The sequence below is a fragment of the Chryseobacterium sp. KACC 21268 genome, from assembly GCA_028736075.1.
Taxonomy (GTDB): Bacteria; Bacteroidota; Bacteroidia; order Flavobacteriales; family Weeksellaceae; genus Epilithonimonas.
On the sequence record CP117875.1, the window covers coordinates 519,045 to 634,387 of the forward strand.

Annotated in this window: 111 protein-coding genes, 1 tRNA gene and 1 pseudogene (1 of these 113 only partly in view); 60 read left to right on the plus strand and 53 right to left on the minus strand. The window is 36.8% G+C overall.

Features of this window, described 5'->3' with window-relative positions:
* The first annotated feature begins 123 nt into the window (after positions 1-123).
* From PQ459_02485 to PQ459_02515, 7 genes are all read left to right on the plus strand, one after another.
* Positions 124-1,344 (plus strand): cysteine desulfurase, encoded by a 1,221-nt coding sequence (locus tag PQ459_02485; protein ID WDF47362.1) that lies wholly within the window; start codon positions 124-126, stop codon positions 1,342-1,344.
* 277 nt (positions 1,345-1,621) lie between these two features.
* A complete protein-coding gene (lon, locus tag PQ459_02490; protein WDF47363.1) occupies positions 1,622-4,024 on the plus strand; it encodes an endopeptidase La in 2,403 nt (800 codons plus the stop codon).
* 135 nt (positions 4,025-4,159) lie between these two features.
* Positions 4,160-4,369, plus strand: a complete 210-nt coding sequence (locus PQ459_02495; protein WDF47364.1) for a hypothetical protein — start codon at positions 4,160-4,162, stop codon at positions 4,367-4,369.
* 18 nt (positions 4,370-4,387) lie between these two features.
* Positions 4,388-4,759, plus strand: coding sequence for a DoxX family protein (locus tag PQ459_02500; GenBank protein WDF47365.1), 372 nt, complete (start codon positions 4,388-4,390; stop codon positions 4,757-4,759).
* 463 nt (positions 4,760-5,222) lie between these two features.
* The gene (locus PQ459_02505; protein ID WDF47366.1) at positions 5,223-6,614 is read left to right on the plus strand and encodes an RtcB family protein; all 1,392 of its coding nucleotides are present in this window, start codon (positions 5,223-5,225) and stop codon (positions 6,612-6,614) included.
* Positions 6,615-6,849: 235 nt separating this feature from the next.
* Positions 6,850-7,548 carry a peptide chain release factor H gene (gene prfH, locus PQ459_02510; protein ID WDF47367.1) on the plus strand — a complete coding sequence of 233 codons (699 nt, stop codon included), beginning with the start codon at positions 6,850-6,852 and terminating at the stop codon, positions 7,546-7,548.
* Entirely contained in the window at positions 7,535-7,918 is a 384-nt protein-coding gene (locus tag PQ459_02515) for a hypothetical protein (protein ID WDF47368.1), read from the plus strand. The genes prfH and PQ459_02515 overlap by 14 nt, the downstream gene beginning before the upstream one ends.
* A gap of 154 nt (positions 7,919-8,072) precedes the next feature.
* Here PQ459_02515 and PQ459_02520 read toward each other — a convergent pair whose 3' ends face one another.
* From PQ459_02520 to rsfS, 6 genes are all read right to left on the minus strand, one after another.
* On the minus strand, positions 8,073-8,867 hold the full coding sequence (locus tag PQ459_02520) for an alpha/beta fold hydrolase (GenBank protein WDF47369.1): 795 nt from the start codon (positions 8,865-8,867) through the stop codon (positions 8,073-8,075).
* Between the two features lie 166 nt (positions 8,868-9,033).
* Positions 9,034-9,687 carry a phosphatidylserine decarboxylase family protein gene (locus tag PQ459_02525; protein WDF47370.1) on the minus strand — a complete coding sequence of 218 codons (654 nt, stop codon included), beginning with the start codon at positions 9,685-9,687 and terminating at the stop codon, positions 9,034-9,036.
* Positions 9,688-9,697: 10 nt separating this feature from the next.
* Positions 9,698-10,585 carry a phosphatidate cytidylyltransferase gene (locus PQ459_02530; protein WDF47371.1) on the minus strand — a complete coding sequence of 296 codons (888 nt, stop codon included), beginning with the start codon at positions 10,583-10,585 and terminating at the stop codon, positions 9,698-9,700.
* A gap of 9 nt (positions 10,586-10,594) precedes the next feature.
* The gene (locus tag PQ459_02535) at positions 10,595-11,173 is read right to left on the minus strand and encodes a hypothetical protein (protein ID WDF47372.1); all 579 of its coding nucleotides are present in this window, start codon (positions 11,171-11,173) and stop codon (positions 10,595-10,597) included.
* A gap of 127 nt (positions 11,174-11,300) precedes the next feature.
* On the minus strand, positions 11,301-13,262 hold the full coding sequence (gene ftsH / locus PQ459_02540) for an ATP-dependent zinc metalloprotease FtsH (protein WDF47373.1): 1,962 nt from the start codon (positions 13,260-13,262) through the stop codon (positions 11,301-11,303).
* Between the two features lie 39 nt (positions 13,263-13,301).
* Positions 13,302-13,664 carry a ribosome silencing factor gene (gene rsfS, locus PQ459_02545; protein WDF47374.1) on the minus strand — a complete coding sequence of 121 codons (363 nt, stop codon included), beginning with the start codon at positions 13,662-13,664 and terminating at the stop codon, positions 13,302-13,304.
* A gap of 88 nt (positions 13,665-13,752) precedes the next feature.
* On the opposite strand from rsfS, the gene PQ459_02550 reads away from it, so the two are divergent.
* The gene (locus tag PQ459_02550; protein WDF47375.1) at positions 13,753-14,463 is read left to right on the plus strand and encodes a biotin--[acetyl-CoA-carboxylase] ligase; all 711 of its coding nucleotides are present in this window, start codon (positions 13,753-13,755) and stop codon (positions 14,461-14,463) included.
* Here PQ459_02550 and PQ459_02555 read toward each other — a convergent pair.
* The 4 genes from PQ459_02555 to PQ459_02570 form a co-directional block, all read right to left on the minus strand.
* Positions 14,457-15,551, minus strand: coding sequence for an LptF/LptG family permease (locus PQ459_02555; GenBank protein WDF47376.1), 1,095 nt, complete (start codon positions 15,549-15,551; stop codon positions 14,457-14,459). The two genes, PQ459_02550 and PQ459_02555, sit on opposite strands and share 7 nt — an antisense overlap.
* 72 nt (positions 15,552-15,623) lie before the next feature.
* On the minus strand, positions 15,624-16,757 hold the full coding sequence (gene tgt / locus PQ459_02560; protein ID WDF47377.1) for a tRNA guanosine(34) transglycosylase Tgt: 1,134 nt from the start codon (positions 16,755-16,757) through the stop codon (positions 15,624-15,626).
* Positions 16,758-16,775: 18 nt separating this feature from the next.
* Complete coding sequence (locus tag PQ459_02565) at positions 16,776-17,147, minus strand: DUF4296 domain-containing protein (GenBank protein ID WDF47378.1); 372 nt, start codon at positions 17,145-17,147, stop codon at positions 16,776-16,778.
* A gap of 3 nt (positions 17,148-17,150) precedes the next feature.
* Positions 17,151-17,867 carry a polyprenol monophosphomannose synthase gene (locus PQ459_02570; protein WDF47379.1) on the minus strand — a complete coding sequence of 239 codons (717 nt, stop codon included), beginning with the start codon at positions 17,865-17,867 and terminating at the stop codon, positions 17,151-17,153.
* A gap of 141 nt (positions 17,868-18,008) precedes the next feature.
* On the opposite strand from PQ459_02570, the gene PQ459_02575 reads away from it, so the two are divergent.
* Positions 18,009-18,836 carry an alpha/beta hydrolase gene (locus tag PQ459_02575; GenBank protein ID WDF47380.1) on the plus strand — a complete coding sequence of 276 codons (828 nt, stop codon included), beginning with the start codon at positions 18,009-18,011 and terminating at the stop codon, positions 18,834-18,836.
* Between the two features lie 9 nt (positions 18,837-18,845).
* Here PQ459_02575 and PQ459_02580 read toward each other — a convergent pair whose 3' ends face one another.
* A complete protein-coding gene (locus PQ459_02580; GenBank protein ID WDF47381.1) occupies positions 18,846-19,355 on the minus strand; it encodes a hypothetical protein in 510 nt (169 codons plus the stop codon).
* Positions 19,356-19,503: 148 nt separating this feature from the next.
* Between PQ459_02580 and PQ459_02585 the strand changes: the two genes are divergently transcribed.
* The 4 genes from PQ459_02585 (at position 19,504) to PQ459_02600 (ending at position 23,483) form a co-directional block, all read left to right on the plus strand.
* Complete coding sequence (locus tag PQ459_02585) at positions 19,504-20,145, plus strand: DUF4271 domain-containing protein (protein ID WDF47382.1); 642 nt, start codon at positions 19,504-19,506, stop codon at positions 20,143-20,145.
* 21 nt (positions 20,146-20,166) lie between these two features.
* The gene (locus tag PQ459_02590) at positions 20,167-20,907 is read left to right on the plus strand and encodes a uroporphyrinogen-III synthase (GenBank protein WDF47383.1); all 741 of its coding nucleotides are present in this window, start codon (positions 20,167-20,169) and stop codon (positions 20,905-20,907) included.
* Between the two features lie 183 nt (positions 20,908-21,090).
* A complete protein-coding gene (locus tag PQ459_02595; protein WDF47384.1) occupies positions 21,091-23,136 on the plus strand; it encodes a S9 family peptidase in 2,046 nt (681 codons plus the stop codon).
* A 2-nt stretch (positions 23,137-23,138) separates the two neighbouring features.
* On the plus strand, positions 23,139-23,483 hold the full coding sequence (locus PQ459_02600; GenBank protein WDF47385.1) for a hypothetical protein: 345 nt from the start codon (positions 23,139-23,141) through the stop codon (positions 23,481-23,483).
* A gap of 38 nt (positions 23,484-23,521) precedes the next feature.
* Here PQ459_02600 and PQ459_02605 read toward each other — a convergent pair whose 3' ends face one another.
* Positions 23,522-24,013, minus strand: coding sequence for an SRPBCC domain-containing protein (locus PQ459_02605; protein WDF47386.1), 492 nt, complete (start codon positions 24,011-24,013; stop codon positions 23,522-23,524).
* Positions 24,014-24,203: 190 nt separating this feature from the next.
* Between PQ459_02605 and PQ459_02610 the strand changes: the two genes are divergently transcribed.
* Complete coding sequence (locus PQ459_02610; protein WDF47387.1) at positions 24,204-25,745, plus strand: HAMP domain-containing sensor histidine kinase; 1,542 nt, start codon at positions 24,204-24,206, stop codon at positions 25,743-25,745.
* A 92-nt stretch (positions 25,746-25,837) separates the two neighbouring features.
* Positions 25,838-26,527: a response regulator transcription factor gene (locus PQ459_02615; protein WDF47388.1), complete on the plus strand. Its 690-nt coding sequence runs from the start codon at positions 25,838-25,840 to the stop codon at positions 26,525-26,527.
* A 61-nt stretch (positions 26,528-26,588) separates the two neighbouring features.
* Here the strand turns inward: PQ459_02615 and PQ459_02620 are convergent, their stop codons facing one another.
* Entirely contained in the window at positions 26,589-27,383 is a 795-nt protein-coding gene (locus tag PQ459_02620; GenBank protein ID WDF47389.1) for a murein L,D-transpeptidase catalytic domain family protein, read from the minus strand.
* Positions 27,384-27,627: 244 nt separating this feature from the next.
* Here PQ459_02620 and PQ459_02625 point away from each other — a divergent pair, with 244 nt between their 5' ends.
* Both PQ459_02625 and PQ459_02630 read left to right on the plus strand, forming a co-directional pair.
* The gene (locus PQ459_02625; GenBank protein ID WDF47390.1) at positions 27,628-28,389 is read left to right on the plus strand and encodes a nitrilase family protein; all 762 of its coding nucleotides are present in this window, start codon (positions 27,628-27,630) and stop codon (positions 28,387-28,389) included.
* Between the two features lie 19 nt (positions 28,390-28,408).
* The gene (locus PQ459_02630; GenBank protein ID WDF47391.1) at positions 28,409-29,230 is read left to right on the plus strand and encodes a hypothetical protein; all 822 of its coding nucleotides are present in this window, start codon (positions 28,409-28,411) and stop codon (positions 29,228-29,230) included.
* Here the strand turns inward: PQ459_02630 and PQ459_02635 are convergent.
* The 3 genes from PQ459_02635 to PQ459_02645 form a co-directional block, all read right to left on the minus strand.
* Positions 29,223-29,525 (minus strand): thioredoxin family protein, encoded by a 303-nt coding sequence (locus PQ459_02635; GenBank protein WDF47392.1) that lies wholly within the window; start codon positions 29,523-29,525, stop codon positions 29,223-29,225. The two genes, PQ459_02630 and PQ459_02635, sit on opposite strands and share 8 nt — an antisense overlap.
* Positions 29,526-29,582: 57 nt before the next feature.
* Positions 29,583-30,992, minus strand: a complete 1,410-nt coding sequence (locus PQ459_02640) for an MBL fold metallo-hydrolase (protein ID WDF47393.1) — start codon at positions 30,990-30,992, stop codon at positions 29,583-29,585.
* A gap of 181 nt (positions 30,993-31,173) precedes the next feature.
* A complete protein-coding gene (locus PQ459_02645; protein ID WDF47394.1) occupies positions 31,174-31,650 on the minus strand; it encodes a hypothetical protein in 477 nt (158 codons plus the stop codon).
* 172 nt (positions 31,651-31,822) lie between these two features.
* Here PQ459_02645 and mutS point away from each other — a divergent pair, with 172 nt between their 5' ends.
* Positions 31,823-34,378, plus strand: coding sequence for a DNA mismatch repair protein MutS (gene mutS, locus PQ459_02650; GenBank protein WDF48680.1), 2,556 nt, complete (start codon positions 31,823-31,825; stop codon positions 34,376-34,378).
* A gap of 3 nt (positions 34,379-34,381) precedes the next feature.
* Here mutS and PQ459_02655 read toward each other — a convergent pair whose 3' ends face one another.
* Positions 34,382-34,576, minus strand: coding sequence for a hypothetical protein (locus PQ459_02655; protein WDF47395.1), 195 nt, complete (start codon positions 34,574-34,576; stop codon positions 34,382-34,384).
* Positions 34,577-34,638: 62 nt separating this feature from the next.
* Complete coding sequence (locus PQ459_02660; protein ID WDF47396.1) at positions 34,639-35,304, minus strand: energy transducer TonB; 666 nt, start codon at positions 35,302-35,304, stop codon at positions 34,639-34,641.
* Positions 35,305-35,375: 71 nt separating this feature from the next.
* Between PQ459_02660 and PQ459_02665 the strand changes: the two genes are divergently transcribed.
* The 3 genes from PQ459_02665 to PQ459_02675 are packed head-to-tail and all read left to right on the plus strand — an operon-like array spanning position 35,376 to position 36,951.
* Positions 35,376-35,873, plus strand: a complete 498-nt coding sequence (locus PQ459_02665) for a TlpA disulfide reductase family protein (protein ID WDF47397.1) — start codon at positions 35,376-35,378, stop codon at positions 35,871-35,873.
* Positions 35,874-35,879: 6 nt separating this feature from the next.
* Positions 35,880-36,503, plus strand: a complete 624-nt coding sequence (locus PQ459_02670) for a thioredoxin family protein (protein ID WDF47398.1) — start codon at positions 35,880-35,882, stop codon at positions 36,501-36,503.
* Positions 36,504-36,558: 55 nt separating this feature from the next.
* Positions 36,559-36,951 (plus strand): DUF2809 domain-containing protein, encoded by a 393-nt coding sequence (locus PQ459_02675; protein ID WDF47399.1) that lies wholly within the window; start codon positions 36,559-36,561, stop codon positions 36,949-36,951.
* On the opposite strand, the gene PQ459_02680 is transcribed toward PQ459_02675, so the two are convergent.
* Genes PQ459_02680 through PQ459_02695 form a run of 4 tightly spaced genes read right to left on the minus strand, consistent with a single transcriptional unit; the run spans position 36,930 to position 40,092 of the window.
* The gene (locus tag PQ459_02680) at positions 36,930-37,856 is read right to left on the minus strand and encodes a YARHG domain-containing protein (GenBank protein WDF47400.1); all 927 of its coding nucleotides are present in this window, start codon (positions 37,854-37,856) and stop codon (positions 36,930-36,932) included. The two genes, PQ459_02675 and PQ459_02680, sit on opposite strands and share 22 nt — an antisense overlap.
* On the minus strand, positions 37,853-38,488 hold the full coding sequence (locus PQ459_02685) for a DUF2306 domain-containing protein (protein WDF47401.1): 636 nt from the start codon (positions 38,486-38,488) through the stop codon (positions 37,853-37,855). The genes PQ459_02680 and PQ459_02685 overlap by 4 nt, the downstream gene beginning before the upstream one ends.
* A 9-nt stretch (positions 38,489-38,497) precedes the next feature.
* Positions 38,498-38,830 (minus strand): bacteriophage spanin2 family protein, encoded by a 333-nt coding sequence (locus PQ459_02690; protein ID WDF47402.1) that lies wholly within the window; start codon positions 38,828-38,830, stop codon positions 38,498-38,500.
* Between the two features lie 50 nt (positions 38,831-38,880).
* Entirely contained in the window at positions 38,881-40,092 is a 1,212-nt protein-coding gene (locus PQ459_02695) for an NAD(P)/FAD-dependent oxidoreductase (GenBank protein WDF47403.1), read from the minus strand.
* Between the two features lie 167 nt (positions 40,093-40,259).
* On the opposite strand from PQ459_02695, the gene PQ459_02700 reads away from it, so the two are divergent.
* From PQ459_02700 to PQ459_02715, 4 genes are all read left to right on the plus strand, one after another.
* Positions 40,260-40,754: an acyl-CoA thioesterase gene (locus tag PQ459_02700; GenBank protein WDF48681.1), complete on the plus strand. Its 495-nt coding sequence runs from the start codon at positions 40,260-40,262 to the stop codon at positions 40,752-40,754.
* 78 nt (positions 40,755-40,832) lie between these two features.
* Complete coding sequence (gene thiL / locus PQ459_02705) at positions 40,833-41,888, plus strand: thiamine-phosphate kinase (GenBank protein WDF47404.1); 1,056 nt, start codon at positions 40,833-40,835, stop codon at positions 41,886-41,888.
* 50 nt (positions 41,889-41,938) lie between these two features.
* Positions 41,939-42,745, plus strand: coding sequence for a M48 family metallopeptidase (locus PQ459_02710; protein WDF47405.1), 807 nt, complete (start codon positions 41,939-41,941; stop codon positions 42,743-42,745).
* Positions 42,746-42,773: 28 nt separating this feature from the next.
* Positions 42,774-43,052 carry a hypothetical protein gene (locus PQ459_02715; protein ID WDF47406.1) on the plus strand — a complete coding sequence of 93 codons (279 nt, stop codon included), beginning with the start codon at positions 42,774-42,776 and terminating at the stop codon, positions 43,050-43,052.
* On the opposite strand, the gene PQ459_02720 is transcribed toward PQ459_02715, so the two are convergent.
* The 9 genes and pseudogenes from PQ459_02720 to pgi form a co-directional block, all read right to left on the minus strand.
* Positions 43,053-43,898: an AraC family transcriptional regulator gene (locus PQ459_02720; protein ID WDF47407.1), complete on the minus strand. Its 846-nt coding sequence runs from the start codon at positions 43,896-43,898 to the stop codon at positions 43,053-43,055.
* A gap of 221 nt (positions 43,899-44,119) precedes the next feature.
* Positions 44,120-44,755 (minus strand): outer membrane beta-barrel protein, encoded by a 636-nt coding sequence (locus PQ459_02725; protein WDF47408.1) that lies wholly within the window; start codon positions 44,753-44,755, stop codon positions 44,120-44,122.
* Positions 44,739-45,557 (minus strand): ATP-binding cassette domain-containing protein, encoded by an 819-nt coding sequence (locus PQ459_02730; GenBank protein ID WDF47409.1) that lies wholly within the window; start codon positions 45,555-45,557, stop codon positions 44,739-44,741. Before PQ459_02730 ends, PQ459_02725 begins: the two co-directional genes overlap by 17 nt.
* Positions 45,557-46,309 carry an ABC transporter permease gene (locus tag PQ459_02735; GenBank protein WDF47410.1) on the minus strand — a complete coding sequence of 251 codons (753 nt, stop codon included), beginning with the start codon at positions 46,307-46,309 and terminating at the stop codon, positions 45,557-45,559. Before PQ459_02735 ends, PQ459_02730 begins: the two co-directional genes overlap by 1 nt.
* Positions 46,310-46,339: 30 nt before the next feature.
* Positions 46,340-46,744, minus strand: a pseudogene (locus tag PQ459_02740) (sugar transferase).
* Complete coding sequence (locus PQ459_02745; protein WDF47411.1) at positions 46,731-47,294, minus strand: hypothetical protein; 564 nt, start codon at positions 47,292-47,294, stop codon at positions 46,731-46,733. The pseudogene PQ459_02740 and the gene PQ459_02745 overlap by 14 nt, the downstream one beginning before the upstream one ends.
* Before the next feature lie 9 nt (positions 47,295-47,303).
* Positions 47,304-47,936 (minus strand): 7-carboxy-7-deazaguanine synthase QueE, encoded by a 633-nt coding sequence (locus PQ459_02750; GenBank protein WDF47412.1) that lies wholly within the window; start codon positions 47,934-47,936, stop codon positions 47,304-47,306.
* Positions 47,929-48,813 carry a bifunctional 5,10-methylenetetrahydrofolate dehydrogenase/5,10-methenyltetrahydrofolate cyclohydrolase gene (locus PQ459_02755; GenBank protein WDF47413.1) on the minus strand — a complete coding sequence of 295 codons (885 nt, stop codon included), beginning with the start codon at positions 48,811-48,813 and terminating at the stop codon, positions 47,929-47,931. The genes PQ459_02750 and PQ459_02755 overlap by 8 nt, the downstream gene beginning before the upstream one ends.
* 72 nt (positions 48,814-48,885) lie before the next feature.
* Positions 48,886-50,529 (minus strand): glucose-6-phosphate isomerase, encoded by a 1,644-nt coding sequence (gene pgi, locus PQ459_02760; protein ID WDF47414.1) that lies wholly within the window; start codon positions 50,527-50,529, stop codon positions 48,886-48,888.
* Between the two features lie 228 nt (positions 50,530-50,757).
* Here pgi and PQ459_02765 point away from each other — a divergent pair, with 228 nt between their 5' ends.
* The 5 genes from PQ459_02765 to PQ459_02785 all read left to right on the plus strand — a co-directional run bounded on the left by PQ459_02765 (position 50,758) and on the right by PQ459_02785 (position 58,595).
* Positions 50,758-52,095 carry a cytochrome ubiquinol oxidase subunit I gene (locus PQ459_02765; GenBank protein WDF47415.1) on the plus strand — a complete coding sequence of 446 codons (1,338 nt, stop codon included), beginning with the start codon at positions 50,758-50,760 and terminating at the stop codon, positions 52,093-52,095.
* A gap of 1 nt (position 52,096) precedes the next feature.
* Positions 52,097-53,104 carry a cytochrome d ubiquinol oxidase subunit II gene (locus PQ459_02770; GenBank protein ID WDF47416.1) on the plus strand — a complete coding sequence of 336 codons (1,008 nt, stop codon included), beginning with the start codon at positions 52,097-52,099 and terminating at the stop codon, positions 53,102-53,104.
* Between the two features lie 45 nt (positions 53,105-53,149).
* Positions 53,150-53,572, plus strand: a complete 423-nt coding sequence (locus tag PQ459_02775) for a hypothetical protein (GenBank protein WDF47417.1) — start codon at positions 53,150-53,152, stop codon at positions 53,570-53,572.
* Between the two features lie 457 nt (positions 53,573-54,029).
* A complete protein-coding gene (locus PQ459_02780) occupies positions 54,030-56,936 on the plus strand; it encodes a SusC/RagA family TonB-linked outer membrane protein (protein WDF47418.1) in 2,907 nt (968 codons plus the stop codon).
* A 12-nt stretch (positions 56,937-56,948) separates the two neighbouring features.
* Positions 56,949-58,595, plus strand: a complete 1,647-nt coding sequence (locus PQ459_02785; GenBank protein WDF47419.1) for a RagB/SusD family nutrient uptake outer membrane protein — start codon at positions 56,949-56,951, stop codon at positions 58,593-58,595.
* Between the two features lie 80 nt (positions 58,596-58,675).
* Here the strand turns inward: PQ459_02785 and PQ459_02790 are convergent, their stop codons facing one another.
* Together PQ459_02790 and PQ459_02795 are read right to left on the minus strand one after the other, a co-directional pair.
* A complete protein-coding gene (locus PQ459_02790) occupies positions 58,676-59,497 on the minus strand; it encodes a GLPGLI family protein (GenBank protein ID WDF47420.1) in 822 nt (273 codons plus the stop codon).
* Between the two features lie 3 nt (positions 59,498-59,500).
* Entirely contained in the window at positions 59,501-60,400 is a 900-nt protein-coding gene (locus PQ459_02795) for a pirin family protein (GenBank protein ID WDF47421.1), read from the minus strand.
* Positions 60,401-60,615: 215 nt separating this feature from the next.
* Here PQ459_02795 and rseP point away from each other — a divergent pair, with 215 nt between their 5' ends.
* The 3 genes from rseP (at position 60,616) to PQ459_02810 (ending at position 63,644) form a co-directional block, all read left to right on the plus strand.
* The gene (rseP, locus tag PQ459_02800) at positions 60,616-62,106 is read left to right on the plus strand and encodes an RIP metalloprotease RseP (protein ID WDF47422.1); all 1,491 of its coding nucleotides are present in this window, start codon (positions 60,616-60,618) and stop codon (positions 62,104-62,106) included.
* A 76-nt stretch (positions 62,107-62,182) separates the two neighbouring features.
* Positions 62,183-62,256 (plus strand) — tRNA-Asn (locus PQ459_02805).
* Positions 62,257-62,444: 188 nt separating this feature from the next.
* Complete coding sequence (locus PQ459_02810) at positions 62,445-63,644, plus strand: site-specific integrase (protein ID WDF47423.1); 1,200 nt, start codon at positions 62,445-62,447, stop codon at positions 63,642-63,644.
* A gap of 37 nt (positions 63,645-63,681) precedes the next feature.
* Here the strand turns inward: PQ459_02810 and PQ459_02815 are convergent, their stop codons facing one another.
* Positions 63,682-65,109: a hypothetical protein gene (locus PQ459_02815; protein WDF47424.1), complete on the minus strand. Its 1,428-nt coding sequence runs from the start codon at positions 65,107-65,109 to the stop codon at positions 63,682-63,684.
* Between the two features lie 75 nt (positions 65,110-65,184).
* Positions 65,185-66,090, minus strand: coding sequence for a hypothetical protein (locus tag PQ459_02820; GenBank protein WDF47425.1), 906 nt, complete (start codon positions 66,088-66,090; stop codon positions 65,185-65,187).
* Positions 66,091-66,153: 63 nt separating this feature from the next.
* On the opposite strand from PQ459_02820, the gene PQ459_02825 reads away from it, so the two are divergent.
* Entirely contained in the window at positions 66,154-67,017 is an 864-nt protein-coding gene (locus PQ459_02825) for an AAA family ATPase (protein ID WDF47426.1), read from the plus strand.
* A complete protein-coding gene (locus PQ459_02830; protein ID WDF47427.1) occupies positions 67,004-68,206 on the plus strand; it encodes a DUF3871 family protein in 1,203 nt (400 codons plus the stop codon). Before PQ459_02825 ends, PQ459_02830 begins: the two co-directional genes overlap by 14 nt.
* A 36-nt stretch (positions 68,207-68,242) precedes the next feature.
* Here the strand turns inward: PQ459_02830 and PQ459_02835 are convergent, their stop codons facing one another.
* From PQ459_02835 to PQ459_02845, 3 genes are read right to left on the minus strand one after another with little or no spacing between them, the layout of a single operon-like run.
* Positions 68,243-70,171, minus strand: a complete 1,929-nt coding sequence (locus tag PQ459_02835; GenBank protein ID WDF47428.1) for a DUF3732 domain-containing protein — start codon at positions 70,169-70,171, stop codon at positions 68,243-68,245.
* 3 nt (positions 70,172-70,174) lie between these two features.
* On the minus strand, positions 70,175-70,669 hold the full coding sequence (locus tag PQ459_02840) for a DUF6521 family protein (protein WDF47429.1): 495 nt from the start codon (positions 70,667-70,669) through the stop codon (positions 70,175-70,177).
* Positions 70,666-71,859 (minus strand): hypothetical protein, encoded by a 1,194-nt coding sequence (locus PQ459_02845; protein ID WDF47430.1) that lies wholly within the window; start codon positions 71,857-71,859, stop codon positions 70,666-70,668. The genes PQ459_02840 and PQ459_02845 overlap by 4 nt, the downstream gene beginning before the upstream one ends.
* A 523-nt stretch (positions 71,860-72,382) precedes the next feature.
* Here PQ459_02845 and PQ459_02850 point away from each other — a divergent pair.
* Entirely contained in the window at positions 72,383-72,724 is a 342-nt protein-coding gene (locus PQ459_02850) for a hypothetical protein (protein WDF47431.1), read from the plus strand.
* Positions 72,725-73,044: 320 nt separating this feature from the next.
* On the opposite strand, the gene PQ459_02855 is transcribed toward PQ459_02850, so the two are convergent.
* On the minus strand, positions 73,045-73,266 hold the full coding sequence (locus PQ459_02855) for a helix-turn-helix transcriptional regulator (protein ID WDF47432.1): 222 nt from the start codon (positions 73,264-73,266) through the stop codon (positions 73,045-73,047).
* Between the two features lie 101 nt (positions 73,267-73,367).
* Between PQ459_02855 and PQ459_02860 the strand changes: the two genes are divergently transcribed.
* From PQ459_02860 to PQ459_02875, 4 genes are read left to right on the plus strand one after another with little or no spacing between them, the layout of a single operon-like run.
* Entirely contained in the window at positions 73,368-73,820 is a 453-nt protein-coding gene (locus tag PQ459_02860) for a hypothetical protein (GenBank protein WDF47433.1), read from the plus strand.
* 3 nt (positions 73,821-73,823) lie between these two features.
* The gene (locus PQ459_02865; GenBank protein ID WDF47434.1) at positions 73,824-74,276 is read left to right on the plus strand and encodes a hypothetical protein; all 453 of its coding nucleotides are present in this window, start codon (positions 73,824-73,826) and stop codon (positions 74,274-74,276) included.
* A gap of 15 nt (positions 74,277-74,291) precedes the next feature.
* Positions 74,292-74,684, plus strand: coding sequence for a hypothetical protein (locus PQ459_02870; protein ID WDF47435.1), 393 nt, complete (start codon positions 74,292-74,294; stop codon positions 74,682-74,684).
* Between the two features lie 44 nt (positions 74,685-74,728).
* A complete protein-coding gene (locus PQ459_02875; protein WDF47436.1) occupies positions 74,729-75,106 on the plus strand; it encodes a hypothetical protein in 378 nt (125 codons plus the stop codon).
* Positions 75,107-75,261: 155 nt separating this feature from the next.
* On the opposite strand, the gene PQ459_02880 is transcribed toward PQ459_02875, so the two are convergent.
* Together PQ459_02880 and PQ459_02885 are read right to left on the minus strand one after the other, a co-directional pair.
* Complete coding sequence (locus PQ459_02880; protein WDF47437.1) at positions 75,262-75,996, minus strand: DUF3667 domain-containing protein; 735 nt, start codon at positions 75,994-75,996, stop codon at positions 75,262-75,264.
* Positions 75,997-76,007: 11 nt separating this feature from the next.
* Positions 76,008-77,216, minus strand: a complete 1,209-nt coding sequence (locus PQ459_02885) for a glycosyltransferase (GenBank protein ID WDF48682.1) — start codon at positions 77,214-77,216, stop codon at positions 76,008-76,010.
* 232 nt (positions 77,217-77,448) lie between these two features.
* On the opposite strand from PQ459_02885, the gene PQ459_02890 reads away from it, so the two are divergent.
* Positions 77,449-78,489, plus strand: coding sequence for a GMP reductase (locus PQ459_02890; protein ID WDF47438.1), 1,041 nt, complete (start codon positions 77,449-77,451; stop codon positions 78,487-78,489).
* A 79-nt stretch (positions 78,490-78,568) separates the two neighbouring features.
* A complete protein-coding gene (locus PQ459_02895) occupies positions 78,569-79,246 on the plus strand; it encodes a DUF2625 domain-containing protein (protein WDF47439.1) in 678 nt (225 codons plus the stop codon).
* 267 nt (positions 79,247-79,513) lie between these two features.
* Here PQ459_02895 and fabG read toward each other — a convergent pair whose 3' ends face one another.
* The 4 genes from fabG to PQ459_02915 are packed head-to-tail and all read right to left on the minus strand — an operon-like array spanning position 79,514 to position 83,169.
* Complete coding sequence (fabG, locus tag PQ459_02900; protein WDF47440.1) at positions 79,514-80,257, minus strand: 3-oxoacyl-[acyl-carrier-protein] reductase; 744 nt, start codon at positions 80,255-80,257, stop codon at positions 79,514-79,516.
* A 51-nt stretch (positions 80,258-80,308) separates the two neighbouring features.
* Positions 80,309-81,133, minus strand: coding sequence for a hypothetical protein (locus tag PQ459_02905; protein WDF47441.1), 825 nt, complete (start codon positions 81,131-81,133; stop codon positions 80,309-80,311).
* Positions 81,134-81,135: 2 nt separating this feature from the next.
* Entirely contained in the window at positions 81,136-81,810 is a 675-nt protein-coding gene (rsmI, locus tag PQ459_02910) for a 16S rRNA (cytidine(1402)-2'-O)-methyltransferase (GenBank protein WDF47442.1), read from the minus strand.
* Positions 81,811-83,169 (minus strand): hypothetical protein, encoded by a 1,359-nt coding sequence (locus tag PQ459_02915; GenBank protein WDF47443.1) that lies wholly within the window; start codon positions 83,167-83,169, stop codon positions 81,811-81,813. It abuts the gene before it with no gap.
* Between the two features lie 125 nt (positions 83,170-83,294).
* Between PQ459_02915 and PQ459_02920 the strand changes: the two genes are divergently transcribed.
* The 6 genes from PQ459_02920 to PQ459_02945 all read left to right on the plus strand — a co-directional run bounded on the left by PQ459_02920 (position 83,295) and on the right by PQ459_02945 (position 91,924).
* Complete coding sequence (locus PQ459_02920) at positions 83,295-83,882, plus strand: thymidine kinase (GenBank protein WDF47444.1); 588 nt, start codon at positions 83,295-83,297, stop codon at positions 83,880-83,882.
* Between the two features lie 18 nt (positions 83,883-83,900).
* A complete protein-coding gene (locus PQ459_02925) occupies positions 83,901-86,345 on the plus strand; it encodes a bifunctional UDP-N-acetylmuramoyl-tripeptide:D-alanyl-D-alanine ligase/alanine racemase (GenBank protein ID WDF47445.1) in 2,445 nt (814 codons plus the stop codon).
* A 1-nt stretch (position 86,346) separates the two neighbouring features.
* On the plus strand, positions 86,347-88,503 hold the full coding sequence (locus PQ459_02930) for a patatin-like phospholipase family protein (protein ID WDF47446.1): 2,157 nt from the start codon (positions 86,347-86,349) through the stop codon (positions 88,501-88,503).
* Between the two features lie 4 nt (positions 88,504-88,507).
* A complete protein-coding gene (ybeY, locus tag PQ459_02935) occupies positions 88,508-88,924 on the plus strand; it encodes an rRNA maturation RNase YbeY (protein WDF47447.1) in 417 nt (138 codons plus the stop codon).
* A 226-nt stretch (positions 88,925-89,150) separates the two neighbouring features.
* Entirely contained in the window at positions 89,151-91,013 is a 1,863-nt protein-coding gene (gene mnmG / locus PQ459_02940; GenBank protein WDF47448.1) for a tRNA uridine-5-carboxymethylaminomethyl(34) synthesis enzyme MnmG, read from the plus strand.
* 89 nt (positions 91,014-91,102) lie between these two features.
* Complete coding sequence (locus PQ459_02945; protein WDF47449.1) at positions 91,103-91,924, plus strand: class I SAM-dependent methyltransferase; 822 nt, start codon at positions 91,103-91,105, stop codon at positions 91,922-91,924.
* A 219-nt stretch (positions 91,925-92,143) separates the two neighbouring features.
* On the opposite strand, the gene PQ459_02950 is transcribed toward PQ459_02945, so the two are convergent.
* Positions 92,144-93,334 (minus strand): phosphoglycerate kinase, encoded by a 1,191-nt coding sequence (locus tag PQ459_02950; protein ID WDF47450.1) that lies wholly within the window; start codon positions 93,332-93,334, stop codon positions 92,144-92,146.
* A gap of 679 nt (positions 93,335-94,013) precedes the next feature.
* Between PQ459_02950 and rpiB the strand changes: the two genes are divergently transcribed.
* From rpiB to PQ459_02985, 7 genes are all read left to right on the plus strand, one after another.
* Positions 94,014-94,445 (plus strand): ribose 5-phosphate isomerase B, encoded by a 432-nt coding sequence (gene rpiB, locus PQ459_02955; GenBank protein WDF47451.1) that lies wholly within the window; start codon positions 94,014-94,016, stop codon positions 94,443-94,445.
* 186 nt (positions 94,446-94,631) lie between these two features.
* Positions 94,632-95,729: a PDDEXK nuclease domain-containing protein gene (locus PQ459_02960; GenBank protein WDF47452.1), complete on the plus strand. Its 1,098-nt coding sequence runs from the start codon at positions 94,632-94,634 to the stop codon at positions 95,727-95,729.
* Between the two features lies 1 nt (position 95,730).
* Entirely contained in the window at positions 95,731-96,525 is a 795-nt protein-coding gene (locus tag PQ459_02965; GenBank protein ID WDF47453.1) for a hypothetical protein, read from the plus strand.
* 14 nt (positions 96,526-96,539) lie between these two features.
* A complete protein-coding gene (rnr, locus tag PQ459_02970) occupies positions 96,540-98,690 on the plus strand; it encodes a ribonuclease R (protein ID WDF47454.1) in 2,151 nt (716 codons plus the stop codon).
* Between the two features lie 207 nt (positions 98,691-98,897).
* The gene (locus PQ459_02975; protein ID WDF47455.1) at positions 98,898-99,575 is read left to right on the plus strand and encodes a LysE family transporter; all 678 of its coding nucleotides are present in this window, start codon (positions 98,898-98,900) and stop codon (positions 99,573-99,575) included.
* A gap of 323 nt (positions 99,576-99,898) precedes the next feature.
* Entirely contained in the window at positions 99,899-100,828 is a 930-nt protein-coding gene (locus tag PQ459_02980) for an LD-carboxypeptidase (GenBank protein ID WDF47456.1), read from the plus strand.
* 32 nt (positions 100,829-100,860) lie between these two features.
* Positions 100,861-101,229, plus strand: coding sequence for a YraN family protein (locus tag PQ459_02985; protein WDF47457.1), 369 nt, complete (start codon positions 100,861-100,863; stop codon positions 101,227-101,229).
* Between the two features lie 90 nt (positions 101,230-101,319).
* Here PQ459_02985 and PQ459_02990 read toward each other — a convergent pair whose 3' ends face one another.
* Positions 101,320-101,820, minus strand: a complete 501-nt coding sequence (locus PQ459_02990; GenBank protein ID WDF47458.1) for a superoxide dismutase family protein — start codon at positions 101,818-101,820, stop codon at positions 101,320-101,322.
* 294 nt (positions 101,821-102,114) lie between these two features.
* On the opposite strand from PQ459_02990, the gene PQ459_02995 reads away from it, so the two are divergent.
* The 4 genes from PQ459_02995 to PQ459_03010 all read left to right on the plus strand — a co-directional run bounded on the left by PQ459_02995 (position 102,115) and on the right by PQ459_03010 (position 107,783).
* Positions 102,115-104,304, plus strand: a complete 2,190-nt coding sequence (locus tag PQ459_02995; GenBank protein ID WDF47459.1) for a carboxypeptidase-like regulatory domain-containing protein — start codon at positions 102,115-102,117, stop codon at positions 104,302-104,304.
* 107 nt (positions 104,305-104,411) lie between these two features.
* Positions 104,412-105,053 (plus strand): hypothetical protein, encoded by a 642-nt coding sequence (locus PQ459_03000; protein WDF47460.1) that lies wholly within the window; start codon positions 104,412-104,414, stop codon positions 105,051-105,053.
* 85 nt (positions 105,054-105,138) lie between these two features.
* Positions 105,139-107,259 (plus strand): prolyl oligopeptidase family serine peptidase, encoded by a 2,121-nt coding sequence (locus PQ459_03005; protein ID WDF47461.1) that lies wholly within the window; start codon positions 105,139-105,141, stop codon positions 107,257-107,259.
* 95 nt (positions 107,260-107,354) lie between these two features.
* Positions 107,355-107,783: a hypothetical protein gene (locus tag PQ459_03010; GenBank protein WDF47462.1), complete on the plus strand. Its 429-nt coding sequence runs from the start codon at positions 107,355-107,357 to the stop codon at positions 107,781-107,783.
* A gap of 70 nt (positions 107,784-107,853) precedes the next feature.
* Here PQ459_03010 and PQ459_03015 read toward each other — a convergent pair whose 3' ends face one another.
* The 4 genes from PQ459_03015 to PQ459_03030 form a co-directional block, all read right to left on the minus strand.
* Positions 107,854-109,395: a glycine--tRNA ligase gene (locus PQ459_03015; protein WDF47463.1), complete on the minus strand. Its 1,542-nt coding sequence runs from the start codon at positions 109,393-109,395 to the stop codon at positions 107,854-107,856.
* 273 nt (positions 109,396-109,668) lie between these two features.
* Positions 109,669-110,154, minus strand: a complete 486-nt coding sequence (locus PQ459_03020) for a hypothetical protein (GenBank protein ID WDF47464.1) — start codon at positions 110,152-110,154, stop codon at positions 109,669-109,671.
* A gap of 44 nt (positions 110,155-110,198) precedes the next feature.
* Positions 110,199-110,798, minus strand: coding sequence for a hypothetical protein (locus PQ459_03025; GenBank protein ID WDF47465.1), 600 nt, complete (start codon positions 110,796-110,798; stop codon positions 110,199-110,201).
* Positions 110,785-111,279, minus strand: a complete 495-nt coding sequence (locus PQ459_03030; GenBank protein ID WDF47466.1) for a sigma-70 family RNA polymerase sigma factor — start codon at positions 111,277-111,279, stop codon at positions 110,785-110,787. The genes PQ459_03025 and PQ459_03030 overlap by 14 nt, the downstream gene beginning before the upstream one ends.
* A 116-nt stretch (positions 111,280-111,395) precedes the next feature.
* Between PQ459_03030 and PQ459_03035 the strand changes: the two genes are divergently transcribed.
* Positions 111,396-112,097 (plus strand): pseudouridine synthase, encoded by a 702-nt coding sequence (locus tag PQ459_03035; protein ID WDF47467.1) that lies wholly within the window; start codon positions 111,396-111,398, stop codon positions 112,095-112,097.
* An 85-nt stretch (positions 112,098-112,182) separates the two neighbouring features.
* Here PQ459_03035 and PQ459_03040 read toward each other — a convergent pair whose 3' ends face one another.
* Together PQ459_03040 and PQ459_03045 are read right to left on the minus strand one after the other, a co-directional pair.
* Complete coding sequence (locus PQ459_03040; protein ID WDF47468.1) at positions 112,183-114,477, minus strand: T9SS type A sorting domain-containing protein; 2,295 nt, start codon at positions 114,475-114,477, stop codon at positions 112,183-112,185.
* Positions 114,478-114,578: 101 nt separating this feature from the next.
* Positions 114,579-115,343 carry the end of a tetratricopeptide repeat protein gene (locus PQ459_03045; GenBank protein WDF47469.1) on the minus strand. 795 nt of this gene lie beyond the right edge of the window, so 765 of the gene's 1,560 nt are visible here — the last part of the coding sequence; its start codon lies off the right edge, out of view; its stop codon occupies positions 114,579-114,581.

Here is a 115,343-nt window from a genome sequence, read left to right on the forward strand (position 1 = left end):
TTTGCCAAAGCTTTTCCAGCCACAAAAAAGGATTTCCACTCAGGCCGGGCTGCAGATTCAACGTTTTAAACATTGGATTTTCAATCTAACATCTAATTTCTAACATCTAATATCTACATCTAAATGTTTGATATCAACAACATAAGAGCCAAATTCCCAATCCTGAACCAAGAAATCAACGGCAAACCATTAGTTTATCTGGACAACGCCGCAACTTCCCAAAAACCAATTTCAGTTATCAAAACCTGGGAACAATATTATGAAACCATCAACGCCAATGTTCACCGTGGCATCCACACGTTGAGTCAATTAGCAACGGAAGAAATGGAACTTTCCAGACAGAAAATCCAACGTTTCATCAATGCAAAACACGACTACGAAGTGATTTTCACCAAAGGAACGACGGAAGGAATCAATCTCGTGGCATACGCTTTGACCAACCAAATCAAACCAAACGACGAAATCATCATTTCTTATTTGGAACACCATTCCAACATCGTTCCGTGGCAGATGCTTTGCGAAAGAACCGGTGCAAAACTTCGCGTCATCCCAATGGACGAAAACGGAATCCTCCAAATCAATGTTTTGGAAGAATGGCTGAATGAAAAAACAAAAATAGTCTCTGTAAATCAAGTTTCTAACGCTCTAGGAATTGTAAATCCTATCGAAGAAATCATTGAAAAAACAAGAAGACTTTCCAATGCTTACGTTTTGATTGACGGCGCTCAATCTGCACCACATTTCAAAATCGATGTTCAGAAACTGGATTGTGATTTCTTCGTCTTCTCGGGACACAAAATGTACGCACCAATGGGAACAGGAATCCTTTACGGCAAAGAATCAGTTCTCGAAAACCTTCACCCTTTCCACGGCGGTGGCGAAATGATTGCGGTTTGTAGCTTTGAGAAAACAACTTACGCCGGTTTACCTTTCAAATTCGAGGCTGGAACACCTAATGTTGGCGGAAATATTGCGCTTGGAGAAGCGGTTGATTTCATTGAAAATATCGGTCGCGAAAATCTTCAAAACCACGAAAATGACCTTCTGAATTATGCGCAGAAAAAACTTCTGGAATTGGAAGGCATCAAAATCTATGGCGAAAAAGCCAATAGAACCGGCGTAGTTTCCTTCAATCTGGAAGGCGCAGGAATCGCTTCTGACACTGGAATGATTCTAGACAAACTTGGAATTGCAGTGAGAACCGGACACCATTGTACACAACCGATTATGGATTTCTTCAACATCGCCGGAACTGTTCGTGCAAGTTTTGCAGTTTACAATACTTTGGAAGAAATTGATATTCTAGTGGAAGGTGTTAAAAAAGCGCAGAGAATGTTGGTGTAAAATAAAAAAATATATTCTCGCAGAGCAAGCCAATTTTGCAGATTTAAATTAAAAAAAATCTGCTCTATTTGCCAAATCAGCGAGAACTAAAAAAATAAACCTTTCGATTAATTTCGGGAGGTTTTTTTTTTATATCTGCCAAATTGTATTGCTTTTCCTATTGGCATATCTCTTGCGAAATTATAGATTCATTCGTAACAGTATTGTTTTTCCATTAAATTGGAGAAACGATTTTTATATTAATTAAGATTAATGACAATATGTCATTCAATATACTATGACAGAATTTGAAAATATCAGTTTTGAGGAAATCCTAGACGAAGGTTTCGGAATCGTGGCAGAAGAGATCAATCTGGACGAGCTCGGCAATCAAGATGCCGACAAGACCCAAACTGTTTTCCCAATTCTCCCCGTGAGAAATATGGTAATGTTCCCAAAAGTCATTACGCCAATTACGGCTGGAAGGGAAAAATCCAAAAAACTCTTGGAAGATGCCCAAAGAGAAAACAAACTCGTGGGAATCATCAGCCAAAAAAATCCTAACGAAGAAAATCCTTCGGAAAAAGACCTCTATCTCGTAGGAACTTTGGCAAAAATCCTTAAAATCATCACACTTCCCGAAGGTAATATTACTGCGATCACTCGTGGCGTTCAGAGATTCAAAGTGAAAAAATTTGTTTCTACCGAGCCTTACTTTCTTGCAGAAATTACCAAACAAAAAGATACACAACCCAAAGATAAAGAGGAATTTTCTGCATTGGTGGACAACATCAAAGACCTTGCAGAAAAGATCATCAACATCGACCCGAATATTCCAAATGCAGCACAGTTTGCTATCAAAAATATTGATGGGCAAGAAGACCTTTTGAATTTCGTTTCAGCCAACGGAAATTTTGCGTCTGACAAAAAACAGAGTTTATTAGACGAAAAAACTTTGATCGGCCGTGCAAAAAATCTTTACGAAATGATGCACGATGATTTCCGTCATCTCGAACTCAAAAACCAGATCCATCAAAAAACCAGCAAGGATCTGGACAAGCAACAGCGCGAGTACTTCCTCAATCAGCAGATCCGCACCATCCAAGACGAATTGGGTGGCGGCGCAGAATCTGATGCAGACGAATTCCGTAAAAAAGCTTCAAAACTGAAATGGAGTGACGATGTAGAAAAACACTTCGAGAAAGAATTACAACGACTTTCCAGACAACATTCCAGCTCGCCAGATTACAATGTTCAGCGTAATTATCTGGACTTTTTCACCGATTTGCCTTGGGAACATTATTCCAAAGATGCCTTCGATTTGAACAAAGCGGAGAAACTTTTGGACAAAGAACATTTTGGACTGGAAGATATCAAGAAAAGAATCTTGGAACACATTGCGGTTCTGAAACTCAAGAACGATATGAAGTCGCCAATCCTTTGTTTGGTTGGTCCTCCAGGCGTTGGAAAAACGTCATTAGGTAAATCTGTTGCCGATGCTTTAGGAAGAAAATATGTGCGTGTTTCCCTGGGTGGATTGCACGACGAAAGTGAGATCCGCGGACACAGAAAAACCTACATTGGTGCGATGGCAGGAAGAATCCTTCAATCCATCAAAAAATCCGGAACATCAAATCCAGTTATTGTTCTGGATGAGATTGACAAACTCGGACAAGGTGCGCACGGCGACCCAAGTTCAGCTTTGCTGGAAGTGCTTGACCCTGAACAAAATAATAATTTCTATGATAATTTCCTAGAATTGGGTTATGACCTTTCAAAAGTAATGTTCATCGCAACTGCCAATTCACTTTCAACCGTTCAACGTCCGCTTTTGGACAGAATGGAAATCATCAGCATTGCGGGCTATACTTTGGAAGAAAAAGTGGAGATTGCCAAACGACATTTGATCAAAAAACAATTGCGTGAAAATGGTTTGGATGCCAAATATCTGAAGCTCGGAAACACAGAATTGAAACATATTATCGATGCACATACTTCTGAAAGTGGCGTGAGAACTTTGGAGAAAAAAATTGCAGGAATCGCCCGTTGGGTAGCACTTCAAATCGCAATGGAAAAAGAATTTGACCCGAAAATCTCTGTTGATAAAGTCGATGAAATTCTTGGTGTTCCAAGACCGAAAACTTTGGCGGAAATCACTGATGTTCCCGGCGTGGTAACAGGTTTGGCGTGGACAAGTGTTGGTGGTGACATTCTCTTCATTGAAAGTATTTTATCCAAAGGAAAAGGTGCTTTGACAATGACTGGAAACCTTGGAAATGTGATGAAGGAATCCGCGACCATCGCTCTAGAATTCATCAAAGCACATTACGAGGAATTAGGCATTTCTGAAGAAGATATCGAAAAGAAAAACATCCACGTTCACGTGCCAGAAGGCGCAACACCGAAAGATGGACCATCTGCCGGAATTGCGATGCTAACATCAATGGTTTCAAGTTATAAGAACATCAAAGTGAAACCTCATCTTGCAATGACTGGCGAAATTACACTTCGTGGAAAAGTACTTCCAGTTGGTGGAATCAAAGAAAAATTACTTGCTGCAACCAGAGCCGGAATCAAAGAAGTGATTCTTTGTGAAGCGAACAGAAAAGATGTGGAGGAAATCAAAAAAGATTACCTGAAGCATTTGAAAGTCAATTATGTAACCAATATGAGCGAGGTTGTCGAGATTGCTTTGAAGTAAAAAACTTAAGATTTAAATTCTAAATATTCATCCGTTCGGGAAATTTCTCGGACGGATTTTATTTTAATATTCAATTCAAATTTTTATTAATTTCGCATTTACAAATTCATTTACACCAGAATATTAAAACATCATATGGGAATTACCGCACTATTTGTAATTTTATTGGTCATCTTGATATTTTCGGTGTCATACATTCCCAATCTAACATTCCGCAAAAAGATTTTCATCGTCATTGCTGCTCTGTTGGTCTGCTTCGCCGTTTTGGCTTTCCTTTTTGCAACTCAATTTGGTGGAGGAAGAGAACCGATTCAAGAAAGTGAAACTGTAGAAATAAAAAAATAACTATAAAATTTACAAACTATGAAATACGTCAAATTTATCCTCTGCCTCCTTTTCGGTTTAATGTTCATCAACGCCGGACTAGACAAGTTCTTCCACTATATGCCAATGCCGGAACTAACAGAGTCTATGAAAAAATCATTCGCCGCCTTTGCAGAACTGAGCTGGCTGATGCCGTTGGTCGGTGCCGTGGAAATCATCGGTGGTGCTTTATTCATCTTTCCAAAAACGAGAGCGTTGGGCGCCATTGTCATCTTACCAATTATGGTCGGAATCGTTCTTCACAACTTTACAAAAGCTCCGGAAGGCATTCCAATCGCCTTGGTTTTCGCAACCATCAACCTTTGGATTTTGATTGATAATCGCAAAAAATACGAAGCTCTAATCAGCTAAGATTTTTACCATTTCAAAAATAAAATTTGCAAATTCAAAAAAAATAATATCTTTGCACCTGAAAATCAAGTTCAACCAACAAAAATAACAACGAAGCAATGTTCAAATACAACTTACATACATCAGTAGGATTGCCTTTTGCAAAGGCGAGGCTTCGTGGTTTGGTACATTCTTAGAACAACAGTATAATGAAATATCAAAACCCGGAGTCGTAAGATTTCGGGTTTTTTATTGCGCAATATTTCAAACTTAAAACGTTTCCCCGAAATCTTTTTTTTAGGAGCTTAATCCCGCTTTCCGCTATATCTTTTTTTGCCAGCGCTTTTTTCAAGCCCAGGCAAAAAAAAGGATGCCGCTGCAATCGGGGCTAGGACAAACTCCTGCCTTAAACCAATTAAAATTTTAGTTGGCAAACCAGATGCGAGAAAATCAATCATTCTCATCATTCATCAATTATAAAAAAATGGGAAATTTAAAATTAAAAGGAAAAGATATATTAAAATTAGGCTATCCAAACAACCAGAGCGTCAACATCGCTTTGGAAGTGATGAAGAGAAATTTTGCAACCAAAAATATTCATTATGTGAAATCTCTTTTAAAGGAAATCCAGCAAAATCCGGAGAACTTCGAGAAAGATTTAACCTTCGGACAAATTGCAGAAGCTCTGCTTTCATCAAAGAAAACTGAGAAAAGAATGCTCAACACCAGCAGGGCGTCTTTCCAAATTTTCGGAAATGATATTTCAGATGAAGCAAAAAACCAACTCTACACCGCACTGAAACTGCCAATTGCAACACAAGGCGCTTTGATGCCCGATGCACACAGCGGTTACGGACTTCCAATAGGTGGCGTTCTTGCGGTAGAAAATGCGGTAATCCCTTACGGAGTCGGAATGGATATCGGTTGCAGAATGTCGCTCAGTATTTTGGATACGCCAATTTCATATCTCGACGGCGCGAAAGACAAATATGAAAAAGCGCTTGGCGAACACACTAAATTCGGAATGTATGAAACGCACAAATCTCACGTCGACCACGAGATTTTCGACAGAGACACGTTCGGTTTAATTCCGATTTTGAGACGATTAAAAGGAAAAGCCATCAAACAAATGGGAAGTTCCGGCGGAGGAAATCACTTCGTGGAATTCGGTGAAGTGGAAATTACGGAAGAAGATGAAAAAATCAATCTTCCGAAAGGAAAATACCTCGGAATACTTTCACACAGCGGTTCGCGTGGATTGGGAGCAGAAATCGCTCAGTATTATTCGAGAGTGGCGACCGAACAATGTCCGTTGCCAAAAGAAGCGCAAAACTTCGCCTGGCTGGATTTGAACACGCATCTCGGATTAGAATACTGGACGGCGATGAATCTTGCAGGAGATTATGCTTCGGCCTGCCACGACGATATTCACAGAAGACTGGTGAAAGCGGTCGGCGGAAGAGTGAAAGCCAGAATCGAAAACCATCACAACTTCGCATGGAAAGAAATTCACAATGGAAAAGAGGTGATTGTTCACAGAAAAGGCGCAACTCCAGCCAACGAAAACGAGTTGGGAATGATTCCCGGCTCGATGACGGCAAAAGGTTTCATCGTCCGAGGAAAAGGAAATCCGCATTCACTGAACTCGGCTTCACACGGAGCGGGACGGGCTTTTTCGAGAGGAGAATGCAGAAACCGTTTTACTCAGAATGACATCAAGAAAGAATTAAAACACAAAAATGTCACCTTGATGGGCGGAAATGCGGAAGAAGCACCAATGGCGTACAAAGACATCAACGAAGTGATGAACGCACAAAGTGAACTGGTCGATATTCTCGGAACTTTCCAACCCCGAATTGTGAGGATGGATAAATAATGATTAATGTTGGATGCGGGATGTTGGGTATTTGATGTCAAATACCTGCATTTTAATTCTTTCAAAAATCATTACATAATTTATAACAATAGTAATACAAAGGAGAAAAACAATAGCCCCGATTGCAGCGGCATCCTTTTTTTTGCAAGGGCTTGAAAAAAGCGAGGGCAAAAAAAGATACAGCACTTCGACAAGCTCAGTATAAACTGCAAGCGGGATTAAGCTCCTAAAAAAAATGGACAAAATAATACAAATCACCTCGGGAAGAGGACCTTTGGAATGTCAGTGGGTAGTTGCCAAAGTTCTGAAGGTCTTTCTTGAGGAAGCAAAACAAAATAAAATCGGTTACGAAATTATTCACCGTGAAAATGGCGATGAAAACCTGACGTTGAAATCTGCAACTTTAGTTTTAAAAGGAAAAGAAGCAAATGAATTTCTGAAAAACTGGCTCGGAAGTATTCTTTGGATTGGGAAAAGCACGTTCAGAAAATTCCATAAAAGAAGCAACTGGTTTATCGGGATTTTTGAACTGGAAGGTTTGGAGAAAATTGAATTTAATGAAAAGGAAATTCAGTTTCAGACCGCAAGAAGTCAGGGAAGTGGCGGACAAAACGTGAATAAAGTGGAAACTGCCGTTCGGGCGACCTATTTAAAAACCGGACAGAGTGTTTTCGTGCAGGATTCCCGTTCGCAACTGGAAAACAAGAAAATTTCAATCATCAGATTAAAAGAAAAAGTGATGGAATTTCACATCCAGCAACTGGAAAAACAAATGCAGGAAACTTGGAACAATCATTTGAATGTTCAGCGGGGAAATCCTATCCGAACATTCTCAGGAACCGATTTTAAAAAGAATCATCAGGAGAAATCTTTTAAAAAAGAAAGACATCAACTGAAAAATGAATTAAAAAACTACAGAAATGACCTTAACTAAAAGTAAATATTATTTCGAAGCACTGGATAATTATCCATACAGCTTGCCGGATTGTCTGGAAGCGTTGAATTATGCGCTTTCCTACGACCCTGAAGATGCAGATTCGCTTTGTCTGATGGGAAGAATCTACAGCGAAATGCTCGATGACTATGAAAAAGCAAAACTCTATTTCGAGGAAGCAATGCAATGTGACTTGACCAATCTGAATACGCCAAAATACTACATCAAATGTCTTTTGGACAACGAAGATTTTCAGGAAGCCGAAAAACTGATTAACTATTCTTTAAGAATCAAAGGAATTGACAAATCGACTTTATGGTTTTACAGAGCTTTGTTGTCTGAGATGAGGGGAAGTTTTGTGAATGCTTGAAGTTTTTAAATGATGCAAAGCAATTCAGTTATAATAAGGAAATGCTAGAATTCATTAAGGACAGAGAGCAATTCGTCAAATCAAAAATGCCGAAAAAGCTGAAGAAAAAATCAGCTAAAAAGAAAAAGGAAACCCATTGAGGTTTCCTTTTTTATTATAATTTTTCGATGGCCGCTACGATTCTACTTTTGTCCACAACCATTGCCTGGATGTGTTCTCCTGTAAATTCGAGGAATTGTTTTGGTTCGGGAGCGTTGGCATAAATCAGTTGTCCTTGCTCAAACGGAACTATTGAGTCGCCTTTGCTGTAGATGAATAGTTTTGGAACATTGCTCAAAGCTTTCACATCTTCTTTTGCAGAGTAAGGTGAAATCAGAGCTTTCTCAATCATTTCCTTGTATTGCGGCGCAAAGTGGATGGCAATATCTGTGAAAGACGCCATTCCGCCATCAACAATCAGTCCTGAAATCTTTGTTGGATTTTCCTTAGCCAAATGCGTTGCAATCTGAGAACCCAAAGAAGCGCCATACAAATAGATTTTTGTGTTTCGAATATCTTTTCTGGCCAAGAGATAATCGAACATTTTTTGACCATCTTCTGCCACATTCAAGTGGGTCGGTTTTCCTGTTGACTTTCCGTAACCTCTCACATCTACCATTACGACCTGGAATCCGTCCTCCACCAATGTTTTGGTGATGTATTGATAAGTTGAAATATTGCCGGCAGCACCGTGAAAAAAGACAATTGTTTTTTTTATTAATTTTGATTCGGGCTTCAAAACGACCGCGGTGATGGTATCGCTTTCAACTGGCAAACTGATGTTTTCGATGTTTTTGAATTCCAGAGGTTTCATTTCTTTCTTGGGCTGATAGAATTTGTCATCCATTTGAGCTTTGGAAAAAATTGATAATAAGATGAGGAAGAACGAGAAGAATACTGATGTTTTCATTGTTTTGATTTTTAATTATGCCTCAAAATTATATTGATGAGACCTTAATTAAAAAAATAATGGTCCGAATGGTCAGAAATTCCGACCAAACTGTCAATTCTCAAGATTAAACAAAAAAAGAGACTTAATAAATTAAGCCTCTTTTGAATTTTATATGGATGAAAAATTAGTCTCTCATTCTTGCGATGACATCTATTCCACCTTTTGTCTTATCTCCGATTTTGCAAAGGATTTCGGTGTCCAGAGGAAGGAAAACATCCATTCTGGAACCGAACTTGATGAATCCGAATTCGTGACCAGCTTTTGCTTTATCTTCAACATTACAATAGAAAACAATTCTTCTCGCCACATATCCTGCAATTTGACGGAAAACAACCTGATGATTGGTCAAACTTTTCACGGCAACAGTCGTTCTTTCATTTTCAGTAGAGGATTTCTCGTGCCAGGCTACCAAATATTTTCCCGGATGGTATTTTTTATAAATCACATCACCACTCACCGGATAACGGCAAATATGAACATTCAAAGGTGACATAAAAATAGAAACCTGAATGCATTTGTCTTTGATGAATTCATCTTCGATTACTTCTTTTATCATCACGACTTTCCCGTCAACTGGCGCAACCACGTTTTCAGTATGGTCAAGAATGGCTCTCGTTGGAACCCGGAAAAACCAAAATATCAATCCCAACATCACTAAAAGCGGAATTAAGATGACCAAAGACCATAATTCTAAATAATAAATGGATATGGCTCCAATGAATGCAATGAACAAAATTGCAACAACCAAGGTCCCTTTTGATTCTTTATGTAGTTTCATATAATTGATTCTAAACTAGTTTTTCTAAGATAAAATAAAGATAGACAACTGGCACGCAGATGATAAAGCTATCCAGCCTGTCCAAAACGCCACCGTGACCCGGAATGATATTTCCGCTGTCTTTGACTGCAAAACTACGTTTTAACTGACTTTCTACCAAATCTCCCAACGGCGCGAAGACAGAAACCAGGAATCCAACCATTATCCAGTTTCCTTTGAGTTCAGGAAAATACTGTTCTACAAAGAATCCCAATATTAAGGTCAGAACCACACCACCAGCAAATCCTTCCCAGGTTTTCTTGGGCGAAATCCGCGGTGCCATCTTGTGTTTTCCAAAGAATTTGCCTGTCAGATAGGCGAAAGTATCGCTGCTCCAAATCAAAACGAAAAGCATAAAAATTTCTAAAGTGAAAGTTTTGCTCTCATCTAATGTACTAAATTTCGGTAGGCCTAATGAGAAGGCAAACGGTAAAGTCACATAAACGACCGTGAAAATCAGTTTTCCGTTTTCGAAGTATAGTTCTCTGGAATATTTGAAAAGTGTGACGACAGCGATTACAATTAATCCTAAAGCAAGAATTTCACTTAAGTAATTATTTATACTATAACTATTAAGAAAATCGTGATGAAAAAATCGTTGCGTAAATCTATAATAGACAATTGCTGCGACAGGGAAAACTGCCCATTTGTAGATGCTATTGTCAAATTTCATTATTTTGATACATTCGTAAAGACCAACTACCAAAAAGAAAGTCATCAATCCGTAAAAAAGATATTGCTGTTTTACTTGTGGCAGAAAACTGCTAAAGAGATTTTCGCCAAGCGGCGTGGTGCAAATAGCAATAACGAGAACATAAATGACTCCGGAAATTGTACGCTGAATGAAATTTTTATCCAAAACTGAAATTTAATCTTCCAGCAAAAGTAAGAAAAGTTTGGTATTATCCTTATTAGGTGTATCTAATTTGGACTGACTTCCGCTGATAGAGGTCAGATTTTTAAGATTTCCTGCACGTTTGACCTTCATCATTGCCTCGTTCAGATTGTTTGCGATCTGAGAAACGTTTGCCATAATGATGATTTTGCTTGGCAATCTTGAAGAATGATAGTGAAGGATATTGTTGTGAGAAAGCATAATTCTGCCGTCGAAAGCAATCAGATATTCGCAAGTGATGAAAGCAGCATCATTTTGCTCGGTGAGCTCTGGCGTGTAAGGTGTCTTGATGACGTCCAAGAAATTTCTCAGATCCTGGTCCCAACAGAAAACATCTTTTACCTGCTCGATTTTAATGATCTGATTGAGCGTTTGTAAGGCTTCGGATTCATCTGCGCAATAATTAAAAAATCCCCCTGAATGCGTAAAAAGTTGCGCAAATTTATAATCAAGATCTGCATCGCGAAGTTGGTCCGCCAGTTTGGTCACATCTGGCTGCTCCTCTTCGGGCTGATTCATTATCTTATTGACGAGTTTTTTGAACAGACTCAATTTAGTTATGCTTTAATTAATACAAATGTAAAAAAATAATTATAATAGGTTAAAAACCAAAACTTTATTTTAACAAAAAATCCTAAATAGATTAGGATTTTTTGTTATTATTTAAATTTTGAATAGTTTAACTGTCTGTATTTAAGACATTTCCAGCATCAGCAGGATTATCTAAACTTGATACAGGTTTTTCTGTCAATTCTGGGTCCCAAGCGCGTTTTCCGAAAATTTCTTCAAGATCTTCGCGGAAGATCACTTCTTTTTCCAAAAGTTTCTGAGCCAAGGCATCCAGTTTATCTCTATTTTCTGTCAAGATATGGACCGCTCTTGCGTACTGCGTTTCGACCAATTTTGAGATCTCTTCATCAATCAGTTTCGCTGTTTGCTCAGAATATGGTTTTCCAAAACTGTATTCAGATTGACCTGAACTGTCGTAGTAAGAAATGTTTCCCACTTTATCGTTCAGACCATAGATCGTAACCATCGCCTGCGCTTGTTTCGTCACTCTTTCAAGATCGGACAAGGCTCCAGTAGAAATATTCCCGAAAACAGCTTGTTCTGCTGCTCTACCGCCCAATGTTGCACAAATCTCGTCCAACATTTGTTGCGTTGTGGTCAATTGTCTTTCTTCCGGAAGATACCAAGCGGCTCCAAGTGAACGTCCACGAGGAACGATTGTTACTTTTAGAAGTGGCGCTGCGTGCTCTACCAACCAAGAAATCGTTGCGTGACCAGCTTCGTGGAAGGCAACTCTTCTTTTTTCGGAAGGTTTGATGGCTTTATTTTTCTTCTCGAGACCGCCGATAATTCTATCGACTGCGTCCAAGAAATCTTGTTTGTTTACAGATTCGTGAGAGTTTCTTGCTGCGATCAAAGCGGCTTCGTTACAAACATTGGCGATATCAGCACCGCTGAAACCAGGTGTTTGTTTTGCCAAGAATTCTCTATCGATAGAGTCATCCATTTTGATCTTAGCCAAATGTACATCAAAGATCTGCTGTCTCTCGTGCAATTCTGGAAGATCTACATAGATCGAACGGTCAAAACGGCCAGCTCTCATCAATGCTTTATCCAAAATATCGGCACGGTTTGTAGCAGCCATCACGATCACGTTGACATCAGTTCCAAAACCGTCCATTTCTGTCAGTAATTGGTTCAATGTATTTTCGCGCTCGTCATTTCCACCTTGGAAACCACCTTTGCCCCTCGCTCTACCAATCGCATCGATCTCATCAATGAAAATAATGGCTGGCGATTTCGCTTTGGCCTGAGCAAAAAGATCTCTTACTCTGGAAGCTCCTACACCCACGAACATTTCAACAAAATCAGAACCTGAAAGTGAGAAGAACGGAACTTTAGCTTCACCTGCAACAGCTTTCGCCAACAAGGTTTTACCAGTTCCCGGAGGACCTACCAATAGAACACCTTTCGGAATTTTACCTCCCAATTTCGTATATTTTTCAGAATTCTTCAAGAAATCTACAACTTCCTGAACTTCCTCTTTTGCACCTTCCAATCCTGCAACATCTTTGAAAGTGATCTGCATCTTGTCTTTCTCGTCAAACAATTTGGCTTTAGATTTTCCAATGCTGAAGATCTGTCCGCCAGGTCCGCCTGCGCCACCGCCCATTTTTCTGAAAATGAAGAAGTACAACAAAGCGAAAAGTCCACCCCAAAGTGCTAAAGTAAACAACAACTCGGAGAAACCACTTTGGCTTTTACCAAATTCCATTCTTGCCTGCGTAGGCAGTTTGGCATTGATGCTTTCAAATCTTTCCTGGAAATATCTAAGATCACCATAAGTCAAAACATAATCAGGACTTGGTTTGATATTGATCACAGAAAGAGGATCGCTTTCTTTATCTGTCTTTTTAAGCTCAGCTTTAGCCGTTTTTGTAAGGTAAACATCGGCTTTGAAATTGTCTCTGTAGACCATTACTTCGCCAACTTTCCCTTTTTCTACAAGTGTATAAAATTCTTTTTCATCAATGTTTTTTACCATAGAATCTCCAAGAAGTCCTGGAAGAAATATAAGTAAAATGAGTCCCAATATAACGGGTATAAACCAGTTGAATCCTTTGTTATTCATTTTTATTTTTTAAAGATTGATGATGCTATAGTGCATCTATTAACTTTCTATTTTTGTGATCTTTGCATCACCCCAAAGTTCTTCGATGTCGTAGTATTCACGGATCTCTTTTTGGAAAATGTGCACCACCACGGAAACGTAATCTACCAAAACCCACATAGAGTTCTCAGTACCTTCTACGTGCCAAGGTCTGTCATTGAGGTCGTTTCTTACGTTTTTTTGGATATTGCCGGCGATTGCCGAAACTTGTGTATTGGAATTTCCACTGCAGATGATAAAAGTTTCTGCTGCTGCGTTTTCTATTCCTGTTAAATCGAAGACCAAAATATCTTCACCTTTTGTATCTTGAATCGAATCTACGATCTTGTCGATTAATAATTGTTTTTCTGTAATTTTACTCATTCAAAAAATTGTCTAATTTGCAAATTTATTGATTTTTATCTATTTATCTTTCCTTTCTCATGTTTATTATCTCTTAAAGTTTTCATAAATGACCCGTTTACACCACTTCGAAAATTGTTTTTCTACAAATGACGAAATTCTCTCTGTTATAAATGAAGACGAATCAACTGCTGTTTTTACTTTTAATCAAACGAAAGGCCGCGGACAATATGGAAATATTTGGAGGGTCGTTCCCAATCAAAATTTGGCATATTCTATTGCGATAAAAACTTCTAAAGTCAATATTTCCGATACATTCCTCAATTACTATACCGCTATTATCATTCGGGATTTTCTTGCCAATCTGGCAAACGCAGATGCAAAAATAAAGTGGCCAAATGACATTATCCTGAACGGTAAAAAGGTCTGCGGGATCCTTATCGAAAAAAAGAAAATCGATAATGAAGAATATTACATCATCGGGATCGGGATCAATGTCCTTCAATCAGATTTTTCAAATCTTCCGAAAGCAGGTTCCATATTGTCTGTCACGGGTTTAAGTTTTGATCTAAGAGATTTCGCGAATCAGTTTCATCAAAATATTGTTTCGAAAATGGAACAAATTACGACGGAGGAACAAATCCTAAAGGATTACAATGATTCACTTTTCAGAAAAGATGAAATTTCGGTATTTCAAAAAAACGATTTGCGCCAAAATGGCATCATCAAAAATGCTGACATAAATGGTTTCCTTTGGATTGATCTGGAAAATGAAGGCTTGCAGAAGTTCTTCCACAAGGAGATTGAGATGCTTTACTGATTTGCTCTCTTAATATAAAGATAAGCTGCAATAGGCGCAAAAATCATATTCGGAAGCCACATTGCTAATAATGGTGGCAAACTTTTGTTCTCGGAAACGACATTCAAAACTTGAAAAGAGAAGACGAATAGGAACGCCAAAGCAATTCCCAAAGCGAGATTAAGCCCCAATCCGCCACGTTTTTTCTGAGATGATAAAGATAATCCTAAAAATGTCAGAATAATAATAGAAACCGGCATTGATGTTCTTTGGTAAAGCTCATTATAAAAGGAAGTTACGTTGCTATTTCCTTTCATTTTTTCCCTTTCAATCATCGTCAACAATTCGGGCGTAGTTTTGTTTTGAGCTACTAACTTATCCGGAAACAATTCTGAAGGCGGCAACTTAAAATCCTGAATTTTTGTAGTTCCCTGTCCCAAAATTTCGGTATCTTTTTTCCCTGCCGTACGCTCTATGTAATTATTTATGACAAAATGTTTTTTCTTTGCTTCCCACTGGATATCCATTGCAGTGATTTGATAGACCAGTCTTTTGTTCTTATCAAATTTCTGATACATATAGCCAGAGCCTCGGTTTTCTTTCTTGTTGTAACTATTAACAAAAATAAAATCGGTGGGGCTAATATTGGAGGCAATGCTCATATTTCCTAACAACTTTTCCTTGTTTACCGCATTGTAAGTATAAGGTTCGAGAATGTTTTTCTGGATATTCGCCCACGGTAAAATGAAATGGTTGACCGCCAAAGTCATTATGAATATCAACAACGAGGTGATCAAATACGGTCTTGCAAACCTATGGAAACTCGCACCACTACTGATGATGGCAACAATCTCTGTATTATTTGCCATTCTGGAAGTGAAGAAGATCACCGTGATGAAAACTAGAATCGACATAAAGGTCAGAATCAAATTCAGGATCCAAAACGGATAGAAATTAAGCAAGAAATAACCAACCGTAAATCCATTGCTCTCGATCCTTGGCGTTTTTGCCTGCACATCCACAACCATAATGATGATAGACAAAAGCGCCAACATAAAAATGAGGGTTCCCAAATATTTTTTGATGACGTAAAGGTCTATGATTTTCATCGAGTTATAATTGATAAATGATGATTGATAATTGATTCTCTCTTGAGTCTTTTTATTTTTTTCTTAAGTCTTTTAAAGCCTTGTCTTCAACTGTGGAATGATTGAATCTTTCCATTGGTAGAAGTCACCTGCAACGATATGTTCTCTCGCAACTTTCACTAAATCTAGGTAAAACGCCAAGTTATGGATCGAGGCAATCTGCTTTGCCAAATATTCCTTCGAAACAAAAAGGTGACGCACATAAGCCTTGCTATAAGCGCTGTCCACAAAACTCGTCCCAAACTCATCCAGCGGAGAGAAATCCTCTTTCCAACGTTCGTTTTTCATATTCATCACACCTTGCCAAGTGAAGAGCATTGCGTTTCTCGCATTTCTGGTCGGCATTACGCAATCCATCATATCCACACCGAAACCGATGCTTTCCAGAATATTCCAAGGTGTTCCAACACCCATCAAATATCTTGGTTTGTCTTTCGGGAGAATGTCCGTCACTTCATTTGTGATCCTGTACATTTCCGGTTCTGGTTCACCAACGGAAAGTCCACCGATTGCGTTACCTTCGGCTCCAGCTTCAGAGATCACCTCAGCCGAAATTTTCCTTAAATCAGAATAACAAGAACCCTGAACAATTGGGAACAATCTCTGTTTGTGACCGTACAATTCTTTGTTTTCCTCAGTCCAAGTGATGCATCTTTTCAACCAACGGTGCGTAAGCTCCATTGAAGTTTTCACAGCGTTATAGTCGCTTGGATAAGCAATACACTCATCAAAAGCCATAAAAATATCCGCACCGATTTGTCTTTGAATTTGCATCGAAACTTCAGGCGACATAAAATGCAAACTACCGTCGATGTGTGATTTGAACTTTACACCTTCTTCCGTGATCTTTCTGCTTTTTGCTAACGAAAAAACCTGATAACCACCAGAATCTGTCAAAATTGGAAGATCCCAATTCATAAACTGGTGAAGTCCGCCCGCTTTTTCCATAATGTCCATAGTAGGACGAAGCATCAAATGGTAGGTATTTCCTAAGATGATCTGCGCTTTGATGTCTTCTTTCAGTTCTCTCTGGTGAACGGTTTTCACAGAGGCCACAGTTCCCACCGGCATAAAAATCGGGGTTTGAATCTGTCCGTGGTCGGTATTGATAACTCCAGCTCTTGCTTTGGATTCTGAAGTTTTTTCGATTTCAAAAAATTTCTGCATAACTATATATCTCCAAAATTATCGCGCTTGCGGCGGTATTCCCGGATTCTCTTTTAATTTTTTATTGATGAAAGCCTCAGCTTTCGGGTCTTTGGCTAAGATGATTTTCTGAGCGTCGTCCAGGATTTCCTTGATAACTTCAGGCTTTGTCATATAATATTCATAGCTATTAGTGAAAAGTTCGCCTTTGATTTGGTATTTTTTTAGAATAAATCTGGTTGCATTTTCAGAATTGATGTTATTTCCGATCGTATAATTCTGCTCATTGATGGCAAAATCTGCAATGATCTCGGACATCTTGTCTTCCGGCAACAGATCTTTCGGTTTTTCTATCGCCTCTGTACAAGACAAAACGCAGAAAATCATTGATATGTAAAATAAATACTTCATTATTTACAATTTTCCGATCAGGTTTTTCCATTTCAAATTCAAAACACCAAAAATCGCTTCCTGGATGATTCCGCCATTCATTTTGCTCACGCCTTCTGTTCGGTCCGTAAAAATAATTGGAACTTCTACAATCTTCAGATTTTTCTTGAAAACGCGATATTTCATTTCAACCTGGAAACCGTAACCTTTCAGTTTGATCTTATCTAGACCAATGGCGATCAAGGTTTCTTTTTTAAAACAAACAAATCCCGCCGTTGTATCGTGAATTGGAAGTCCGAGAACAAACCTCACATATTTTGATGCAAAATAAGACAACAAAACCCTTCCCATCGGCCAGTTCACCACATTCACGCCTTGAGAATATCTGGAACCCACAGCCATATCAGCCGTTTTACAGGCTTCAAAAAGCTTAATTAAATCTTTAGGATTATGGGAAAAATCAGCATCCATTTCGAAAATGTAATCATATTCATTATGAATCGCCCATTGGAAGCCATGGATATAAGCTTTACCAAGTCCATCTTTGATCTTTCGAACCGTAAGATGCAATTGAAGGGGAAACTTCTCCCTCAGACCTTTTACAATCTCAGCCGTTCCGTCGGGCGAAGAATCGTCCACCACCAAAACGTGGAAATCCTGTTCCATAGAAAAAACAGCCGAAATGATTTTTTCGATGTTTTCTTTTTCGTTGTAAGTGGGAATAATGACAAGTTTCTTCATCCGGCAAATAATCCGCAAAGATAATCTTTAATCGTTAATGTTTATTTGACGTGGTGGAAATTAACTTTTTTTAATAGAATCTAGAAAATCCAATACAATCTGAAAATTAGGATTCATCGTATATCATTATATAATAAACGAATGCAAAAATCTATCATCACACTCTTTTTATTTGCCTTAATGATTATCAGTTGCAAACCGACGAAGATTTACAAAGATATTTCCTACACCAAAAACCATAAAGGAGAAAATGTAAAACTGAATATTTTCACACCGAAAAACATCAAGGACAAAAATCTTCCTGTCCTCATTTTCGTTTACGGCGGAAATTGGAACACGGGAAATAAAAACAAATACAATCTTCTCGGGAGAAACTTTGCCCGTAAAAATATGGTCGTCGTGATTCCAGATTACACTTTGAGTCCGAATGCTGATGTGGATGAAATGACGAAAGAAATTGCAGCAACAATCCTATTCACAAAGGCCAATGCGCAAAAATATCACGGAAATCCAGAACGAATTTTCATCTCCGGCCATTCTGCAGGCGGGCAATTATCAACTTCCGCGGTGATGAATCCCAAATATGGAATTCCAGAGAAAACGATTTCGGGGATTATCCTAATTGATGGTGCTGGGATTGATATGAAAAATTATCTCGAAAAATATCCGCCCACAGCTGAAGATAATTACGATATCACGTGGAGCAAAGACCCAGAAAAATGGAAACAAGCGTCGTCCATCTATTTCATTAATGAAAAAACGCCACATTTTATGATTTATGTAGGCAAGAAAACTTATCCTTCCATAAAAATCGCAAATGAGAATTTTTTGAAAGCATTGAAACCTTTCCAGCCAGATGTCAAACCAATTCTGCTCAATAAAAAACACGTTCCGATGATCTTGCAGTATTTTTTGCCGTGGAGCAAAAGGTTTGATGAAGCTGTGAATTTTATGGAAAGTGTGAAGTAATTTTCCCACTTAAAATCCAAGCACCAAAAAGAATAAGACTAAATAAACCATAAATGTGATCTCAAACAACTTCATTTTATATCTATAGATCGCAATGGCGTTGATTATCAAAATAAAAAGACAGAACAAGGCAAAGAAAAACTTTGTAAAGGATCTGATGTTGTAGTAGAATAAATCCGTCCATTTTGATTTGGACTCTAAGGCAATGTAAAACTTGTCCTCACCACTTTCTAAGGTTTCGTTTTCATTAATATAGAAAGTCAGTTTTTTATTGATGGAAGTATTCAAGATCGCTTGGTCATCTTTAAAATACGAAAGCATCCCGTTTCCTGAATTGTAAAAAGCACCGGGATATTCCTTGGTCTTGAACATAAAGTAAGGAACTCTGTTTCCGCTTTTCGCAACTTCGGTGACTGTTGCGTTGACTTGTTTTAAAGCATTATTCGAAATGAGAATTTTCCCAAGAATGTAAAATATGCCGACGACAGACATTAAGATGACAAAGGTTTTGAAACTCATTTTGATTTTGGAAATTTCTTATTGAATTAAAAATAGGGATAATATTAGAAAAGAAGGAGAATCTAAGCTTAAAAATTATCTCAATTATTTAACTTACAAATAAACCGATAACAATTTCTAATTCTTATTTTTGCAAAAAATTTGAAGCTTGGTAAGAATAGCAGAACATAACGATTGGGTGGTATATTGTATTCTCGGGAGTATTTTTGCCTACATCATTGTGCTATCTGTTTTCAACCGCGATGCAAACATCAAGGATTTTTTGACTCAGAAGATCGAGGATTCTAATAATTTGACGCCGTCTTGGATCATCATTTCCATTGTGAGAAGCGTGATGATCGCCGTTCTGTTGTCTCAATTCGTACCTATCGTTCCGAAGTTCATTTCCGACATTCAGTTGTTTGGCGTTCAGCTCAACAAGTTTGGTTTTGCCTTCTTAGCTGTGATTTCTTTTGACATTATCAAGAATGTGCTCACGTTTTTATTTTATAACAGCATTGGCGATGGGAAAAACTTGAAAGGCTTAGCTCTGATATCCAGCAAGTTCTATTTTCTGGAAACTATCGGACTCATCATCGCTGGATTTGCTCTCTACTTCTACCCTTTGGATCTGGTACAATATTTTTATGTCATCATCATTGTACTAATTTCCTTGTTCGTATTGAAAAACCTCATCTATATTTTTCATAAGCAAGCTATTTTACCCGAAAAATGGTATTATAAATTTTTGTATATTTGCACGCTTCAAATAGTACCCGTATTGGTACTTTGGAAGTTCTTATTTTATTAAATGTAACACACACATTTTAAGATGAAAATCAAATCTATTTTAGTTTCACAACCAGCACCTAACGAATCTTCGCCATATTTGGAGATCGCAAAGAAAGAGAAGATCAAAATTGATTTTCGTCCTTTTATTCACGTTCAAGGTGTGGATGCGAAAGATCTGAGAACGCAGAAAATCGACCTTACTCAGTACACAGGCATTATTTTCACAAGCAAAAACGCGATCGATCATTATTTTCGATTAGCAGAGGAAATGAGATTCACAGTGCCGGATGCAATGCGTTACATCTGCCAGTCCGAAGCGATTGCCAACTATTTGCAGAAGCACATCGTTTACAGAAAAAGAAAGATCAGCTTCGGCGAGAAGACTTTTTCCGACCTGGCGCCATTGTTTAAAAAACATCCATCCGAAAAGTATCTTTTGCCATCATCTGATATCTTGACGCCAGAAGTTCCAAAGGTTTTGGACTCTTCAAACATCGATTGGACTAGAGCGATTATGTACAAAACAGTTGCGAGTGATTTGACAGATATTAATATCGACGATTACGAAATGTTGGTCTTCTTCAGCCCACAAGGAATCAAATCTTTGAAGATCAACTTCCCAACGTTTGAACAGAAAGACACAAAGATCGCTGTTTTCGGAACCACAACCCAAGCGGCTGCAGAAGAAGCTGGATTGACCGTCAACGTGATGGCTCCAACGAAAGAAACGCCGTCTATGACAATGGCGATTGAAAAATATATCAAAAGCATCAATAAGTAATTATTGTTGACATAAATCAAAACCGTCTTCTTTCTGAGAAGATGGTTTTTTGTTTAAATTTGAGTTAGAAAAAATATCGCAAGGTCACAAAACAAACTATCAAATACACTGAAAGTTGGCGACTTTCAACATTGATATTTTAACTTAATATTGCGCCTTTGCGTTAAAAAAATCAAAAGTAGAATGAATGCTCCAAAAGCAAAAAAAATAGAAAAACTTCTCGAAATTCACAACGACCAAAGGAACGACCCTTATTTCTGGATGAATGAAAGAGAAAATCCCGAAGTCATCAAATATCTGGAGGAAGAAAATGCCTACACAGATTTTGTGATGAAGGAAACGGAAGACCTTCAGAATGACCTTTACGAGGAAATGAAATCCCGCTACAAAAAGGATGATGAGTCTTTGCCTTATTTTTTCAATCAATATTGGTACATCGTCCGTTATGAAGATGGGAAAGAATATCCGATTTTCTCAAGAAAGTTTCAAACCTTGGAGAATGAAGAAGAGATTCTTTTGGATGCGAATATTTTGGCTGAGGGAAATGACTATTTTGATATTGGAAGCATTTCTATCAGCGTTAATAATGACATTCTATCTTTTTCAACGGATGTTGTCGGGAGAAGAATTTATAAGATTTTCTTTAAGAATCTAAAAACCGGCGAAATTTTCGGAGACGAAATTGACAACACGACTGGAAAAGCAGTTTGGTCCAATGACAACAATTATGTCTTTTACATTAGAAAAGATGAAAGTCTGAGAGCATTCCAAATCCATCGCCACAAATTGGGAACTGAAACTGAAAAAGACGTTCTGATTTTCCACGAGGAAGATGAGACTTTTGATGTTAATGTTTATAAAACCAAGACTTTAGATTACATTTTCATTTCTTCATCTAGCACGAATGAAGACGAGCACAGATTCATTCCTTCCAATGATGTTTTTGCAGATTGGAAAATCATTCAGGAGAGAACTGAGGATTTGGAATATTCTGTGGAGCATTATCAGGATGATTTTTACATCATCACAAATGCGGACGATTCGACCAACTTTAAAATTGTGAAAACGAAAGTAGAGAATCCTTCGATTGAAAACTGGGAAGATTTTATTCCGCACAGAGAAAATGTACTGTTGGAAGGCTTTGAGATTTTTAATGAATATTTCGTTTTGGAAGAACGGGAAAGCGGACTTCTTCAAATCAAAATTATTGAAAGTAAAACCGGAGATTCGCATTATCTGCCATTTTCCGACCCGACTTACACCGCGTACATCGGAACGAATATGGAATTTGACACCGAAAAATTGCGTTTCGGCTACACGTCTTTGACAAAACCCGCTTCGACTTACGAATACGATATGAAGGAAAAAACCACCAAACTTCTTAAGGAACAGGAAGTTTTGGGCGGGAGATTCCACAAAGAAAATTATATCTCAGAGAGAATCTGGGCAACGGCGAGAGATGGAAAAAAAGTTCCGATTTCATTGGTCTATCACAAAGACACACCAAAATCCGAAAACACGCCACTTCTACTCTACGGCTACGGAAGCTACGGTCACACGGTGGATGCGAGCTTTTCCAGCGTAAGATTGACCTTGCTTGACCGCGGTTACATCTACGCCATCGCACACATCCGAGGCGGAGAATATCTTGGCAGAGAATGGTACGAAGACGGAAAAATGCTTCAGAAAAAGAATACGTTTTTTGATTTCATTGATTCTGCAAAATACTTAATATCAGAAAATTACACGTCTCCAAAACACCTTTACGCAATGGGCGGAAGCGCTGGCGGACTTTTGGTTGGTGCAGTGATGAATTACAATCCGGAACTTTTCAACGGGATTGTGGCGCAAGTTCCTTTCGTGGACGTAGTTTCGACGATGTTGGATGACACGATTCCTTTGACAACCGGAGAATACGACGAATGGGGAAATCCGAATGAGTCGGCATATTATGATTATATGAAATCCTATTCGCCTTACGATAATGTAGAAGCGAAAAATTATCCTAACATCTTAATCACAACAGGATTTCACGATTCTCAGGTTCAATATTGGGAACCCGCAAAATGGACCGCGAAATTGAGAGAATTGAAGACGGATGACAACATTCTGATTTTCAAAACCGATATGAGTTCTGGTCACGGTGGTGCGAGCGGACGATTTGAAAGTTTAAAAGAAATTGCCTTGGAATACGCGTTTTTATTTAAAGTTGAAGGTTTAAAAAATTAATTATGAGCGAAGCAGAAATCTGGAAAAAAGTAGAACGGTTTTTTGAAGTTAATTTTCAAACCGAAAAAAATCCGCCAATTGATACCTTATTGTTCATCATTGGTGTTCAGGAATTAGGAAGCGGACAGCAGAAATTCACAAAAGACGACAAGGTCAATCTTTTGCACATCGCGGTCTGCAGATTGTTGGAACCTTTTGGTTATTATAAATTCACGCATTATGAAGACGGCTGGCCTCATTATGACAAACTCGATGATTTGCCAGAATTGAAACCAAACGAACAATCGCTCTTGATGAAAAAAGCGATTATTCAGTATTTTCAGGATGAAGAGATTGATTTGGAGTAAGAATTAAAATTATTTCACCAATTCTGAAGGGCGTAATTTTAATTCTTTGACAGTAAATCTTCCAACTGATTCAATCCCATTTTGAAGCCTTCTTCAAAGCCCATTTCTACAATTTGATTCAATTCTTCTTTGGAATTGAAATGCAGATTGAAGGTCATTCTTGTACCTTCGTCGATTCCTGTGAAGCCAATCAGCCAAGTGGTTTGTGGTAAGTCGGTTTTCACTTTACCTTTGTCATCAGCGAAAGCATCTGTCCACGAGATACTTCTGTGAGGCATTATTTCGCCAAAGTTTGCGATGGCAAATTCCTTTTCTCCTTCTGGTCCGACCATTGCGTACAGCCAATTTCCACCTTCTCGGAAATCCATTTTTTCGGTTTCGCATTTCCACGGTTTTGGCGCCCACCATTGGTCTATCAATTCGGGTTGGGTAAAATAATCCCAAAGTTCTGTCACGTCTGCTTCATAAATCTTAGAAATATAAGCCGTTGCAGAATCTAAATCGCTGTTGAAAATAATCTCTGAATTCATAACGTTATCTATTTTATAAACTTAATCATAAAAAATCACACCAAACTTTTCTTATGGCAACATATTTGATTATTCACAAAAAAATGTTAAATACGTTGATTTTAAGAAAAATTTAATAATTTCAAACGTGATTTTTTATCGCGACATTCTTAAAATCAGTAATTTTAACTTTTCAAACTTAAAACAACTTATGAACAACAAATTCATTCCGATTATTTCTGTATTTATGACAATCTCGTTGATCGTTTTTGTCTCTTTACAGTTGTATTGGATTAAAGAATTATATACGTCGCTTGAGCAGGATTTCTCCAACAAAGTCTATTCCGCATTAGAAACTTCGACTCAAAAAGTAAATCAGATCGAGGTCAACAAATATTGGAATGAGACCTATGGCGGCGTTGGGAAAGAAGTTTTGGCATCGGCTAATCAACCTACAAAGACTTATATCCAGCAAAGTTCAGATTCGGCAAACCGTTCTAATATTCTATTTCAAACGAGCATTGTAGAAAAGCAGAATATTCCGGTTTCTGCAAAAGGCGATACGCTTTATACCACGAAACTCTACAAAGACGAAGGTCAATTGAAGCTGAAAAGAAACTCACCAGAACCGCTTACAACCAACATCAGTAGGGACATCGATAATAATTCTTTCCAAATGAAGGAGTTTGCGAGGTTGAGCGCAACGAATCTACCAATTGAAAAAAGAGTCGATAGCAAAACCATAGACTCCGTGATCTCCAAAGAATTGAGACTCAAAGGAATTGACACCAAATTTGGTTACGGCGTCATCAATAAAACCAACAAATTGACGACGGTTGCAAATAATATCTATCTCGATCAAAAAGATAAGACCAATTACACCTATCCGCTTTTCACAGACAGCAAAGACAGAACGCTTTACACCTTGGCCATCGTTTTCCCGAGAAAAGATTACTCTTTGGTGAAGCACAATTTGCCAATGCTTTTGGGAACCTTCATCTCATTGTTGACGATTCTTGGGATCTATATTATTTCCATTAATTATATGATGCGTCAGAAGAAAATCGCGGAAATCAAAACGGATTTCATCAATAATATGTCGCACGAGTTCAAAACGCCTTTGGCAACCATTTCCGTAGCGGCAGATTCTTTGGCCAATGATAAGATCGCGACCAATCCTGATAAAGTGAAATACTACTCCGGATTGATAAAGCAAGAAAATCTCAGAATGAAAAAGCAGGTGGAAACTGTGCTGAATATGTCCAAATTAGAACGAAACGAAATGCCTCTCCATTTGAAAGAAACCAATGTGAGACAACTGATAAAAGACGTGGCAGAATCTTTCCGCCTGATTGTGGACCAGCGAAACGGCACTTTGACAACGGACTTTAACGCAACCAAATATAATTTTCTGGTGGATGAATTTCACATCTCGAATGCCTTGATCAATCTTTTGGACAATGCGAATAAATACTCACCAGAAACGCCAGAAATAAGAGTCAGCACACGAAACGAAGGCAACTTCTACGTCATCGAAATTTCTGATAAAGGAATGGGAATGGATGGCACCAATAAAACAAAGATTTTTGAAAAATTCTTCCGAGAGGAAACGGGAAATATCCACAATGTAAAAGGGCAAGGTCTTGGATTGTCATATGTAAAGAAGATCATTGAGATCCACAAAGGTCAAATTTCCGTAGATTCTCATAAAGGAAAAGGAAGTACGTTTACCATAAAATTGCCAATGGTTTAGAATATAAACAATAAATGAAGCTTGATAAACAATTCTAAAAATCAAATATCATTTATCTCAAATCAATTATTAATCAAAGTAAAATTAAAAATATGAGCAATAGAATATTATTAGTAGAAGACGACCAGAGTTTTGGTGCAGTTCTGAAAGATTACCTTACGATAAACAACTTCGAGGTTACCCTGGCGACCGACGGAGAAATGGGACTGAAAGAGTTCACAGAAAAAGAATTTGACATCTGCATCTTTGATGTGATGATGCCGAAAAAAGATGGATTTTCTTTGGCAGAAGATGTGAAAAAAATCGATAAAAACACACCGATTATTTTCCTGACTGCGAGAAACTTGCGTGAGGATATATTGAAAGGTTATCAGATCGGAGCAGATGACTACATCACGAAACCATTTGATACGGAGCTACTTCTTTATAAAATCAAAGCAATTCTACAAAGAAGTGCCGTTTTGGAAAACGAAGATCAGGAACAATTCAAGATCAGCAATATCTTCTTCGACTCGATGCTTAGACAATTAAGAGTCAATGAGAATGATTACAAATTATCGCCAAAAGAAAACGAACTTCTGAAATTGCTTTGTATCCATAGAAACGACTTTATGCCAAGAGATCTTGCATTGAGAAAGATCTGGAAAAAAGAAAATTACTTCACCGCAAGAAGTATGGATGTTTATATCGCAAAGCTGAGAAAACTATTGAAGGACGACGATGGACTAGAGATCATCAACGTTCACGGAGAAGGTTTCCGTTTGTTGGTAAAGAATCCTTAACATAAACAAAAATCCCTTCAGAGTCTTTCTGAAGGGATTTTTTCTTTCCTTTACTTTTTACTTAATTCGTTGCCATTTTCTGTTCCGGAGAACCTAAGATCTGGTCTTTTTGTTCGTTTCCTTTCAGCCATTGTGAGCTCGAAAGATAATTTTGATCTGGATAATAGATAAAGAGACAAGTTCTGTTTTTTATCGTGTTGATGATGGGTTGCGCCAATTCTCTAGGAACTGCGGGACATCCCCAACTTCTCCCCAATCGCTTTTCAGCTTTGATAAAATCCTCACTCACGTACTTTGCGCCGTGCATCACGATGCATCTTTCCAGTGCCGCATCATTGTACCCTTTGTCCATTCCGAACAATCTCAAGGAATAGCCGTTGTCTCCGTTGTAAGTCTGCTCTGTGACGTAGAATCCGAGACTTGACTGGTGCGAATCCTCCGTGTTGGAAAAATTCATTGCAAACTCTTCACCTGTTCCTTTTCCGTGGGCTACCAGGGAATTGAACAGTATTTTTTTCTCTCCAGTATCGATCACCCAAAGGCGTTTTCTGTTGGAAGACAAGCTGAAATCACAGATCGAAAGCACTTTCGATGTCTGTTCCAGTTTGCCGGATCTTTTCAAATTTTGGAATCCTAAAAATGCTTTTTCAAAGACTTCAAAATTCAATTTTTCTCCTTCAAACTGTAGATTGTTGTACACTTCTTCCGCTTCATTCACTGGTGAGAAATTCTTTTTAGGACTAAGTTTTATTTCTTTGATTGTCATTGGAGATGGAGAAAGATTCTCGGAGCTCGCTGGAAAAAAAGAGGTTGTGATCAAATAAAACAATCCTAATAATAATGGGAATTTCTTCATAAATTAATGATATTTCTTTTATTTTTTAGTGGTGCAAAATTACAATTATATCATTTTCAATAAGTTATTGCAGTAGCTTTTAACAGTTCTTTAGGAAACTTTAACTCAAAATGACAATTTATGGACGCTTTTTATTAAGATTTCATTATGATAAATCACTATGTGCGATGTTAAGCTTGAAATCTTGATTCAAATGATAGAAACGAATTATAAATTAATAAATTGCATTATTAATAGTGAAGATATGTCAATACTCAAAATCGCAGGTTTAAACTTGGATATCGCTTGGAAGGCTAAAGAACAGAATTTCAGAACGATAGAAAATAAATTTTTGTATACAAAAGCTGATATTTTTCTGCTTCCAGAAATGTTTTCGACAGGATTCTGTATGGAAGCTGAGGAAGTGGCGGACCGACATTTGGAAACTTTGACCTGGATGAAATCCTTCGCCAAATCAAAAAATTGTGCTGTTGCTGGAAGCGGGTCTGTGGAAGAGAATGGGAAATTCTACAACCGGTTCTACTTTGTTTTTCCGGATGGGAATTTTGAATACTACGACAAAAGACATTTGTTTTCCTACTCTGGTGAAGATAAGATCTATACAGCCGGAACAGAAAGAAAAATCGTTGAATACAAAGGTTTCAGGATTCTTTTGCAGGTTTGTTTTGACTTGCGTTTCCCAGTTTTTTCCAGAAATCAAGATGATTACGACGCGATTCTGTATGTTGCGAATTGGCCAAGTTCCAGAGTTGAAGCTTGGAAATCTTTGTTAAAAGCACGTTCTATCGAAAACCAATCTTTTCTTTTTGGATTGAATAGAATTGGAATTGATGGTTACAAAAATGATTATGAAGAAAGTTCGTTGGTCTATTTCCCTGATGGAAAAGAAATTTCAAAAGGAGAAAATAATATTGTTCTTTCTGAATGGAATTTGGAAGAACTAAAGGAATTTCGGACCAAGTTTCCGTTTTTGGCGGAGAGAGATGAGTTTAAAATTAAATTGTAGTTTTGCGAAAATATCAAATATGAAAAAAATATTTACATTGTTGTATTCAATTTTCATTTTATTTTCTTGTTCCAGAGATGATGATAAAGAACAAACACAAAATGATGATGCTCTGATTACAAAAATGAGTCTTATATTATACCCAAATTCTTTACCTTACAATAACTCTGAATTAAGCTTTTACTTTCAATACGATAACAACAAACGTTTAATTAAAAAAACAGGAGGCTTTTTATCTGTTTCCGGTTCTAGCGGATATAATGGCTTTTTTACAGATAAAATTTATACAACTTTAACTTATATAAATAATAAAGTCACTGTAGGAAACTTCTCATCTTCTCCCGACTTTACAGTTCCTAAAAACTCTAAATATTATACAATAGATAACAATCAAATTATACAAAAGGAAGTTCCCAATACTTATTATGGTAGTTATCGTGATGAAAAACATACATTTAAATATACTAACAATAAAGTTGTGGAAATCTCTACAACATTACCAAACCTGCCATACTATCCACCAGATGATTATATAGAAACTTATCTGGAAAAATTCTATTATGACACAAATGGAAATTTGACAAAATCGGAATACTTTGAACAACACGATGGCATCAATAAAGGAATAAAAATAGTCAGGACTTTTGGAGATTATGATAATTCTATTAATCCTTTTAAAAGATTTTATTTGTTGGATGAATATTTTTATAGATCAATCTCTAAAAATAATTTTAGAAAATACACAGAAGTTAAATATAATGAGGCAGGAAGTATTATATCAAATTCAGAACAGGCTTGGACTTTTAATTATGATTCGAGTGGAAATATTATAATCAATTAGAATACTGCTCCAACACGCCAACCAAAGAATTCACATCGTGAACGCCGCTTTCTTTCCAAAGCATTTCTCCATTTTTGAAGACCGCTAAAGTCGGAACACCTCGCACATTATACTGATTGGCGATGGACGGAAATTGGTCGATGTCAATTTTAACAATTCTGGCTTTCTCGCCAACTTGCTCTTTTACAGAATTCAGTACTGAAGATTGCACTTTGCAAGGCTGACACCAAGTGGCAAAAAAGTCAATGAGAACCGGGCGTTCGGATTGAATGAGTTCTTGAAATTTTTGTGACATTTTCTTAGATTTAGAGGTTACACTTTAGTGATTCACCAAAATCCGTGCAATAATCATTTAAAGCGTCTTGGTCTGACAAACAAAATTGCTCGTCGGCACTTTTTCGAATTTTTTTATTTCATTAAAACCACCTTGCACTTCTGTAAAATTACGATAACCTCTTGATTGCAAAATACTTGCCGCGATCATACTTCTGTAACCACCAGCACAATGGATGTAAAAATGCTCAGAATTGTCAATTGCGCCTACCCAATCATTGATATAGGCCAAAGGCTTGCTGTATGCCTCATCGATGTGCTCTGCTTCGTACTCTGTTTCTTTTCTTACGTCAATAACTTTCTGACCTTCAGAATATTCTGAAACAAACTGTTCTGCAGAAATCCTCTTGACCTCATCGATTTCTTTTCCAGAATTCTTCCAGCTTTCAAAGCCACCGTCCAAGAATCCGACCACGTTATCAAATCCAACTCGGCTAAGTCTTGTGATCACTTCTTCTTCAGTTCCCAGATCTGAAACCAGAATAATCGGCTGTTGCACATCCACAATCATCGCTCCAACCCAAGGCGCAAAATCACCTTTGATCCCGATGTTTATTGAATTTGGCACAAAACCTTTATGGAAATCTGCCGCACTTCTTGTATCCAAGATCAATGCTCCAGTTTCTTCAACTGCAATCTCAAAATCTTCTACTGCGATGGGGTTATTTCCCTTTTTTAGAACTTTTTCAAAACTTTCGTAGCCACCTTTGTTCAGTGCTACATTCATCCCGAAATATTTTGGAGGTGCTGTCAAACCATCCAAAACCTCATCGATAAAACTCTCTTTGGTTGGCTGATTCAGCGCGTAATTGGTTCTTTTTTGATTTCCCAAAGTATCTACCGTTTCTTTCTGCATATTCTTCCCACAAGCAGAACCAGCACCGTGCGCTGGATAAACAGTGATGGAATCATCCAAAGGTAAGATCTTGCTGTGAAGACTTTCGTACAACATTCCTGCTAGATCTCTTTCAGTGATCTCGCCAGATTTCTGAGCAAGATCTGGTCTTCCTACATCACCTAAAAACAAGGTGTCGCCAGAGAATATGGCCGTTTCTTTTCCATTTTCGTCAATCAGAAGATAAGTTGAACTTTCCAACGTGTGACCTGGCGTGTGAAGGACTTTTATTTTGATTTTTCCGATCTCGAAAATCTGTTCATCTGTTGCAATGATCGCTTCGAATTCCGGTTTTGCCGTTGGTCCGTAAACGATAGGTGCATCTGTTTTTTTGGATAGATCCAGATGTCCGGAAACAAAATCAGCGTGAAAATGGGTTTCAAAAATATATTTGAGTTTGACCTGGTCTTTTTCCAAGCGTTCTAAATAAGGTTTGATCTCTCTCAACGGATCAATGATCGCTGCTTCGTTCCCAGAAACAATGTAATAGGCTCCTTGTGCAAGACAGCCTGTATATATTTGTTCGATTTTCATTGTAAATCAATAGATTATATTCAAAAGCCAAAGAAGTATCTTCCATTTCGACTTTTGATCATACAAATATGAGACTATTTAAAATAACTATAAATAAATTTTAACTGATATTATTTATGATTCCGATATAAAATTAAACAGTTGCTTAAATTTACTAAAACAGAATTACAAGTCTAAACAATTACTTGATCAACATATATATTCCCACACCGACAGAGGCGTAAGCCACAACGGTGATGATATCGGCTGTTCGGTTGGAAAAACGTCTTTCTGCAATCGTGGATTGATCGATCTGGTTCTTATGAAACTTAAGTACCTTTTTTGGTTTGTGGATCACGTGAGCGACCAACGTGTCGCTTTCCCATTTGTCCACTTGGATCTTATATGGTTTTCCGCCGACGTCGATTTTGAAGTATTTGTTGGCTTCCAGTTTTTCCTGAATACCCTGTGGCTGGTTTGGTTTGTTACCAGTGGAGCTTCTATTCCTCTGCGAAAATTCCATATTTGCCCTTGCTGCGGTCACTTTTCCTACCGCCACATCTGGTTTTACAGGCGGTTTTTTAGTTTCTTGAGGTTTTTCATCACTTTCTGTCTTGACTTTGTAGGTGTAACAGCTTATCAGAGAAAACGATATAAGGAGGAGATAAATATTTTTCATTAGCCAAATTTAAGAATTAAACGGATTATTTCTGATTTTCTTTTAATTAAGAACGTGATTAATAGTTAAAAATTCCAAATATGACAATGATCGTAGCCAAATAATCTCTGAATTAATTCGTATTTTAGCGCTTCTAAAAATCAGAACTTTGGCTAAGAAAGAAACTCCTTTAATGACGCAATACAACACCATCAAGGCAAGATATCCTGATGCACTTTTGCTGTTCCGCGTGGGAGATTTCTACGAGACATTTGGCCAAGATGCAATCAGAACGTCTCAAATTTTGGGCATTGTTTTGACCAAAAGAGCCAATGGCGAAGGTCACATCGAGTTGGCAGGATTTCCGCATCATTCAGTGGATTCCTATTTGCCAAAACTTGTGAGAGCCGGATTGCGTGTTGCGATTTGTGACCAATTGGAAGATCCAAAAACGGTAAAAGGCATCGTGAAACGTGGCGTGACAGAATTGGTGACACCCGGCGTGACGTTCAACGATCAAGTTTTGAGTTCCAAGAAAAATAATTTCCTGCTTTCTCTTCACAAAGAAAAAGAGAAATACGGATTGGCTTTGGTAGATGTCTCCACGGGAGAATTTCTCGTGAGCGAAGGCAACTTGGAAAAATTGCTTCACATCGTTCATACTTTTGATCCAAGCGAAATTGTCTACCAAAGAACGACTGAACTTCCGAGTCAATTAAAAAACAAAAGTGCTTTCAAGCTAGAAGACTGGGCTTTCCGATATCCTTATGCTTACGAAAAACTGACTGCTCATTTCAAAACGCAATCTTTGAAAGGTTTCGGGATCGAGGAACATAAATTGGGCGTAACTGCAGCTGGAGCCATCTTCGCTTATTTGGTTGAGGATACGCACCACGCACTATTACAACACATTACAAGAATTAATTTGATTCCGCAAGATGATTATCTGATGATGGATGGTTTCACTCTAAGGAATCTGGAAATCGTTTATTCTGCCAGTCAGCAAGGAAAATCGCTTTTGGATATTATCGACAAAACATCTACGCCAATGGGTGGAAGATTGTTGAGAAGACGAATCATTCTTCCTCTTAAAAATATTGGCGATATCAACAGAAGACTCAACCTCATCGAGTTTCTGAACAAAGAAGATGCTTTGAAATATGACATCAAGGATCTGTTGAAAGGCATTTCTGACCTTGATAGATTAATTGGAAAATTGGCCGCCGAAAAGATTTCACCGAAAGAATTAGGTTATCTCCGTCAATCGGTTGTTAACATTCAGGAAATCAGAACAAAACTGTTGAAATTTCCGAATGTTTTGGCTTGGCTAGACCCAATTATCAATCTTGATGAGCTAATTGATTTTATTAAGAATCATTTGAATGATGAACTTCCCGTTAACATCAGCAAAGGCAATGTCATCCGAGAAGAAATTTCCGAAGAACTGGACCATCTGAGAAACATTCAAAGTAAAGGTCGCGGTTTCTTGGACGAGATGTGCCAGCGCGAAATCGAAAGAACCGGGATCACAAGTTTAAAAATCGATTTCAACGGGGTTTTTGGTTACTACATCGAAGTTCGAAATACACATAAAGACAAAGTTCCAGCTGAGTGGATCCGTAAACAAACTTTGGTAAATGCCGAACGTTACATCACGGAAGAACTTAAAGAATACGAGACTCAGATTCTTGGTGCCACGGATAAAATCAGCGCGCTTGAATTTAAACTTTACAGAAATGTCTGCGACAATGTGATGATCTATATCGATCAGTTGCAGGAAAATTCAAAATTGATTGGCGAATTGGATTGCGCGGTTGGTTTATCGGAATTGTCGGTTGAGGATAATTACACCAAACCAATTCTCAACGATTCTTTCTCCATCAATATCCAAGAAGGACGACATCCGATCATCGAAAAATCTTTACCTCTTGGCGAATCTTACATTCCGAATGATGTTTTTCTGGACAGAGATTCACAACAAATCATAATGGTCACCGGACCGAATATGGCTGGTAAATCAGCAATCTTAAGACAAACCGCGATCATTTCTTTGCTCGCTCAAATTGGAAGTTTTGTTCCAGCGAAACACGCTGAGATTGGAACTTTAGACAAAATTTTTACCCGAGTTGGTGCGTCGGATAATCTTTCTGCTGGCGAATCGACTTTTATGGTGGAAATGAATGAAGCCGCGAATATCCTTAATAATATCTCGGACAGAAGTTTGATCTTGCTTGATGAGATTGGGCGTGGAACTTCCACTTACGACGGTGTTTCCATCGCTTGGGCAATTGCAGAATATCTCCATCAACATCCAACGCAACCGAAAACGCTTTTCGCAACGCATTATCACGAGTTGAACGAAATGTCCATTAATTTTGAGAGAATCAAAAATTTCCACGTTTCCATCCAAGAAGCAAAAGGAACAATTATTTTCTTAAGAAAATTGATTTCTGGCGGAAGTGAACATAGTTTCGGAATCCACGTGGCAAAGCTGGCTGGAATGCCGTCGAAAGTGGTGAATCGTGCGAATGAGATCTTGAAAACTTTGGAATCTAACCGATCAACCCAAGAATCTGGTGACAAAATAAAACGTGTGACCGAGGAGAATCTTCAGCTTTCGTTCTTCCAATTGGATGATCCGGTTTTGGAAAACATCCGGGAAGAACTCACAAAAATTGACATCAATACTTTGACGCCAATTGAAGCTTTGATGAAGCTGAATTCAATCAAGAAGATGATTGGTAAATAGGCTTTATTTAGCTGAATCTTTTTTTACCGCTACCGTATCAACTTTATTAGAATCTGTAGAAAGTGATGCGGAATCCACGCCTTCATTTCTCATATGTTCTGCGCTGTGATCGTCTTTGCGCTGTTCACGCTTGTCTTTGTCTGGGATACAGCTGGTTGCCAATAATGCTAACGAACTGAATATTAATAACTTTTTCATTGGAGTAAATTTTATGGTTATGTAAAGCTAATACTGTCAAAAATCAAACCGAATTGATTTATCTATCTTGCATTAATTTCTAATGGTAATTTAAAAATTTGACTTACAACAGCTCCATTTATTATTGCTGGGTTCCATCTTCCTTTTATTTTTGAAACTGCACGAATCACTTCTTTATTTAAAGATTCATTATCACCAGTTACATTAATGTTACTAATCTTTCCGTTTGTTTCTACAACAAATGAAATCTCACAAAACATATTTTCTTTTTCTTTGATCTTCTTCAAAGAAATTTTTTCTTTAACTTCTTGTATGAATCCTTCGTTAGTTCTAAAATAGGTTGGTTGTGTATCATTCTCAAATTTCATATCTAAAGGAACTTTATATCGAGATCTCACAGCAACTCCATTTATCTTTCCTGGAATCCACTTTTCTTTAATTTGTGAAATAGCACTTACTGCTTCGTCATTGAATTCCTTATTATCACCAAAAGCTTTGACGTCTGTTATATTTCCTTCTCTATCAATTATAAAAGTTAATTCGCAATGAATATTTTGATTTCCATTGGACAAAATCTTGTCCGTTCTTATATTTTTAGAAATCATTGTTCTGAATACTTGATTACCTTTGGGAAAATAGGCTTTCTCTTCAATTGCATTCTTTTCTTCATTTTGGGAGTACGCAAAAATGCTTAAGAGAACTCCAAATAATAAAATAAGTTTTTTCATAGTTATTTTTTCCAAAGATATTGATTTACAGAATTTGATGGAAGTGTCAAAAACTATTTTTAAATTTGAGTATGAAGATTTTATTAAAATTCCTTTTGCTGATTTTTCCTTTGATGATGAATGCGCAGGTTCAAAGCGATGTTTCATTAATCAAATATGAAGATCTGGAAAAACATCTCCAACAGTCAAAAGACAAGTTTGTAGTGGTCAATTTTTGGGCAACCACTTGCGCACCTTGCGTGAAGGAACTGCCACATTTCATCGAAATCAACAAAGAATATTCCCAAAATCCGGATTTCAAAATGCTCTTAGTTTCGCTTGATATGGCGAGAGACAAAGAGAAAGTCCTTAATTTTATAAAAACCAAGAACCTGACCGCCGAAGTTGTGATTTTGGATGATGTCAAGCGGATGAACACTTGGATCCCGAGATTCCAGAAAGATTGGGAAGGCGAAATTCCGGTGACTTTATTTTATAAAAACGGAGAAAAAGTGTTCTTCAACAACGGCGAAATGTCGCTTGAAGAATTGAAAACCGCGATCGATAAAAATTACAAATCATCAAAATAAAACATTATGAACAAATTAAAATATCTCTCGTTTGGATTAATGATGATCTTAGGATTGTTAAGTTTTTCATCAATTAAAAAAATCAATTCCGGATATCAAGTTGGTGATGAAGCCACAGATTTCAAATTGAAAAACATTGATGGAAAAATGGTTTCTCTCAGCGATTACAAATCGGCGAAAGGTTTTATCGTGATTTTCACTTGCAACCGTTGTCCGTACGCGAAGAAGTACGAGGACAGAATCATCGAGCTCGACAAAATGTTCAAAAGCAAAGGTTATCCGGTGATTGCAATCAATCCGAACGATGCGACGGTACAGCCTCAGGACGGTTTTGCAGAAATGCAGACGAGAGCGAAGGAAAAAGGTTTTACATTCCCATATTTGGTGGACGAAGGTCAGAAGATCTATCCAATCTATGGCGCTACAAAAACGCCTCACGTTTATATTCTGAAAAAAGAAAATGGAAAAAATATCGTGAAATACATCGGCGCAATCGACAACAATTACGAAAATCCAAACGATGTTTCCGAGTTTTATGTGCAAGATGCGGTGAATCAATTATTGAAAAATGAAGCCGTGAAAACGGAGAAAACTGTGGCGATTGGTTGTACGATCAAAGTGAAAAAATAAAAAAATCGAGGTAATAATTTCCTCGATTTTTTGTTATAATTTATAAACTATTCCCGTGAAAACTAATTTTAAATTCAGTCTAAAAAACCTTCTGATTGCCATCGCCATTTTCTTAGTAGAGATCCTGATTGCGACCAAACTCAAAGATTGGTTTTTCGTGAGAGCCTATCTGGGCGACGTTTTCGTGGTGATGCTAATGTATTATTTCATCAAGGCATTCCTAGATTTTGAACCTGTAAAGTTGATCATCGGCATCTTTATTTTCTCTTGTTTGATAGAATTCCTACAATATTTCCACTTTGCCGAAGTTCTCGGTTTTAAAGACAATCGGTTGATGATGATTGTCTTGGGAAATTCATTTAGTTGGCTGGATATTCTTTGTTATTTTGCGGGATGCGTGGTTTTATTCTTGATTGAAGGCAAAGCCTATCGCCCAAAAGTGTCGTAATGGTCTTCCGCATACTTTTCGAAACGAGCCAACAGCGCAACATTTTCTTTTTCAAGTGGCGTCAAGTCTGCATCCACATTGTTTGAAACTGGAACATACCAATCTGCATTTTCAAAAAAGCTGCGATAGGTTTCCTTTTTGAATGAATAGCCGTGACGGGCAAAAACCGTATTTCTAATAATTTGAAGATCCAATTTTCTAAGGTTTTTCAAATCTTTCTCAGTCAGTTTTTGCTTTGAGGCGTTGATTTTGAAAACACTATCGGAAGCACTTCTGTAAAAAGTAAGTTCGGAAATTTGCGTTTCGCCTTCATTGTTTACGTATGTATTTTTCTTTGCTTTTCCGTCGTTCCAATCCACGGGATTTTCATAATCATTTTCTTCAGAATTATCCTTGGAAAGCATAAAATTTGGATTGTAGGCAAACTCTTTTCTTGTCAGTTTCAAAGTTTTTTCAGGCGATTTGACCGATGATTTATTAAAGGCGATCCAATCTCCAATCAAGCTATCTTGTTTCAATTTCAATTGGAATCTTCCATCAGATTTATCATTTCCAGGCTCATCAAGAACAAATCCCAATGTATTTTCATTTAGAATGCCTTGGAAAGGTCTTTGATTCCCATTCACAACAGAATAGCCGTAAACACTGTCTTTTGTGATTCGGTTGATCTTCACAGAGATTCTTTTATATTCTTCTATTCCATTGTCATATTCTCTTGAATTTCGCTTTGTATTGAATTCGCCAGTGTAAATGCCGTACCACTCTTTATGAAATTCCTGCTCCACTTCTTTTTTAGAAACCAAAGAATCGGTTTTGATGTTTTCGTTTGATTTCTCTTCTTTCTTACAAGAAATTACTGCAAGGGCGAAAAACAGACTTGCGAAAATTAGATTAATTCTTTTCATCGATTTTGTTTTTTGATTAAATATTCCACAAATAATAAGTTCGGAACCCACCCAAGCCAAGCAATAATTTGATAAACATCCATCGGATTGGGATGGAATAAATATACTAAAATTACCTTCCACATCCGCAATGTAATTGCAGAAAGCGCCAATGCGTAACTGCGCCACATCCAGAATTGATGTTGCTGAATATTGCCTTTCCTGATTTCAACATAGGATTTATAAGTCGTATAAAACCAAAGTATTCCGAGGATAACAAACGACACTTTCGCCACCAATCCGCCATTAGCAAAAACACCGATGTAAACTCCTGATAATGAGGATAAAAGCAAGGTTGTAAAAACATAGATCCGCCCAGAAAACCGATGCAGATATTTCAACTTCTTATCAAAAAAAACAGCAATAAATCCTGCCATCAAAGCAAAAATACTGCTGTAAACGTGTACGTAAAAAATGGAAAGATATTCCGGTCGGGAAGTGACTTCGGTTTGTTTTATCATCAGAAAACTTACATTAGAACTCACGGGAACGTAGTCTAAAGTAATTTTCAACATCAGTCCAAAAAAATATATAAAAACAATCGCAAGAATTACTCTTACAATTAGACCTTTGGACGTGATAAAACGGAGCATTGCTCTGGATTAAATCGGAATAAAAATAACTGCTGCAATCGCTGCAAGCCCGATGATCGCAGAAACCAAATAATCAGGTTTTTTGATTTCCCTAACCTCGCTTTTCTCAATTTCTACCATTTCGCCCGCTTTGTTTTTCCCGTAGATCTTGGTTGCATCTACTTTCAAAACTTCCACTTTTTGAGATTTTGCATCCTTGGTCTGGATGGTGTAAGTTTTATAAAGATCCAATGAGTTATCTTGCATCGGTTTCGAAGGTGAAACCACTCTCGTAGAGCAAGAAGCGAGGATAAAAAACATTGATAAAACTAGAATTTTGGTAATATTTTTTGAGAATTTCATTTTATTTTATAAAAATTAATTATGATGGTAAAGTTAGCAAAAGATTTTATTTATAATGAATTAAGATGTTGTGAAATCAACCAGCCTTCGCTCCAGCAAGCCTGAAAATTAAATCCACCTGTAACAGCATCTATATCAAGAACTTCGCCAGCGATGTAAAAATCAGAAAGAATTTTTGAAGCCATATTTTTAAAGTTGATTTCCTTCAAATCTACGCCACCGGCCGTTACGAATTCATCTTTGAAAGTCGATTTTCCGGTAACTTTTAATTTTTTAGCACAAAGATTTTCCAGAATCAGATCTAATTCTTTTTTTGTGATATTAGCGATCTGTTTTTCTGGATTGATATGATTAATTTCAAGGATCTTGTTCCAAAAACGATTGGTTACATCAAATATTTTTGATTTCTCAATAGATCGTTTCGGATTGCTGTTTTTGAATTCCTTCAATTCTTCTTCGGCTTCCGAAATTGGTTTCGAAATGAAATTGACCTCGATGTCAAAATTATATTTCAGCTTAGCCAAATTTCTCGCTTCCCAAGCCGAAATTTTCAAAACAGCCGGACCAGAAAGTCCCCAATGCGTGATGAGAAGTGGCCCAGATTCTTCGGTTTTCAAACTCGGAATGCTGACTTCGGCATTTTCAAAACTTGTTCCTGGAAGATCTTTCAACAAATCATCCTTAATATTAAAAGTGAAAAGCGAAGGAACCGCCTCCACAATTTTGTGCCCAAGATTCTGAATCAATTTTACAGATTTCGGAGAACTTCCAGTCGTGTAAATCACAATATCTGCTGTGAAATCGCCCTGTTTTGTTTTAATCAAATAAGTTTCTTCTTGTTTAATAATCTCAGAAACAGAAACCTGCGTTTTGACTTCGAAGTTTTTATTTCGAACTTCATCAATCATAGCATTGATGATGCTTTGCGAAGAATCTGTGGTTGGAAAAACGCGATTGTCTTTTTCAATTTTCAAAGGAACATGTCTGGTTTCAAACCAATCCATCGTGTCGCCTGGTTGAAACTTGGTGAAAACGCTCAGCAATTCTCGATTGCCCCTTGGGTAAAAATTAACCAATTCTCTCGGATCAAAGCAAGCGTGCGTCACGTTGCATCGTCCCCCTCCGGAGATTTTCACTTTCTGCAAAACATCGGAGTTTTGCTCGAGGATTGTTACGTGATATTTGTTCTCATCAAGATTTGCAGCGGTGAAAAAACCAGCTGCGCCTCCACCTATGATGATTATTCTTTTCTTTTTTGACATTAATTTAATCTTATAAACCAAGATGTCGCTCCGCTGGAGCTCTAAGTTGATGCTTCTAATTATTCTACCAATATGTCACGACTTCGTCGCTATTATTCTATGCACAAAATTACATTTTTAAAATCCACCTCAAATGGTTAATTTTGAAGAATATTAAAATCGGAAAAATGTCTGTGTATTATCATAAATTTGAAGTGAGATGGAGCGATATCGACGCCAACCGTCATTTGGGAAATTCAACTTATGTTGACTATTGCTCGCAAACGAGAATGGCTTTTCTCAACAAAAACAAAATTGGGTTGACGCAACTCAACCGTTGGGGCGTTGGTCCCGTGATGATGCACGAGAAATATTCTTTCTTCCGAGAAATCTATGCAGATCAGACCGTTTTTGTAGGTTTGGAAGTCGCCTCGATTTCGGAAGACGGCTCTATCTACCAGTTTGTTCACAAATTTTATCTTCCAGACGGAACGCATTGTGCAACAGCAGAAGCAACCGGGGTTTGGATTGATGTGATGCTGAGAAAAATCACAACGCCGCCAGAAGATATCATCCTGGTAATGAACGAATTCAAATCTGAGAACGTGAATATCATTACGAGAGATTTTCTGAAAACTCTGCCCTTCCGACCGGAGAATGTTAGTCCGGAAATATTTAAATAAATGATTGATGACAATCGATAAAAGATTTTTTTCGCTTGTCATTAATCAATCATCATTAATCAATTATCATTTATAAAAATGCTCGAAGATAAATCACAAGAACTCACGCCCATTTCCAAATTGGGAGAATTTGGTTTGATAAAACATTTGACGGAAAATTTCCCAATTGTTCAGAATTCTACAAAACTTTCCATCGGCGACGATGCGGCGATTATTGATGCGGAAGGTCAAAAAGTTGTTGTTTCCACGGATATGTTGGCGGAAGGTGTTCATTTCAATTTAGGCTATGTCCCATTGAAACATTTGGGTTATAAATCTGTTGTTGTCAACCTTAGCGATATTGCCGCAATGAATGCAACGCCGACTCAAATCTTGGTTTCCGTTGCTGTTTCCAGTCGTTTTCCAGTGGAAGCCTTGGAGGAAATCTATGACGGAATATCTTTGGCTTGCAACAGGTACAAAATTGACTTAGTTGGCGGAGATACAACAAGTTCCAACGCTGGTTTGGTGATAAGCATCACAGCCATTGGACTTGAAAAAGAAGAAAATATTGTCAAAAGAAGTGGCGCAAAACCAAATGACCTTTTGGTGGTTACCGGAGATTTGGGAGGCGCTTATCTTGGACTGCAGATTTTGGAAAGAGAACATTCGGTTTTTCTGGCAAATCCAAATATGCAACCCGAAATGGAAGGATTTGATTACATCTTAGAAAGACAATTGAAACCAGAAGCGAGAACGGATATCAAGAAAAAATTAGAAGAACTGGATATTTTACCAACATCTATGATCGATGTTTCAGACGGTTTGGCTTCGGAAGTTCTTCATTTGTCGGATCAGTCGAAAGTGGGTTTCAATGTTTATGAAGAGAAAATCCCGATGGACGAAACTACGATTCATACAGCTGATGACCTCAACTTGAATCCTGCAATGGCTGCTTTAAACGGTGGTGAGGATTATGAACTATTGTTCACGATCTCTCCTAATGATTTCGATAAAATCAAGAATCATCCAGACTTTACAATTATTGGTCACGCAACTGAAAACAACAAAGGAAATTTCCTGATCGCCAGAGGTTCCAACCAACTGATTCCTTTGACAGCACAAGGCTGGGACGCGTTCCTAAACAAAGAATAATTTTTGGAATAGAACTTGTAAAACACAAACAATATTTAAAATATAAAACGATGAAAATTGTAAAAATTTCAACACTTCTATTAGCTGGTCTGGGAATTACGGCTTGCGTGACCAATCCGGTTACAGGAAGGTCATCTATACAAATTGCCAACAATAGCGAAATTGCTACTGCTGCCGCGACTGAATATAGAAGCACACTTTCCAGTGCAAAAGTTGTAACAGGAACTACAGATGCCAATAGAATTAAAAATATTGGTGGCAAAATCAAAAATGCTGCCTATGCATATTACAAATCTATTGGGAGAGAGTCAGATTTAGCTAATTATAGCTGGGAATTTAACTTAATCCAAGATCCGCAGCTTAACGCTTGGTGTATGCCAGGCGGAAAAGTAGCTTTTTATACAGGTATAATGCCTATTTGTAAAGATGATAATGGCGTTGCAGTAGTAATGGGACACGAAGTATCTCACGCTTTGGCGGGCCACGGAAACGAAAGAATTTCGCAGGCTATGCTTGCGCAGTATGGTGGAGGTTTAATAGGTGGATCAATATCAAATAGTCAATGGGCAGGAGTTTTCGAGAAAGTTTATCCAATTGGCGCCCAGGTCGGATTGATGGCTTATGGTAGAAAACAGGAGTTAGAAGCCGATAAAATGGGACTTTACCTAATGGCAATGGCAGGCTACGATCCACGAACATCTACATCATTTTGGCAAAGAATGCAAGCTGCATCTACCGGCGGAAGAAATCCAGAATTTCTTTCTACGCACCCAAATCCTGAAAACAGAATTGCCGATCTAAACGCTGATATGCCAAAAGCTTTGGAATATTACAAAGCGGCTGGAGGTAAACTATAATTCACTACATTAGTAAAAACATTTGAGAATGAAAAGTTTAGTTGTAATAGGAATTATTTTGCTGGGACTCGGCGCATTGCTTTTTTATCTTAATGATATGGCAATTGACCTTAGAGTTATTTACGGTGCACTTTCCGGCATCGGTATCGGGTTGATCATTGGCGGATTGGTTGGCTATGTCAGCAAAGGTAACGCGGTGAAAGAAGCGCAATTGAGAAGAGAATTCAAAACACTTCAGCAGGAAAAAGCAGAGTTAGAGTTAAAAAAACAAAGCATTGAGAATAATCCGAACACCGGAAGTTATTAATTAAAGACTTCGGATGAATTGACCAGGCGTCGTCTTGGTATATTTCTTAAAGATTTTATTGAAATAAGTAATATTATTAAAACCTGTAGCATAGCAGCTTTCTGCTATGCTTTTTTCTTGTGAAAGCAGGATGCAGGCTTTATCGATCCTGTATCTGTTCACGAATTCAACAAAAGTGAGGGACGTTGCTTTTTTGAAAAAATTACAGAAAGCCGGTTTGGTCAAATTAGCAAGATCGGCCGCTTGCTGAATATCAACCTCATTTTGATAACCATTCTCAACATAAGTAAAAACAGCTTCCAATCTCACTCTGTTTCGGGAAACAATTGTGTAAGGCATTATTTCGGTATTCAGGAGCTCATAGTCATCTGTTTTGGAAAGTTCAAAAAGAAGATCTAAGAGCAAAAGATATCTTGTGTAGCCTTCTGCTTTGGTAATCACTTCTAGTTTTGGAATAATTTGTTTCTTGACCTCAGAAGAAAAGAGAACACCGTAGCGAGACATCTCCAAGAGTTTCTTGATCGAATTACTGTCCGTCTCACCTTCTGGCAACGAAAGAATCTCTTCCTTAAACAAAATTACGATTTCTTCGTGTGGATCGGTTGCATTGAGACCAAGTCCGGAATGGGGAATATTAGAACCAATCAAAGCCAAAGCACCATCTTCGAAATGACTTTTGTGGTAGCCAACGTGTCTTGTTCCTTTGCCTTTTAGCACGCAAACAATCTCAAATTCAGGATGATAGTGGTATTTCCAATTCAATTCCGAGATTGGAATATCTTTGATGTGCAATACTTTGAAGGAGCTATTCTCGTCGGGAGAAATATGTTCTAGAATTACTTTCATTCCAGTTAATACTTATTTTGCGTAAAAATAAGCAAAACATATTAATATTGTTATGTTTTTTATTATTTGAGTTAAACAAATATTTAATGATTGCCTTTACATTTGTAAAACAAAATCAAGTTTCTCACAAAGTATTGGTTTTGTGAATTTTTAAGGTCTATATATGAAGAAGGCTGGAAATTAATTTTTCCAGCCTTCTCATATTTTATATAGTATTATGACTATTTGAAGTTATAACCGATACCTAAGATGAACATACTTGGACGGTTGTCATATCTGATCTCTGTTTCGCTTCCAGCAATTCCTGCTCCAGCGTTGATGAACTTTCTGGTATCTTTAGAGAAAGCCCCTTCGTATCTTGCATTAAGTACAAATTTGGACAGTGTTGCCTGCGCACCTATTTGGTAACCAACAGTAAACTCTTTTGTGCCATTTTCTTTGAAGTCAGCATAGGTATTATCTGTAGAAAGGTTATATGATGCAACCGGACCAACAAAAGCAGCTAATTTTCCTAAAAGGAAGTTATGTCCTAATAAAACCGGAACGTCTATTCTATTGCTTTTCGCTTCTATTTCTACATCACCTGTTGTTTCAACACTTTTTTTGAAAGAGGTGTAATAGATCTCTGGCATTACGAACCATCCACTCACAGGAAAGTCCACTTTTGCAGCTAGACCTACGTTAAAACCTGTGGAATTGCTACCTTTTGTATCTACAGCAGTATTTACAGCTCCTTTAAAATTTTCCCAACTTGCAGACGATGTGTCTAGTAGGACATTGGTTCTCAATCCAAATGTTACTTGCGAATAAGCCATTGCTCCTAGGAATATGGCAAGTGTACTAATTAGTTTTTTCATTGTTGTCTTCTGGTTTATCATTAATTAAACTTGTTTGATCATTTTCCAACATAAATTCTCTCAGCTGCTTGAACAGTTCTGAGGAATAAACGAAGTCTATAAGGTTTTTATTCTTTGCTGTGGTCAGCATATTTTTGTCACCTTCCCATTCTTTGATTCCTAATCTCAGGTAAAGGATCTTCTCCCCGATTGTCATTACAGAATTCATATCGTGGGTATTGATAATGGTGGTTGTGTTGTACTCTCTTGTGATTTCCAAAAGAAGGTCATCAATAACGTTTGATGTATAAGGATCCAATCCGGAATTCGGCTCGTCACAGAACAGATATTTCGGATTATTTACGATTGCTCTTGCAATGGCAACTCTTTTCTGCATTCCTCCGGAGATTTCGGAAGGATATTTTTTGTTTGCCTTATCCAGGTTTACGCGGCCAATTACTTCCAGAACTTTTCTTTTCTTCTCACGGTAAGTCAGATTGGTAAACATATCCAATGGGAAACTGATATTTTCCTCAACCGTCATAGAATCGAAGAGAGCACTTCCCTGGAAAACGGTTCCAATTTCCGAGCGAAGAATCTGCTTTTCTTCTCTGGACATTGTCACAATATCTCGTCCATCAAATAAGATTGCGCCACTGGATGGCTCATAAACATTGAGGAGAGACTTCAGAAAAACTGTTTTTCCGGATCCACTTTGCCCAATGATAAGATTGACCTTACCGGTTTCGAAAGAGGTCGTAATGCCTTTCAATACCTCAACTTCATTATTGAAGCTTTTTCTTAATTCTTTAACTTCTATCATTAGCTGAGTAACATCTGGGTTAATAGTAAATTCATAATAATTACGGAAATCATTGTCCAAACTACGGCTTGTGTACTGGCACGTCCAACTTCCAGAGATCCGCCTTTGACATTATATCCAAAATAGGCTGGAATTGTCGCTATCAAAAATGCAAATACTGCAGTTTTCAGAAAGGCATACCAAATAAAGTAAGACGGCATGTACATTTGGATTCCTGTGATGTAATCTGCCTTTGTCCAGCTGCCTGTCGCCAGTCCGGCAATATATCCACCCCATATTCCCACTACAATACTGATTGCAATAAGGATCGGATTGAAGACCACACTGGCTACAATCTTGGGTAAAATCAAAAAGTTTGGAGAATTGACGCCCATAATATCAAGCGCATCAATTTGTTCTGTAACACGCATTGTTCCGATACTGGAGGCAATATAAGAACCCACTTTCCCTGCGAGAATTACGGAGATAATGGTGGGAGAAAATTCTAATATTAAGACCGTTTTTGTAGCATACCCTACAAAACTATTTGGAATAGGAAATGATGATGCACTGAAATTATTAAACATCTGGATGGCTACAACTGCACCCACAAAAAATGAAGTAAACAATACCAATCCAAAGGAATTAACACCAAGATCATAGAATTCTCTTACAAGGAGTTTCAGGTATACATTTCTTTTCTGCGGTTTGCTGATAGCTTTGCCCAACAGTATAAAATATTCCCCGATGGAAGTAAATAGTCGTTTTAACATAAAACAAAATTAGTTCTTTTCTTATAAATATCAGCGCGCATTTTTGTCACCAACGATTATCAGAAACAAAGTTTTGAGAATGATTACAATATCCATGCTAAAACTCCAGTTTCTGACATAAAAAGAATCAACAAGAATTCTTTTTTTCATCCCTCTGTTCATATCACCTTAATCACCTCTGAGGCCGCTGACTTGTGCCAGGCCGGTAATACCCGGTTTTACCATGCTTCTGAGGCTGTTCCTTCTGATTTTCGGTTTGTAGTAATCATCTACCAAAAGCATATGCGGTCTGGGTCCTACTACAGACATATTCCCTTGCGGTACATTGATAAACTGAGGCAATTCGTCCATACTTGTTTTTCTTAGAAATTTCCCGATTTTGGTAATCCTATCATCATCAACATCTGTAGTTTTATCTAAATCATTGGATTTCATGGATTTTGGCAAAATCGAAGTAATCACTTGGGTAATCATAGATTTTGTATCCGTAATCTTTCCTTTGTCGAATGATATCCTTCATAATTTCCGAAGACGCACTTTCTCCAATAAACATAACATTCCTGTGATTGATCCCAAGAGTCCTGATATATTTTAGAAGGAAAAAAATAATACTCTTGATGGGAATCACCACCAACAGTAGGATTCCTGCCAGATAAAATCGTTCGGTTTTAAGAAAATCATTGTTGCTGACCTTCGCCAACAAAATTACACCTATGAAAAAAAAGAAAACGTGAATTAGGATTCGTTCAAGAAAAATGGTGTAGGTCACGTTTCTTGGAATATGATACAATCTGGTTCTACCACTCAGCAGAAGCCAGAAAAAGCACAGCAGCAAAATGGACAACAGGTTCTGCTCCAAAGTTTCTGAATCATACTTAACCTCAAAATTCCTGAAATAATAAAAACAAAATACTGCCGCTACCAGAATCATATCTAGTAGAATCACAAATGTTTTAAAATATCTGGAATATCTTAGCCGCTGCATAAATCAAATTTAAGGAATATTCAGATACTTATGCGTTTGGATGGAAGATCTCCATCTAGGATTTTCCAGGATGAAATCTGTGATCTTCGGATACATCGCATCACGCTTGCTCCACTCACTTTGAAGGTAGAGTTCGCAGTTTGCATTGACCTTGTTGCCTTGCTCTTCAGCAAATTTGAAATCATTCTGATTAAAGATGATCATCTTCAATTCGCTGGCAACATTATAGATATCTGCTAAAGGAAGTCCGGTTTTCTTTGGAGAAAGCGTGATCCAGTCGAGATGTCCGCTCATCGGATAAGCGCCGGAAGTTTCGATATGGATTGTACAACCCAATTCTTTTAGCTTTGAAGTTAAAATATCGAGATTCCACATCAATGGTTCGCCTCCTGTCAGAACAATGGTTTTGCAAATTTTTGCGGCAGTTTCTGCGATCTCTTCCGTATTCATCAATGGGTGAAGTGTCGGGTCCCAGCTTTCCTTGACATCACACCAATGGCAGCCAACATCGCATCCGCCTAAGCGAATGAAGTAAGCCGCTTTCCCAGCGTGAAATCCCTCTCCCTGAATAGTGTAAAAATGCTCCATCACTGGGAGCATTTTACCTTCTTTTAATAATATGTCTTCTTGTTCTTTAGTCATTATAAACCGAAGTTTTATAGGCAATGATGGTGTTTTTCATCAGCATTGCGCGCGTCATTGGTCCTACTCCACCGGGAACAGGCGTTATCCAATCTGCTTTTTCTGCGCAGCTGTCAAAATCTACATCACCAGCAAGATGATAGCCTTTTTCGGACTCATCTTCTACACGGGTAATCCCAACATCTACGATCACCGCGCCTTTTTTGATCATATCTCCTTTCAGGAAATTAGGATCGCCCAAAGCTGTGATCACAATATCTGCCTTTTTTGTATATTCCTCTATTTTCTCTGTGTAAGAGTGTGTAAGCGTTACCGTAGAATTTCCCGGAAAATCTTTTCTTCCCATCAGGATGCTCATTGGCTTCCCAACAATGCGGCTTCTTCCGATGATTACACAGTCTTTACCTTTTGTTTCGATATTGTATCTTTCCAATAAGGTCAAAATTCCAAATGGTGTAGCTGGTAGAAAAGTGTCCATTTCCAAAGCCATTTTCCCGAAATTCTCTGGATGGAATCCATCTACATCTTTTCTTGGATCGATTGCCATAATGATCTTTTCCTGATCGATCTGCTTTGGCAGCGGCAACTGAACGATGAATCCGTCAACTGCTTTTGATTTATTAAGCTCATCAATCTTTTCCAATAATTCTGATTCAGAAACCGTGCTTGGAAACTTGATCAATGAAGATTGGAATCCAACTTCCTCACAATCTTTCACTTTGCTGTTCACATAAGCCTTACTTGCGCCATTATTTCCAACAAGAATTGCTACCAAATGTGGTGCTCTTCTATTGTTGCCAAGGATTTTTTCAACCTCTTCTTTGATTTCAGCTTTTACCTCTTTTGAGACTTTGAGTCCGTCTAGAATTTGTGCCATTTTAATTTTCTTTTTACTTTTAGATTTATGTTAAAAATGAAGTATTCCTTTCCCAACACCACATTTTATTTTTTACTTATTTCCTTTATAATAATTAATCAGTCCATTTGTAGAACTGTCGTGCGTTTCCACTTTGCCTTCGTTCTCCAGTTCCGGAAGGATCTTTCCTGCCAATACTTTTCCTAATTCAACGCCGAACTGGTCAAAACTGAAAACATTCCAGATGGCACCTTGAACGAAAATCTTGTGTTCGTACAAAGCAATGAGTTGTCCTAATGTAAACGGTGTCAATTCTTTGAATAAGAATGAATTAGTTGGCGTGTTTCCTGCAAAAACTTTGTATGGCAATAGGAATTCTGTTTCTTCTTCAGATTTTCCAGATGATTTTAATTCATTGAAAACCTCATCTTCTGTTTTCCCAAAAGCCAAAGCTTCTGTCTGTGCAAAATAATTCGCCAATAAAATATCCTGATGTTCACCAACTTCATTCACAGATTTTGCATAAGCGATGAAATCTGCCGGAATCAATTCTGTTCCTTGGTGAATCAATTGATAGAATGCGTGCTGACCATTAGTGCCAGGTTCTCCCCAGATGATTGGTCCAGTTTCATACTCTACAAATTCGCCATTTCTGTCCACCGATTTTCCGTTGCTTTCCATATCACCTTGCTGAAGATACGCTGCAAAACGGTCAAGATATTGAGAGTAAGGCAAAATCGCATAAGTTCCAGCGGCGAAGAAGTTACGGTACCAAATTCCTAAAAGTCCCATCAAAACGGGAACGTTTTTATCTAATTCCGTAGTTTGGAAATGAACGTCTGTTTCGTGAGCACCTCTCAACAATTGTTCGAAGTTTTCATAACCAACGGACAAAACTATGCTCAATCCAATCGCACTCCAAAGTGAGTAACGACCGCCAACCCAATCCCAGAATTCGAAGATGTTCTCTTCCGCAATCCCGAACGCTTTAACCGACTGAATATTAGTTGATAAAGCTACAAAATGTTTCGCAACATCGGCTTCAGTTGCGCCAGATTTTAGGAACCAATCTTTTGCAGATTTGGCATTCGTCATTGTTTCCTGAGTCGTAAATGTTTTGGAAGCGATGATGAAAAGTGTGGTTTCTGGGTTAAGGTCTTTCACCACCTCAGCCATGTGATTACCATCAACATTCGAAACGAAATGAACCTTCAATCTTGTTTTGAAATGCTTCAATGCAGAGCAAACCATCACTGGTCCAAGGTCTGAACCTCCAATTCCTACATTCACAACATCTGTGATTTCTTTTCCTGTAAAACCTTTGTGAGAACCGGAAATAATGCTTTCCGAAAAAGCTTTCATATGATCCAAAACCTTTTTGATGCCGGGTTTGATGTTTTCGCCGTCTACCAAAATCTCTTTATCAGAAAAATCTCTCAATGCTGTGTGAAGCACTGCTCTGCCTTCCGTCTCATTGATCTTGTCTCCCGCGAACATACTTTTGATCGCCGATTTCAATTCGGTTTCATTTGCCAAGTCCAGCAACAATTCGATGGTTCTGGAATCTGCTAGGTTTTTGGAATAATCGAAAAGATAATTTTCTGTCTCTAATGATAATTCTTTGAAACGATTTTCGTTGTACTGAAAAAGTGTTCTCAGTTCGAAATCGTTGTTTGCAAAGTGGTCATTAAGAGCTTTCCAGGCGGAAGTATTAAGCGGATTTATTTTTGGTAACATATTTTAGTTTTAAGGCTAAACAATCAGATTTAAAATCAAATCGAAATGTTTAATTTATTATTTTTATTAATTCTCGAAAATTCAAATTGTCTTTACGACCTGCAAATTTAATAAAAATTAGCCACTTCCTCTCAATTCGTTTTTTGTTGGAAAATATGACAATTGTCTCCGCTAATTCTATGGAGAAGTCCTTAAATTAAGTCTAACTTTACCATCAAAATTAAGCTTATGGATGATTTTATGGCTGCCCGATCGCAGATGGCGATGTCACTTGGTTTCCACATTATATTCTCCTGTGTTGGGATGGTAATGCCTTTCCTAATGGCTTTTTCCCATTACAAATACCTTACGACCAAAGATGAAGTTTACAAAGGCCTCACAAAAGCATGGAGCAAAGGCGTTGCAATTCTCTTCGCAACCGGAGCAGTTTCCGGGACGATGCTGTCTTTTGAACTCGGATTGCTCTGGCCAAAGTTTATGGAGCACGCAGGTCCTATATTTGGGATGCCTTTTTCATTAGAAGGAACAGCGTTTTTCATTGAAGCGATTGCGATTGGATTTTTTCTTTACGGATGGGAAAAATTCAACAAGTGGTTTCATTGGTTTTGTGGCGTCGTGGTTGGCGTGAGCGGATTAGCTTCCGGAATTCTGGTTGTAGCAGCCAATGCATGGATGAACAGTCCGGCTGGTTTTGATTATATTAATGGACAATATCTGAATATCGACCCCATAAAAGCGATGTTCAACGAAGCATGGTTTCCCCAGGCTTTCCATATGACTGTTGCAGCTTTTGCAGCGACCGGATTCGCAGTTGCCGGTATTCACGCTTTGATGATCCTCAAAAAAAGAAATATCAGCTTTCATACAAAAGCGTTTAGGATTTCTGCAGGATTTGCCATATTCGGAGCGTTGCTGGCACCAATAAGTGGTGATGTTGCAGCGAAATCTGTTGCCAAAAGACAACCCATCAAATTAGCAGCAATGGAAGCGCACTTCGAAACCGAAAAAGGTGCAAGCTTCGTGATTGGTGGAATTCCTGACGAAGAAAATGAACAAATAAAATACGCAATCAAAGTTCCGAAAGTCTTGAGTTTCCTGGCTTGGGGCGACTTCGATGCGGAAGTAAAAGGTCTTAAAGATTTTCCTAAAGATGAATGGCCGCCCGTCGCAGTGGTGCATTATGCTTTTCAGATCATGATATTTTTTGGAAGTGTGATGATGGGAATTGGCGCACTTTATCTGATTGCGAGTTTTTGGAAGAAGAATTGGCTGACTAAATCCTGGTTTCTAAAGATCTTCGTAGCAGCAATTCCTTTTGGTTACATTGCTCTGGAAGCTGGCTGGACGGTGACGGAAGTTGGCAGACAACCTTGGATCATCTACGGAATCATGAGAACCATTGACGCTGTGACGCCAATGCCGGGAATCCAATATTCGTTTTACTTTTTCACATTGGTTTTCCTTTCGTTGTCATTAATTATTGTTTTTCTTTTATTAAGACAAATCAAAATGGTTCCGAAACTTTACGACCCGACTGATCCTAATTATAATCCTAAAACCAAATAAAATGATCTACGTTGTAATTGCATTTCTTTGGGTTTCGATCTGTTTGTACATCATCACTGGTGGTGCGGACTTCGGCGCTGGCATTATCGAATTATTCTCCCGCAAGTCGTATCGGGACAAGACAAGATCTATCATGTTGAAATCGATTGCGCCAATTTGGGAAGCCAATCACATGTGGCTGATCATTGCGATTGTAATTCTTTTTGTTGGTTTTCCCACAATTTACACCACGGTTTCAACTTATCTTCATATTCCTTTGGTATTGATGTTGGTCGGAATCATAGCAAGAGGAACAGCCTTCACCTTCAGAAATTATGATGCGGTGCATGATAGCTGGCAAAAACTTTACACACAGATATTTTTTTATTCCAGTCTGTTGACGCCTTTCTTTTTAGGAATGATTGCTGCAGCCACCATCTCCGGATCAATTGATACAGATGCAAAAGATTTTCTCAATCTTTATATTTTCAGTTGGCTGAATTGGTTTGGCGCATGTGTTGGCTTTTTTACGGTGGCGCTTTGTGCATATCTGGCATCGTTGTTTTCACTTCATCAGGCAAGATTTAATGAGGATTCCTTGCCAATTATGATTCGTAAAACCCGGCAGACCGCTTTCTATGTTGTAGTTACTGGTATTTTAGTTTTTGTAAGTGCTTACTTTTCCGGCATTCCGCTATTGACCTGGATATTTTCAAAGGCATTAGGAATTATTGCAATCACATTGGCAACCATCAGTTTATTATTTACAAATGATGCTATTAAAAAAAGTAAATTTTTGCTCGCAAGAGCTCTTGGTGGTTTTCAAATCATTATGATCCTTGTAGCAGCTACTTACCAGCACAATCCTGATATTATCCTTTTTGCCAATGGCAGTTCATTATCTTTATTTGATGAAAGTGCGGCTCCGAAAACCATTTCAGCATTGGCTTGGGCTTTGCTTTTGGGAAGTGTTTTTATATTACCATTTCTTTTTTATCTGCTGTTTTCATTTGGAGAAAAAGAGAAATAAAATCAGGAAAACAACGTTTTGAAACTATATTTTTGAATTTTGCATATGAAAAAGATCTTTGCACTTGTGGCAATCAATTTGGGTGTTTTTGGCTTTTCGCAGGCCTGGACTGGCGCTGGCGATCAAAAAGCACAAGGCGGAATAAATGCTTGGGGCTTCGGAACTGGGATTGCGGCGAGTTATGACTATGGACTTACTAGTTTGATCTCTGTTGGTGGAGGCGCTAATGTTTACTTTAATGAAAAGGAAGACAATCCCTTTATTTTTGGGCGAGTAGGTTTTCACCTACAGGAAGCCTTGGCATTGCCTCCTGAATTAGATATTTATCCCGGTGCTAATGTTGGAGTTGCTGGTAGAAATTTTGGTTTGGGTGTTTATATTGGAGCAAGATATTTCTTTACAGAAAATTGGGGAGCATTTGTAGAAGCTGGTAATAATGGCAGTTTTGGCGTTTCTTATTCTTTCTAATAAACTAAACTTTATTGTACAAAGCATCTGTATTTCAGATGCTTTTTTTGTTTTTATGAGCTCATAGAAAATATTTTTTTTTAATTTTTAGATTATGTATGTGAGGACTCTTTTCAGTTTTCAATAATTAAAATCAAGTAGCTCTGATTAATGTGCAATTTTTGTCTCGCTTTATTACTTTTTTTTCAAAATAAGACACAATTTCTTTTTCAGACAATGTTTTTGGATAATTTATTTGAAATATTGATGACAGAAATCATATCATTTTTTTCAATAAATAAACAAAAACTGTTAAAATAAAAAAATAATTAACTTGATTTTCAATTATTTATGTTGTAATAATATTTGTTAACAAAATATTACGATATATCAGAAAAGTGTTAATATAGAAAAAACATTTTTTGCTGTTGTGCAATCGATTGCATCAAATAATACAATAATCTAAAAAGTCAAAGTTATGCCACATGAAAAATTCTCGAGATCGCATCTAGATTTTCGGAAAACAATTGCAGTCTTTTTTTTATTCTCATCAGCTGTTGCCTTTGCTCAGGAGACTGTAACAAGTGATACAGTAAAAGGAAATGAAAAGGTAATTGAGCAAGTAGTACTAGTGGGTTACGGTAGTGTCAAAAAAACTGATGTAACAGGATCAGTAAGCAGTATTGACCCTAAAACACTAGAGGAAAGAAATACTACAAATGCTTTGGAGGCAATCCAAGGAAGTACACCCGGTGTAAATATCGTTGCGAGTACAGGGCGCTCCGGTGATGGTTTCAATATGGTCATCCGTGGGAACAATTCCCTAATAGGAAGCACCCCATTGTTTGTAGTAGATGGCGTTCCAATGACCAACATTGATTTTCTAAATCCAAGAGATATTGCAAGGATGGACATTTTGAAAGATGCTTCTTCTGCCGCTATCTATGGATCAAGAGGAGGTAGTGGTGTAGTGATAGTTACCACAAAAAGTGGATCTTCCGCAAAAAGAGGACTTGCTGTACAATTTGACACTTCTTACGGTGTGAAAAATGCCACTAGATTACCAAAAATGATGACAGGAGAAGAATGGTGGAAATTTCATCAAGTTGCTTACATGAGCGCAACTCCGCTTACACAGACTCCAGACCAGCTGGCAACATTGGCTGGCAATCAAAGTCCGCTGATGGTTTCAAGAGCTAATAGTGGATACAGCTTTGACTGGTATGATGCTGTTCTAAGGCCAGGTGCAACTCAGAATCATTATCTCAATTTATCCGGAAGATCTGACAATGGACTGGCATACAATATGTCATTCGGTGTTCAAAAAGATGAAGGCTTGATAGATAAAGATTCTCAAGACAAATACAACTTCAAACTCGGAATTACACATAAAATAAATGATAAATTTACAACTGGAGCTAACGTAACTGTTGCCAAAATAGTGACAGAACTTGGTAGTGATCTTGCAATGCAGGAGGCTTTCAGACTCAGTCCTTTGATGTCTCCTTGGGCGGTAGACGCAAATGGAAACGAACTTGTAGGAACCAAATTTTTCTTACCTGGGAAACTTACTTATCCAAATGGCGCATGGGCAATCAATAAAACCAGTTCCCCAAATCCACTGAGTGAGATAGCAAATTCTTCGCAAGTAGAAAAAGTGTGGCAGGCAGTAGGAAATGTATTTTTCCAATATCAAGCGGCTAAGTGGCTGTCATTCAAAACAACTTTTGCAACAGGCTTTTCCAACACACAGCTAGGTGCCGCCTATGGAGCAGAGACAAATGCCGGAGTTGCACTGAATGGTCTAATCTCTTCATCTATTAGAAGAACGGATAATTTCAATTACACTTGGGACAACCAGATTGATATGAAGCATACCTTTGGCGATGATCACGATTTCTCTTTGCTATTATTACAAAGCCAATATTATAATGAAGATATATCTTCTTATTCTTACTCCAACGGGCAGCCCTTCAATACAGATATTTATAACTTAGGATCAGGAGTTCAAACAAGTTATCAAATCAATTCTGGTTACGCTAAGAAAACTTTGAATTCATTTGCCGGAAGACTGAACTATGCTTATAAAGGTAAATACTTGCTGACAGCTTCTACCAGATATGACGGTTCTTCTGTCCTTTCTGAGGGCAATAAGTGGGAAAGCTTCCCTTCTGTGGCATTAGCATGGAGATTGAGTAAAGAATCTTTCCTTGAAGATAACAAGATCATTTCTGATTTTAAACTTAGAGCAAGTTTGGGATATACAGGTAATGATAATGTAATTCCCTACACGACTCAGTCCGCTTTGAACCAACAGACATTTTACGCAAATGGCGCTAACCTTGTTTCGGGTTGGCAGTCTGAAGCTTTGGCAAATAAAAATCTTTCTTGGGAAAAAACAAGAGAGCTCAACTTTGGTTTAGATTTCGGATTCTTAAGAAACAGGATTACAGGTACCGTAGATGTTTATGACAGATTATCCAATGATCTTATTTATCAGCAGCAATTGCCTGCTGAGACTGGCTGGAGATATACTTATTCCAATGTTGGATCTGTAAGTAACAAAGGGATTGAAGTATTATTAACGACAAAAAACATTCAAAGCGAAAGAATAAGTTGGGAAACAACCTTCACATTTAGTAAAAATACAAATGAATTAATTTCCATTTACGGGCAGGATAAAGTGAATGATATTGGTAACAACTTAATATTAGGAAGCAGCTTAATGCCAAATTATAATTATGTTTATGATGGTGTATGGCAGGAAAGTGAAGCAGCACAAGCGGCGGCATTTGGACAAAAACCAGGAATGGCAAGACCTAAAGACCTCAATGGAGATGGTAAATTTGATGCTAATGACAGAACTACAATCGGAAGTTCCGTACCGAAATGGCAAGGTAGTTTTTATTCTAAACTAACATTCGGAAATTTTGATTTTAATTTTTCTGTGATTACAAGCCAAGGTCAAACTGTTTTGAGTACATTTCATAGAAATTTTGCTGATACAACCGATAGAGGAAGACAGAAAATTGCAATGGATTACTTCATCCCTACAAATGGAGCAGGAATTGAAGCTAATCCAAATACAGAAAATCCGCGCCCAGGACCACAAGCTACAGGCGCAGGTGCCTTTTGGGCTTCTGGAATGGCTTTCTACAGAGATGCTTCTTTCGTAAAGGTTAAAAATATATCTTTGGGATACACATTCAATTCAGATTTATTAAGCCAAATGAAAATCAATGGTTTAAGAATCTATGTAAACGTCTTGGATCCATTCGTATTTACAAAATTTGACGGTTATGATCCGGAATGGGCGGGTGCAGCTTTTGGTGTAAACAGACCAGCATCCATTACAACACAATTTGGTTTAAGTGCTAAATTCTAAAAAATAAATCTCATGAAAAAATCAATATTCATATTAGGTATCGTTGCAGCATTGTTCAGTTCATGCAATGATTTTATAGAAGAAGATAATTTGTCGTTTGTTTCTGCAGACGATACATATCAAACAGCTTCAGGGTTCCAATTACTTGTCAATACAAATTATGCCTGGCTAAAAGGTATCTATGGAGGTGATCCATGGCTATTTGTTGCCGGTACAGATATGTACGCAGAAGGAAGATCTCCTGAGCCAGCGGGTCTAAGTCAGTACACACAACTCATACCTTCTGCAGAGGGCGTAGATCAGCTATATATGTCTTGCTACCAATTGATACAATCTGTCAACAAGACAGTTTACTATTCTACACTTACGGATCAGAACGCAAACGTTCCCGTGTTGGTAGGAGAAGCGAAATATTTAAGAGCCAATGCATATTTCTTATTGGTTCAGACTTACGGCGGTGTTCCTATTGTGAACGAAAACTTTACCACGCCTGTTTTACAATTTGACAGAAATACAGCGGAGGAAGTTTATAATTTCATTATTTCAGAGCTGGAATCATCTCTCGCAAGTGTAGGAACATCGGCTTACAGCAGTACAGGAAAAGTGAACAAAAGAGCTGTAAACGATCTATTAGCAAAGGTATATTTGACACGTGGTTATGAAACTTTCGGAAAACCGACGGATTTCGCAACAGCCGCCACCTATGCTGATGCCGCAATCGCAGGCCAGTCATTGACTATTCCTTACGAGCAGCTTTTCACTCCAGGAAATGATCTGAATGCAGAAACAATTTTCTCTGTTCAATACGATGCAAAATCTACTTCTACCGCACCTACAACTTTAGGAAATAAGCAATTCTACTATTTCAGCTCTTATCTAGGAGGATCTGAAACTGGAGGATCTGCACCTCTTAGAAGTTATAATCTTTGCCCTACAGCTTACGCTCTAGGATTATATACAGCTAGTGACTCAAGATGGGCAGCAACATTCATGAATGTTGTTTATGAGAAGTATTATGATTTTTATAGAGTTCCTGACAAAACAAGTCTTAAAATCAAACATTTTTACTCACCAAAATGGTTTACAGCTGCAGATAAAACAGCTTGGTTAGCAACAAATGCTGCAAAGTTAGCAACTGGTTTTGTTTATCACGATTGGGGAACTTATGACGCAGCTTACACCTTGATTAAAAATTTGGATTATCAGACTATTCCAGTTAAGAAATTCGATGATCCTTCAACAAGTACGCCTTCTAGCACAGGACCTGTAAGTACAAGAGACATCATTACTGCAAGACTTGCAGAGACTTATCTGGTGGCAGCAGAAGCTTATCTTAAAGCAGGAAATGCAGCAACAGGTCTACAAAGACTGAATGTTGTAAGAAGCAGAGCTGGCGTTACAGCTGCAACTGCCGGAGAGTTCAATATCGATTACATTTTGGATGAAAGAGGCAGAGAAATGCTAGGCGAATATACAAGATGGTTTGACCTAAAGAGAACCGGAAAGCTGATCGAACGTACCGTGATGCACAATTACAAAATTACCAATGCATCCAATTTTGCAGGCAATGGCGGACAGCAAAAAATCCTTAGACCAATACCACAAACTGTTATTGACCTTAATCAAAACAAAAACTTCCCACAGAATCCAGCGTACTAATAACCACTCATATTTAATTATAATAAGAAAGACCGGTAATTGTTCCGGTCTTTCTTTTTTATTTCAATCTGTATGTCAAATTATTTGATCTCAATTGGATTGTTATAAAATGATATTTTACTTTTAATTCGTATTTCCTGTTGTTTCAAGGCTTTCATCAATTCTGCATCTTTCTCATCAAACATTTGCATCATTTGTGACATCGGATTTTTCTCGTATTCCTTCAGTCTTTTTTGGAAACCTTCTTTACTCAGCTTCGTGGGTTTTCCCATTTCAAACTCCAGATAGTTCAATTTGTTTGTAGTAATATCTTGCATCAGTTTTTTGTTAGCAACCAAAAGCCACGCATAATTGCTGTCAGCATCTTCAAGTTTCACAATCAATCCCGGCAACCCTGAGAATTTGTAGGGTCCGTCTTGAATGGGAATTTCTGATGTAAACCAAGCATTCCAAGTTCTACCACCAAAATTTGTCGTTGCTTTTTGCGTATTGTAATTTCCTATTTTTTCTTTCGCAGCAGAGATTTTCCAAATCAAATCCGGTTTTTCTTCGTAATTATAATATTCGCTCATACCAACAAAATCTTTGAAGATCTGCTTCCCTCCTTTTAATTTATTGATTCTGAAACTCAAATTTGTTGCACTTGAGGTAGGCGGACTAATGAAGGTCTGTCCCATCTCTTTCGCTTTTTTTACGCCCGAAATAAAAGTAGAATCGTATGCCAGTTGTCTATAGCTTACGAAAATTGACTCGTCTGTTGCAACATCCAACACCATCATTTCCTTTTCTGTTTTTACAGAATCTTTGTTCGGTTTGTAAGTCAGTTCATAATAAAACCGATGAACCTGGGAGTTCACAGAAATTAATATTAAGAATGAGCTAATGGCTAATAGTTTTTTCATTGATTATTTTAATTTAAGGTTTCTATTCTGTGGCGGAAGAGGAACATATCCATCATCATTGATGACTTTCGGGAACTCGTGGTTTTCCCATTTTCTTTTCGCTTCCTCGATTTTTTCTTTCTCTGAGGACACAAAATTCCAATAGATGTTCCGAGGTTCCGGAAATGGTTCGCCTCCGAAGATGTACACGGTAGAATCGGGCTTCAAAACAAAATGACAAAGTTTCGCATCTTTCGCAATTAGGATATGTTTCGGATTATAAAGATTGCCTTCGCTCTCGATATTACCTTCCAGAATGTAAAGCGAAGATTCCCCGAAAAGATAGTCCCCAAGAATGATTTCTTTATCCTCGACAGACGTATTTTTCACCTCCAGAAAATAAAGCGGCGAATAAACCGGAACTGGTGACTTGCGTCCAAGGATTTCTCCCGCGATTAGCTTATAATCTACCTCATTGTCTTTCCAGCTTGGAATATCTTCTTTATTGATATGAAAAAACTCAGGTTCCATATCTTCCAATTCCTTCGGTAATGCCACCCAAATTTGCAATCCGTGCAGGTGCTTGTCTGTTGTCCTCAAATATTCCGGCGTTCTCTCGGAGTGTGCAACGCCTTTTCCTGCAGTCATCCAATTCACAGCGCCTTCCTTTATTTCAATTTCTGTCCCGATGGAATCTCTGTGCATAATGCTTCCTTCGAACAAAAAAGTCAACGTGGAAAGTCCGATGTGCGGATGTGGCGGAACATCCAGATTTTCATAATCTTTGAGTGCCGCTGGCCCCATATGGTCGATGAAAACAAAAGGTCCAACGCTTCTTTTCTGAGAAAACGGCAACAATCTTCCCACCAGAAAATTTCCAATGTCGGCAGCGCGTTCTTCTATGATCATTTGAATATTTGACATAATTTCTATTTTAATTGAAGATTTAAAATTAACGATTTATAATTAATATCTCTAACTAATTAAGTTTAGTAGTGGAAGCCGCATTAAGCTGCCCCAAATTTTTATTTAAATTTAGAAAAACAGGATTCATGATGACAAAAAGACGCTTATTTTACATTGGTATACTTTCTGACTAATTGATTACCTTTGACAACTTATAATTTTAAAACATATTAATGGAATTAGCATTAAAGATATTTCAGTTTATCCTGAGCATTTCTATCCTTGTAACACTACACGAAATTGGGCACTTTCTGCCAGCGAAATGGTTCAAAACCAAAGTAGACAAATTCTTTTTATTCTTCGATCCGTATTTTTCCGTTTTCGCAATGAAAAAAATCAACGGAAAATGGCAATATAGATTCTTTTCCAAAAATGATCCTACCGAAGTAGAGGTTGAAATAGACGGTAAAAAAGTCCTTCAGCCAATCGATGTTTCCACACTTCCTGACTCTGATTGGAGAAAACACGAAGGTGTAAAATACGGAATCGGATGGCTTCCTTTCGGAGGTTATGTAAAAATTGCCGGAATGGTGGACGAAAGTATGGACACGGAACAATTGAAAAAACCGGCAGAACCTTGGGAATTCCGTGCGAAACCGGCTTGGCAAAGATTGATCATTATGCTTGGTGGTGTGACGGTCAATTTCTTTTTGGCTTGGTTGATTTTCGGTTCGTTATCTTATTTCTATGGCGAAGAGAATTATGATACCCAGAAACTTGGTGGCAAAATGTACTATTCTGAACCATCTTTGAAAATGGGTTTTGAAAACGGCGATAAAATCTTAAAAGTTGACGGCAAAACGCAAAAGGATTTTGATAAATTATCTTTGGATGTTTTGTTGAGTGATAACATCACGGTTCTTAGAAAAGGAAAAGAAGTGACTTTCCCGACAAGTGACGAAGGAAAAGCATTGGTTTTGCAGGCAGAAACGCCACAAGCCTTCCTAATGCCGAGAATTGCGCCTACTGTAGATACAGTGGTTCAGAAATCAACTTTGGATGCAGGTCTGGAAATTGGCGATAAAATCGTGAGTATCGATAATCAAAAAATAGAATACTATGATGAGTTAGCGCCTATCGTTTCCAAAAAAGCAGGTTCAAACGTTGACTTTGTTGTGGAGCGTGGACAGACTTTGGTTCCGTTATCAATTCCTGTAAACAAGGAAGGAAAAATCGGAGTTGCCTCCTACAAAGAATACAAAAAGATGATGACTCTGAATCATTTTTCATTTGGTGAGTCCATTGGCAGAGGTTACACAAGAACGATTGAAAGTTTGACTTATCAGGTGAAGCAATTCAAATTGATTTTTAACAAGACGATTAAAGGCTACAAAAAGGTAGGCGGACCAATTGCTATTGTAAACAATATGCACGTGGACAAAACCAAAGACGGCGACCTTTCTATCAACTGGCAACAGTTTTGGTCTTTTACGGCTAAGTTCTCGATCTGGTTGGCATTCCTTAATTTGATTCCGATTCCAGGCTTAGATGGCGGTCACGTTCTCTTTACATTGTGGGAAATCATCACAAGAAAGCCAGTTCCTCAGAAAATTTTGGAAAATGCACAAATGGTGGGTGTAATTTTCTTGTTGGGACTGATGGTGTTAATATTTGGAAATGATATAGTTAAGCTGATAGTGCAAGCTTTTGCTCAAAAAAATTAAAAAAACTTCACAAAAAAGTTTTGGAGTTTTTAAAAAAGTTTCTATATTTGCACACGCTTAAAGCAAAAAGAAACATTCCTCTTTAGCTCAGTTGGTTAGAGCATCTGACTGTTAATCAGAGGGTCGCTGGTTCGAGCCCAGCAAGAGGAGCAAGACCATCACAGAAATGTGATGGTTTTCTTTTTTTATAGGGTTATGGATTGAGTTTTCCTTTATTCTATGGTATTTCTTAATTTCTTTTACTTTTCCATATTTCCAACCATTCTGAGAAATTGAGGGTACCTTTTAGGTTACCCATTTTATTTTTCAGGTTACCCATTCAAACCCCCATTAATACAATGAAACTATCAATATTATTCCTTTTGAGAAGGAATAAGATTAACAGTAGAGGTCTTTGTCCTATTGAATGTAGAATAACATTAGATAAACAAAGAAAGCCTTTCTCTACAGGAATCTTCATCAACCCAAAGAATTGGGACAGTAATAAACAGCTTACAAGACCCCCTAATGAAGAGAATAACAACACCAACAACCAACTAAGCCTGATTAAGAATAAAATTAATCAGGCTTTTTTATTTCTACAAATCAAGGAAGAGCCTTTTGATGCAAGTGATATTTACAACCAGTATGCAGGCAAGACAATGACCAAAGAGTATGCTTTGATTGAGTATTACAAGATTTACTTAGACAGGCTTCAAAAGCTTGTAGGACTAGAGATAAAGCAGGCTACCTGGAATAAGTTCAACTACATCAAAGAAGATGTTTCTGAGTTTATAAAATCTCATTACAAGAAACCAGATGTCAAGCTAAAGAATTTAGACTTCAATTTTATTTCTGAGTTTGAGTATTACTGTAAGACAGAGTTAAAACACAAGCAAATCACTATAAACAAATCCCTACAAAGACTAAAGAAGGTAATCAAGCAATCTGTAATACAAGGTTACTTAGATAAGAACCCTTTTGAAGAACACAGTCCAAAGAAAGTGTACAGTAAGATTGTATTTCTTACCCAAGAAGAACTGGAAAGGTTAGAAAATCACACCTTTCAATCTGACCCTCTGAATAGAGTTAAGGATTGTTACATCTTCTGCTGTTATACAGGATTAGCCTACAGGGAAATGTTTGAATTAAGAAAAAATGATTTGATAACAAAGCCTGATGGTATAACTTGGATATTCCAGAAAAGAGAGAAAACAGAAAGAACATTCTCTGTTCCTTTGATTCTTCCTAAGGCATTAGAGATTATGGAAGTTTACTCATCAGAAAGTGAATATCTATTACCAAGGATATCCAATCAGTCTTTTAATAGGATTCTAAAGGAGATAGCTTTAATTCTTGATATCTCCAAAAATCTTACTCATCACACAGCAAGGAAAACTTTTGCGTCTACTGTTCTCCTCAACAATGACATTGCCATAGAAGTTGTTTCTAAGCTTTTAGGTCATTCAAAGATATCTACTACACAGGAATATTATGCAGAGCTGATGCCTGAGAAGTTGAGTGAGAACTTGAAAAAGCTGAAAGATAGATTGAAGTAGAAAGTTTAACTGCTTTGTAGTAATGTGAAGCTGTTATTTACCAAAACTCCAATGACAACTGTGGAGGATAACCAATTTTTTCCTCTAATCTTTTATACATTATATCTTTCACCTTCTCGTGATGTTCAACTGTAGTAACAATTGAATCGTGTATTGTGAATATAGGAGCATAAGGCAGTTGTTCTGAAATGTCTTCACATATTGTTTTCAATATGAGTTCTGCTTCTATATTTTGAAGTAAGCAGGCTAAGGTATTATACTTATCTCTTCCTTGCTTTACAAAAGCAAAATTCTCGTATACCTTTGGATATAATTTTGCAAACAATTGTATTTCCTTAACGATGTTCTTATGACTATTAGGACTGAAAAGAGTTCTAAAGGCTACAGTTTTTGCATATTTTCTGGAATCTGTTATTCCATCTGGCAATAAACCATCTTCTATAAGTAGTTCAGAAAACTCCTCATAAAACTTTCCTGACACAACTTGTTTAATGTACTTTTCGACATCCTCTGGGAGCTTATTTTCAGAATCATAATAGAGATTGATGGGAGATTGATTATAATCTATGTTGTTGTACATCTTAATCTTTTCTCCCATTTTGTTTTTATTAAAAGCCTCATTGTTAAAGAGGATGGTACTAAGATATGGCTGTGAGTTCTTTATATCGATACTTACCAATTTTTTATTATCATACCTTAGAAATTGTCTAAGTTCCTTTTTTAATTGAGTTAATGGAGTATGAAGCCTACCAGCAGTCCTATCTATTGTTAGTTCAAATTGTTTGTTTTTTACTTTGAGAACTGGTATTAGCCTTCTAGCATAAGCTCTGTATGGGTCTTTGACCTTTTCAAATCGTTTCTTTAAATTCTTGTCCTTTTGATTTGACATATAAGCTTCATAAGCAATGGGGTATTCTATAACTTCTTCATCTCTTAAAGTTGATAAATATTTTTCAGCTCCTACAGAGTCAATTGTTAGTTTATCATTAAACCATTTTTCAAAAATTTCTACTTTTACATCATTAGATTCTGGTAGGATTGGAATAAAACCCTTCGATTCTAAATTCGTAAATGTTTTTAGGCTTGTAATGGTAATATAATCAGTAACCTCAACTTCCATAAGTTTTGATTTGTGGTGCTGATCTGATAATTTATAACTTTTAGAATAGTGGTCAATAGTTGAATATTGGTTATTTCTGACGATTATATCACTTGAAATCAGATAATCCAAATATCTTGGATAATCATTACCAAACTTTTCTTTTAGTAATACTGAGTACAGAGTTGTAAATTCTGATTCTTCATCTTTCTTGATCGCACTCACATAGTTTACTAAGTGAATCATATATACAAACTTATCTCTTTTAAAGGGAAATGTAGGAAGTTTGGCAGTAAGTAATTTATCAATATCAACACTTGAAGGAATATAAAGTATATAGGAATTTCTTGTTTTTTTGTATGGCATTTGTAAAATTTGCCACAAAACAAGTCTGGTAATATCCTAAGAAACCTTAATAGATACCTTTATGGGTGTACTAAGTTATTCAAGTTTATCAAGGATTTCTTGTATTCTATTCCATTCAGTAGGTCTCTTAGTAGATGCTGATTTAGAAACAGAGATATGTTTTATTTTTTGTCCTTTATTATCTCTAAAAACGTATTCTATGGAGCTATTAAAGCTCATTTCAAGTTTAGATTCAATATGTTTATCTGACATCAGAGCTTCAACAAATTGAATTAGTGATTGTTTGGAGTATTGCCCATTCTTACCCATAATACACCAATTTATTCCTTCTGTTACCTTTGATTGAGTAAATGCGTTTACAAATTCTCGTTCTGAACAATCAATGATTTTTGGTTCTTCTGAGAGAAGAGAATATAGTTTTTTCAGCTTTAACTCCCCTCTATCTGAACTTACAGTTAACCATCTACAGGAATTTGAATTATAGGCTTCTATATTAATCGTAAATGGCTTATTCAAAAGCTTATGATTTGGAGTATATCCATACTTATCTTCTGTGTAGTTCAAAATATCTGAAAGAGCTGTAATGACCTCTTCTCTGTTGGGAATCATATTATAGTTCTTATTTCCCAAGGCAACTACTACAGTTTCTAAATTTTTAAAGAAAATTTGGAGGTCTTTGTTTTCTGTCAGGAATAAAGAAACCTGCTCATCAATAATGTTCTTAATCTGTCTAATCTTAGAATCTATCAGATTTGGAATTTCCTCATAAAAACTATAATAGAAAAGCTGAAAACCTTTGCTTTCTAAATCATAATAATCAATTTCCACAGTACCCTTTTCGAAACTAAACCCTTTTACAAGATTGGAGTAAGAGTCACAGCATTCTATTACTGATTGCCTTTTCAAATCATTAAAAGATTCTTTATCATCTAGTGTCCTAAAAAAATCTAATGGGTGTAAAATACTATTAGTTGTGTCCATTCAACAAACTTTTATTCTTAACTAAACTTCAAAATTAACTTAATAATCTTTAAAATTAATATTATGCAATTAAGACAATCACAAAGAGAGAAAGCCAAAATCAAGATGGCTTTACAAGGTTCAGCAGGAAGTGGCAAGACGTATTCAAGTCTACTTCTTGCAAAGGGTCTAACCAATGGAGACCTTTCTAAGGTAGCTGTTATTGATACAGAGAATGGAAGTGCAGATTTATATGCTCACTTAGGTAACTACAATGTACTTCCAATGATACCACCATTTACACCTGAAAACTATATCAAAGCCATCGATATATGTGGAAAGGCAGGGATGGAAGTCATCATCATTGATTCTATTTCCCAAGCTTGGGATGAACTTCTGGATTTTCATTCCAAACTAGCAGGTAATAGTTTCACTAATTGGGCAAAGGTTACCCCTAGACAGAAATCATTTGTAGAAAAGATTTTACAGGTAAATGCTCACGTTATCACCACTATGAGAACCAAACAGGACTATGTTCTAAACCAAAAGGATGGTAAGTTCATTCCTGAGAAGGTAGGCTTAAAAGCTGTTCAAAGAGATGGATTGGACTATGAGTTTACCTTGGTCTTTGATGTAGATATCAAACACTTTGCAGTATCAAGCAAAGACAGAACAGGACTTTTTATGGGTAAACCAGAATTCATCATATCAGAGAATACTGGCAGGGAAATTCTGGAATGGTGTAATACAGGAAACCCTAGAATTGAAATTTCAGAGAAAGATGTATGTGAGCATATCCAAATGTGTAATTCTGTTAGTGAATTATTAGCTCTCTATAAGCTATACCCCAACTATCAAGAAAATCTGAAAACAGACTTTGAAGAAAGGAAATCATTTCTAATGCAACTTACTAATCCCAAAAATTTTTCAACCAATGGAATTCACTGATAAAAATATGATTTTGGAAAATGTTCAAAATCGTAAAAGGGCATTATTTGGAAACATAATAGAAGGGGGAGCTTATTATAATGATGGAGCTTCTATGGATGATAAATCTGATAGTAATTTAAAAGCCATATCTTTTTTTAATAATCTCCCTTTTGAAGATGCTGAGGTTTTAGTTCCCAGTAAACTGAATAATTATAGTTCAGATATTGAGTTAGATTATCTCCAATCTCTGAATGTAAGTAATATAGTAACCTCAGCTAACCAAGGTTACCTTCATAAACCTTTTATTGAGGCTAACACTTTAGAGGTTAACCTCAGCCACCTTAGAACTGACTGCATCATACCTGTATTCAGCAAAGACAATGAGAAGACTATTGCACACCAAGAGTTTATAGATGTTGTTCTTAATACTGCACACAAGCTATTTCCACAACATACTATTACAGCTCCTGAAATTAGAGTAAGCCATCAAATTAAAGGCAGAACTCCAGATGCAATCTACAAGAATGCAAAAGACTTGTTAGACAACGAAAAGACTATCTATTATGAAAGAATGGCTTTCATTGTGAAGATTCCCACTATCATTGGAAATGTTGGTGGAAATGAGCTAGCCTTGACCTTAGGTGGTGTTAGGAGTTATAATCAGGAAAACCTTTATAATAAGAAGACTTTTGAGAAATTCAAATTCTTCATAGGTTTTCAGAACAAGATTTGTTGTAATCTATGTGTTACTTCTGATGGTTTTGTAGAGGAAATGAGAGTTACTAGATATACAGAGTTACAACAGAAGGTCACTCAAATCATTCAAAATTACAATGCTGAACAGCATTTATCAGATATGAAGTCCCTCACTAATAGTTACCTTACAGAACATCAGTTTGCACAGCTTATAGGTAAATCAAGATTATACCAACATCTTCCTAAGAAAGACAAGGTCACAATACCCAATTTGAATTTTAATGACAGCCAACTTAATACTATTGCAAAGGACTATTATGAAGATGATAGCTTTTGTAGAATGGAAGATGGCAGAATTAACCTTTGGAATGTTTACAACCTATTTACACAAGCTAACAAGAGTAGCTACATAGATACTTTCCTAGATAGGAATCTTAATGCTTTTGACTTTGCTAGAGGTATTGAGAAAACTCTCAATGGTGATGAAAGTTATCATTGGTTTTTGAGTTAAGACTATAATCCCCATCAATTGATGGGGATTATGTTTTTACAACCTAATCCACTCCTCAGGAATCAATCTTAAACCATCTCTCCATATTTCAGTAACTGAATTTTCAAAATTCTCATTATTCTTTAAATATGCGTGGTCAGTAATTATAACTTGTAAATTAGGACTTAAATTAGACACTACATTAAACATAAAATCAAACATTTTGGTAACAGCAATTTCATCAGAACTAATTTCAACTATATCTTCTGTCCTTTCAGGAGGATAATACACTTGTGTGGGCTGGTCAATGATAATAAATCGTGGAACAGGTCTGTCATTCTGAATAAAGTGTTGATGTAAAGCAAAAACAATCAAAAGATGATATGCCACCCAATTCGCACCACTCCCAATCTGAGGTAGTGCGATGGGCTTAAAATCTGTATCTATATACATTGTCAGCTTATTGATATCAAACCTTATTGGATTGTTTTCATATTCAACATCAAGATCATTAACCCATTTACTCATTTGTAGATTTATCTTATTTAATATTGATAATAACTTCTCCTTTTCATTATCACTATCAACAGATTCCTCAAGCTCCAAAATTCTATTTTTAAGATTATCAATTTTAGAATCGATGTCTTCAATCTCTGGATCTGAATTTATACTTTCTAAAAATAAACTTACTCTTCCAATTATTTTTCCTCTTCTTAAATTTAGGTCTCTTATAGTTCTAGCTTTTTCATTTTCTGAATATAGTGCAGCAATACTTCTTTCTACAGTTTTTAGTTCTGTCTCAATGGAGTGATAATTAGATTCAACACCTTCAATATAAGATTGAATTCTTGGACTCTCAACTATAGTAAACTTTAAATCTTCTTTTATATTTTCAAGAGATTTATTAATATTCTGGATAGTGGGTATTGGAGTTTCTAATCTACTTTCACACAATGGACATTTACAGGCATCAATCTCTAAATCATCGTTATAAAGATTAATTGATTCCAATCTTATTTCCTGCTGTTTAGCTTCTGTAGTATAACCAAAGGAACTTCTTAAATAATCTGTAGCTGCTTTTCTATTATCTGATATCTTACCTAATTCAATCTTTAATTCACTTCTCTTATCTATTAACTCTTTTATAGCTGAATTTTCTGCTTTAACTTCTAAAGGTTGATATTCCCAACTAGCTACTCTCTCTAGATGAGTGTAAGCTTCTCCTCTAGTTTTAGGATTAATACTTCTTTCGAGAATACCTATTTCCTTAGCTTCTTCTATAAGTGAATAGGCTTGACTAACTCCTTCAGACCTAATTTTATCATTCTCTCTTTTTTCCCTGTTTATTCTGTTTAAAAGTTTTTTTAATTGAGTTATCTCACTTTCTACCAACAGAGAATCCTCATTAACTGCTCCCAAAAAATATGGAAGTGTATCTTTTATTGATTGGGGAACAAATTCCTTATTCTGATTGTAAAATAGTTGATGGGGGTCAGCTACTAAATATTGAGGTTGATAGCAATAAAATCTTGAATGCTTAAAATTAGCTTTTAAAGGCTCTCTTGTAAGTGAATCTGGAATGTGTAAATTTTCAGAAATTCCTATTTTTCTAGTTAAAAATTCTTTGAGAGTATCTACATTCATATTAGAATTGATTGCTGAAAGTTCAGGTAATTCTTCTATACTTCTCATTAAGCATACTGTGGTTGAAGCAGAAATTCCTTTAATATTAGGGTTTTCACGAGCAATAAAAACCATTTCTCCATCATTAAAAGTTATACAGACAGAAAAATAAGAAACTGTGTCCCTTATAATTCCTTCTGGTATATCACAATTACTTGAGGCCAAACAATAATTTACAATTTCAATTAAAGCTGACTTTCCTGACTTCGATTCTCCTGTAATAATATTAACTTTGCCTAATTCAAAGTTTACAATTCTCTTATCTCCTAGGTGATTGTAAAGTACAATTTTACTTATTTGCATATTTTAAGGGGTAATTCTAAAAAAGGAATATATTGATTTTACGTCACTACTTGCAGATAACCATTTACCAAGCATCTGTGCTTTTTGAAGAATATGATTGAGTTCTAAATGGTCTACATTATCTATCTTAATAACTCTTTCTTGACTTGTAACTATTCCTCCATTTTCATCAAGGACTATTTTTTTGTATAACAGTAAGAATAATAAAGCTTCTTTTGTATACTTTACCATTCCTTTTGTCCTCTTAGAAAAATCATAGAATAAGTCATCGTTATCCTCTACCCAAACAAAGAAATAAGTTCTGACACTTCTAGGCATTCGTACTCTAGTCTCCTGATGTAGTAGTATTGGCAGTATCAAGAAAGCAAATTCATATGGAAATACTGTGTTTGTATGTTTGTTATATTCTTTTGCAACAACTCTGATAACTTCTCCACAAAAAGCAGGATTAAAAAGGTTAGCTACAATTGTATTTCTATCATCCCAAGTTAAGTTCATAATTTATCTTTATAATTTGGATGCCAACCTATTTTCTTTGAATCAGCTAAAATTTGATAACTCCCTCTGGTTAAAAAATCCTCTTTAAACTTCTCTCTAATCTTAATCTGTGGGCAAGAAACTGCAAACTGATTAATATAAAATTGCTTTCCTAAAAGGTGTATTTCTTCTATACTTTTTGAGTCTGCTTCATCACACATTATATCAAAAATGTTTTGCCAGTAATCCCTTAACCTCTTATCAAAGTCTTCTTCTTCTTCAGGATTAAGCAATTGTAGTCTTAACCATTTAGACCTTTGTTCAAAAGCTCTTCTAAAATCACTTATCGCCCTCTTTACAGTCTTTGAATTACTGTTGATTTGTATAAGTTCGAGTTGTTTAATAAAAGCTTTATTTTTTAAAGTATTGACATCTTCATCTGAAATTTCAAGCTGTTCTGGAAAGTGATTAGGTAGATTATCAGCTTGAAAAGAGTCTCTGATATTAGCTATCTTCATTTGCAATTCACCAGATTCAATTCCATCAATTTTTTCAGTTAAGTTTTCTATAGCTTTCTTAAACCACCATCCTTCTAAAATTTCTAAAAAGGCATCTAAGTGACCTGGGTAAGTTGAAAGAATAAGTTCTCTTTTAATCTTGTTATCAATATCAGTGATATCAACTGAATTATCAGTGATTTTTATACTCTTTACAAGTTTTTGTTTCTGATGTAAAGATAGAGCTTGATAGGCTAAGTATGCACTTGAATTCGTTTGATTATTAGAGTCAATAGAAATTTGATCTAACCCACTAATTAAATCGTCAAGGTCAGATTCTCTGTTAATATTAGTTTTAAGTTTAAAAAGCAAACTGCTGTCTGGAACAGCCTCAGTAGTAATTAGATTTAGAATAGTGCTATCAATATCTATTAAGCCATTTGTAATATGCTCAGACCAAATTCTAATTGTTTTCCAAAAATCTGGGCTTGAATTTGTAAGATTACCTTTATTCTTGATGTGAAGTTTAGTTTGAAAAAGTTGTAAGGTGTTGATATCCTCAATTTCAACATCATCAAGATTCTCAATTCTAACTTTTGGGTTATTAAGTTCTTTTGTAGACGTCAGCAATGCTAACAAAGCATATTTTATCTGATAAAAATAACCTAATGATGGTTCTTTAGCTGAAAAATCTGTAATGGGACTACTGGGCATTAGTTTTTGTAAGTGTTTGATAATGGTTGTGTAACAAATATAATATTTTTTTACCTACTAGATTTGTTTGTTATCTATTTTTCAAAAAAAATTTTATAATTTTAAGAATAATGTAATTTTACTTGATTGATTATTGGTGCATAAATATCCTGTTATGTCTCCCCACCAATCTTTAATAAGGGAAAATCCCCCCCCACTTTTGTCTCACCAAGAAATATTCTTGCAGGTCTATAACTAGTTGTACGATTCTAAGCAATTCTAGTCTGAACTTTTCATCTTAAATAGCACTATGTGAACTTTAAGATGTGCTTTCAATGAACCTTCCCATACTGATTTCTACTTTCTAATGTAACCTTGTCAGTTATGGTTATAATCAAGGTAACCTTTGTACTTTTTTCTATTATCAATAATACACCTCCTGAATAACCCCCACCTATACTGAGAATATGACCTTATTATGTGACCTTCTGGTTATAGTTCTTATTCTACAGTAACTAATTATTAACTCAAATCCAATTACAAAATGGTAACAATTACAAACTACACCAAAAGAAAAAGAGAAGATGGAACTACCTTCTGTGTTCTAGAGATTAACAGTGGAATAGAACTTCTACAAAGTAAGACCACAGGTCAGTACTATGCTACAGCAAAAAGATGCTATATCCCAGCTACTTTTGATGAAGCAACTTGTAGAAGCCTGAGAGGTACTATGATGAAAGGTAGTATCAACAAAGTTGAATGTGACCCTTATCACTACACCATCAAAGAAACAGGAGAGCTTATTACTTTAAACTATAGGTATGAATATTCTCCAGAAGAGGAAATGGCTGTTCCAGTAAGTGAAAAGGAATCTATATTTCAATAAGAATTAAGTATTACTTGTTGTAGAAAGTATATACATACAGAAAGTGATACTTTACGAGGACAAAATTTACCTCCATTCTGTAAAGAATAGGAGTAGATTTTGTCCTTTTTTATACATTGGACATACTCACATCTATTCACGAGGGTAACTTTAATCCAGTTACGATTAAAAGTATAGTGAGTAAGATTATATTAAATAGCTAATAGTTGAACCAATATGACTACATCTAAGATTAGATAATACAATTCTGGAGGGTCACCTCTATGAACTGCTTATACTATCTTATTGTTATTACAAACAATTACGAAATAGTTGCAAGGTCAATCAATCACATCTGTGATAGAGGATAATTTTACTTCAAGACCAAGAGAGATTTTGTACAGAGTGTAAGTGGTAGGACTTGTCTTTCCAGACTCAATCCTATTCATATTGGATTTCTCAAAATTACATAGGGCAGAAAGTTCAGCCTGAGAAAGATTCCTGTCTTCTCTTAACTGTCTTATTCTCTTCCCTAAGGCTTTTTGAAAGTCTGACTTTTCCACTAATAACACTATTGAACTCAAAAGTGGTCATTAATGATAATTGTATGGTTATCAATTTTGATAACTTTTATATATTTGTTAAAACTTAAAAACCTAAATAAATGAGAAAATTCTACTTAATCCTCCTTATATTATGTTTCTTAAAAGGGCACTCGCAGTCATCAGAAGAGATGTACAACAAGTTTGTTGGTTCTGGTGGTATTGTATGTTTCTATGTTAAGAAAGATGGTTCACAAATCCAAAATGAAGTGAATATGTTTATTTTTATGGAAGATAAACAAGAGGTCGTAAAAATCCTAGACAATAGTTTTGCGCAATACAAGGCGAAACTAGACAGAACCTATATTGAACAAGGCCTAATTATAAAAGAATATACCCCTACTCAATTCCTCAACAACCCATCTAAAAGAATATATAGGTTTTGTTATGAAGAAGATAGTAAAGAACCAATTGTTGTCTTAGAAATAGTTTATACAACTAAAGATGACTATGTTATAACTAAATATTTTACTTCAGAATGGGCAAAATTAAGTAATTACAAAACACAAAATTAAGCTATGTATATTTCTATTATTCTTTTACTAGTATTACTCTCAATGGTTATCTTTTTTCTATTAAAACTTAAGAAAGCAAGAAACAGTAAGATGCTAACTACACCATTTTCAAGAGATGAGGTAACTATGAATACTGCTATTAGATTGAAAACATTTACAAGACAATATAATAGTCTTTTAAGTACACCCATTACAAAAGAAGAATGGTTAAGTTCTTTTGCAATAACAATTTATGAATTAGGACTAGCAAAACTTAATAATCAAAAATTAGGAAAACTATACCTATCAGATTTATCCTATTCCTTTAACGAAAAGGATCTGTTAAAAAGGGACATTCAAACCCAAATAGAAGGACATTATTTTGATAACTATGATGAAGGTGCCTTTAAAGAATACGTTGAAAAACAATCTAAAAGCATTTCAGATAGAATTTTAAGTCGAGAAAAACATCCATAATTGTACTGAAAGAATATGTCTTTAATAGTATTCCAATATTATACTATCCAAAGTCAAGGTAACCTTGAAAGTGATATTACTGATGGTAGCATAAGGTTTAGTGCTAGGTCAAGCTTCTTTTTGAGTAATTGTATCATAGTGTGGGAAACCAACAGAGGTCAACTTTTCATCTGTGAGATATACAGCAAGTGTAATGGGACTTATGAGAAGACTTTCATAGACCAAATACTCGAAGACGATAACAAGACCTTCTTAGATTGGTTTGATTGTGATGTTATCATCCCATCTTACCTTATTCCAAATTTCCCAAAACAACAAGAAACCCATCTCTTAATAAAGATTAAAGATGGATTTTTACAAACTTCAAAATACTTAACAGTAAATGAAGGTAATGATGAACCATTCTAAATGCAACCACCTTACAGGTGGTTTTTTTTAACAACTAAAATCTAATGAAAAATGAAATATACGATTTCTTAAAGTTTAAACTTGATGATGAACACTACAATTATGAGTTTCAAATAATTCCAATACCACCTTATGAAATCATTGAAAACAACATATCACTAGAACCTTATGAGTACTTTGGAGAGATAAATGAGGTGTTTAATCTAAGAGTTAGACACATCTTTCTCTACTTTAATGCTGACATCTTAATGAAAGTAGAATTAAGATATAGAGGGAATAAATTAGAACTTCTTAAACAAAGATTAGAGGAACTTAATAATATTCAATTCTCTTCTATTATGTTTCTGAAATTGTACTTTTCAGAGAAGGATAAAGAAACAGTTTTAACCTATCAAAAGAAAGATTTAGTAACTCACCTGTAGACACAAAGGCATACTTTTAGGCATACATAAATTTTAAAGCTTTGTAAAAGTAGTAGTATAAAGGAATATGAACCTTGGTTCGAGCCCAGCAAGAGGAGCAAAACCATCACAGAAATGTGATGGTTTTCTTTTTTTATGTCCTTCGCCTTAATATCTTATACCAATACATTCAATTTCATCAAGGCAAATACAACAAGCATTAGCATAACAACCAGAATAATGTGACTTAAAGTAGATCTTAACAAAACATTCACAGGCTTCATCAATTTAAAAAACTGAATATTCGTCCAAAAGTTTAATCCAATATCGATCAGATAAATAACCAGCATCACCATATTAATGCTAAGCGAGTGTTTTATCAGGAAAATAAATGGTAAAAATAAAATCTGGACAATCAGCCTCTGACCAGCTTTGAAAGTATTCAGAATCAAATATTCCGTGAAGTTGTATCCTTTGTTATAAAAGCATACAGCCGTACCAATGGTATAAAGCGGAATCGTCGCCAACGTCAGCCAGCCAAAATTCTTCAGCATAAACTCATCCAGATGAAAAGAATTTGTTTCCACATTAATTTTGGAAGCAGAATCGCTGGATAAGGTAAAAAGATTGATATGAAACCAATGGCAAAGCAGAATGTAAAATCCAGCCAATATTAGGATAAATGACAGCGGTTTGATATGATTCACACGCTTGCCTTCCAGATATTCCCTGATAGCGTGACCAGGCCTTTTAAAAAGCTGCTTGCTGGTGTACAACAAACCCGCATCGATATGAAAAAAACTGTGTGGGATCTCGTGTCTCAAAAAGTGAAAATCAATTCTTTCGGTATCCGCAGTTTGTCCGCAATTGTTGCAGAATTTCCCTTCAAAACGATGACCACACGTTTGCATAATTTCCAGTTTTAATTAGTTTTCTTATTTTTCTCTTCGATCCAACGGCTCATATATTTTGTCGAATTTAATTGATGGTGCTGCAGGATTTTTCCGAGATAATTTTCGGTTCTGTCATTGTCCAGATTTTCCATTAATTCTGAAACTTTATTAATTAAATAATCGGCAAATAAATCTTTCTTATAAACAAAATCCAAAATTCTATACCCGTTTTCCTGAGCCTTATTCCAAAGATTTTCGTTTTGATAAAGTTCAACCGCTCTATCTACAAAAACCTCATCAAAATCCTCAACAAAACCATTCCAAGGCAAATCGCCGTGCATTGCTTCTGCACCTATTGAACTTGTCACATTGGGTAAACCAAACTTCATACTTTCCCAAAGTTTCCCTTTCAATCCAGCGCCGAAAGGAATTGGCGCAAGAAGAACTTTTGCTTGATTAAAAATCTCCTCCACAGAATCTGCTCTTCCTTTCACCAAAAAACCATCTTTCTCATTATGAAGTTCCAAAACTTTCTGACTCGTGTAAGCGCCATAAATATGAAGTTCAGTCTTTGGAAGTTGTTTCTTAATGGATTTCCAAATCTGCTTCAATTTCAAAACCGTCTGCCAATTCGGCTCGTGCAAGAAGTTTCCGATGCTTACAAAATGTTTTCTCTCTTCAAATGAAGTTTTACTTTTCTTATTATGTTCAGTCAAAAAAGGAATATAAAACAACAGATTTGGATTAATTTTAAAATCATTAACCAACAAATCAAATTCAAATTCCGAAATAATCAACGACAGATCACAACGCAAAATCGATGCAATTTCCCGCACGAAAATATCATTAACCAAATCTTTCTTCTCAACATTTCTCTTTTCAACAAAAGCTTTTCGCCTTGCTTCTCTCAGGAAATGCAGATCTTCCGTATCAATGATCTTCAAAGCATTCGGGCAACTTTCAGAAACACGCCAACTAAATTGTTCCTCGGTGACATAGCGGTCAAAAAGCACAACATCTGGATTCAGATCTCTAATTTTCTCATCAAAACTCTCATTATTAATTTCAATTTTTTGAATCTCAATCTTTTCTGAAAACTCGATATTATTTGAAGCGGTCAAAAAAGTGATTTTGTAATCTGCTTCAGAAAAAACTTGAATCAATTGCATCATCCGATGGCCAGCTGCAGTAGAAGCCGGCTCAGGAATCACGAGACCTATAATGACGAGATGTTTCACAAAAACAAAAATAGAAATTCTTATTTGAATATTTTGGGCAGCTTTTCCGTCTTCCGTTCCCGCTATTTTTTGCCACAAATTTCCAATTCCAAAGAAACGGAAGCAGTCCGCAAAAAATGAGCTCCACTCAAGCCGGGCTGCAGATTCAATATCAGACCAACCTTCCGTCTTAGAACAAATTTTCAGCCTAAAACATCACGCTTTTCAAAAAAAAATATCCTAATTTTGAAGTATGCGAATAGAAAACGAAATCAAGTTGGGGTTCAAAGATGTGATGTTTCGCCCGAAACGTTCCACACTCAAATCCCGCAGCGAAGTTACGATAGAAAGAGAATTCACTTTTCTTCACACACAGAAAAAATGGAGCGGCGTTCCTTTGATCGCTGCCAATATGGACACAGTCGGAACTTTCGAAATGGCAGAAGCCTTATCCAAAGAAAAAATAATCACGGCAATCCACAAACATTATTCCGTTGACGAATGGAATCAATTCCTTCACGGAAAATCTGATGAATTCTATCAATACATCGCACTAAGCACTGGAACAGGAAAAGCGGACGAAGAAAAAATCAAAACAATTCTGGACGTCAATCCGAAGATCCAGTTTCTTTGTATCGATGTTGCGAATGGATATTCTGAGCATTTTGTACAATTTGTAAAGAAAGCCAGAGAAAATTTCCCAGATAAGATTATCATCGCAGGAAACGTCGTGACTGGAGAAATGGTAGAAGAATTGATTTTGGCTGGCGCAGACATCATCAAAGTAGGAATTGGTCCTGGTTCGGTCTGTACCACGCGTGTAAAAACCGGCGTTGGCTATCCACAACTTTCCGCCATCATCGAATGTGCTGATGCGGCACACGGATTGGGCGGACAAATCATCGGCGACGGCGGTTGCAAAGTTCCCGGCGATGTGGCAAAAGCGTTTGGTGGCGGTTCTGATTTTGTGATGCTCGGCGGAATGTTTGCGGGTCACGACGAAAGCGGTGGCGAAATCGTGGAGGAAAATGGAAAAACTTTTAGATTATTCTACGGAATGAGTTCTCAAACTGCGATGGACAAACATTCTGGTGGCGTTGCAGAATACCGAGCCTCCGAAGGAAAAACTGTGAAAGTGGAATACAAAGGTCCGGTTTCTGACACTGTGAAGGATATTCTTGGTGGAGTGCGTTCAACTTGTACTTATGTTGGTGCTTCCAAACTGAAAGAGCTTTCTAAGCGAACGACTTTTATCCGCGTACAAGAGCAAGAGAATCAGGTTTTTGGTGGATAACACTCGATTTTGTATGAAAAGATTTCTAATTGTAATTTTGCTGACAATCTTATCATTAAACCTAATCGCACAAAATAAAATGCGCAAAGTTGAAGAACTAATAAACAAAACAGATTCTGGCTGGCCTCACGTGGAAGAAATGATAAAATCGGCTAAAAATAAAGTTGAAGTCTTACCGGTTAACATATCTAAAGCCGAAGACGCTCTTTTCAAAACACAAGTTACCACACGCTCTCCAATGGGTGCAATAGTTTATAATACTGGCGGAATCTTGATTGATGATGGATGGATAAGAATTCTATGTTCAGGAAATGAGAAGCTCAACAGAACACTTCCAGATTGGAATAAGGGAAAATCATTCAAAGAATTTGGAGAAGCGCCATCTTTTTTGTTGGTTGCTGATGATGCGATTGGTGGTTTTTTCATTGTAAATGGTGGTAGTCTTGGAGAAGATTTAGGCAAAATCTATTACTTTTCGCCTGACAATTTGGAATATGAACCACTTGGAATTTCTTATACAGAGTTTTTGGAATTTTGTTTTAATAATGACTTAGAGCAATTTTACAAAGGAAACAGATGGAAAAATTGGCGAAAGGAAGTTTCTGAATTATCCGGAAATCAGACTTTTGCTTTCTATCCATTTTTGTGGACCGAGGAAGGAAAAGACATCAATAAAAATTCAAGAAAAGCAATTCCAATCGAGGAGCAATATAATTTAAATCTGGATTTTAGAAAACAGCTAGGTCTTGATAAATAATGAGTATTATAAATAAATAAAAATCTGCCTCACTTAAAAACGAGGCGGATTTTTTGTTTGATAGAAGTTGGAAATGTGAACATAGCCCCGATAGGAACGGCATCCTTTTTCTTTTCCGTTGCTTCGACTACGCTAAGGCAACGGAAAAGAAAAAGATATAGTGGATAGCGGGTTGGAATGGTGAAAAGAAATTGAAACGTCTTGCTCCTAAAAAAAAAGGCTCTTGAACGCGTCAAAAACCTTTATAATGTTTTTATTATTAATGTTTTAAGTCAACATTCCACCGTCCACATTTAGAACCTGTCCAGAAATGTAAGATGACATATTGCTACCGAAGAAAACGCAGGCATTGGCAACGTCCTCGGGCTGTCCGCCACGTTTCAACGGAATCCCATCTCTCCAGTTTTGAACGGTTTTTTCGTCCAGTGCAGCGGTCATTTCCGTTTCGATGAAACCTGGCGCGATGGCGTTGCAACGGATGTTTCTGGAACCTAACTCCAACGCGATGGATTTTGTGAAACCGATAACACCAGCTTTTGACGCGGCGTAGTTTGCCTGTCCTGCATTTCCTTTTACGCCTACCACGGAAGTCATATTGATGATGGAACCGGATTTTGCTTTCATCATTGGTTTGATAACAGCTTTCGTCAGGTTGAAAACGGAGTCCAAATTCACTTTGATAATGGTGTCCCAATCATCTTTTGACATTCTCATCAACAGATTGTCACGTGTGATTCCGGCGTTGTTTACCAAGATATCAATCGCTCCGAACTCTGCCAAAACATCGTCTACCAATTTCTGAGCGGCATCGTAATCTGACGCATCTGACTGATAACCTTTGATTTGAGTGGTTTTGCTGAGTTCTGCTTCCAATTCTTTGGCTTTCTCAACAGAACCGGCGTAAGTGAACGCAATCTTTGCTCCTTCTTTGGCAAAAACTTCCGCAATTCCTCGTCCGATTCCTCGGGTTGCACCTGTGATGATTGCAACTTTTCCTTCTAATAGTCCCATATAGTTGTATCGTATTTTCTAATTGTTATGGCAAAAATAGTATTTTAAGAATTATTCACAATCTTTTGGTTTACTTTCTACGTGTTTTTGAAGCTCATCATTCCATTTATAGCAATGCGCTTTTACCAACTTCATCTGATTTTTTTCTACCTTATAAATATTCTTGATGATGGATGCACCTGCGCAACATTGGTTGGTTTCGATGATTTCCTTTTTTTGAGAATCGAATTCTAAAGAAGTTCCGTAGAAATCACTTGCAAAAAATTGGTTCTTTTTTGAGTCGAATAAAAAATAAGTTTTGCTTGTATTGGGACCTGCGTAAGATTGTGTACAACTTGAAAAATCCTCATAACCATCGAAATTATAATCATCCGCAGCAACGTCATAAATGCCATCAAAGCCACATTCTTCCATCTTCATTTTTTGAAAAATCTGATTATCTTTTTTATTGATAATCAAAAGGTAAGATTGTTCGTCTTCTTGAATTCCCCTGAAATAAAACTGCCTGGTGCTTTCAGCCTGCAAGAAAGATTTTTGGTTTTCTTTCTTCTTTAAATAGATATTCAGCTGTGTTTTCGTTTTGAGATTTGTCCAAGTTCCAAAATATTCTTCTTTTAAGTCTTCGGAGTTTTCAAAAACGAATTTTCCTGTTTTAATTTTTCCTTCAGATTCAAACAAAACAAGATTCTTATTTTCGAGTTTTCCTGTTATAGAAATTGGTTGATTATATTTTGAATACATATAAACTCCATTTGTAGAATTCTCTTCAACATTCAAAACCATTTCAACGGGATAATCTCCAATCTTTCCTTCATAGCTAATTTGAGCAAGGAAAAAGGTAGGAATCAACAGAAAAAAGAATCTCAGCAAATTCATCTTTAGATAGAATTATTCACAATCAAAACAATCTCACCTTTCAAAGTTTTGCTTTTTGAGAATGCAATCAATTCATCAATATTCCCACGTTTCGTCTCCTCAAATTTTTTGGAAATTTCCCTGCTCAAGCTGACTTTGGTCTCATCGCCGAAGAATTCTTTGATTTGCTCCAAGGTTGTGTTGATTTTATGCGGACTTTCGTAGAGAATGATGGTTTTCTTTTCTTCTGCCAGTTGTTTCAGTTTGGTTTGTCGTCCTTTTTTTTGTGGAAGAAATCCTGCGAAATAGAAATCGTGATTCGGCAATCCGGAAACTACAAGCGCCGGAACAAACGCTGTTGCGCCTGGTAAACATATCATTTCCAAATCTTTATCTGCACAAGCTTTCGCCAAAAGATAACCTGGGTCAGAGATTCCTGGCGTTCCAGCATCGGTGATAATCGCAATCGTTTGTCCGTTTTCCAAATCATTAATGACTTTCTCCGTCATATTATGCTCATTGTGCAAATGATAGGACTTCAACGGTTTTGAAATCTCGTAATGCTTCAGGAGAAATCCCGAAGTTCTGGTGTCCTCGCACAAAATATAATCTACTTCTTTCAGCACTTTTACCGCACGGAAGGTCATATCTTCCAGATTCCCAATTGGCGTTGGTACGAAATATAAAATTCCACTCATTTATAAAAATCTATTTTCCACCAAAGTCCACAATCTCTGCGCATAACTATCCACTTTCTTCCAATCTCTTTCGTAATAGATATCGCTCAAAAACTCCTGAGCTTTATCCAATGAAGTGAAAGAATTAAGAACCGTAACCACTTGATTCAATTCACTTTGACTTCCATCAAAAAGATGTTGGGAAAAAGCAATTCTATCATTCAAATCGAGCTTGAATTCTGGTTTTGGTTTTGGCGCTTCCATATAATCTGTCGGCACATTGTTTTTCAAAAGACTTCCCGATTCTTGTTTTGGCTGATGTTGCTCCATATCTTCCAAATGGTCATCATCGAAAAGAGATTTAGCCACTTTCAAACCTTTGATATTTGCGAGCTTGAATTTTTTATCTGGATGTTCGTCTTGCGTTTCGTAATCTTGCCTTGGCTTTTCCTGCGGAACTGCATTTTTGGAAAGCTCCACAATTTTTCTGCGGTTCTCTTCCAATTCTTTCAACTTAGCTTCTTTCTCCGCAAGTCTTTCTTGGTAATCATCTTCTTTCGGTGCTTGAACTTCTTCCCTGTTCATCGCAAAAGAGAACTGGCTGTCTTGCATCGGCTCTAATTTCTGAGAACTATCTTGCAACAGGTTTTCCTCGATTTCAGAAACAAATTCGTTTTCTTCAACTTTTTCCTCAACTCTATTTTCTTCAGAACTTATTTCGGCAAAACTTGAAACTTCACTAACAGGTTCATTTTCTAAAACTTGATGTTCTTCAGCGTGAATTTCTTCATCAATTTGATTTTCCTCAGAATCGATTTCAGCGAAGTTTGAAACTTCTTCCATCAATTCATTTTCCTTGGAATCAATTTCTGAAAAATTGGAAACTTCCTCTACAGATTTATCTTCTAAAACTGAAATTTCTTCAGATTGAAATTCCTCTTCAACTTCATTTTCTTGAGAGTCGATTTCAGCAAAATTTGAAACTTCATCAATTACATTTTCTTGAGAATGTTCCTGCTCATCAATTTCTTTAAATGAGTGAACTTCCTCAACTTCCGGAACATCATCAAAAATATCGTGAACTTCAGTTTCTGCCACGATGATTTCCGCTACTTTATTTTCATCATCAAATTCCTCAACAGAAATCAAATTAGAATCAAGGTTTGTTTCTTGATTTTCAGTAACTTCTAACGCTTCATTTGTGGTTGGCGAAAAACCAAATTCATTCGAAATTTTCAAATAAGAGAATTTTTGATACAATTGATTCAGCTGATTTTCTTTGGTCAAAAGATTTTCATAAGAATCAGAATTCGACAGTTCTGCCAATAGAATCTTGATTTCACCGAAAATTTCTTCGTATGGATGTTGCAAGTTTTGCATAATAAATCTTATTAATTTTTACTTAAATTTGATGTTTATAAATTTAAGAACAATTTTGTTCTCTAAAAGGATTTCGTTAAGTTTTTCTTAATTGAATTTTAAAACAATTTTTTGCTAAATTAATAATGTTTTTAGAAAATACAATCAATCATTCCAAACAAAGTGGTTGGATGGAGGTTATTTGTGGCTCGATGTTTTCCGGCAAAACGGAGGAATTGATTCGAAGGCTTCGCCGTGCAGAAATGGCTGGTCAAAATGTGGAAATTTTCAAACCGAAAATCGACACGAGATATTCGGACGAAGATGTGGTTTCCCACAACCAAAATAAAATCAGAAGTACAGCCGTAGAAAATCCTTCCGAAATACTTTTGCTAGGTTCCAATTGTCACGTTGTGGCGATTGACGAAGCCCAATTTTTTGATGAAAGCATTGTTGACGTCGCTAATCAATTGGCAAACAACGGCATAAGAGTCGTGATTGCCGGTTTGGATATGGATTTTCTTGGACGACCGTTCGGCCCAATGCCAAATCTAATGGCAACCGCAGAATATGTGACGAAAGTTCACGCAATTTGCCGACGAACAGGGAATTTAGCCAATTATTCTATGCGAACTTCCGCAGGACAAGACCTTGTGGAATTAGGCGAAACTGAAGCGTATGATGCAGTCAGCAGACGTGTTTTTGTAGAAGAAGTTATCGAAAAAAATAAATAGTTTATTCTTTGTAAATCAATGAATTACACCATCAAAGAAATTGCAGACATTACCAATTCCGAAGTCATCGGAAACGGCGAAATCAAAATCAAAAATATTGCTTTTGACAGTAGGACGATTTATTCTACGAAGCACACTGCGTTTCTTGCTATCAATACCAAAAAAAATTCAGGTCAAAAATATATTGATTCTGTCATCGAGAAAGGGATTGAGACGATTATCACTGAAAATCAAATTGATAATCCTTCTATCAATCAAATTATTACAAAAAATTCGGTTGAGTTTTTACAGACTTTGGCCAAATATCATTTTGAACATTCTAATATCAATTCGATTGGAATTACCGGAAGCAACGGTAAAACGATTTTGAAAGAATGGCTTTATCAATGTTTAGCAAATGAATTTGTGACGGTGAAAAGTCCGAAGAGTTTTAATTCTCAAATCGGTTTGCCGTTATCATTACTTCAAATCGATAAAAAGCACGAGTTGGGAATCTTCGAAGTTGGGATTTCCAAGCCGGAGGAAATGCAAAATCAGGAGAATATTTTTCATCCTAAGATTGGTCTGCTGACTCATATTGGCTCTGCACATTCGGCAAATTTCAGTTCTGAAGAAGAATTGATTAATGAGAAATTAAAGCTGTTTAAAAACTCAGAAATTATATTTTATAATGCTGATAATCTATTGGCAGTCAAAATTATAAATGAATTATATTCAAGTAAAAAATTAATATCATACGGATTAGAAATTAGCAATGACATTCATATTATTTCTGATGTGAATGACAGAACTCAGGATATTCAAATCAAATATTTTGATGAAATCATCACGCTTCCAATTTTCCAAAGAGACGAAGCAACTTTAACAAATGTTCTCGCTTTAATTGGAATTTTGAAAGAACTAAAAATTTCAAATTCTGACATTAAAGAAAAAATCGATGCTTTGAAAGCAATTGAAATGCGTCTGGAAAGTATTGAAGGCATTAGAAATAATTTGATAATCAATGATTCTTATAATCTGGATTTGGATTCTTTGAAGATTGCCTTTCAGTTTATCGGTGAATATAACAAGCCAAAGAAATCCCTGATTCTGACGGATATTTTGGATTCCAGCGAGAATTCACAAGAACTTTATGCTGAAGTTTCGGAGCTTGTGAATGAGCAGAAATTTGATAAAGTCTTTCTGATAGGAGAAGAAATCAGTGCTTTCTACGAATTATTTTCTGCTGAAACCTACACTTTTAATAATACCAATCAATTCATTGATAGCAAAGTTATTAATGAAATTGAAAATCAAGTTATTCTTCTTAAAGGTGCCAGGAAATTTGAGATTGAAAAAATCAAAGAAATTCTTGAATTGAGGAAGCACGATACAGTATTAGAAATCAACTTAAATGCGATTCTTCATAATATCAATTTTCATAAATCATTACTAAGACCGGAAACCAAAATGATGGCAATGGTAAAAGCAAATGCTTATGGATTAGGAAGTTATGAAATTTCAGAATTTTTACAATTGCATCACATTGATTATCTTGGTGTTGCTTTTGCAGACGAGGGTGTTGAACTTAGAAAAAAAGGAATCACAACGCCAATCATCGTGATGAATCCCGAGCAACACAGTTATGATGCGGTGATTGAATATAATTTGGAACCAGAAATTTACAGTCTGAGAGTTTTAGAATTATTCAATGAGCAATTAATCAAATCTGGAAATCAGCAAAAATATCCGATTCACATTAAGCTCGAGACCGGAATGCATCGGCTTGGTTTTAAGGACTTTGAATTGGATGAATTAAATGAAAAATTAAATACAATGAATGTCAAAGTTCAGAGTATTTTCAGCCACTTATCTTCGTCCGATGTTCCAGAAGAGAAAGAATTTACATTAAACCAGATTAGAACTTTCGAGAAGAATTCAAGTTATCTCATCAATCGGCTTGGTTATAAAACTTTAAGACACATTTTAAATTCAGCTGGAATCTCAAATTATTCTGATTATCAATACGATATGGTTAGAATCGGAATCGGAATGATTGGCGAATCTTCTAACAAAAAGATTAAAAAACAACTTCAGGATTCTGTTAGTTTCAAAACTGTTGTTTCTCAAATTTCTGAGGTAAAATCTGGCGAATCAGTTGGTTACAGCAGAAAATTCAAAACGGAACACGATACAAAAATTGCAACAATTCCCGTTGGTTATGCAGATGGAATCCCGAGAATGGTCGGAAATAAAGTCGGAAATGTTGGCATTAATAAAAAACTTTGCCCAATCGTCGGCAACGTTTGTATGGATATGATGATGATAAATGTGGATAATGCGAACGTTAAAGAAGGCGATTCTGTGGTGATTTTCAATTCGCATCCAACTTTGGAAGAATTTTCAAAATATTGTAATACAATTACTTACGAAGTTCTAACTTCTATTTCTCCGCGAGTAAAAAGAATATATATAAAAAATTAAAATGATTAAGAAACTCTTTTATCTGGTAATTTTCTTGGCTTATCTGACGATAAATTCTCAGGTAAAGGAAAATCTTGTCATCCCAAAAAATCCGAGAATCGGACTTTCGCTGTCCGGCGGTGGAGCCAAAGGTTTTACGCACGTTGGTGTGTTGAAAGTTTTGGATTCTCTTGGTGTCAAAATCGATTATATCTCCGGAACCAGTATGGGCGCGATTGTAGGTGGTTTGTACGCTTCTGGCTACACGGGAAAAGACATTGAGAAAATAGTGATGGATACGGATTTCTATTCATTGATTACCGACCCAAAAACGCGTCAGGAAACGTCATTTTTTAATAAAAGTGTGGACAAATATCTGTTGACAATTCCGCTCAGAAATGGTAAAGTTTCCTTTCCATCGTCCATTAGTACAGGTCAAAGGAACATTTATCTTCTCAAAGAATTGATGAAAAACGTCTCGAACATTGATGATTTTTCCAAATTGCCTATTCCTTTTATGTGTGTGGCTACGAACATCGAAAGTGGCGAGATGAAGGTTTTTGAAAAAGGAGATTTGGTGTCTTCCATATTGGCTAGTTCGGCATTTCCTTCTCTTTTGGAGCCTGTGAAAATAGGTGATAGCATTTATGTTGATGGTGCGATGAGCGTCAATTATCCATCAAAACCCTTGAAAGATAAAGGGATTGATATTGTAATTGGTGTGGATTTAAATCAACCTTTAACAAAGCGTGACAATCTGAATAGCGTTATTTCAATCCTTAACCAAGTCATTGATTTTGGTATTCAAAAAGAAACCAAAAATCAATATAAATATACAGATATTAATATCAAACCAAATCTTACGGGAATCACGGCGACCAGCTACGACAGTAAACGCCAAATCCTGGACAGTGGTTACGTGGAAGCCTTAAAATACACAGATATCCTGAAAGAATTACCAAAAAGAAATTTCGAAAGGGTCAGGTCTTCCATCAACCCCATCTTCTCAAATGTCTACAAAATTGACAGCCTTGTAGTAGATAATGCCAAAATCTACAGGTCAAACTACATTCGTGGAAAAATGGGGCTTAAAATCCCTTCTATGCAGACTTATGGAAGCATCAACAAGATGCTGGATAAGCTCTATGCGACCAATAATTACAAGTTCATTAACTACGACATCGTGCAGGAGAACAACAGCAATTATCTCAAGCTGAACGTCACCGAAGATGAAACCCGACATTTCCTGAAAATCGGTTTGCATTACGATGAGATTTTCAAAACCGGATTACTTCTTAATTATTCAGCAAAACGACTGCTATTTAGAAATTCGAATCTTTCTTTGGATATTGTCGTGGGAGATAAACCTCGGTATTATTTCAACTATTTTATCGATAATGGCTACATTCCTGGATTCGGGATTTACTCCTCAGCAATGAGTTTTGATTTGAAAAATTCAGATAACAACACGATAGAAAGTTGGGACTGGTTCAGAAACGAAGTTTTTATCCAATCCGTTTGGAAAGATAAATTTGCAATGGGAGGTGGACTCAGCTACGATTATTTCGAAAGCGATAAAAATGGCGCAGATAAAAAAGACGCCAAATTTATGAATCCGTATGTCTTCCTGAAAAGTGATACGCAGAATGACAAAGATTTCCCTACGAAAGGATTTTATTTCAATGCTGAAGGGAAAATCATTGACTTGTTTAGCGACGAAATAGATAAGAAACCATTGCTCGTTAAAGCAGACATCAAAATGAATTTCTACATTTCTAAGCTTTTCACGTATCGCCTGAATTTATACGGAGGTATCACAATTGGGGAAAATCTTCCTTCATTTTATCAATACAGAATTGGAGGAATTTTTGAACAGAACATCGTCAATTTTAAAAGATTTGCAGGTTTTCAATTTGGACTGCTCAATGACAACAATATTTTTCTAGCGTCCAATGATTTTCAATTGCGCTTTGGCAAGAATTATTTTCTGGTTGGAAATTTCAGTTTTGCAAACCTTTTCGACTCCATCAAATTCGAAGATGCAGTCAAACTTAATTACAGTTCCATCGGTTTGACGGCGGGCTACAAATCGCCTTTCGGTCAAGTAAAATTGAATCTGAGCAAATCACTCAACAACCACAAAGCTATTTTCAGTGTGATTTTAGGACACTGGTTTTAACATTATGATAAACTATTTTTTCGAAAACATCGACCCAAAAAAGATAGATTCCAACATTTCCAAATGGCTGGAAGATTTGATTCTTTCAGAGAACAAAAAGCTTGGCGATATCAATTACATCTTTTGCGACGACGAGTATCTTCTCAAGGTCAATCAGGATTATCTCGACCACGATTACTACACCGACATCATCACGTTTGACTATGTGAAGGGGAAAACCATCTCAGGAGATATTTTCGTATCTTTGCCCCGCATTTCGGACAACGCTTCTACCCTATCGCAGGATTCAGAAAAGGAGTTCCGCAGAGTTTTGGCTCACGGCATTCTTCATCTCTGCGGTTACAAGGACAAAACCGATGAAGAAGAATCCACAATGCGCCAAAAAGAAGATTTTTATATCAACCGATATTCAAATTTTTAGGAGCTAATCCTGCTTTCCGCTATATCTTTTTTGTTTTTTCAGAACATTTGTCAATCCAATAGAAGTGATTGCACAAAAAAACAAAAAAGGATGTCGCTGCAATCAGGGCTAGTTACGATTAGTATTTTAAAAGAATTTTTCGATAATGTTTCACGTGGAACATCTCGATTTAAATTATCAAATTTTATTGCTATTAGCGAATAGCTTTTAGCCAAAAGCAAATAAAATGATTACAGAAATATACGACGTTATCGTCGTTGGTGCAGGCCACGCAGGTTGTGAAGCCGCAGCTGCAGCAGCCAATTTAGGCTCCAAAACCCTTTTGGTCACAATGAATATGCAAACCATTGGACAAATGAGTTGCAACCCGGCAATGGGCGGCATTGCGAAAGGACAAATCGTCCGTGAGATTGATGCAATGGGCGGATATTCCGGAATCATTGCGGACAAATCAGCCATTCAGTTCAAGATGTTGAATCTTTCCAAAGGTCCGGCAATGTGGTCACCAAGAACCCAAAACGACAGAATGCTTTTCGCTGAAGAATGGCGTTTAGCACTTGAAAACACACCAAACCTTGACTTTTTTCAAGATATGGTCAAAAGCTTAATCATCGAAAATGGTAAAGCTGTCGGTGTTGTCACAGGCTTAGGAATTGAAATAAAATCAAAATCTGTAGTTCTCACAAACGGAACATTCTTAAATGGTCTGATTCACGTTGGAGACAAACAATTAGGCGGCGGAAGAATGGGCGAACCAAGAGCTTTTGGAATAACGGAACAATTGGTTTCATTAGGTTTCGAATCTGGAAGAATGAAAACAGGAACGCCTCCAAGAGTTGACGGAAGAAGTCTCGATTATTCCAAAATGGAAGAACAAAAAGGCGACGAAAATCCTCAGAAATTCAGTTATTTAGATACACCTAAGTTAACCAAACAATTAAGCTGTCACATCGTTTATACCAACGAAACAGTTCACGATATTTTACGTGAAGGCTTTGACAGAAGCCCAATGTTCAACGGAACGATTCAAAGTACTGGACCAAGATATTGCCCGAGTATTGAAGATAAAATCAATCGCTTTGCAGAAAGAAACAGACATCAACTTTTCGTAGAACCAGAAGGTTGGAAAACAGTGGAAATTTATGTAAATGGTTTCAGTTCATCACTTCCGGAAGATGTCCAAATCAAAGCAATGAGACATATTCCAGGCTTCGAAAATGTGAAAGTCTTCCGTCCTGGTTATGCCATAGAATATGACTACTTCCCTCCTACTCAACTATATCATACGCTCGAAACTAAGTTGATTCAAAACTTATATTTCGCAGGCCAAATCAACGGAACTACAGGTTACGAAGAAGCAGCCGGACAAGGCTTGATGGCGGGTATTAATGCGCACAACAAAGTTCACGACAAGGGTGAATTCATTCTCAACAGAGATGAGGCTTATATCGGCGTTCTAATCGATGATTTGATTACAAAAGGAACTGAAGAACCATATAGAATGTTCACTTCCCGTGCAGAATATAGATTGCTTCTAAGACAAGATAATGCAGACATTAGATTGACAGAAAAAGCTTACAATCTTGGTTTGGCAAAAGAAGAAAGATTGAGAAATGTGCACGAAAAAATCACAAAAAGTGATGAATTGGAAGCTTATTTGAGAGAAACTTCAATCAAACCAAATGCTATCAATCCAATTCTTGAAAGCATTGAATCTTCTATTGTAGACCAAGCTTACAGAGCTTCTCATTACTTGACTCGTCCAAATATGACTTTGGAAAAGCTACAAGAAATTCAAACTATAAAAGATATTACTTCAGCCTACAAGGAAGAAGTGCGAGAACAAGCAGAAATCAACATCAAATATAAAGGTTACATCGAAAAAGAAAAGGAAAATGTGGCCAAACTAAACCGTTTGGAAACCATCAAAATCCCTGAAGATTTCGATTATTCTAAACTATCATCTCTATCTACAGAAGCTAAACAAAAGATGACCAAAGTAAGGCCCGTAACTATCGCTCAGGCTGGTAGAATCAGTGGTGTCTCTCCTTCTGATATCAATGTTTTGTTGATTTATTTAGGAAGATAATTTACAATGTTCCACGTGAAACATTATTATTCAAAGTTCAATATTCCGAGTTTATCACTTTGCTTATTGAACTTTAAACTTTGAATTATATGAAAATTAAAGACCATTTTCTCTCTCAAGAAGAATTCGAAATTGTAGAAACTGAAACAAAAGGTGTTTTCAAAACAGCTCCTATCCCATCGAATATTTCCAAATATTATGAGAGTGAAGATTACATTTCGCATCATCAGGACACTGGAAGTTTGAAGGAGAAAGTTTACAAGTTTTTACAATCTTTCAATCTTCAATACAAGAAAACGATTCTTCTGGACAGAATAAAAAAGGATTCTAAAGTGTTAGATTACGGTTGCGGTGCGGGAGAATTTGCAAAATATATTGAAAATGATTTTGAAACTTTCGGGTTTGAACCAAATTCGGACGCAAGAAATGCAGCGATAAATAAGACGTCAAAGGCAAAAATTATTGATGATTTAAGTTCAATAGAAAATCAAAGTCTGGATGCCATTACACTTTGGCACGTTTTCGAACACATCGAAAATCAGAGAGAAATGCTGGATGTTTTTCATTCAAAATTAAAGGAAAAAGGTTTGCTGATTATCGCAGTTCCAAATCCGACTTCTTACGATGCGAAACATTACAAAGAATTTTGGGCGGCTTATGATGTACCAAGACACATCTATCATTTTTCAAAGAACGGAATGGAAAATCTCATTTCTAAAAATCCGGACTGGAAATTAAGAAAAATCAAACCGCTCCTACTAGATTCATTTTATATCTCAATGTTGAGTGAAAAATATAAGAAATCACCTCTTTTTTGGCTAAAAGCTGTCATCCACGGAACGATTTCTAACATAAAGGCACTTTTTAACACCGAATTTTCGAGTTTGATATACATTATCGAAAAAAGATAGAAAATCGATTTTTGAGCAGTTTCTGAAGGTCAATTTTCAGCAATTTTATTCAAAATTTGTTAATAATTACAAAAATCTAGGAATTTGGTCGATTTTCTAAATTTTACAAAAGTCCTTGAGAATCGCTTAAAATATTTTTCTTGAACATAATTCAAGTACAGACAAAAATAAAACCGACAAATTGCTTTGTCGGTTTTTTATATTTTAGAAAATATAATCTTATTTGTTGATTGCGGCAACGCCTGGAAGTTCCAAACCTTCCAAACTTTCCAACATTGCTCCTCCTCCAGTCGAAACATAACTTACTTTGTCAGAATATCCGAATTGTTTCACAAACGCAACACTGTCTCCTCCTCCAACTAAAGAGAACGCGCCAAGTTTAGTTGCTTCAGCAATACTTTCACCTAAAGCTTTAGTTCCATCAGCAAAATTTGACATTTCAAAAACACCGATTGGACCATTCCAAAGAATCGTTCTTGAGTTTAATAAAACATCATTGAAGATTTCTCTTGATTTTGGACCTGCATCCAAGCCTTGCCAATCTTCAGGGATTTCTCTGATGTCAGCGACTTTCTTCTCAGCTTCGTTGTTGAAATCGTCAGCAATGATAACATCTGTCGGAAGATAAACTTCTACATTGTGTTCTTTTGCTTTCTCTAGAATTTCAAGCGCTAAACTCAATTTATCGTCTTCAACAATAGATTGTCCGATTTTCCCGCCCAACGCTTTGATGAATGTGAAAGACATTCCACCACCGATGATTAAGTTATCAATTGCTGGAAGAATATTTTCTATAATTGTAATTTTTGTGGAAACTTTAGACCCTCCAAGTATCGCAGTTACAGGCTTTTCACCAGATTTAAGAACTTTATCAATCGCTACTAATTCATTTTCCATTAGTAAACCGAAAAATTTAGTAGAAGGAAAGAATTCAGCGATTACAGCTGTGGAAGCGTGTGCTCTGTGTGCAGTTCCGAAGGCATCATTCACGTAAGCATCACCTAATTTTGATAACTTCTCAGCAAAAGCTTCATCACCTTTTTCTTCCTCACTATGAAAACGAAGATTCTCCAACAAAAGAATTTCGCCAGGTTGAAGTTCAGCGGAAGCTTGCTCAGCCTTCTCTCCTATTGATTCGTCCACAAATTTCACTTCTTTACCAAGCACTGAAGAAACTTCGTCTAAAATATTTTTAAGGGAATATTTGTCGTTTACTTCGCCTTTTGGTCTTCCAAGGTGAGTCATTAGGATTACAGAACCGCCATCAGCAATGATTTTATCTACAGTTGGTTTTACAGAAACAATTCTGGTATTGTCCGTCACTTTCAGATTTTCGTCCTGAGGAACATTGAAGTCAACGCGTACTAAGGCTTTTTTGTTTTTAAAATCGAAATCTTTTATAGTTTTCATTAAAATAATAATTTAAGGTTTTATAGAAAGAACAGAATAAATCCTGCCCTCTTTGTTTCACAAATTTAAAACTTATTCTTCCCTTTCAAAAATTTAATTTGCAAAAAGAATCCACAAACCTTCATTACATTATTATACATCTCTTTTTCTTTTTATAAAAAAATAGTATTGTAGTCTATTGTTGTAGTGCGGTAGTATGCGGAGAAATAAAACTTGATTATTTCATCACACGAAATGTGGATTAATGAGTAGGTTTTTAACATTAGTTTAATATTGATAATCAAATCATTATGATTGTTATCAACAAATGTTTGTAATTAATTTCCGATGTCAATATTAGAAACCATTCTGGGGATAAACTTCCTTGAAGTGAATCAAAACTAAGTTGAAATAAAGAATTGAAGTTGTCAGAAAATAGTTCATTACTAAAAATTATCATTAATAAAAAGAAATACTTGGCAGAAGTTATCCACAGGTTTTCTAACAATTTCTAACATTCTATTATCTTTTTATTAATGATTATAAAATTTGATTATTTAATTAGCATTATTAATTTTATATTGTTGATATTTAAATAATTAATCCGAGGTATCATTGATAATTGTATTAAAATAGTATGCCAACATTAATAAAATATGTATTAATTTTATCCTTGAAATAAATCTATAAATCAAACGAAATGAAAAAGATAGCAATAGCCTGTGACCACGCGGGTTTTGAGTATAAAGAACTAATCAAAAAATACCTCGACGGCAAGTATGAAGTCCAAGATTTTGGCACCTACTCTGCTGATTCTGTTGATTATCCCGACTTTGTACATCCGTCTGCAACGTCTGTAGAAAATGGAGAAAACGAATTGGGAATTTTGATTTGTGGAAGCGGAAACGGCGTACAAATCACCGCAAACAAGCATCAAAAAATACGATGTGCACTTTGTTGGATGCCGGAAATTGCATCATTGGCAAGACAACACAACGATGCGAATATGATTTCGATTCCTGCGAGATTTATTTCAAAGGAATTGGCATTCGAGATTGTAGATAAGTTTCTGACCACGGATTTTGAAGGTGGAAGGCATCAAAACAGAGTTGATAAAATAGCATTTTGCTAAACATAAAAAAGCCTGTAATTTCTAAGATTACAGGCTTTATTTTTAAAGTTATATCTTTGCAATGCATTTCACAGAGAAAGTTCTTTCTCACGAAACCATAAATTAATACAAAGGTTTCCCAAACTCCCCTATTTTATTTTATCTTTATTAAAAATTAAATCCACATTTATGGATTGATTTAGAACAATGCAAGAAATATCTTTACTAATTTCCAAAATCGGAGAAACCCAAAGTTTCTTCAAAAACCAAGCTCAAAGACAAGTGAATATAGCATTGACTTTGAGAAACTGGTTGATTGGTTTTTATATTTCTGAATACGAACTCAATGGGAATGACAGAGCAGAATATGGCAAGAATTTGTACAAGGAAATAGCAAGAAAATGCAGAGATATTCCCGGAATGTCCGAAAGAAATCTTTATTGGTTTTCTACTTTTTATAAAACATATCAAAACATTTTGCAGTCACCGACTACAAAATTATATATTGTTGATAATCAATTGAATGAAATTTTGCAGTCACTGACCGCAAAATCTAAAGAACTGTATTTTGATTCAGATAATTCTTACATAGACAAGCTTATTAATAATCTAAGTTTTACACACATCGTAGAATTTTTGAAACTGGATGATTCAACCAAAAGAACTTTCTACGAAGCAGAATCCATTAAAAATAATTGGTCGGTCCGGGAATTGCAAAGAGCCGTCAATTCTATACTTTTCGAGAGAACAGGTTTAAGTAAAGACAAGCTAAAAGTCTTGGAGGAACATAAAAAATCTGAGAAACCTCAGGCAGAAAACTTTTTCAGAAGTCCTTATATTTTGGAATTTTTAGGTCTTAAGGAAGAAACTTCTTACTCCGAAAATCAGTTAGAACTTAGTATTATCAATCATTTGCAAACTTTTCTTTTGGAAATGGGCAAAGGTTTTTGTTTCGAAGCAAGACAGAAAAGAATCACTTTTGATAACACGCATTATTACATCGATTTGGTTTTTTATCACCGGATTTTGCGTTGTAATATTTTGATAGACTTAAAGTTAGGTGAATTTTCTCACGCAGATGCGGGACAAATGAATGTTTATCTCAATTATTATAACGAAAACGAAAAAAACGAAGGCGACAATCCACCAATAGGAATTATCCTTTGTGCCAATAAGAACGAATCTTTGGTTAAATATGCTACCACAGGACTTTCTCAGCAGATTTTTGTGAACAAATATTTGGTGAGCCTTCCAAAAGAAGAAGACTTGAAAAGGATTATTGATAAGGAACAGGATAAATTTTAAAATGATAAAAACTTTATTTTCTTTTTTGATGATTTTTTCTTTTCTTGGTTTATCAGCACAGGAAATAGATAGTGATGGTGATGGAGTTTTCGACAAAGATGATTATTGTCCTAATGTAAAAGGAAATTATTATGGATGCCCAGACCCAAGGAAACCAGATTGTATAGAATTTCAGAAAGAGAAAAAACTATTATTTGATAAATTGAAACAAGAGTCTCAAGCAATTGATTACTCGAAACTTGCCGACATTATTTTTTCTAAAATCGATTTTAAAAAATTTAAAAATCATAATCTTCTAATTAGCCTAGAAAATATGAAAGGATATGATTGTGGAGTTCCTTTTATGTATGAATGTAGGAGTGATTTTAATGTCATAAATCCAAATTTTTCTTCGTGTGATTTTATGACTGAAAAAATGATAAATTCTTTCAGAAAAAAATTCGATGCAAACATAATTCCGGTCTTAGCAATCAATAACTTTGATACCGATTTTGGAATGACTTTGCTTTCGAAGAAAGCATTTGAAGATTGGCAAGGATTTAGGGACTTCAGATATTTTAAAACTATTGGAGAACTAGCATCTACATCAAAAATTTTATACAAGAATCAAGAACAGGAAATGTATTATTTCCCCAATAAAAAATATGAACTGAATATCGAACAGGCAGATAATCTGATGTTTGATTTCAAAAATGAATTAGGAAATTTAGTAATTGTTGATATTTATTATAACAAAGAAGATATCCCACAAACACTCAAATTTCAATATAAAAATAGTAAATGGATTTTACTATAAACAAATAGAGAACAATGAAAAACAAAAAAAATACATCTCATAAAAACGAACAGAAACTTCTGGATTTAGGAAGAACAATTCTACGTTTTATGAACCAGAAAACATCCAAAATCTACAATTACAAACAGATTGCGGATGGGATAGATTACAAGAATCCAAGACAAAGAGAACTTGTAATCCAGGCGCTTCACAGATTGCAGGCGCTACAGAAAATCAAAGAGACCGAGAAAGGAAAATACATCGTCAATCTCAATATTGAAGGGACTTTGACCGGTGTCATAGACTTCAACCAATCCGGAAATGCTTATGTAAAAGTAGAAGGAATGCCGGATGATATCTTTGTACATCAGAAAAATGTGAAAGATGCTTTGCAAGGCGACAAAGTCCTTTTGGTAACCTACAACTTCAAAGGTAAAAAAGTGGAAGGTTCAGTTGCAGAAGTTTTGGAGCGTGCAAAAGATACTTTTGTTGGGATTTTCCAGCAGATTGCAGAGAAGGATTTCGGATTTGTAGTTTTCGAAAAGAGAACGATGAATACGGATATGTTCATTTCTAAAAATCATTTCAACGGAGCACAAGACGGCGACAAGGTCATTGTCAAAATGCGCGAATGGAGACCAGGAAGCAAAAATCCAGAAGGCGAAATTGTAACCGTTCTTGGAACGCCAGGCGACCACGAAACAGAAATCCACGCGATTCTTGCAGAATATGGTTTGCCTTACAATTTCGAGCCAGAAGTGGAGCACGACGCAGACCAAATCGACAGAAGCATCAATGATGAAGAAGTCGCAAAACGTTGGGATATGCGTGATATTTGCACCTTCACAATTGACCCGAAAGATGCGAAGGATTTCGATGATGCGTTATCAATCCAAAAATTAGAAAACGGATTGTGGCAAATCGGCGTTCATATCGCAGACGTTTCGCATTACGTGAAACCGGGTACTATTTTGGACGATGAAGCTTACAAAAGAGCAACGTCGGTTTATCTGGTAGATAGAGTAGTGCCGATGCTTCCTGAGGTTTTGAGTAACGATGTTTGTTCACTGCGACCAAATGAAGATAAATTCACATTCTCAGCCGTTTTCGAACTGGATGAAGATGCCAAAATCCATAAACAATGGTTTGGAAGAACGGTCATCCATTCCGACAGAAGATTTTCTTACGAGGAAGCGCAGGAAAGAATCGAAACTCAGGAAGGCGATTTGACAGCAGAAATTCTTCAGCTCGATAAATTAGCAAAAATCCTAAGAGCCGAAAGAATCCGAAATGGTGCGATTACGTTTGACAGAAGCGAAGTAAGATTCAACCTGGATGAGAACAGCAAACCAATTGGCGTCTACTTCAAAGTCAGCAAAGATTCCAACCATTTGATTGAGGAATTTATGCTTTTGGCCAACAAAAAAGTATCCGAATTTATTTCATTAAACAAAAGAAATGAACCAACCGGAAACACCTTCATCTACAGAATCCACGACGACCCAGACCCGGCGAAATTGACCGCTTTGAGAGATTTCGTAGGAACTTTCGGTTACAAAATGGACTTGGCAAATACCCAAACCGTTGCGCAATCATTAAATAGATTATTAAGCGACGTCAAAGGAAAAGGCGAAGAAAATATGATTGAAACCTTGGCAATGAGAAGTATGAGCAAAGCCGTTTATTCCACCGACCCGATTGGACATTACGGACTTGGCTTCGAATATTACTCGCATTTCACATCGCCAATCCGCCGTTATCCCGATTTGATTGCGCACCGATTGCTTCAGCATTATTTAGATGGCGGAAAATCGCCTAATAGGGAAGAAGTGGAAACGCAGGCCAAACATTGTTCGGCAATGGAAAGATTGGCGTCTGAGGCAGAAAGAGAAAGCATCAAATTTATGCAGGTCAAATTTATGGAAGACCACGTGGGCGAAGTTTTCACTGGCGTTATATCCGGCGTTGCAGAATACGGTTTCTGGGTAGAAATCCCTGAAAATGGCGCAGAAGGAATGATAAAACTCCGTGATTTGGTGGACGATTCTTACTCTCTGGACGCTAAGAATTATGCAATTATCGGTTCCAGAACTGGCAACACTTTCCGACTTGGAGACGAAGTCAAAATCAAGGTGGTGAAAGCCAATCTGATTGCGAAACAACTCGATTTCAAAATTGTGGAGTAAAATAGATTAACCACATAGACACATAGAAAAAGCTAAAGTAGAAAAACTTCTATTTTAGCTTTTTTATTTTTAAATCTTAATAATCGATGAGCCTATGTGGTTGAATTTTTCAAGTTTAAATTCTCTGATGACATTATTTAAAAAGTAAAATGTATTTTTGTCTTCGTCTTTTACAAGATACATTTTGCTTTTCACAAAAAACTAAGAATGTTAGAACTCATTTTATACGCAGTCGGCCTGGGAATTATGCTGAGTTTGGTGTTCATCGGACCCATCTTTTTCCTGCTCATAGAAACCAGTTTTTCCAGAGGTCCCAGACACGCGATTGCTCTTGATATTGGTGTGGTTACTGCGGATTTGCTTTGCATAGTTGTCAGTTATTATGCCAGCGCGGACTTAGTAAGCCTCATCGACAAACATCCAGGATTTTACCGGATTTCTGCCTTTCTGATTCTCATTTATGCCATTTATATGCTCCTTTCGAGGACCAAAATGCACATCGAAGGCGAAGAAAAACTCATTGACCAAAACTACATCAAAACCTTTCTCAACGGATTCTTACTCAATTTGCTGAATATTGGCGTCGTTCTTTTCTGGCTCGTAACGGTCGTTTCCGTCCGAAATGCCTATCCAAAAGTGGAGGATTTCGTCCTGTACATTGGAATCGTCATCGGAACTTATTTGTTGATAGATTTGTCCAAAATCATCTTAGCCAAACAATTCCACGACAGACTCAACCAACGTGTGGCCAACAAAATCCGAAAAGCGGTTGGTTGTATCTTGATGATTTTCAGTGTATTTATATTTATGCAAAGTTTCAAAAAGTTCAACAAGTTCGAAGAAAAATTAGAAAAAGCAGAGAAACAACAACCGAAAATTAAATAAGAATTATTTGGGCAACTTATCCGCCTTCCGCTCCCAATCTTTTTTGCCGACGATTTGTCTTCAAAAGAAAACGAAGAAAACGCAAAAAAGGATTTCCGCTCAAGTCGGGTTGCGGATTCTAAATAGAACAACAGTCAATTTAAAAAAGCATTTTGTCATTCCGTAGGAATCTCAATAGTCTAGATTCCTGCGGAATGACAAAATTACTTTTTAATTACGCCTTTGATGAGCGAAGCGTCCTTGCGAATCTTAAAATATTTTCAATAAAATAAAAAAAATCTTTGCGACCTTTGCGTTAAAATCAACACATCAAACCAACACAAATGCAAAACACCACTTTCCCAAAACCCCTAAAAAAAGGAGACAAAATCGCCATCATTTCCCCAGCTGGTTCTGTTGAAGAAACTCAACTGGAGAAAACCTTAACCTTAATCAAAAGCAAAGGTTACGAACCCGTTTTAGGCGAAAATCTCTACACAAAATTCCGAAACGGCTACTCATACGCCGGAACCGAAGAACAACGGATTAAGGACATCAATTGGGCTCTAAATGACCCTGAGATTTCCGCAATCTGGGCTTCCCGAGGTGGTTATGGTTGTCAGCATTTGGTTCAGCATTTAGATTTGAAGGAATTCAAGAAGAATCCAAAATGGTTTATCGGATATTCTGATAATACGGTGGTTCAAAGTTATCTGTTGAAAAAAGGTTTTGCATCCATTCACGGACAAACCATCAAAACGTCAAGCTTTGGCGTAACAGACGAAAGTTATGATTTGACCTTCGACATTCTAAAAGGAAAATTCCCAACCTACAAAATCGAATCCACAGAAAACAATAGAGTAGGAGAGGCTTCCGGAATTTTGGTCGGCGGAAATCTCGCGTTGATTTATGCACTTTTGGGAACCAAATATTCTTTCGATTTCCAGGATAAGGTTTTATTCATAGAAGACATTGGCGAGAATTTCTACGCAATGGACCGAATGATTATGAGCTTGGAATTGGCCGGCGTTTTCAAAAAAATAAAAGGACTCATCGTTGGCGGAATGACTAATATGGGAAAAGAAAACGAGAACAAAAGCTACGAAGAATCTTTCGACCCATTCGTTAACCAACAGATTGCATACAGAGTTTCCCAGTACGATTTCCCAACAGTTTTCAACTTTCCAAACGGACATATTTACGACAATAGACCGTTGATTATAGGTTCAGAAATCACAATCAAAGTCGGGAAGGATGTAAAGATTAAGTTCTAATCATTTATCAACTATCATTCATCATTCATCTTATGGCGGACCACAACGAATTTGGAAAAATAGCAGAAGACTTGGCTGTAGATTTTTTGTTTAAAGCAAAATATAAAATCCTTGAGCGTAATTTCCGCTACCTAAAAGCGGAAGTGGACATCATCGCAGAATTTGAAAATCAAATCGTGGTTGTAGAAGTAAAAGCCAGACACACAGATGCATTTTTGGAACCTCAAGAAGCAGTTAACAAAAAGAAAATCAGGTTGTTAATTTCAGCCACCAACTATTTTATCGAAGAAAATAATATTGATAAAGAAGTCAGGTTTGATATTATTTCTGTCCTTCCCAACAAACAAAAAACTTTGGAAATCACCCATATTATTGATGCTTTCCAAAGTTTTGAAATATGATTTTTTAGACTAAGAGATGTTAGACGAATAGATAATAGACGTTGATTCAAGAGTCTATCTTCTATCCGTTTATTCTCTCAAAAGTCTTACTTATTTGATTTCCACACATCCTACGCGTCCGCCCGCATTTCCAGTCGGTTGCGTATGAAAATCGTCCACACCAGCGTGGATGACAATTGATTTACCAATGATGTTTTTCATCGGGTCATCGCAGCCCAGACACCATTTATCTGTGTTGAAAACCAGCCTTGCAGTTCCGTCTTTATCAGCTTCAAGGTTTCCGATATCTCCCATATGGAAGTGTTGTCCCTCCCATTTTCCGTGGTCGTCTTTGGAAGGATTCCAATGTCCGCCAGCAGATGAAGCGTCTGTCGCCCCGCAATTCCCAAATTCGTGGATATGCACGGCGTGCAGACCTGGTGTCAGTTTGAAAACACTAAGGTCCATTTCAACATTTCCCTTTTTCTGAATGAAGTTTGCAGTACCTTGGGTTAAGGTTTTGGATTTTGGTCGAACTGTATATTGTTTCGAAACAGTTTTACAGGATGCCAGCGTCAATCCAGCAATCCCAATGAGTAATAGATTTTTCATACGTAGTTTATTTATTGTTTTTAAAGGTCTAATGAAAGCGCTTGTTGATTTATTAGTATGAAATTTTACCTTGCGATTTCATAGTTTTAAATTAAATTATAGCAAATAATCTATAACAATTTTAAAGCCAAGGTGATAAAAAAATGTTTTACGTGAAACATCTAACGATTCGGTCATCAAAATTGACAAGTCAGTGAGAATAAATTTATTTTTGAGAGGTGTTGAAATACCTTTGGCTCATAATTAAACTATATGAAAACGCAGAGTAAGAACTTAATTCTACTGTCATTTTTAATGAGCATTTGTATCTGGTCTCAGACAACTATTTCCGGGAAGGTCACATTCAAAAATAAACCTTTGAAAGACGTCAATGTAACGTTGAAAGATACTTATGATGGAGCCACTTCAGATGAGAAAGGAAATTACTCATTTATCACTTCAGAATCAGGCTATAAGGTTTTGGTTTTCTCTGGATTGAATTATGATGAAATAGAAATTACAGTCAAATTGGAAGGGAAAGATATTATAGTTCCAGCCAATCTGAAGGCTCAAATCAATGAGATCAATGCAGTCGTGATCACTGCAGGAAGTATTGAGGCGAGTGACAAAAAACGTGCTGCGGCCTTGCTCACACCTTTGGATATCTATACAACGGCTGGTGCGAATGGCCAAATCACTTCAGCTTTAGGATATTTGCCGGGTGTTCAGAAAGTAGGAGAGAGCGAAGGCCTATTTGTACGAGGCGGAACTGGTGCTGAAACCAAAATCTTTATGGATGGCAATCTCATTAATAATTATTTCACGAATTCGGTTCCGGGAATTGCTGGAAGAGATAGATTCAATACTTCATTATTTAAAGGAAATGTTTTTTCAAGTGGTGGATATTCAGCGATTTATGGTCAGGCTTTGTCATCGGTTTTGATTTTGGAAAGTGTAGATTTGCCAGAAACGACTTCATTCGACTTTGGCGCTTCGCCGATTTTTCTCAGTGCCAATTATCAAAAATTAAATCAAAATAAAACAGCCTCTTGGGGAATTGCCGGTAGTTATTCGAATCTTGGGTTGATGGGGAAACTGTTCAATTTCAACACAGATTTTGACAAATATCCGCAAGGTTATGGTTTCGATGGAAACTTCAGAATCAAAACCAAAAAAGGTGGCTTCATCAAATATTACGGAAGTGTAGATGCAAATCAAATGTCAGTGGAATCTGAAAGTTTTGAAGAAAATTACGATAAGAATAAAGTGACCTTGAAAGGAAATAATACCTATCACAATCTATCGTACAAAGAAAAGTTTGGAAAATATCTGGTGAATGTCGGAGCGTCTTATTCTTTTAATTCAAGCGATTTGGATTTTGCAAATATTCAGAATAATGTTGAAATGAATAACATCAAAATCAATAATAGATCCAATTACATCAATGGAAAATTGGTGGTGGAAAGGAAAGTTGGGAGAAATACAGTACGCGCAGGATTTGAATTGAATAATGCCGATGAAAATATGAATTACGGTTCTTTCGAAAAAAATTATAAAGATCTGATCTCATCTGCTTTTGCCGAAACGGATTTGATCTTCACCAATGATTTATCAGCAAAAATCGGTGCGAGAACGGAACATTCTTCATATCTCGACAAATGGAATTTCTCACCAAGAGCTGCTTTGGCTTACAGGATTTCACAGGAATGGACGACGTCTTTAGCCTATGGTATGTTCTACCAAAATCCGGAAAGCAAATATCTCATCTCAAACAATTTCGATTTTCAAAGAGCGGATCATTATATATTTCAGGTTCAGAAAAACGCTGAGGGAAGGAACTTGAGGTTCGAGGCTTTTTATAAAAATTATGATCAACTCATTAAAACCTCTTCCATTGCCAATGAAAGTTCTACTTCGCCAAGCAATCAGTATACACAGTTTGCAGACAACAATTCCGGCGGTGGTTTTGCGAAAGGAATCGAGTTATTTTGGAGAGATAAGAAGACCTTTAAAAATATCGATTATTGGCTGACCTATTCGTATTTGGATTCCAAAAGAGACTTCTTAAACTATCCTTTTAGTTTAGCACCTAATTTCGCTTCAAAACATACTTTGAATGCAGTGGCAAAGAAGTTCGTGATGGATTGGAAAACAGGCTTCAATTTGTCTTACACTTATGCGAAAGGCCGTCCTTACTATGATATTATTTCTGACGATGGCAAAAACATTCTCCGTAATCAAGGGAAATTGAAAGACTTCAGTGGACTCAACTTCAGCGTGAATTATGTACCGAGTGTTGGTAAGAAAGATTCCAAATCATTTACTGTTTTTGTTTTGAGCATCAATAATATTTTGGGGAATAAAAATGTCTATGGTTTCAATTATTCAGCGGATGGAAATAGCAGAACAGCCGTGAGACCGCCTGTCAATACCTTTGTCTTCGTTGGTGTCTTCGTAAGTTTTGGTGTTGATAAGACGGATGATGCCATTAATAATAATTTATAACCTTTCGGATACCAAAAATTACGGTTCGGTAGAATAAAATTTAATTCAGCAAAAACTCATTCTATCTTTGAATCAGAAATTAAAACAAACAACTAAAATAGACTATTATGAAAAAATTGATCTTAACCTTCAGCCTTTCTCTACTGGGATTCACAACATTTGCACAAACTACTTATGACAAAGCAATGACAGAGAAAATAGGCAAAATAGAAACTGCAAAGACGGCAGATGAATTGACAGCCTTGACCAACGATTTTGAAAGAATCGGGACCAAAGAAAATTCGCAGTGGTTGCCGTATTATTACGCTGCTTATTCCACGATTCTAAAGGGAAGGGTTTTGATGAGAACAGGGAAAACCGCAGAGTTAGATCCTGTGGCAGAACAAGCAGAAAAGTACATTGCCAAAGCGGAAACCTTAAGTCCAAACAACGCGGAAATCTACATTTTGAAGAAAATCACAAGCGGATTCAGAATGATGGTAGATCCTATGTCACGCTATATGCAAGAAGCGCCCATCGCTCAGAATGCCTTGGCAAAAGCCAAAGAATTGGACCCAGAAAATCCTAGGATTACGGTGCTTTTGGCAGAAGATGCTTATTTCACGCCAGAGCAATATGGCGGAAGCAAGCCAAAAGGTGTGGAGCTGTTCAAAAAATCTTTGGAACAATTCGCAGCCTACAAGCCGAAAACAGCCTTGGATCCGAATTGGGGAAAAGCGGAAGCAGAATATTTCTTGAGTCAGAAATAAAACACAAACATTCATATTTCATCAAGTTCCTTCGTCATTGGCGAGGGAATTTTTATTAATTTTGGGAACATTCAAAAAATTAGAAATGAAAGTAAAATCAATCTTTGCAACAGCTGCTGTTGTTTTCTATGTTGGTGCCAATGCTCAATCTATGTCAAAGTCAAATTATCCAAAAGCGATCAAAGGAAGTCAAACCGACAACTATTTCGGAACCCAGGTTGCAGATACTTTTCGCGATCTTGAAAACGATTCCGAAGCAACCAAAAAATGGGTGGACGAGGAAGTAGCTTATAGCCAAAATTATCTTTCCAAAATCCCTTTCCGTGATCAAATCAAAGAGCAACTGAGAACCATCTGGAACTACGAGAAGATCTCTGCGCCATTCAAAGAAGGCGATTATACTTATTTCTCCAAAAACAACGGATTGCAGGCACAATCTGTGATCTACAGAACAGGTCTTAAAACCAAAGACATCGAGGTTTTCCTGGACCCGAACAAATTCTCTGAAAAAGGAACAACCTCACTTTCCAATCTTTCATTCAACAAAAAAGGAACGCTTGCTGCCTATTCTATCTCAGAAGGTGGAAGTGACTGGAACAAAATCATCATCATCGATGCCATTACCAAAAAGCAAATCGATGAAACAATTGTGGATGTGAAATTCAGTGGCATATCGTGGCAAGGTGACGAAGGTTTTTATTACTCAAGCTACGACAAGCCAAAAGAAGGAACTGTTTTGTCTGGAATGACCGACAAACACAAGGTTTATTACCACAAATTAGGCACAAAGCAATCTGACGACCAATTGATTTTCGGAGGTGAAAAAACACCGAGAAGATATCTATCTGCAGGTGTTTCGGAAGACCAAAGATTCCTGATCATTTCCGGCGCCAATGCAACCAACGGAAACGAGTTGTACATCAAAGATTTGAAGAACGGAGGCGATTTTGTTCAGATCAACAAAGGTTTTGACATCAATGCCAATATTGTGGACACGCAAGGCGACGAGCTTTTCATCTTCACAGACAAAGATGCGCCGAATATGCGATTGGTAAAAGTCAGCATCAAAAATCCAAGTCCTGAAAACTGGAAAGATGTGATCCCGGAAACTGAAAACGTATTGGGAATCTCAGAAGGTGGCGGTTATTTCTTCGCAACATATATGAAAGATGCGATTGATATCGTGAAGCAATTTGATAAAACAGGGAAATTGGTGAGAGAAGTTTCTTTGCCTGGAAAAGGGAATATCTCAGGTTTCGGCGGTAAGGAAAAAGAGAAGGACATCTATTATTCTTTCACGAATTACATCACGCCAGGAACGATTTATAAGTATAATGTAGATTCAGGAAAATCAGAAGTTTATCAAAAACCGAATGTGAAATTCAATCCAGAAGATTACGTTTCCGAGCAGGTTTTCTACACCTCAAAAGACGGGACCAAAGTTCCAATGATGATCAATTATAAAAAAGGAACGAAGCTGAACGGAAAAAATCCAACAATCCTTTATTCCTACGGTGGTTTCAACATCAGTCTGCAGCCAGCTTTTTCTGTTGTGAATGCCATCTGGATGGAAAACGGCGGCATCTACGCAGTTCCAAACATCCGTGGTGGTGGCGAATATGGAAAGAAATGGCACGATGCGGGAACGAAGCAACAGAAGAAAAACGTGTTTGAAGACTTCATCGCTGCTGGGGAATACCTACAGTCGAAAGGCTACACTTCGAAGGAATATATGGCACTTTCTGGCCGTTCCAACGGCGGGCTTTTGGTTGGCGCAACGATGACGATGCGACCAGATCTGGCAAAGGTAGCTTTTCCAGGCGTCGGTGTTTTGGATATGTTGAGATACAACAAATTCACGGCTGGTGCAGGTTGGTCTTATGATTACGGAACAGCTGAAGACAGCAAAGAAATGTTCGAATATTTAAAATCTTATTCTCCAGTTCATCAAGTTAAAGCAGGAACTTGTTATCCATCAACGATGATTATTACAAGTGATCACGATGATAGAGTAGTGCCGGCGCATTCCTTCAAATTTGGCGCTGAGTTGCAGGAGAAACAAGCTTGCAGCAATCCCATTCTATTGAGAATTGAGAAAAACGCAGGTCACGGTGCAGGACGTTCTACAGAACAAGTGATTGGCGAAAATGCCGATTTGCTAAGTTTTGCCTTGTTCGAAATGGGAATCAAAGCTTTAAAGAAATAATTCAATAAAAATATATCATCAAAATCCTGAAATTAGTTTCGGGATTTTGATTTGGATAGCATTTTGCATTCAATCGGAGATAAAAAATTTTACAGATGAGAACAAATTACTTGATCCTAAGCGTTTCAGTTGGTTTAGCTTTAGCTTCTTGCAAAAAGAATGAGGACAGCAAAATGATGAAACAAACGTACTCCACAGACACGACGATGGTAGACGACAATGGAAAGATAGACAGTGAAACCACAACGTCATCTGAAAAAGACGTCAACGGCTCAGTGACCAAAAACTACTCTTTTCCGTACAAAGCATCGGACGGAAGCCGTGCAAAAGCAACCTTCGATGACAATGGAAAATCAAAAACAGTGACGATAGAAGCCAACAGGACCAAATATGTCTTGGACTTCAAAAAGGCAACAGCTACGGGTGAACTTTACGAAAGAAATAGTATTTCCGCAGAGACCACACCAGATTCACTATTTATTTCTCAAGGTGATAATGTGATCCATTTGGGAAAAGTGAAGTAACTTACTTTGAAATCAAAAAAAATCCCGGCAATTAATTGTCGGGATTTTTTTTATATCAATTGATTTTATTTTAGATCTTAGAAAGCAAATTCCTAAAACTTGTCTTCTCATCAATAATTCTTCTAAGGTCAGCCACAGGAACTCTCTCCTGCTTCATCGTGTCACGGTCTCTGATGGTCACAGTATTATCCACCAAACTATCGTGATCGATGGTAATACAAAGTGGCGTTCCGATTGCATCTTGTCTTCTGTAACGTTTCCCGATGGCATCTTTCTCTTCGTAGAACAAGTTAAAATCGTACTTCAAATCGTTGAAGATCGTCTCTGCATATTCTGCCAGACCATCTTTTTTCATCAACGGAAGAATCGCTGCTTTTACCGGCGCCAAAGCTGGAGGTAAACTCAAAACTGTTCTTTCAGATCCATCTTCCAAAACTTCGTCCTTAAGACAAGTTGAGAACAAGGCAAGGAACAATCTGTCCAAACCAACCGAAGTTTCCACAACGTAAGGCACATAATTCTCGTTTCTTTCCGGATCGAAATACTGTAATTTTCTACCAGAATGTGCCTCGTGAGCTTTCAAGTCAAAGTCAGTTCTGGAGTGGATGCCTTCCAATTCTTTGAAACCGAATGGGAAATTAAACTCAATATCAGCTGCAGCATTGGCATAATGCGCCAATTTCTCGTGGTCGTGGAAACGGTAATTTTCAGAACCTAATCCAAGAGCCAAGTGCCAGTTCAAACGCTTCGTCTTCCAGTTTTCGTAGAATTCCAGCTCAGTTCCCGGCGCAACAAAATACTGCATTTCCATTTGTTCAAATTCTCTCATTCGGAAGATAAATTGTCTCGCAACAATCTCATTTCTAAATGCTTTACCAATCTGAGCAATCCCGAATGGTAATTTATGACGGGACGTTTTTTGAACATTCAAATAATTCACGAAAATACCCTGAGCCGTTTCCGGTCTCAGATATAGATCCGTCGCCGTGTCAGCAGAAGCACCCAATTTGGTCCCAAACATCAGGTTGAATTGTCGCACTTCCGTCCAGTTTTTAGAACCTGTGTCTGGATCTGCGATTTCCAATTCTTCGATGAGCGCTTTCACATCAGCAAGATCTTCGTTTTCCAAAGATTTCGCCATTCTCGTAAGGATCGCCGCTCTTTTCGCACGATATTCCAAAACTCTTGGATTCGTAGCTTCAAACTCAGCTTTATCAAAAGCGTCACCAAATCTCTTGGCCGCTTTCTCGATCTCTTTATTTTCTTTATCCTCAATTTTTGCGCAATAATCCTCGATCAAAACATCCGCACGGAATCTTTTCTTAGAATCCTTGTTGTCGATCAATGGGTCGTTGAACGCGTCCACGTGTCCGGAAGCCTTCCAGATCGTTGGGTGCATAAAGATGGCAGAGTCGATGCCCACAATGTTTTCGTTCAGCTGAACCATCGCTTTCCACCAATATTGTTTGATGTTGTTTTTCAGTTCCGCACCGTTTTGTCCGTAATCGTAGATCGCAGAAAGTCCGTCATAGATCTCAGAACTTGGGAAAATAAAACCATATTCCTTTGCGTGAGAAATCACTTTCTTGAAAACATCTTCTTGCTTTGCCATATTTAGTTTAATTGAAGTGCAAAAATAAGGATTTTGCCGGAAGTGAGATGATGGAAGATGGAAGTTTTTTTAACCTTGAATTTTGAACCTCAAAACTTTGGATCTTTCGGAGCCGGGAACCTGCTGTCCGTTGCAATTCCTCGCGCCTTGCTTTCCCATCGCTTGCTGTGGGATTTCCACTACCATCAGGGCTAGTTACGTTTTCGGATAAAAAGAAAGCTTTGTCAAAAGATATAATTTGACAAAGCTTATTTATTTTAAAAAAGAGAAAATTTAGAAATTGTAGCTCATCGCAATTCCATTTCCGGCACTTTCAACTTTGAAATAAGGCTGGAAAGCAACTGCTTCACCATTTTCTATAGCGACTGCTTTTTTCGCATTTTTATCTGCTGCCAACGCAAAAGGAATTCCAATTCCAAGAAGTCCAGCTCCAGCCGCCACAAATCCCCAACCTTCGGATTTTGCTTTGAAGGTCTGTTTGGTACCATTGACATAGACGGTTTTGTTACCACCAGCCAATAATCTTCCAATTCCAAACCCAAGTGAAAAACCACCAGTGTAAGCAAACACTTCTCCTACGGTTTTATTGGTTCTTGTTTTTGCAAAAGCTTTTTGTGCTTCCGGATTGGCGAATACTGTTTTGTAATCTGAGAATTTGTACTTCACACCATCTTTCATTAGTCTGTTTTTCTCAAGACTTACTTGGGCGAAACTCATCTGACCCAGAATGACCGTCAAAATTAAAATCGATTTTTTCATTGGTTAATAATTTGCGCAAAAATAGAAAGTTAAACCATTCATTTTTAAATCTTTTCATCCAGGTCTTTCTCGATCAATTCCAAAGAATCTATCACCTTGGAGATTTTTTCATTCTGTTTTTTGATCTGTCTAGGTCTTAAGAAAAACCAAGCAATCGCCAACCACAAAAATGTCAATCCATACGCCAATGTTGCACCAAATGTGGACATTCTCAAGGCAAATTCATAAAAGTAAAAAGCAAAACCAGCGGTCAACAAAACATAATAAATACTAATGCCTTTCGATTGCATATAAAGCTGTTGCTTTTGCAATTTTTTCAAAGAAGCCAGATATTCCTGATTCGATATCGAAGGATTGATTGTCCGAATGACATTGACATTCTGAGAGAACAAATAAATATAAAGTGCCAAAGCAATCAAAATCAAAACGATTCCCAGAGTAGTTGTAAACATCTTAAAATCTATCACATACCAAATAAAAATGATCATCACAGCCGTAATTGAAAGACTGAAGATGTGCCATATTGTAGATTGCAGTTGTTTCTTTTTGTACTTATCGGCGGTATATTTTATTTCTTGGATGTTAGGAATTTCCGCACTTTTCTTATTCCAAATGTCTTGGAAATTGATGTTATCTGTTTGCATAATTCTTAAATTTTTCGGTTAACTTTTCTTTGATTCGGTGGATCTTGACTCGTACATTAGCTGGTGAGATCCCTACGACTTCAGCAATATCAGCCTGTTTCATTTCTTCGAGTTCCAGAGAGATGATGATCCGCTCCAATTCTGGCAATTCCGAAATGCATTGGTAAAGGAAATCCGTCATTTGATCCTGCTCGATCTTGTTGTCTTTCTCCGAGTTGTCTTTGATCTGATAGGGCAATTCACTTTTCGGCATTCGTTTTTCGATATTGATCTGCCTTAGACAAATGTTGGTCGCGATCCTGTAGATCCAGGTTCCAACCGCAGCTTCCTGCCGGAACTTTGGCAACTGCTGGAAAACCGCTACAAAGGTTTCCTGACAGAGATCTTTCGCCGCGTCATCGTCATTCACATAACCCATACAAAGACGAAAGATCTTCTTCCAATAATCGTGGTATATGTCTTCGAAGTTTAAAACCTGCATTGTCTTGTTTAGAGTTTAGAGAACATTTAACCAAAAATGTTACAATCTTAGTGAAGATAGGATCTTTTTATTATTCTTAAAGAATGGGTTGAGGTGAAAATTTCTACTTTTGCCCAATGTTAGAAATTCTTTATCAAGACGACTACCTTATCGCCATCAACAAACCGAGTGGACTATTGGTTCATAAGTCCAAATATGCCGGCCCAGCAGATAAATATGCGGTAGAGAAACTAACGGATCAAATTGGAAAAAAGGTTCATCTTGTCCATCGATTGGACCGAAAAACTTCTGGTGTTTTATTGTTTGCTTTCGATAAAGAAATGCTAAAATTATTGAGTGACCAATTTATGAATCGTGAAGTAGAAAAAAGATATCTGGCAATTCTTCGTGGTTGGACAAAAGAGGAAGAAACAATCGATTACGATTTGACCAATGAAAATGAAATCGTTCAAAACGCCATTACGTACTACAAACGATTGATGATTTCCGAAATTGATCTGCCATTTCTTAAACATCAGACCTCTCGCTATTCTTTGGTAGAAGCAATCCCTCAAACAGGCAGATTTCATCAATTAAGAAAGCATTTCAAACATATTTTGCATCCGATTTTAGGTTGCAGAAAACACGGTTGCAATAAGCAGAATAAGTTGTGGCTCAATAGTTTTAATATCACTGCAATGCCTTTGCATTCTCACCAACTTAATTTTAAGCATCCCATTACAAACGAAAATATTTCCATCAATGCGAGTTTGAGTGTGAATCCTGGTTTTTTACAAATAGGAAATATTTTAGGCTTTGATTTCAAAGAGTATATTTAGTTTCTTGAAACTATAAAAACTAAAAAAGCTTCTCAATTCGAGAAGCTTTTCCAATTCATTTTCATCAATTTATTTTTACTGACTATTACTTTTTGATGATCTTGCTGCTAACAATACTGTTATCGGCGGTTACGATCTTAAGAACGTAAACACCTTTTGGCAGCTTCGAAACATTCACTTCGTTCGTGTTGCTTTCCAATAGTTTTTTACCATTCATATCGTATAAAGCGACAGACTTCATATTCTTGCTATCGATGTGAACAATATCTACCGTAGGATTCGGATACACCAAAACTTTCGCTTTTCCTGTCGAAACTTCGTTGTTTGCCAAGACGTCCAGATTCAAATTATATCCCAACAGACCCAGATCGGTAGAAGCAATATAGATGTAAGCTTTCTTGTCGGAGAAATCAACGGTGATCGAATTACTTTCTGTTTCCAAAAGGTCGGTTCTCGGTACTGTGGTCCAGTTCGTCCCATTGTCCACAGAATAATGAATATTGAAAATGTCAAACTGACTGGTGTAAGTGGTTGATACAAGAACGCCAGGATTGACATCGGAATAGAACACCTTGTTCGCCACAAACTGGGAAACCAGATTCCAAGTCAAACCTTGATCATTCGAAACGAATACGCCTGAAGAAGTTCCTAAAGCCAGACGGTTCGTATTGTTTGGATCTTGGGTGATGTCGTAGATCGCTGTATCAAAAGTAATGTCATCGCCAATTGTAACCGCTGTCCAATTTTCGCCGCCATCAATCGTTTTGTAAACTTCTGACCCGATCAGGATGAAAAATTCATTCGAGATATTATTTGGATGTAGTAGTTTGAAAACTGGATTTGTCGTTGGCAAAGTAATATTGGTAACGATAATGTTGTTTTGATCGTTAAAATTGATCTTGTTCAATTCACCTTGACCCCAATTGTTGAAAGTGGTCATGATCTGATTGGTAACCTGCGGATCTGGAACCACGCTAGACAAACCAGCAGAGAAAGTGTTGAAGATTGGACTAAAGGTCGCGCCAAAATCATCACTCAAAGACAAGGTCGATCCCATAAAACCACCTGAGAAAGAATACATACGACCTTCTTTTTTAGAATCAGGAATGTAAGCAGTCGCATTGTTGTTGCTTACGATATTAAGCGGAACGATGTTGTGCGCGGTCTCTGTATTGTCCAAAAGATTTCTATGGACAAAACCACCCTGAACACTATAGAAAAGATGTCTGGAAGTTGAATTTTCAAACAGATTCACACCGCCTGTAGAACTATAAAATGGTGTCTGGATCTGTGTTAATGTTGTTGCATTGTCCGCAGAGAACAAAGGCTTATAGTTGGAAGTAATGACCAATTCACCTGCTTTGAACGGATTGAAACTCGCTTTGATCCCGTAATAATAGCTGTCCAGATTGTCGTACGGATATTCTACATTCTGCCAAGTGTTTCCGCCATCTTTGGTAGAGATGATCTCATCTTCTTCCAAAACAATCACGTGGTTGTTATCGAATGGATCAAATTGGATATCAACAATGTCATTCAAAATCCCGTTGGTTCCGAAAGTGATATTCTCATCTTCCCAGGTTTCGCCGCCATCGGCTGAATGATGAAGTTTTTCAGGCGCTGCCCCAAAACTGATTCCTGTACCAGCGTAGATCTCCTCTGGATTATTCGGATTGAATTCCAAAGTGCTGAGAACACTTCCTGCTAGTTTTTCAGTGAAATTATCGCCGCCGTCGGTAGAGATTCTTAATCCACCATAAACACCTTCGCTTCCGTTTCCGTTGGCAATGTAAAGTTTGTTTTGGTTAACTGGTGAAAATGCGACAAAGCTGGTGATAATGTTGTTGTGGTCTGGCGAATAGTAAACTTCTTTCCAGCTCGTTCCGCCGTCATTGGTTGTATAAACGCGATTTGCCGTTCCCCAACCAAATGGAAACTGTGAACTTACAATGAGGTTGTTCTTGTCACTCCCGAAAAAGTTGTAGGCATTGACAAAAGGAATCTCATCAAGATTTGGTAATGTGTAGGTTTTGCTAATGGTCTTTGTAGCAATATCAAGGATATGAAGCTCGCCAATCCCACCTTGAAGTGTGGTAAACGAAAGGAACGAACCATCCTTACTGATATTTAATTTCGAAATACTGATTCCGCCACCAGCAGATGGTAAAGAATAGAAGACATTCCAGGTATTTCCGTTGTCTTTTGAAACGACGATGTGGCTCGTGATGGTGATTGCGTAGATCGTGTTTTGTTCCTGTACGCTGTAGGTCAGGTCGAAGATTCTCCCGAACTCATTTTTGCTCAAAACTTGGGTTTGGGCGTTGGCATTGCCTGTGAAAAGCGCAAGCAAAATGCCAGCTAAAAAAGTAATTTTTCTCATATATCTAATTTTATACTCAAATGTTGTGATAAAAATTAGCAATGCAAAAAAATACAGCGGAAATAGTTGGACGACAGTTCAGAAATAGTGTGACAAATTCGCTAAAGACTTGTAATATAGTTATATAGGTCTATGTTGTCATCCTGATTCATTTTCTTGATGATGCGCTCTTTTCGCTTCCTGCAAGCCTCGGTCGTGATGCTTAGAAGGGAAGAAATCTCCTTCATCGACAGATTCATATAAACGTAAGAAAGAAAACGAAGGTCGTTCGAGTTGAGGTCGGGATGAAGTGTTTTGAGTTTGTTAATGAAACCTTGATTTACCTCTTCAAAATGGATGAAAAAACTTTCCTCCTCGCGGCTTTGTCTTTGGAAAATTTTCAGTTGTTTGATGATATTGCTGACATCTTGATTTTCGAAATCATTATCCGTTTGTCTGGAAAGCGTTCTCACGAGGTCGTCTATCAATTCAATTTTAGTGGTAAGTTGAAGCGCTTTGGTGGTCAGTTTTCGATTCTTGGCTTCGATTTCATTTTTATATTTTTCCTCTTCCAACAGAGCCAGAACTTCTTTTTCTTTTAATTGATTTTCAAGGATTTCCTTGTTCTTTTTCTCTTTTTCGAGTTCCAGTTTTGCGATTTCGGCATTGCTTTGTTCGATGATTTTCTGCTGTTTATTTTTAACAATGCTGTTTCTCAAGGCCCAAAAAATAATAATGACAATGAAAATCGCCAGCAAAATTCCTTTGATGAAAAAAGAACGTTCAGTTGTCAGTTTTTCCTGACTTTCCGCCAGATTTTTCTGAGATTTTTGAAGTTCAAATTTGATTTTACTGTTCTCGAAAAGCTGTCCATTCTTGATTTGATT

What these genes read in the sequence shown, in the direction of transcription:
- PQ459_02485 (WDF47362.1), top strand. Translation starts at nt 124, where the DNA reads ATGTTTGATATCAACAACATAAGAGCCAAATTCCCAATCCTGAACCAA.
- lon (WDF47363.1), top strand. Translation starts at nt 1,622, where the DNA reads ATGACAGAATTTGAAAATATCAGTTTTGAGGAAATCCTAGACGAAGGT.
- PQ459_02495 (WDF47364.1), top strand. Translation starts at nt 4,160, where the DNA reads ATGGGAATTACCGCACTATTTGTAATTTTATTGGTCATCTTGATATTT.
- PQ459_02500 (WDF47365.1), top strand. Translation starts at nt 4,388, where the DNA reads ATGAAATACGTCAAATTTATCCTCTGCCTCCTTTTCGGTTTAATGTTC.
- PQ459_02505 (WDF47366.1), top strand. Translation starts at nt 5,223, where the DNA reads ATGGGAAATTTAAAATTAAAAGGAAAAGATATATTAAAATTAGGCTAT.
- prfH (WDF47367.1), top strand. Translation starts at nt 6,850, where the DNA reads ATGGACAAAATAATACAAATCACCTCGGGAAGAGGACCTTTGGAATGT.
- PQ459_02515 (WDF47368.1), top strand. Translation starts at nt 7,535, where the DNA reads ATGACCTTAACTAAAAGTAAATATTATTTCGAAGCACTGGATAATTAT.
- PQ459_02520 (WDF47369.1), bottom strand. Translation starts at nt 8,867, where the DNA reads ATGAAAACATCAGTATTCTTCTCGTTCTTCCTCATCTTATTATCAATT.
- PQ459_02525 (WDF47370.1), bottom strand. Translation starts at nt 9,687, where the DNA reads ATGAAACTACATAAAGAATCAAAAGGGACCTTGGTTGTTGCAATTTTG.
- ftsH (WDF47373.1), bottom strand. Translation starts at nt 13,262, where the DNA reads ATGAATAACAAAGGATTCAACTGGTTTATACCCGTTATATTGGGACTC.
- rsfS (WDF47374.1), bottom strand. Translation starts at nt 13,664, where the DNA reads ATGAGTAAAATTACAGAAAAACAATTATTAATCGACAAGATCGTAGAT.
- PQ459_02550 (WDF47375.1), top strand. Translation starts at nt 13,753, where the DNA reads ATGACCCGTTTACACCACTTCGAAAATTGTTTTTCTACAAATGACGAA.
- PQ459_02555 (WDF47376.1), bottom strand. Translation starts at nt 15,551, where the DNA reads ATGAAAATCATAGACCTTTACGTCATCAAAAAATATTTGGGAACCCTC.
- tgt (WDF47377.1), bottom strand. Translation starts at nt 16,757, where the DNA reads ATGCAGAAATTTTTTGAAATCGAAAAAACTTCAGAATCCAAAGCAAGA.
- PQ459_02565 (WDF47378.1), bottom strand. Translation starts at nt 17,147, where the DNA reads ATGAAGTATTTATTTTACATATCAATGATTTTCTGCGTTTTGTCTTGT.
- PQ459_02570 (WDF47379.1), bottom strand. Translation starts at nt 17,867, where the DNA reads ATGAAGAAACTTGTCATTATTCCCACTTACAACGAAAAAGAAAACATC.
- PQ459_02575 (WDF47380.1), top strand. Translation starts at nt 18,009, where the DNA reads ATGCAAAAATCTATCATCACACTCTTTTTATTTGCCTTAATGATTATC.
- PQ459_02580 (WDF47381.1), bottom strand. Translation starts at nt 19,355, where the DNA reads ATGAGTTTCAAAACCTTTGTCATCTTAATGTCTGTCGTCGGCATATTT.
- PQ459_02590 (WDF47383.1), top strand. Translation starts at nt 20,167, where the DNA reads ATGAAAATCAAATCTATTTTAGTTTCACAACCAGCACCTAACGAATCT.
- PQ459_02595 (WDF47384.1), top strand. Translation starts at nt 21,091, where the DNA reads ATGAATGCTCCAAAAGCAAAAAAAATAGAAAAACTTCTCGAAATTCAC.
- PQ459_02600 (WDF47385.1), top strand. Translation starts at nt 23,139, where the DNA reads ATGAGCGAAGCAGAAATCTGGAAAAAAGTAGAACGGTTTTTTGAAGTT.
- PQ459_02605 (WDF47386.1), bottom strand. Translation starts at nt 24,013, where the DNA reads ATGAATTCAGAGATTATTTTCAACAGCGATTTAGATTCTGCAACGGCT.
- PQ459_02610 (WDF47387.1), top strand. Translation starts at nt 24,204, where the DNA reads ATGAACAACAAATTCATTCCGATTATTTCTGTATTTATGACAATCTCG.
- PQ459_02615 (WDF47388.1), top strand. Translation starts at nt 25,838, where the DNA reads ATGAGCAATAGAATATTATTAGTAGAAGACGACCAGAGTTTTGGTGCA.
- PQ459_02620 (WDF47389.1), bottom strand. Translation starts at nt 27,383, where the DNA reads ATGAAGAAATTCCCATTATTATTAGGATTGTTTTATTTGATCACAACC.
- PQ459_02625 (WDF47390.1), top strand. Translation starts at nt 27,628, where the DNA reads ATGTCAATACTCAAAATCGCAGGTTTAAACTTGGATATCGCTTGGAAG.
- PQ459_02630 (WDF47391.1), top strand. Translation starts at nt 28,409, where the DNA reads ATGAAAAAAATATTTACATTGTTGTATTCAATTTTCATTTTATTTTCT.
- PQ459_02635 (WDF47392.1), bottom strand. Translation starts at nt 29,525, where the DNA reads ATGTCACAAAAATTTCAAGAACTCATTCAATCCGAACGCCCGGTTCTC.
- PQ459_02640 (WDF47393.1), bottom strand. Translation starts at nt 30,992, where the DNA reads ATGAAAATCGAACAAATATATACAGGCTGTCTTGCACAAGGAGCCTAT.
- PQ459_02645 (WDF47394.1), bottom strand. Translation starts at nt 31,650, where the DNA reads ATGAAAAATATTTATCTCCTCCTTATATCGTTTTCTCTGATAAGCTGT.
- mutS (WDF48680.1), top strand. Translation starts at nt 31,823, where the DNA reads ATGACGCAATACAACACCATCAAGGCAAGATATCCTGATGCACTTTTG.
- PQ459_02655 (WDF47395.1), bottom strand. Translation starts at nt 34,576, where the DNA reads ATGAAAAAGTTATTAATATTCAGTTCGTTAGCATTATTGGCAACCAGC.
- PQ459_02660 (WDF47396.1), bottom strand. Translation starts at nt 35,304, where the DNA reads ATGAAAAAACTTATTTTATTATTTGGAGTTCTCTTAAGCATTTTTGCG.
- PQ459_02665 (WDF47397.1), top strand. Translation starts at nt 35,376, where the DNA reads ATGAAGATTTTATTAAAATTCCTTTTGCTGATTTTTCCTTTGATGATG.
- PQ459_02670 (WDF47398.1), top strand. Translation starts at nt 35,880, where the DNA reads ATGAACAAATTAAAATATCTCTCGTTTGGATTAATGATGATCTTAGGA.
- PQ459_02680 (WDF47400.1), bottom strand. Translation starts at nt 37,856, where the DNA reads ATGAAAAGAATTAATCTAATTTTCGCAAGTCTGTTTTTCGCCCTTGCA.
- PQ459_02685 (WDF47401.1), bottom strand. Translation starts at nt 38,488, where the DNA reads ATGCTCCGTTTTATCACGTCCAAAGGTCTAATTGTAAGAGTAATTCTT.
- PQ459_02690 (WDF47402.1), bottom strand. Translation starts at nt 38,830, where the DNA reads ATGAAATTCTCAAAAAATATTACCAAAATTCTAGTTTTATCAATGTTT.
- PQ459_02695 (WDF47403.1), bottom strand. Translation starts at nt 40,092, where the DNA reads ATGTCAAAAAAGAAAAGAATAATCATCATAGGTGGAGGCGCAGCTGGT.
- PQ459_02700 (WDF48681.1), top strand. Translation starts at nt 40,260, where the DNA reads ATGTCTGTGTATTATCATAAATTTGAAGTGAGATGGAGCGATATCGAC.
- thiL (WDF47404.1), top strand. Translation starts at nt 40,833, where the DNA reads ATGCTCGAAGATAAATCACAAGAACTCACGCCCATTTCCAAATTGGGA.
- PQ459_02710 (WDF47405.1), top strand. Translation starts at nt 41,939, where the DNA reads ATGAAAATTGTAAAAATTTCAACACTTCTATTAGCTGGTCTGGGAATT.
- PQ459_02715 (WDF47406.1), top strand. Translation starts at nt 42,774, where the DNA reads ATGAAAAGTTTAGTTGTAATAGGAATTATTTTGCTGGGACTCGGCGCA.
- PQ459_02720 (WDF47407.1), bottom strand. Translation starts at nt 43,898, where the DNA reads ATGAAAGTAATTCTAGAACATATTTCTCCCGACGAGAATAGCTCCTTC.
- PQ459_02725 (WDF47408.1), bottom strand. Translation starts at nt 44,755, where the DNA reads ATGAAAAAACTAATTAGTACACTTGCCATATTCCTAGGAGCAATGGCT.
- PQ459_02730 (WDF47409.1), bottom strand. Translation starts at nt 45,557, where the DNA reads ATGATAGAAGTTAAAGAATTAAGAAAAAGCTTCAATAATGAAGTTGAG.
- PQ459_02735 (WDF47410.1), bottom strand. Translation starts at nt 46,309, where the DNA reads ATGTTAAAACGACTATTTACTTCCATCGGGGAATATTTTATACTGTTG.
- PQ459_02745 (WDF47411.1), bottom strand. Translation starts at nt 47,294, where the DNA reads ATGCAGCGGCTAAGATATTCCAGATATTTTAAAACATTTGTGATTCTA.
- PQ459_02750 (WDF47412.1), bottom strand. Translation starts at nt 47,936, where the DNA reads ATGACTAAAGAACAAGAAGACATATTATTAAAAGAAGGTAAAATGCTC.
- PQ459_02755 (WDF47413.1), bottom strand. Translation starts at nt 48,813, where the DNA reads ATGGCACAAATTCTAGACGGACTCAAAGTCTCAAAAGAGGTAAAAGCT.
- pgi (WDF47414.1), bottom strand. Translation starts at nt 50,529, where the DNA reads ATGTTACCAAAAATAAATCCGCTTAATACTTCCGCCTGGAAAGCTCTT.
- PQ459_02765 (WDF47415.1), top strand. Translation starts at nt 50,758, where the DNA reads ATGGATGATTTTATGGCTGCCCGATCGCAGATGGCGATGTCACTTGGT.
- PQ459_02770 (WDF47416.1), top strand. Translation starts at nt 52,097, where the DNA reads ATGATCTACGTTGTAATTGCATTTCTTTGGGTTTCGATCTGTTTGTAC.
- PQ459_02775 (WDF47417.1), top strand. Translation starts at nt 53,150, where the DNA reads ATGAAAAAGATCTTTGCACTTGTGGCAATCAATTTGGGTGTTTTTGGC.
- PQ459_02780 (WDF47418.1), top strand. Translation starts at nt 54,030, where the DNA reads ATGCCACATGAAAAATTCTCGAGATCGCATCTAGATTTTCGGAAAACA.
- PQ459_02785 (WDF47419.1), top strand. Translation starts at nt 56,949, where the DNA reads ATGAAAAAATCAATATTCATATTAGGTATCGTTGCAGCATTGTTCAGT.
- PQ459_02790 (WDF47420.1), bottom strand. Translation starts at nt 59,497, where the DNA reads ATGAAAAAACTATTAGCCATTAGCTCATTCTTAATATTAATTTCTGTG.
- PQ459_02795 (WDF47421.1), bottom strand. Translation starts at nt 60,400, where the DNA reads ATGTCAAATATTCAAATGATCATAGAAGAACGCGCTGCCGACATTGGA.
- rseP (WDF47422.1), top strand. Translation starts at nt 60,616, where the DNA reads ATGGAATTAGCATTAAAGATATTTCAGTTTATCCTGAGCATTTCTATC.
- PQ459_02810 (WDF47423.1), top strand. Translation starts at nt 62,445, where the DNA reads ATGAAACTATCAATATTATTCCTTTTGAGAAGGAATAAGATTAACAGT.
- PQ459_02815 (WDF47424.1), bottom strand. Translation starts at nt 65,109, where the DNA reads ATGCCATACAAAAAAACAAGAAATTCCTATATACTTTATATTCCTTCA.
- PQ459_02820 (WDF47425.1), bottom strand. Translation starts at nt 66,090, where the DNA reads ATGGACACAACTAATAGTATTTTACACCCATTAGATTTTTTTAGGACA.
- PQ459_02825 (WDF47426.1), top strand. Translation starts at nt 66,154, where the DNA reads ATGCAATTAAGACAATCACAAAGAGAGAAAGCCAAAATCAAGATGGCT.
- PQ459_02830 (WDF47427.1), top strand. Translation starts at nt 67,004, where the DNA reads ATGGAATTCACTGATAAAAATATGATTTTGGAAAATGTTCAAAATCGT.
- PQ459_02835 (WDF47428.1), bottom strand. Translation starts at nt 70,171, where the DNA reads ATGCAAATAAGTAAAATTGTACTTTACAATCACCTAGGAGATAAGAGA.
- PQ459_02840 (WDF47429.1), bottom strand. Translation starts at nt 70,669, where the DNA reads ATGAACTTAACTTGGGATGATAGAAATACAATTGTAGCTAACCTTTTT.
- PQ459_02845 (WDF47430.1), bottom strand. Translation starts at nt 71,859, where the DNA reads ATGCCCAGTAGTCCCATTACAGATTTTTCAGCTAAAGAACCATCATTA.
- PQ459_02850 (WDF47431.1), top strand. Translation starts at nt 72,383, where the DNA reads ATGGTAACAATTACAAACTACACCAAAAGAAAAAGAGAAGATGGAACT.
- PQ459_02860 (WDF47433.1), top strand. Translation starts at nt 73,368, where the DNA reads ATGAGAAAATTCTACTTAATCCTCCTTATATTATGTTTCTTAAAAGGG.
- PQ459_02865 (WDF47434.1), top strand. Translation starts at nt 73,824, where the DNA reads ATGTATATTTCTATTATTCTTTTACTAGTATTACTCTCAATGGTTATC.
- PQ459_02870 (WDF47435.1), top strand. Translation starts at nt 74,292, where the DNA reads ATGTCTTTAATAGTATTCCAATATTATACTATCCAAAGTCAAGGTAAC.
- PQ459_02875 (WDF47436.1), top strand. Translation starts at nt 74,729, where the DNA reads ATGAAAAATGAAATATACGATTTCTTAAAGTTTAAACTTGATGATGAA.
- PQ459_02880 (WDF47437.1), bottom strand. Translation starts at nt 75,996, where the DNA reads ATGCAAACGTGTGGTCATCGTTTTGAAGGGAAATTCTGCAACAATTGC.
- PQ459_02890 (WDF47438.1), top strand. Translation starts at nt 77,449, where the DNA reads ATGCGAATAGAAAACGAAATCAAGTTGGGGTTCAAAGATGTGATGTTT.
- PQ459_02895 (WDF47439.1), top strand. Translation starts at nt 78,569, where the DNA reads ATGCGCAAAGTTGAAGAACTAATAAACAAAACAGATTCTGGCTGGCCT.
- fabG (WDF47440.1), bottom strand. Translation starts at nt 80,257, where the DNA reads ATGGGACTATTAGAAGGAAAAGTTGCAATCATCACAGGTGCAACCCGA.
- PQ459_02905 (WDF47441.1), bottom strand. Translation starts at nt 81,133, where the DNA reads ATGAATTTGCTGAGATTCTTTTTTCTGTTGATTCCTACCTTTTTCCTT.
- rsmI (WDF47442.1), bottom strand. Translation starts at nt 81,810, where the DNA reads ATGAGTGGAATTTTATATTTCGTACCAACGCCAATTGGGAATCTGGAA.
- PQ459_02915 (WDF47443.1), bottom strand. Translation starts at nt 83,169, where the DNA reads ATGCAAAACTTGCAACATCCATACGAAGAAATTTTCGGTGAAATCAAG.
- PQ459_02920 (WDF47444.1), top strand. Translation starts at nt 83,295, where the DNA reads ATGTTTTTAGAAAATACAATCAATCATTCCAAACAAAGTGGTTGGATG.
- PQ459_02925 (WDF47445.1), top strand. Translation starts at nt 83,901, where the DNA reads ATGAATTACACCATCAAAGAAATTGCAGACATTACCAATTCCGAAGTC.
- PQ459_02930 (WDF47446.1), top strand. Translation starts at nt 86,347, where the DNA reads ATGATTAAGAAACTCTTTTATCTGGTAATTTTCTTGGCTTATCTGACG.
- ybeY (WDF47447.1), top strand. Translation starts at nt 88,508, where the DNA reads ATGATAAACTATTTTTTCGAAAACATCGACCCAAAAAAGATAGATTCC.
- mnmG (WDF47448.1), top strand. Translation starts at nt 89,151, where the DNA reads ATGATTACAGAAATATACGACGTTATCGTCGTTGGTGCAGGCCACGCA.
- PQ459_02945 (WDF47449.1), top strand. Translation starts at nt 91,103, where the DNA reads ATGAAAATTAAAGACCATTTTCTCTCTCAAGAAGAATTCGAAATTGTA.
- PQ459_02950 (WDF47450.1), bottom strand. Translation starts at nt 93,334, where the DNA reads ATGAAAACTATAAAAGATTTCGATTTTAAAAACAAAAAAGCCTTAGTA.
- rpiB (WDF47451.1), top strand. Translation starts at nt 94,014, where the DNA reads ATGAAAAAGATAGCAATAGCCTGTGACCACGCGGGTTTTGAGTATAAA.
- PQ459_02960 (WDF47452.1), top strand. Translation starts at nt 94,632, where the DNA reads ATGCAAGAAATATCTTTACTAATTTCCAAAATCGGAGAAACCCAAAGT.
- PQ459_02965 (WDF47453.1), top strand. Translation starts at nt 95,731, where the DNA reads ATGATAAAAACTTTATTTTCTTTTTTGATGATTTTTTCTTTTCTTGGT.
- rnr (WDF47454.1), top strand. Translation starts at nt 96,540, where the DNA reads ATGAAAAACAAAAAAAATACATCTCATAAAAACGAACAGAAACTTCTG.
- PQ459_02975 (WDF47455.1), top strand. Translation starts at nt 98,898, where the DNA reads ATGTTAGAACTCATTTTATACGCAGTCGGCCTGGGAATTATGCTGAGT.
- PQ459_02980 (WDF47456.1), top strand. Translation starts at nt 99,899, where the DNA reads ATGCAAAACACCACTTTCCCAAAACCCCTAAAAAAAGGAGACAAAATC.
- PQ459_02985 (WDF47457.1), top strand. Translation starts at nt 100,861, where the DNA reads ATGGCGGACCACAACGAATTTGGAAAAATAGCAGAAGACTTGGCTGTA.
- PQ459_02990 (WDF47458.1), bottom strand. Translation starts at nt 101,820, where the DNA reads ATGAAAAATCTATTACTCATTGGGATTGCTGGATTGACGCTGGCATCC.
- PQ459_02995 (WDF47459.1), top strand. Translation starts at nt 102,115, where the DNA reads ATGAGCATTTGTATCTGGTCTCAGACAACTATTTCCGGGAAGGTCACA.
- PQ459_03000 (WDF47460.1), top strand. Translation starts at nt 104,412, where the DNA reads ATGAAAAAATTGATCTTAACCTTCAGCCTTTCTCTACTGGGATTCACA.
- PQ459_03005 (WDF47461.1), top strand. Translation starts at nt 105,139, where the DNA reads ATGAAAGTAAAATCAATCTTTGCAACAGCTGCTGTTGTTTTCTATGTT.
- PQ459_03010 (WDF47462.1), top strand. Translation starts at nt 107,355, where the DNA reads ATGAGAACAAATTACTTGATCCTAAGCGTTTCAGTTGGTTTAGCTTTA.
- PQ459_03015 (WDF47463.1), bottom strand. Translation starts at nt 109,395, where the DNA reads ATGGCAAAGCAAGAAGATGTTTTCAAGAAAGTGATTTCTCACGCAAAG.
- PQ459_03020 (WDF47464.1), bottom strand. Translation starts at nt 110,154, where the DNA reads ATGAAAAAATCGATTTTAATTTTGACGGTCATTCTGGGTCAGATGAGT.
- PQ459_03025 (WDF47465.1), bottom strand. Translation starts at nt 110,798, where the DNA reads ATGCAAACAGATAACATCAATTTCCAAGACATTTGGAATAAGAAAAGT.
- PQ459_03030 (WDF47466.1), bottom strand. Translation starts at nt 111,279, where the DNA reads ATGCAGGTTTTAAACTTCGAAGACATATACCACGATTATTGGAAGAAG.
- PQ459_03035 (WDF47467.1), top strand. Translation starts at nt 111,396, where the DNA reads ATGTTAGAAATTCTTTATCAAGACGACTACCTTATCGCCATCAACAAA.
- PQ459_03040 (WDF47468.1), bottom strand. Translation starts at nt 114,477, where the DNA reads ATGAGAAAAATTACTTTTTTAGCTGGCATTTTGCTTGCGCTTTTCACA.